Raw genomic sequence first — 110,354 nt, forward strand, 5'->3', positions numbered from 1 at the left:
TGCTGGACCACGTGTCCTTCGACGTGCGCCCCGGTCGGCTGACCGGCTTCGTCGGCGGCAACGGCGCCGGCAAGACGACGACGATGCGCATCACGCTGGGCGTGCTGGCCTCCGACTCGGGAACGGTGGCGCTCGACGGCGCACCGGTCACCACCGCCGACCGCCGGCGCTTCGGCTACATGCCGGAGGAGCGCGGGCTGTATCCGAAGATGAAGGTCCTCGAGCAGATCGTCTATCTCGCGCGACTGCACGGGTATTCGAAGTCGGATGCGACAGCCTCCGCCACCGCGCTGCTCGAGCGTCTCGGACTCCACGAGAAGCTCGACGTCAACGTCGAGACGCTGTCGCTCGGCAATCAGCAGCGCGCCCAGATCGCCGCGGCGCTCGTGCACGACCCGGAGGTGCTCATCCTCGACGAGCCGTTCTCGGGCCTCGACCCGATCGCGGTGGACGTCGTCGCCGCCGTCCTGCAGGAGCGCGCCGCGGCCGGCACGGCGGTGCTCTTCTCGTCGCACCAGCTCGACCTCGTCGAGCGGCTCTGCGACGACCTCGTCATCATCGCCGGCGGCACGATCCGCGCCTCCGGCGAGCGCGAGGACCTCCGCGCGCAGCACGCGCGCCGCCGCTACGAGCTCGTCTCCGCGGGCGACGCCGGCTGGCTCCGCACCGTCCAGGGCGTCGAGATCGTCGACTTCGACGGCGGCTACGCGGTCTTCGACGTCGACACGGACGAGACCGCGCAGCGCGTGCTGCGCGAAGCCGTCTCGCGGGGCGCCGTCGGCACCTTCGCCCCCCAGCGCCCCACCCTCGCCCAGATCTTCCGGGAGGTCGTCCGATGAACGCCACCACCACGACAGCCCCCGCCCGCCGCAGGGTCGACCACCCTGCCGCGCCGAGCGAGGCATCCGCCATCTGGCTCGTCGCCGAGCGCGAGATCGGCACGAAGCTCCGCAGCAAGGCCTTCGTGATCTCCACCGCGATCCTGTTCCTGGCGGCCCTCGCCGGGCTCGTCTTCGGCGGACTCGCGGCGCAGAACCAGTCGGGCACGCCCGTCGCTGTGGTGTCGGACGCCGCCTCCCTCGTGCCGTCCGAGGCCGGCCTGAACGTCACCGAGGTGCCCGACCGCGCGGCCGCGGAGCAGCTGGTGATGGACGGGACGGTGGATGCCGCGATCGTGCCCGACCCGTCGGCAGAGCCCTTCGGCTACTCGATCGTCGCGAAGTCGTCGGCGCCGACGTCGCTGATGCTCGGCTTCGCCCAGGTGCCGCCCGTCGAGCTGCTCCAGCCGGCGCGCACCGATGAGGCGATCCGCTACTTCGTCGCGATCGGCTTCGGCGTCGTGTTCCTGATGGCCGCCAGCCTGTTCGGGTCGACGATCGCGGCCAGTGTCGTGGAGGAGAAGCAGACGCGCGTCGTCGAGATCCTCATCTCGGCGATCCGCGCGCGGACGCTGCTGGCCGGCAAGGTGATCGGCAACACGATCCTCGCGATGGGGCAGATCCTCGTCCTCGCGGCGATCTCGATCACGGGGCTCTCGATCATCGGGCAGAGCCAGCTGCTCAGCCTGCTGGGCGCCCCGATCCTGTGGTTCGCGGTGTTCTTCCTGTTCGGCTTCATCCTGCTCGCGGCGCTGTTCGCCGCCGCCGGCGCGATGGTGTCGCGTCAGGAGGACATCGGCTCGACGACCTTCCCGATCACGATCTTGATCATGGCGCCGTACTTCCTGGTGATCTTCTTCAACGACAACCCCGTCGTGCTCACGATCATGTCGTACGTGCCGTTCTCGGCTCCGGTGGGGATGCCGATGCGCCTCTTCCTCGGCGAGGCGCAGGCGTGGGAGCCGATCGTGTCGCTCCTCATCCTGCTGGCCACCTGCGTCGGCGCGATCCTGCTCGGCGCGAAGATCTACCAGAACTCGCTGCTGCGCATGGGCGGCCGCGTGAAGCTGGCCGAGGCGCTGCGCGGCTGACCCGGGCCGGCCCGGCCCCGCCGGCCGGGTCAGCGCACGTGGCCGCGCGGGGGCTGGACGCCGGCGAGCGCGTCGGCGGCCCGCACGAGCGCCAGGTGCGACAGGGCCTGCGGGGTGTTGCCGGCGTGACGCTGCAGGGTGACGTCGTACTCCTCCGACAGCAGCCCCACGTCGTTCGCCAGCCCGCACAGGCGGTCCATCAGTGCCTCCGCGTCGTCGAGGCGGTTGCTGGCGGCGTACTGCTCGACGAGCCAGAACGAGCAGGCCAGGAACGGATGCTCGTCGCCCGGCAGTCCGTCGACGTCCGACTGCGTGCGATACCGGTGCAGGAGGCCGTCGCGCATCAGGCGCTTCTCGATCTCGTCGACGGTTCCCAGCATCCGGGCGTCGTCGGCGGCGCAGTAGCCGACCTGCGGGAGCATCAGCAGCGCGGCGTCCACCTCGGGCGAGCCGTAGGCCTGCACGAAGTGGCCGCGTTCGGCGTCGTAGCCCTGTTCGTCGATCTCCGCCCGCATCCGCTCGCGCAGCTCCTCCCACCGGTCGGCGGGACCGTCGAGTCCGTGCTCGCGCACCGCGCGGGCGCCGCGGTCGAAGGCGGCCCAGATCATGACGCGCGAGTACGTGAACATGCGCGGGTCGCCCCGCATCTCCCAGATGCCGTTGTCGGGGCGGGCCATGTTCTCCTCGACGTAGCCGAGCAGAGCGCGTTGCAGCGGCCAGGAGTACGCCCCCTCGTCGACGCCGGCGTTGCGCGCGGCCTCGAGCGCGAGCATCACCTCGCCCATCACGTCCGCCTGGTACTGGGTCACCGCGCCGTTGCCGATCCGCACGGGCGCGGCGCCGTCGTAGCCGGGGAGGTTCGGCAGCACGCGCTCCTCGAGGTCGCGCTCCCCCGCGAGCCCGTACATGATCTGCACGTCGGCCGGATCGCCCGCGATCGCGCGCAGCAGCCACCTCCGCCACATCGCCGCCTCTCCGGTGAACCCGTGCTCCAGCAGCGCCTCGAGCGTCAGCGACGCATCCCGCAGCCAGACGTAGCGGTAGTCCCAGTTGCGCACGCCGCCGAAGTCCTCCGGCAGCGACGTGGTCGCGGCCGCGACGATGCCGCCCGTGTCCTCGTGCGTGAGCGCACGCAGCACCAGCAGCGAGCGCACGACCTCGTCGCGGTAGGGGCCGGTGTGCCGGATGCGGCCGGCCCAGGCCGCCCACCAGGCGTCGGTCGTGGCGAAGGCGGCGTCGACGTCGACCGGATCGGGGATCTCCCGGTGCGACGGATACCAGGTCATCGTCAGATCGACCGTGTCGCCCTCGCCGACGGTCACGGTGCCGGCGTGGGCGTGGTCGACCGCGTGCAGCGCCGCCCCGCGGAACACCAGGGCATCCGGTCCCGCGATCGCGATGAGCAGCGGATCGTCGTCGGTGCCGGCCTGGCGCATCCACGGCATCGCGCGCGCGTAGTCGAAACGCACCCGCACCTCCTGGCGGAACTCCACGGTGCCCGAGACGCCGCGGATCCGCCGGATCACATCGGCCCGGCGATCGCCGTACGGCATCACGTCGAGCACCTCCGCGACCCCCGTGGGCGTCTGCCACCGCGTCCGCAGCACGAACCCGTCGCCGTCGTAGGCGCGGGTGCTGGTGGCATGCGCATCGCGGGGCCGCAGCATCCACCGTCCGTGATCCTCCGTGCCCAGCAGGGCGGCGAAGGTCGACGGGGAGTCGTAGCGCGGCAGGCACAGCCAGTCGATGCTGCCGTCACGCGAGACGAGGGCGGCGGTGTGACAGTCGCTGAGGACGGCGTAGTCCTCGATGGGTGAAGCCATGGGCAGAGTCTGACAGTGTGCGGATGCCGCGGGCTCCGGTCCCGCCGATGAGTCCGCTGTGTGTCGGCGATGCGCCGGCGCGGCATCGGCTGTGCGTCGCGGATGGACCCCGACGGGTCGTGGAGGGGCGACGCCGTCGCGGCATAGGGTGGCGACATGACCGCCACCCAGACCACGCTGATCGTGCTCGGCGCCTCCGGCGACCTCACGTCGCGCCTCCTCATGCCCGCGCTGGGGCAGCTGCTCACGCGGGAGCCGGAGCGCGGGATCCGCCTCATCGGCGCCGGCATGGACGACTGGGACGACGCGAAATGGCGCGAGGTCGTGACCGCGTCGTTCGCGACGGTGAAGGCGAGCGGGTCCGCGGTCGACGCCGTGCTCGCGGGCGCGACGTACCGGAGGTCGGACATCACGAAGCCCGAGGATCTGCGGGCGCTGCTGGCCATGGCCGAGGGCCGTCCGGCCTTCTACTTCGCGGTGCCGCCGGCGGTCGCGGCCACGGCGTGCGTGGCGCTCGAGCAGGTCACGCTGCCCGAGGGGCTGATCCTCGCCCTCGAGAAGCCGTTCGGCACCGATGAGGCCAGCGCGCACGCGCTCAACCAGGTGCTGACCAGGCTCGTGCCCGAAGACCAGGTGCACCGCATCGACCACTTCCTCGGGCGCTCCACGGTGCTCAACGTGCTCGGCGTGCGCTTCACGAACCGCATCTTCGAGCCGACCTGGTCGGCGGAGCACATCGAGTCGGTCGTCATCCGCTATGACGAGGCGCTCGGCCTCGAGGGACGCGCGGGGTACTACGACAAGGCGGGCGCGCTCGTGGACATGATCCAAAGCCACCTGCTGCAGGTGATGGCGGTCGTGGCCATGGATCCGCCCTCGACGCTCGGCGCGATGGATCTCCGCGACGCCAAGGCCGTCGTGCTGCGCGCGACGAGCGTGTGGGAGGACGACGCCGTCGCCTCCTCGCGCCGCGCCCGGTACGGCGCCGGCACGATCGGCGACCGCACGCTGCCGGCCTACGCCGACGAGGAGGGCGTGGACCCGGCACGCGGCACCGAGACGCTGGCCGAGATGACGGTGGGCATCGCGACCTCGCGCTGGGCGGGAGTGCCCTTCGTCCTCCGCTCGGGCAAGGCCCTCGGCGACCGTCGCAGCGAGATCGTCATCCGCTTCAAGCCGGTCACCCACCTGCCCGGCGGCTTCGAGGGCTCGGCGGACGCCACAGTGCTGCGCCTCACCCTCGGACCCGACCGCATGGCGCTCGAGATCAACGTCAACGGCCCCGGCGACCCGTTCGAGCTCGACCGCGTCGCCTTGGAGACCGAGTTCGGCGAGGGCGAGCTCCTCGCCTACGCCGAGGTGCTGCAGGGCATCCTCGACGGCGATCCCACCCTGTCGGTGCGCGGCGACACCGCCGAGCAGTGCTGGCGCATCGTGCAGCCCGTGATCGACGCCTGGCAGAAGAACGAGGTGCCGCTGGAGGAGTACCCGGCGGGAACGCCCGGTCCGGCATCCTGGCCCCAGCTCTGAGGGTCACGCCGGATCACGTCGTCTCGGGACGGATGCTGCGGCCTCAGGCCTCGACGATCGGCACCCCGGCGCCGGCGAGGTCCGAAAGCGCCGGACCCGCGGGGTCGGCGTCGGTGATGACTCCGGCGACGGACTCGAGCGGCAGGACGCTGTAGCGGGAGGCGGCGCCGACCTTCTCGACGCTCGCCAGCACGTAGGTCTCCGCCGCGCGGGCGGAGAGCGCGCGCTTCATCGCGGCCTCCTCCTCATCGCCCGTCGTCAGTCCCGCGGCGGCATGGACGCCGGTCACCCCGAGGAAGAAGACGTCGGCGCTGAGGCGGCCCGCGGCCTCGACCGCCGCGGCACCGCAGGCGACGCCGGAGTGCTTGAACAGGCGCCCGCCGATGAGGATGACGTCGGCGGCGTGATCGAGGAGGGCGGACGCGATCGTCGGGCTGTGGGTGATGACCGTTCCCGCGAACGACGTCGGGAGAGCCGCGACCATGGCGAGAGCCGTGGTGCCGCCGTCGAGGATGATCGCGGAGCCGGGTTCGATGAGCGCCACGGCGGCCGCGGCCACCCGTCGCTTACTGTCGGGCGCGACGGTCGCCCGCGCCGCGAGGTCGGCGACCGCGGGGGAGGCCGGGAGGGCGCCGCCGTAGACGCGGACGGCCAGGCCCGCGGCATCCAGTTCGCGGAGGTCCCGGCGGATGCTGTCCTCGGAGAGTCCCAGCTCACGGGCGAGGTCCTTCGCGATGAGCCGCCCGTCACGGCGGAGTCGGTCGAGCAGAAGATCCTTGCGCGCAGCGGCCAGCATTCGCGTTCCTTCCGGTTTGTGCACGTTGTGTCGTAGTGTAACCGACATGACCGCACCCCTGATGATCCTGATCGCCGGCCCCTACGCGTCCGGCACCGGTGGCGACCCCGCCCTGATGGCCGAGAACCTGGCCCGACTCGAAGAGGCGGCGTGGCCGATCTTCCGGGCCGGCCACGTGCCGATGATCGGCGAGTGGGTGGCGCTGCCGGTGCTGTCCAGCGCGGGCGCGTCAGGTCCGGGCGACCCGCTGGCCGCCTCGGTGATGTATCCGACGGCCGAGCGGCTCCTGCAGCACTGCGACGCGGTGCTGCGCCTTCCGGGCGCCTCCCGGGGAGCAGACCAGGACGTCGCGATCGCCGAGAGCCGCGGCATCCCCGTCTATCGGTCGCTGGAGGACGTGCCGGGAGTCGTCGCGGCCTGACGGAAGGCTCAGTCGGTCTTGAGCACCGAGAGCACGTTGCCGGCGGGGTCGCGGAACCACGCGATGTCAGGACCCCAGCCGCGCGAGATGCCCTTCTCGTCGGTGTCGCCCTCGCTGTCGTCGTAGATCTTCGTGACGATGCCGCGGCTGTTGAGGTCGTCGACCACCGCGTCCACGTCGTCGACGGGGAAGTTCAGGATCGTGAACGAGGCCGGCTCGTGGTTCGGCTTGCTGTAGATCAGCACGTCCGATCCGGTCGGCAGGTGGAGGACGAGGAAGCCCATGTCGTCCTTGCGCACGTCGAGTCCGAGGGTCTCGCCGTAGAAGCGCTGCGCCGCCTCGATGTCGTCGACCGAGAAGCCGCTGAAAGCCCGTTCCGCACTGAACATGTCGTCCTCCTCCGGGCGGCCGCCCGCCCTCCACGTCCACTGTGCTCCTGCGACCGACCACTGTCTACGGTGGCCGCGCGTCACGGGGGGACTCATGGCGACGGGAATAGATTCAGCCGCATAGTGTTTTATCCTCGGTGGCAACGGCGCCTCCCCGTCATCCATCAGAAGGAAGCGCCATGAACGCGAACTCCCCCACCCTCGACCGCACCGCCGTCACCGACAGCCCCGTGCTGGACGTGCTCGCCGCGCGCTGGAGCCCGCGCGCCTTCGACAGCGTCGCGCCGGTCGACGAGGCCGCCCTCGCGAGCGCGCTGGAGGCCGCACGCTGGTCGCCGTCGGCCAACAACTCCCAGCCGTGGCGCTTCATCGTCGCCCGGCGCGGCACCGAGAACCACCGCCTCGTCGTGGACTCGCTGGTCGGCTTCAACCGCGAGTGGGCCGGCGATGCCGCCGCTCTCGTCGTCGCGGTGGCCGAGACCGAGTCGGCGGACGGCCGGCCCCTCGCCTTCGCGGCCTACGACCTCGGACAGGCCGTCGCGCACTTCAGCGTGCAGGCGCACCACGACGGGCTCCACGTCCACCAGATGGGCGGCTTCGACCGCGACGCCGTCCGCGCCGCCTTCGACCTGGACGAGCGCTTCAGCCCGACCGTCGTCATCGCCGTCGGCCCGGTCGGCGACGCAGCCCAGCTCTCCGACGCGCTCCGCGAGCGCGAGGTCGCCCCTCGGGTGCGCCGCCCGCTGGCCGAGAGCATCCTCGCGGCCTGACGCGGTATGCGCGGCCCGACATCGCCCGCCGCGGCCTGCCGCAGCCCGCGGGGTCCCGCGCCATCGGCACGTGAACCCCGCGCCGGCTCCGCGCCTCGGGCCGGCGGGCCGGGCGCTCTCCTCCGAGGCGTAGCCCGACCGCGCTCCCGGCGCCACCCTGGTCCGAAGGTCCGCCAGGCGTGCCTAAGGTGAAGCATGACCGCGCACATCCTGTCGATCGGCACCGCCCTGCCGCAGACGACGATCGAGCAGGATGACATGCGCGACTTCTTCGCCCGCCAGCCCGGCTACGACCGCCTCGCCTCCCGGCTCGTCCACGCCGCCTTCGACGCGGCGGCGATCGAGCGGCGGCACACCGTGGTCACCGAGCTGGCCGACGGCGGCACGCACGGTCGCGACGTCTTCGTCTCGGCCGACGGCGTGCTCCAGGCGCCGTCGACGGGCGTCCGCAACGCGGTCTATGCCGCCGAGGCGCCCGCGCTCTTCGCGGAGGCCGCGCGTGCGGCGCTGACCGGGGCGGGCATCACCGCCGACGCCGTGACGCACGTCGTGACGGCGTCGTGCACCGGATTCTTCGCGCCCGGTCCCGACTACCGGCTCATCCGCGACCTCGGACTCCCCGCGACGGTCGAGCGCTACCACCTCGGCTTCCTCGGCTGCGCCGCGGCCTTCCCCGCGCTGCGCACCGCGTCGCACATCTGCGCCTCCCGGCCCGACGCCGTCGTGCTCGTGGTCTGCGCGGAGCTGTGCTCGCTGCACATCCGCTCCAGCACCGAACCCGACCAGATCGTCGCCTCGTCGGTCTTCGCCGACGGCGCGGCCGCCGCGGTCGTCTCCGGCCGATCCGGATCCGGTCCGAGCCTCGAGCTGGAGCGCTTCGGCACCAGCGTCACGAGTGAGGGCGAGACCGACATGGTCTGGCTCATCGGCGACGAGGGCTTCGAGATGACCCTCACGGCCGAGGTGCCGCGCATCATCGGACGCGAGATCCTCGACGTCGTGACCGGATTCCTGGATGCCGCACCCGGCGACGAGCGGCCATGGGGCGTGGACGCCTGGGCCGTGCACCCGGGCGGTCGCAGCATCCTGGATCGCGTCGAATCCTCCCTGTCGCTCGACCCGGCCGCCCTGGCGGCGTCGCGGGCGGTGCTGCAGCAGGCGGGCAACATGTCGAGCGCGACGATCCTCTTCATCCTCCGCGACCTGCTGGCCGACGCGGCCCTCGGCGATGACGCCCGCATCGCCGGGCTCGCGTTCGGGCCGGGGCTGACGGTCGAGTCGCTGCTCGCCGTGAAGCACATGCCGCCTGCGGCATGACTCTCCGCGAACGGGATGTCCGGCTCCGCGAGCTGATGGACGATCCGGACTGCGACCCCGATCGCCTGCGTGCGACGCTGCGCCGCTTCGACACGGTGAACCGGCTGATCTCCGGGTGGGACACCGTCTACCGCCGGCATCTGCGACCGCTGCTGGAGTCGCTCGGCAGACCCGCGCGCGTCCTCGACCTGGGCTGCGGCGGAGGCGACGTCGTCGTCCGCCTCGCGCGGCTCGCCCACGCCGACGGCTTCGACGCCTCGTGGCTCGGCGTCGATCCGGATCCGCGGGCACTCGAGGTCGCGGGCGAGCGCCGCGGTTCCGGCGTCGAGTTCCGGAGCACCGACTCCGCGACCCTCGTCCGCGAGGGCGCACGCTTCGACGTCGTGCTGTCGAACCACGTGCTGCACCACCTGGCAGCAGACGAGCTGACGAGCTTCACGACCGACTCCCGCGCCCTGTCGGCCGGTCTCGTGCTGCACGCCGACATCGAGCGCAGTCGCACGGCCTACGCGCTCTACGCCGTCGGCATCACGCCCCTCGCACCGGGCACGTTCCTGCGCACCGACGGCCTCCGCTCGATCCGCCGCAGCTACCGATCCGATGAGCTCGCGGCGGCCCTCCCCGGCTGGCGGATCGAGCGGCCGGTGCCGCTCCGGGTGCTCGCCGTGGCCGAGGGCGCCGCGGCCGGCTCCCGGTCGTCGTGACCGGCGGCCGTGACGACGGGGTCGTCGGAATGAGAGGCTGTGCGCGTGCATGACGTCGCGGTGGTCGGAGCAGGACCGGTCGGTCTCGTGCTCGCCGGTCTGCTCGCGAAGGACGGCCTCGACGTGCAGGTGCTCGAGCGACGGGATGCCGCGGGTGCCGGCACCCGGGCGATCGGCGTCCACGCGCCGGTGCTGGCCGCGCTCGAGGGGAGCGGCATCACCGACGACCTGCTGCACGACGCTGTGCGGGTCGGCCGCGGCGAGGCCCGTTCGGCGGGGCGCACGCTCGGCGTCGTGCGGTTCGACCGGCTGTCCACGCGCTTCCCCTTCGTCGCGACGCTCCCCCAGGCGGCGACCGAGCGAGTGCTCGCCGCCCACGCGCCCGCTCCGCGGCGCGCTGCCGCCGTCACCTCGGTGCACTCGCGCGACGACCGTGCCGAGGTCCGGTTCGGCGATCCGGCGGGCACGGCCTCATTGGATGCGCGCGTCGTCGTGGTCGCGACGGGCTGGAGCGGCCGCGACCTGGTGTACCGCAGCATCCCGACGCACGTCTATCCCGACCGCTACCTGATGGCCGACGTCGACACCGGAGACCGACCCGACCACGACGTCGCGATCGTCGACATCGACGGCACGGGGGTGATGGAGTCGTTCCCGCTGCCCGGCGCGCGCCGCCGGGTCGTCGCGTGGGATTCCCGCCCCGAAGACGACGAGCCCGCCGCCCGCGCCGCGCGTCTGGCCGAGTCCGTCGCGCGCCGGGGCGACCGGGTCGCCGCGGCGGCCGTCACCGAGGCGAGCTCGTTCGGCGTGCGCCGTGTCGTCGCGCCGGCGCTGCGCCGCGGCCGCGTCTTCGCGATCGGCGATGCCGCGCACGAGGTGAGCCCGATCGGCGGGCAGGGGATGAACCTCGGACTCCTGGATGCTGCGACCCTGGCCCCCCTGCTGACGCGCTGGATCCGCTCGGGCACAGCCCCCGACGAGGAGCTCCGGCGGTGGGAGCGGCGCCGCGTCCGCTCCGCGGGCACCGCCGCCCGGCTCGCCGCCGTCAACACGGCCCTCGGCCGCCCACTTACGTCCGCGGCCGACGCCGCGCGCCGCCTCGCGCTCCGCCTCGCGCTCGCCCGACCCGTCGGCGGCTTCTTCGCGTCGGCCTATGCCATGGGCCTGGACGCCGACGCCTGAGCGTTCCGCGCCGGGGTGGGTCGCGGCATGGTGGGTCGCGGCATGGTGGGTCGCGGCATCCGCCTGTTCGCCGTCACCTGACGCGCGATGTCGCCACCCGCGCGGGATACGAGCAGGACGCGTCAGGTGAACGCGGCGCGTACTGCCGCGCGCGCTGAGCCCGCAGTAGCCCCTCGACCCGCCGCCGCCACCTAACGCGCGATGTCGCCACCCGCGCGGAATAGGAGCAGGACGCGTCAGGTGGACACGGCCCGACGCCCGCCCGCGCGCTGGGCACGCATCATCCGCGCCGCCCATCGCCGTCACCTGACGCGAGTTGCTGTCACCGCCGCGGGATACGAGCAGAACGTGACAGGTGAACGCGGCCCGAACTGCCGCGCGCGCTGAGCCCGCGGCAACCGCGCCGCCCGCGCCGCGCGCGCTAAGCCCGCAACATCCCCGCAGGCCCATCGCCGCCACCTGACGCGCGTTGCGGTCACCCCCGCAGGACACGAGCAGAACGCGTCAGGTGAACGCGACCCGACGCCCGCCCACGCGCTGAGCCCGCATCATCCGCGCCGCCCATCGCCGCCACCTGACGCGCGATGTCGCCACCCACGCGGCATACGAGCAGAACGCGTCAGGTGAACACCGCAACACCGCGACACCGCAACACCGCAACACCGCCTCAGCCGACGAGCGACTGACCCGTCACCGCCAGCTGCACGCACAACAGCAGCGCCGCGAGCATGACCAGCCGGAACACCGCGCGGCCCGGCGGGCGAACGAGCGCGAGGATGAGTCCGGCGACGGCGAGCGCGGCGGCCAGGGCGAAGACGATCCAGCCGAGGGTCGACGGCGATGTCGGGCCGGCGAGCACGGCGACCGCTCCCGCGACGAGCGCCAGCGCGGCGATGACGGCCGACACGGTGCGGCCGAGGCGGTGCGGGAGACCGCGGATGCCGGTGCGGGCGTCGTCGTCGAGGTCGGGCAGCACGTTCGTGAGATGGATGGCGACGCCGATCGCGCCGCCCGCGACCCACGCCCACGCCGGTGCGAGGCGCGGATCGGCGGCGGACAGGGTGACGAGCGACGGCAGCAGACCGAAGCTCACGATGAACGGCAGCACGGACACCGGCGTCGCCTTGAGGCGCGCGTTGTACGCCCACGCCGAGGCGAGCGCGATGAGGTGGGCCACCAGCATCCCGATTCCGAGCACCGCCGACAGCACGAGCGCCGCAGCGACCGTCGCACCGGCGGCGATCCACGCGGTGCGGACGGCGACGTCACCGCGGGCGAGCGGCTTGTCCGCCCGCGCGTTGGCCCGGTCGCGGGCGGCGTCGAAGGCGTCGTTGGAGAGACCGACCGACAGCTGGCCGAGCAGGATCGCGGCGCCGAGCACGGCGATGCGCCAGAGGTCGAGCCCGGCGGCGGAGCCCAGCACCACCGCGATCGCCGTGACCACGACGCTCGGTCCGGGATGCGTCGAGCGCCACAGCACGCCGGCCACCCGGAGCGGCGAGGGCGCGGCAGTCATATCCCGACGCTAGCCCGCTCCGACCCCGCGCGCCGCCGTGCAGATGCTGAGGAGTTGTGCAGAAAAGGAGGAGGATGCCGCAGCATCCGCCCTCCCCTTTCGCACATGTCCTCCCGATCCGCACGCGCAGACGCGCCGCGCGCGCAACACGCGCGACACGCGCCGACGCGCCACACGCGCCGCAATGGCGGCTCAGTCCTCCTCGAGGATCGCCTCGATCACGTCGTCGTCGCTGTCGTCGGGCTCCGGCGCGCCCGGCCCGTCGCTGGTCAGAGCCAGCGTGGAGCCGTCGGCCGCGACATCCACCCGCACGACGTCGCCGTCGTGCACGCGTCCGCCGAGGATCGCCATCGCGAGGCGGTCCTGGATCTCGGACTGGATGAGGCGCCGCAGCGGCCGCGCTCCGAAGAGCGGATCGTAGCCGCGCTCGGCGAGCCAGGCGCGCGCGTCGGGGGTGACGGCCAGCGCGAGCCGCCGGTCGCGCAGCCGCCGCTGGAGCGCGAACACACTGAGCTCGACGATCTGGGCGAGATCGTCCTGCGTGAGGGCCTGGAAGATGACGATGTCGTCGAGCCTGTTGATGAACTCCGGCTTGAACGCCTGGCGCACCAGCGCGTTCACCGACTCGCGCTTCTGGTCGATCGACAGCGTCGGATCGATGAGGATCGGCGACCCGAGGTTCGAGGTGAGGATCAGCAGCACGTTCTTGAAGTCCACCGTGCGGCCCTGGCCGTCGGTGAGGCGCCCGTCGTCCATGACCTGCAGCAGCACGTCGAAGACCTCGGGATGCGCCTTCTCGACCTCATCGAGCAGCACGACGGAGTAGGGCCGACGGCGCACCGCCTCGGTCAGCTGTCCACCCTGCTCGTAGCCGATGTAGCCCGGAGGCGCACCGACGAGGCGCGAGACCGAGTGCTTCTCGCCGTACTCCGACATGTCGATGCGCACCATGGCGTGCTCGTCGTCGAAGAGGAAGTCGGCGAGCGACTTCGCGAGCTCGGTCTTGCCGACGCCCGTCGGTCCGAGGAAGAGGAACGAGCCGGTCGGACGATCCGGGTCGCTGATGCCCGCGCGCGAGCGGCGGACCGCGTCGGACACCGCCTTCACAGCGTCTTTCTGCCCGATCAGGCGCTTGCCGAGCTCGGCCTCGAGGTGCAGGAGCTTCTCGGTCTCGCCCTGCAGCAGCCGGCCCACGGGGATGCCCGTCCACGCGGCGATGACCGCGGCGATGTCCTCGTCGGTCACCTGGTCGTTGACCATGCGGTCGCCGGCGGGCTCCTCGCGCTCGGCGTCGACGAGCTGCCGCTCCAGCGCCGGGATCTCGGCGTACAGCAGCCGCGAGGCCTTCTCGAGGTTGCCCTCGCGCTGCGCGCGCTCGGCCTCCATGCGGGCGGCGTCGAGCTTCGTCTTGAGGTCGCCGACGCGGTTCAGCGACGCGCGCTCGCGCTCCCACCGCGCCTGCAGCTCGCCGAGGCACTCCTGCTCGGTGCGGAGCGTCTCGCGCAGCGCGGCCAGTCGCTCCTTCGAGGCGGCGTCCTTCTCTCGCTTGAGCGCGAGCTCCTCGAGCTTGAGCCGGTCGACGTGGCGCCGCAGCTCGTCGATCTCGAGCGGGGCGGAGTCGATCTCCATGCGCAGCCGCGAGGCGGCTTCGTCGATGAGGTCGATCGCCTTGTCGGGCAGCTGCCGCGATGGGATGTACCGATGCGACAGGGATGCCGCGGCCACCAGCGCCGCGTCGGCGATCGCCACCTTGTGGTGCGCCTCGTACCGCTCTTTGAGTCCGCGGAGGATCGCGACGGTGTCCTCGACGGTGGGCTCGCCGACGTAGACCTGCTGGAAACGGCGCTCGAGCGCGGCATCCTTCTCGATGAACTCGCGGTACTCGTTGAGGGTGGTCGCGCCGATGAGACGCAGCTCACCGCGCGCGAGCATGGGCTTGAGCATGTTGGATGCCGCGACCGAGCCCTCGCCGCCGCCCGCGCCCATGAGCACGTGCAGCTCGTCGATGAACGTGATGACCTGGCCGTCGGACTCGGTGATCTCCTTGAGCACGCTCTTGAGGCGCTCCTCGAACTGCCCGCGGTACATCGCACCGGCGACCAGGGCCGAGATGTCGAGCGTGACGAGCTCCTTGTTCTTCAGCGACTCCGCGACGTCTCCCGCGACGATGCGCTGGGCGAGACCCTCGACGACGGCCGTCTTGCCGACGCCGGGCTCGCCGATGAGCACGGGGTTGTTCTTGGTGCGCCGGGTGAGCACCTGGCTGACGCGACGGATCTCGCTGTCCCGCCCGATGACGGGGTCGAGCTTGCCCTGGCGGGCGCGATCGGTCAGGTTGATCCCGAACTGCTCCAGAGCGCTCTGCGCCTCCTCCTGCCCGGGCTGCTGTGTGGCGTTCATGTGTTCTCCTGAAGTCTCCGCAGGCCGCCTGCAAACTTGAGCCTGTCTGACTCAAGTTTATCAGGCGAACGGATGCTGCGGCAAGGACGTCCTGCGAGACGCCGCCGGGCGCGTCAGGCCACGAGCTCCGGCGTCGACGCGGCGTCCTCCGCGCGCAGACAGCTGAACGTCGCCCGGTAGGCGGTGGGCGTGGTGCCCAGCGTGCGCGCGAAGTTCTGGCGCAGGACGGCGGCCGAGCCGAAGCCGCTCTCCCACGCGATGCGGTCGAGCCCGAGGTCGGTCTTCTCCAGGAGCCGCTGCGCGTGGATCAGCCGCTGACGTGCCAGCCACGCGGCGGGCGTCGCGCCGAAGTCGGCCTTGAAGCGCCGGGCGAAGGTGCGCGGCGACATGTGGGCCTTGGCGGCGAGCTGGTCGACCGACAGATCTTCGCGCAGGTGCTCCACCATCCAGTCGGTGACCGGCGCGAGCGACAGCGAGGCGACGGCCGGCAGCGGCTTGTCGATGAACTGGGCCTGCCCTCCGTCGCGCTGCGGCGGGACGACCATGCGGCGCGCGATGACGTTGGCCATCTCGGCGCCGAGCTCCTGGCGGAGCAGGTGGAGGCAGGCGTCCAGTCCCGCGGCGGTCCCGGCGCTCGTGATGATGCGTCCGTCCTGCACGTAGAGCACGTCGGGGTCGACCTCGATCGCGGGATACATGCGCGCCATCGTGTCGGCGTACATCCAGTGCGTGGTGGCGCGACGCCCGTCGAGGATGCCGGAGGCGGCGACGACGAACGCACCGCTGCACACGGTGAGGATCCACGCACCGCGCTCGTGCGCGCGGCGGATCACGTCGGCGACACGGCGATCGATCTGCGCCCACGCGTCGCGCGGCACCGGGGTGACGACGACGAGGTCGGCCCCGTCGGCGAACGCCAGATCGTGCTCGACGTTGATCGAGAAGCCCATGTTGCTGGCGACGACTCCGGGCAGCGGAGTGACGATGCGGAAGTCGAAGTTCGGGATGCCGTCGTCCGAGCGGTCGAGTCCGAACGCCTCGCACGCGAGCCCGAACTCGAAGGGCGCGAACCCGTTCTGGACGATGACGGCGACGGACTTCATCATGGCGACTCCCCGCTCTCCCGCGTCGGAGCGGACTGGCAGTAATCCGACGCTTCATGTCCATCCTGCCAGTCGTGGCCGAATCCGCGCAAGCGTAGCGTTCCTGCCATGTTCATCGTCATCCTCATCGCCGCCCTGTCCGTCGTCGCCGTCATCCAGACCGCGGTCGCGCTGCGTCGCGACGGCTACCACCAGGTGCCCACCGACCGCACCCGCCTGCCCTGATCGCGGGAGGCTCCCTAGACTCGGCCTTCTCCGCAGTCGAGAAGAGGCCACCGATGTCGACTCCCCCGCCCTCCGCGCCGCGCCCCGCCGACGGACCGGCGTCCGCCGGCCCCTACGGCGTCCCTCCCGCCCGTCCGAGCCCCGCGCGCGGCTACGCGCCGCCGACCTTCGGCTCCACCGCGCCGGCCACCGGACGCGGACCGGCGACCCGCAACGTCCCGGGACTCGTGTCGCTCATCCTGGGAGCTGCGACCCTGCTGTGGAGCTTCGCCTTCGTCTTCGTCCAGGCCGTCGCGATCGCGAACACCTCGCCTTCCGCCGTCGGCGCCCTGTCGGTGGTGAATCTGACGGTCCAAGGCCTGCTCTCGGTCGCCGGACTCGTCTTCGGAGTCATCGGGCTCGTGATCCGCGATCGGCCGCGCGCGATCGCGGGCATCGGCACCGGCCTCGCGAGCGCGGGACTCGTGGGCGTCGCCGTGGGCCTCGCGTTCCCCCTCGTGATGGGACTCGCGTACTCCTGAGTCCCAGCCGGCCGGCTCAGGCCGCGCCGAGCACTCGGCGGTACACGTCGATCATCGAGGCCGTGCGCGAGGACTGTCGGAACTCCTCGCGCACGCGCGCGGACGGCTGCACGGCGTTACCCGCGGAGATGTCTGCGGCGGCCGCGCGCACGGTGGCGGCGAGCGCGCCGATCGAGGCGTCGGAAGCGGGCGGCGCGGCATCCACGTCTCCGCCCACCGCCCAGAAGCCGGTGCCGAGCTCTCCGGCGAGGTCGGGGTCGCTCACGACGGCCGGGGTGCCGAGCGCGGCCGCCTCGAAGATGGTCATGCCCTGCGTCTCGAAGCCGATCGACGTCTGCACGACCGCGTCGGCAGCGCGGATGCGCCGGAGCGTCTCGGCGTAGGGCAGCCGGCCCGAGAAGCGGACGGATGCCGCACCCCGCGTCCGCGCGACGAGTCGCCGCGCCGCGGCGAGCTGTCCTCCGCCGCCGATCACCTCGACGTCGGCGTCGACGCCCGACGCCGCGACGGCCTCGAGGAAGGGCAGCAGGCGCTTCTCGGGGCTCATCCGGCCCACCCAGACGAAGCGCGGCCGGCCCGGCGCGCGCTCGTCGGGCGTGCTGCGCAGCACCTCGTCGAGGAGGTCGTCGTCGATGCCGTTCCAGACCACGTCGACCCGCGCCCCGACGGTTCCGCCGGGCACGGCGCCGTGGCCCTCCAGCCGCCGGGCGAAATGGGCGGAGGGGGTGGTGACGGCCTGCGACCGCCTCGCGAAGGTGCGGAGGAACGCCCAGCCGTCGCGACCGGCCGGAGCGCCACCACCGGCTCGCCGGCCACCGGCCCGCCCGCGGTCGGTCTGCCCGCGGGCGCCTCCGAGCGCTCGGCGCTGCCAGGCGTTGAGCACGCGGAGCACGAGCCCGGGGAAGGGCGCGGTCGCCTCGATCCCCACGTCGACGCGGTTGTGCATCGTGTGCACCACCGGCAGGCCGTGGCGGCGGGCGAAGCGGTGGCCGAGGAACGCCCCCCAGAAGTCCGCCTGCACGTGCACGATGTCGACCGGCGGTCGCCGCGACATCCGGTCGTCGATCACGCGGTCCGCGCGGGAGCCGGGCCAGACGAGGGCGTACTCGCGGTCGAGGGTGATGGGCATCGACGGGATGTCGAGGTACGCAGCATCCGGAGCCGTCTGTCGCGCCCGCGCGCCGTGCAGTGCCGGCGCGACGATGGTGACCGTGTGCCCGGCCTTCTCGAGGAACCGACGCTGCAGACGCATCGAGACCTGCGCGCCGCCCGAGGTCTCGACGTGCTGGTCGCCGAACATGACGACGTGCATCCTCAGCCCGGCAGCGGTTCGTCGCGGTAGAGCGCCTCGAAGGTGTCGAGCGTGCGGTTGATGTCGTGGATGACGACGCCGTCGAGAGAGGCCTGCTGCATGCGGAGCCGCTCCTCGGGGCTCGCCGTCAGCACGTCGGTGAGACGGGCCGTGAGCTCCTCGACGTTGCCCGGCTGGAACAGGTAGCCGTTCTCGCCGTGCTGCACGAGGTGCGGGAGGGCGACCGCGTCGGCCGCGACGATCGGGAGTCCGGACGCCATCGCCTCCATGGTCGCGATGGACTGCAGCTCGGCGATCGAGGCGATGGCGAAGACGCTCGCGCGGGAGAGGAGCGCGCGGAGGTCGTCTTCGGACGTGCGCCCGTGGAAGGTCACGCGGTCGTCGAGGCCGAGCTGGTGCGTGAGCTGCTCGAGGTTCTTGCGCTGATCGCCGCCGCCGACGATGTCGAACGTCGTGTCGAGCGCGGGATCGAGCCGCGCCATCGCCCGCAGCACGAGCTCGATGTGCTTCTCGGTGGTGAGGCGGCCGACGAACACGATGCGGTTCGCGTCACGCGGCGTGAGGTCGGGCGTGTAGTTCGTCGCGTCGATGCCGCAGCTGATCGGGATCACGCCGCGGATGTCGACGGTGCGCTCCAGGAAGTCGGCGGCCTTGCGCGTGGGCGTCGTCACGGCGCGGGTGAGGTCGAAGGTGCGCTTCGCGTCATCCCAGGCGAGCTTGACGACGATCTTGTCCAGCACGGGCGGGAGGGTGGTGAAGTCGACGATGTTCTCGGCCATCACGTGGTTCGTCGCGATGATGGGGATGCCGCGCTTGTGCGCCTCACGGGCCAGCCCTCGGCCGATCACGATGTGCGACTGGATGTGCACGACGTCGGGCTTGATGTCGTCGAGGATCCGGCGCGCGTAGTGCTTGACCCGCCACGGCCACACGAAGGTGAGCCAGTCGTGCGGGGCGTACCGGTACGACGGGAGTCGGTGCATGGTCATCGGCTGCCCCTCGATGACCTCGGTGAATCGGCCGTGATTGCGGTGACCGTCGCTCGGAGCCATCACGTGCACGTCGTGGCCGCGGGCGACCAGGCCCGCGGCGAGGCGCTCGGCGAAGCGGGCCGCGCCGTTGACGTGGGGCAGGAAGGTGTCGGCGCCGATCAGGACGCGCAGGGGCCGACGGTCGTCGGCGGGTCGCGCGTCGGGGGCGGGCGTCGCGGGGGTGCTCACGGGCTGCTGATGCCTATCTCTGCGGCGGGAACGGGGTCGCACGAGGTGCTGCATTCGCACCCCGACTCTACCCGAGGGCTCCGGGGGCGCCCGGCGGACGGGCCGCAGCGGCGCCCATCCGCCCTCCCTGCGGCCGCCCCGTACGCTGGTGGCATGCCACGACTCCAGGCCGACGCTGATCCGGGCCGGTGGGTGCCGGTCACCGACTCCCTCGGCCTGCGCGGGCGTCGCCACCGGAAGAAGGCGATCCGGATGCTGCTGGGTCAGGCCGGCCTCGCCGTCGGCGCCGAGGGGCGTCCCGGCGGAGGCGTGGCCGCCTGGGCGATGAGCCAGGCGGCGCCGTTCCTCATGCGCCGGGCGGCGGGACGGGTGCTCGCGTGGGTGTGGAAGTCCGACCCCGACCTGCTCGTCGTGGTCGCCCAGCTCCAGGTCGCGACCCCGCAGCTGCGCACGGCACGGGCGATGATGCCCATGGAGTACGACGACACCGAGAACTTCCGCGGAACCCACCTCGGCGTCGGCGAGAAGCTGGCGATGCCGCTGCCGCCCGAGCCGCGCACGCCGCCGTTCGCCACCTACACCTGGGACACCGGCACCCACTTCGTCACCGTGACGGCCGTGTGCTCCGACCGGGAGCGCTTCGGCACCGTCATCGGCGACGTCGACGCCCTCGCGCGCACCCTGCGGGTCGTCGACGATCTGGCCGTCGGCGAGTCCGCCACCGTGCTGCGCCTCGATCCCGCGTGACCGAGCTCCTCGCGCTGCCGTCGGCGCTCGGCGTCGCGCTGAGCCCGATGGCGCTGGTGACCCTCGTCCTGCTGCTGCGCAGTCGCCGCGCGCGCGGCGCCGCCGGGGGGTTGCTCTTCGGCTGGGCGCTCGGCGTGGTCATCGTGCTGGCCGTGGTGGGGTTCTTCGCGGTCGTGCTTCCTCCCGATCGGGATGCTGCAGCCTCGGCCCGCGGCACCATCCACGTCGTCGCGGGCGTGCTGCTCCTGCTGCTCGCGCTGCGCGCGTGGTGGGCGCGGCCTCGGGACGCCGACGAGCCCGAGCCGCCGACCTGGCTGCGTGGGGCGGACAGCGCGACCTTCGGGCTGGGCTTCGCGCTCGGCTTCTTCCAGTCGGCGCTGAATCCGAAGAACCTGCTGCTGCTGATCGCGGCAGGCCTCGCCATCGCCGCCGAACCCGACCGGCCGATCGGCCCGCTGCTGGCGCTCGTGGCGCTGATCGCGGTCGTGGCGTCACTCGCGCTGGTCGTGGTGCTGGTGATCGGTGATGCGCGGCGTGAGCGGCTGCGGATGTGGCTGGTGAGGCGCGGATGGGCCGTGACCGCGGCCGTGTCGACGATCGTCGGCGCGGTGCTGGTGCTGGCCGGGCTGCTGGGCGCCTGACGGGAGTTCGACTCGCGGCGCGCTCTCGATGAGCGTGATGGGCGAGCCTGTGCCGCGAGGTCCGCACGACCGACGTGACCCCGCGGCGCCCCAAACGCCCCATCCGGCCGCACCCGCACCACCGGTCGTGCAGACGTCGCGCTGAGCCGCGACCCGACGACGAACGTCACGCCGAGCCGCGACCTGACAACAGAAGAGGGGCGGATGCCGCAGCATCCGCCCCTCTTCGCCCGTGTCAGCTCGCGGACGGCGCGATGCCCGTGGCGCCGGCGATCGCGGCCTCGGTCGCCGTGTCGGGCGCGTCCGAGGGCGACGTCGACGGCGTGGCCCCGTCGGTGTCGACGTCGTGCGCGGCCTGCTCGAACTGGGACTGGTAGAGCCGCCAGTACGCACCCTGCGCGGCGATGAGCTCGGCGTGCGAGCCCTTCTCGACGATGTCGCCGTGCTCCATCACGAGGATGAGGTCGGCGTCGCGGATCGTCGACAGGCGGTGCGCGATCACGAACGACGTGCGTCCCTCGCGGAGCGCCGCCATCGCGTGCTGCAGGAGCAGCTCGGTGCGGGTGTCGACCGACGAGGTGGCCTCGTCGAGGATCAGCACCGACGGCTGCGCCACGAACGCGCGGGCGATCGTGATGAGCTGCTTCTCGCCCGCGGACACGTTCGACGCGTCCTCGTCGAGCACGGTGTCGTAGCCCTCCGGCAGGGAGTGCACGAACTTGTCGACGCGGGTCGCGACGGCGGCCTCGACGATCTCCTCGTCGGTCGCGCTCTCGCGGCCGTACCGGATGTTGTCGCGGATCGTGCCGGCGAACAGCCACGGGTCCTGCAGCACCATGCCGGTGCGCGAGCGCACGTCGTCGCGGGTGAGCTCGGCGATGTCCTGCCCGTCGAGCAGGATACGACCGCCGTCGAGCTCGTAGAACCGCATGATGAGGTTCACCAGCGTCGTCTTGCCCGCGCCGGTCGGGCCGACGATCGCCACCGTCTGCCCGGGCTCGACGCGGAAGGACAGGTCGGTGATGAGCGGGCGCTCGGGCGTGTACGAGAAGCGGACATTCTCGAACTCGATGACGCCCTCGCCGTGCGCGGGACGCGGGGCGTCCGCGGCATCCGGCTCCTGCTCCTCGGCGTCGAGCAGCTCGAAGACGCGCTCCGCCGACGCGGTGCCGGACTGCACGACCGCGGCCATGCCGCCCAGCTGCGAGAGCGGCTGGGTGAACTGCTGCGAGTACTGGATGAAGGCCTGCACGTCACCGAGTCGGAGCGTGCCGCCCGCAACCTGCAGGGCTCCCAGGACGGCGATGCCGACGTAGGTGAGGTTTCCGATGAACATCATGCCCGGCATGATCATGCCGGACAGGAACTGCGCCTTGAAGCTCGCCTCGTAGAGCTCCTCGTTCTCCGCCTCGAACTTCTTGCGCGAGTCCTCCTCGCGGCCGAAGACCTTGACGAGGGCGTGTCCGGAGAAGGACTCCTCGACGCGCGCGTTCAGGCGGCCGACCTTGCGCCACTGGATGCCGAAGGCCTTCTGCGACTGCGGCCCGATCACGCCGAAGATGACGGCCATCAGCGGGAGCGAGATGAGCGCGACGATCGCGAGCTGCCAGGAGATCGAGAACATCATGATGAGCACACCGACGACGGTGAGCACCGACGTCACCACAGACGACAGCGACTGCTGCATGGTCTGGGTGATGTTGTCGATGTCGTTCGTCACGCGCGAGATGAGCTCGCCGCGCTGCACCTTGTCGAAGTACGCCAGCGGCAGGCGGTTGATCTTCGCCTCGACCTGCTCGCGCAGGCTCCACATCGCGCGCACCATGATCACGTTGATGACGTAGCCCTGGATCCAGCCGAGGAACGCCGACGCCACGTAGATCGCGAGCACGGCCACGACCACCATGCGCAGGCGGTCGAAGTCGACGCCCGCGCCGACCTGGAACTCGCTGAAGCCGCTGACGACGTTCGCGAAGTCGCCCTGGCCGGCCGACTGGAGAGCCGAGACGACGTCGGCCTGCGACGTGCCGGACGGGAACTGGTCGCCCAGCGTGCGGGAGATGACGCCCTCGAAGATGATGTTCGTCGCCTCGCCCAGCACCTTCGGGGCGATGACCGAGAGGAAGACGCCGATCGCCCCGAGGATCGAGACGAACACGAAGGCGGCGGCGTGCGGCTTCAGGAGACCGACCAGACGGCCGAAGCTCTTGCCGAAGTTGTCGGCTTTTCCGGGCTTGACGCTGTCCCAGTCGCCTGAGGTCTGCCGGGCCTGCTCGGCCAGCTCGAGTTCGAGGCGCTCCTCCTCGGTCAGTGCGTCGGCGGCGCTCATGCCTCCACCCCCAGCTGCGACTGGACGATCTCGCGGTAGGTCTCGCTGTCCTTCAACAGCTCCTCGTGCGTGCCGAGGCCCACCATCCGGCCGTCCTCCAGCACCACGATGCGGTCGGCCTCCGTGATCGTCGATACGCGCTGCGCGACGACGATCTTCGTCGTGTCGGGCAGTTCGCGCCAGAGCGCCTGCCGGAGTCTCGCGTCGGTCGTGAGGTCGAGCGCCGAGAACGAGTCGTCGAAGATCAGGATGTCGGGCTGGTGCACGATCGCGCGGGCGATGGCCAGGCGCTGACGCTGACCGCCGGACACGTTCGTGCCGCCCTGCGCGATCACCGCGTCGAGCTGCTTGTCCATCTTCTCCACGAAGTCGCGGCCCTGGGCGATGTCGAGAGCCGCCCACAGCTCCTCGTCAGTGGCCTCCTCCCGCCCGAATCGCAGGTTCGAGGCGATCGTGCCGCTGAACAGGAAGGGCCGCTGGGGCACCAGGCCGATCCGCTTCCACAGGTGATCGAGATCGGCCTGGCGCACGTCGACGCCGCCGACCCGGACCTCGCCGCCCGTGACGTCGAAGAGCCGGGGCAGCAGGGAGACGAGCGTGGTCTTGCCCGCGCCCGTGGAGCCCACGATGGCGACCGTCTCGCCGCGGGCCGCGCCGAAGCTGATGCCCTTGATGACGGGGGACTCGGCGCCCGGGTAGGTGAACTCGACGCCGTCGAACTGCACGGTGCCGGGCTCGCTGAACACGCTGATCGGGTTCTCGGGGCGCGTGAGGGTCGACTCGCTGGCCAGCACCTCGCCGATGCGCTCGGCCGACACGGCCGCGCGGGGGATCATGATCGTCATGAAGGTCGCCATGAGCACGCCCATCAGGATCTGACCGACGTACTGCATGAAGGCGAAGAGCGTGCCGATCTCGACGCCGCCCTGGTCGACCTGGATGCCGCCGAACCAGATGACCCCGACGACCGTGACGTTGAGCACCAGCATCGCGACGGGGAACATCAGCACGAAGAGCGATCCGACCTTGCGCCCGACGACCATGATGTCGGTGTTGGCGCCGCGGAAGCGCTCCTCCTCGATCTCCTCGCGGACGAAGGCGCGCACCACGCGGACGCCCGTGAGCTGCTCGCGCAGCACGCGGTTGACGGCGTCGAGCTTGATCTGGAAGCTGCGGAACAGCGGAACCATGCGGCTGATGATGAGCGCGACGATGATGAGCAGCAGCGGCACGGCGACGGCGATCAGCCAGCTGAGCCCGACGTCCTGCTGCAGCGCCATGACGATGCCGCCGATGGCCAGCAGCGGAGCGCTGACGAGCATGGTGGCGCCCATCATGGCGAGCATCTGCACCTGCTGGACGTCGTTCGTGTTGCGCGTGATGAGCGACCCGGGGCCGAACTTCGAGACCTCGCGCTCTGAGAACCCGCTGACCTTCCCGTAGACGTCGAGCCGGATGTCGCGGCCGACGCTCATCGCGGCGCGCGCGGCGAAATAGGTCGCCACGACCGAGGCGATGATCTGCCCGAGCGAGATCGCGAGCATGAACGACCCGGTCGTCCAGATGAAGTTCGTGTCGCCGGTGGCGACGCCCTTGTCGATGATGTCGGCGTTCAGCCGAGGCAGGAACAGCGAGGCGATGGCGGCGATGAACTGGAAGAGGAGCACGCCGGCGAGCAGCGCGCGATACCGGGACAGATAGCGGGTGAGGAGTTTTACGAGCACGAGCGTCTCCGATGGATGTCGAGGCTCCACGAAGACCGGGATGCCGCGGACGGCGGTCGATGGGAGCGGATTCAGGCTAGACCGAACCCCCGACACACCGCCAATACCCGACCTACGCCCTCAGCGGACGCCTCGCCGCAGGCGGTCGGATCCTCAGTGACCGGATGCCGCGGCCCACTCCTTCCGGTGCGTCGCGGTGGTGCGCAGCATCCAGGAGTCCACGACCAGCTCGCGGAGCCGGTCGACGTCGATGTCGTCGAGCCGGACGAGCACGGCGGGATAGCCCTCGAAGTGCGGGATGTCGAAGGTCACGTCGTCGTACGCGGCGAGCACCTCGGCCTTGCCCTCGGCGCCGTCGACGCGCACGCCGATCACGACGCCGTCGGGCCACGCGCGACCGCGCTCCGCCAGCTGTGCCAGGTCGGTCTTCGACGCCGGCCGCTCCCAGGCGTACATCCCCTTCGCCGCGCGCCAGGCGCGCCCACCGCGGTGTCCCTCGACACCGTCCTCGGAGTCGGGCAGGGTGCGCGCGATGGCGTCGATGTCGGCGAAGTCGGCCATGCCGTCAGTGTGCCCGCCGCCGACGGCGGGCACCACCCCGTCGAGGGCGTGCGGCATCCGACTCAGCGGACGCCCTCGCGCACCTCGGCCGCGGTGTCGACGTCGGTCTGCGGCGGGGCGTTGCGCAGGCTCAGTCCGGTCGCCACGGCGACGACGGCCGCGATGATCCCGATGACACCGACGGCCAGGGCGAGCCCGCCCAGGATGCCGGCGACGATGCCCACGAGGATGGGCGTGAGGAACTGGCCGAAGAAGAACGACGCGGTCCACAGTCCGGTGACACGGCCGCGCTCGGCGAACGCCGTGGTCGCGACCACCCAGCGCAGCAGCGAAGGCAGGAGCAGACCCGACCCGAACGACGCGATCACGGCTCCCGCCACGACCCCGCCGAGCGCCGGGACGACCCAGATGACGATCATGCCGACCGCTTGGATGGCGAAGGCGACGGGGATGAGCCGCACGTCCGCGCGGCGCACGAGCCGGGCGAACAGGATGCCGCCGATCGCGGTCGCGAGGGAGGCGCCGCCGGCGACAGCGCCGATGACGGCCGTGTTCGTCGCGTCGATGCCGGTGCCGACGACCAGGTAGCTGACCTCGATGATGATGACGTAGAAGGTGAATCCGCCGAAGACGGAGACCAGCAGCGGCACCGCGATGCGGCGCCAGGGGATCGGCACGCGCTGGGGCTGCTCGGCCGCGACGCGACCGGACGACGCGCGAGGCTCCCACAGCGCGAAGATCATGGGCACGGCGATGAGGACGCTGATGCCGTAGACCCAGAACGGGGTGTGCCAGCCGGTGCCGCCGAGCGCTCCGCCGAGCGCGATGAAGACGGTGGCGGCGAGCGTTGTCGTGACGGTCTGCGCCGCGAGGTAGCGGTTGCGCCGCTGGTCGTGGAAGTAGTCGACGATCAGAGCCGTGCAGACGGTCATGATCGCGGCTTCGCAGATGCCCACGAGCACGCGGCTGACCAGGATCTCGGTGAGTCCCTCCATCCACGCCGGGGCGGTGCCCACCAGTGCGTACGCGAACATCGCGATGATGAGGAGCGGCTTGCGGCCGACGCGGTCGACGATCTGCCCGGCGAAGGGGGCGAAGATCGCGATGAACAGGGCCGGGATCGCCACGATCATCGGCACGAGCACGGCCGCACCCGGGACGTCGGCGAAGTGCGCGGAGAGCTGCGGCAGGACCGGTGTGATCAGTACGGAGCCGAGGACGGGCATGCAGCTGCCGGCGAGCAGGAGGATGCCCTGCAGCGTGCCGGCACGGTGGGTGCGGTGGGTGGTGGTGGATGCAGACGTCATCGTCAGGGTCCCTTCGAGGCCCGCGCGCCATCGCCGGGCGAGGCCATTCCACTCCTACGACGACTCAGGGGGAACACGGCGCCGCTGATCCGGCGCATCAGTCCCGGTGATGAGCGCCGTCCTCGGCGCACCGGCGCGGCCTGGGCCAGGATGAGCACATGAGCGCCCTCGCGGTTCCGCCCGAGACCTGGTCGATGCCCGCGAGCGCGGCGGCCCGCGCCGCCGAGGGCCGGGAGGTGCGCCGCCGTCTTCCGCGGAGCGCGCTCGCGCATCTCGCCGACGGCCCGCGTGATCCGCTCGGCATCCTCGACCGTCAGAATGCGACGCGCGTGCCCGAGCTCGTGCCGCTCCGGCGGGAGCGGATGTCGGCCAGCCCCTTCGCGTTCTACCGCGGCACGGCGGCGCTGCAGGCCGCCGACTTCGCCGGCGAGGATCACAGCGGCATCCTCGTCCCCTCCTGCGGTGACGCGCACGTCGCGAACTTCGGCTTCTACGGGTCGCGCCAGCGCAGGCTCGTCTTCGACCTGAACGACTTCGACGAAGCCGCCTGGGCGCCGTGGGAGTGGGACGTGAAGCGCCTCGTGGCGAGCATCGTCGTCGCCGGCCAGTCGACGTCGCGCGACGACCGGGTCATCGGCCGCGCGGTGCGAGGAGCTGTGCGCACCTACGCCCGGGGCATGGGTGCGAACCCGGGTCAGAATCCCCTGGTGCGGTTCTTCGCGCACTTCGACGTGAACGCGGTGGCGGACACGCTGGACAGGCAGACGCGGGCGGTCGTCAAGCGCGCCGTCCGGGATGCTGCGAAGCGCACCGGCGATCGCGCGTCGCGCCGACTGACCACGACCGGCGACGACGGACGGCTCGTGTTCGTCGAGCAGGCGCCGACGATGACGCACCCCGCGGACGAGGCGGCGATCCGACTGCGGGCGAACGTCGACCGCTACGCACGGTCGGCGAGCGTCGACATCCGCGTCCTGCTGACGAACTACGTCGTGTCGGATCTCGTGCGCCGCGTCGTCGGCGTCGGGAGCGTCGGCACGGTGTGCTCGCTGGTGCTCTTCCAGGACGGCGACGGGAACGCCCTCATCCTCCAGGCGAAGGAGGCGGGGCGCAGCGTGCTGGAGGAGTACGGCGGGATCGCGCAGCCGGCCGCCTTCCACGAGCACGTGCAGGAGCACGGGCAGGGCGGTCGCGTCGTCGCGCTGCAGCGGATCCTGCAGGCGACCTCCGACCCGTTCCTCGGGCAGTTGCGCGCCTCGGGCATGGACTTCTATGTGCGCCAGTTCCACGACATGAAGGGCGGCATCGAGGTCGCCGACGTCGAGGACCGCCCGTTCCACGCCTACGCGGAGGCGTGCGCGGCCACGCTGGCCCGCGCCCACGCGCAGTCCCCGAGCGCGCCGGTCGTGGCCGGCTACCTCGGGAGCGGCCGCGTGGCCGGGGAGGCACTGGCGGAATGGGCGTACGCCTACGCCGACAGGTCGCGCGCCGACTACGAGGCGTTCGTCGCCGCGGCCTGACCGGCCGCCGGGTTGCGCCGACGGCCCGCCCTCACCTCGCGAAAGGTCGCAACACGCCGCGTGGTCTCGTCGGGGCACGGCGTGTTGCGACGTCTCGCGGCACCGGTCGCGCGCCGGCGCCGGCGCCAGGCGCGACCGGTTGCAGTACGAGCGCCGCGGAAGACTCCGGGTCAGTCCTCGACTTCGCCGTCGTCGAGGTCGAGCTCGCGGCGCGGACGCCACAGCACGACCTCGGTCGCGCGGCGCACGCGGGCGCCGTGACGCAGCGGCACGGCCGACCCGACGCTGCCGGCGGCGAAGACGCGGGCGCCGGGGCGTGAGGCGCGCTCGACCTGGAGCTGCCGCTCGAGGTCGCTGACGCGACGGCTGAGGGCGTGCACCTGCTCCTCGAGCTCGATCACGCGCGCGATGGCGGGGAGGCTCATGCCGTCGGCGGAGAGCCGGGCGACCTCCCGCAGCTGCTGCACGTGGCGCAGGGAGTAACGGCGCGATCCGCCCTGGGTGCGCGCCGGCACCACGAGGCCGAGCCGGTCGTACTGACGCAGGGTCTGCGGGTGCATGCCGGCGAGCTCGGCCGCCCCGGCGATCGCGAAGATCGGCGAGTTCTCGTCGAGGTCGTCGGTCATGCCACCCGCTCCTGCGCGCATCATCGGCTCAGCCGCGTGCCTTCGACATCAGGTCGGCGCGGGGGTTCTCGGTCGGCTCCAGCTCGCGGAACCTCTCGAGCGCGGCGCGCGCCTCGTCGTCCAGGTGCGACGGCACGGCGACCTGCACCTCGGCGAGGAGGTCGCCGAGTCCCTTCGACGTCTGCACGCCGCGGCCCTTCACGCGCAGCACGCGGCCCGAGGGGGTGCCGGGGGCCACGCGCAGCTTGACGGGGTCGCCGCCCAGCGTCGGCACCTCGATGGTCGCGCCCAGCGCGGCCTCGGTGAACGACACCGGCACGACCACGCGCAGGTTCAGGCCGTCGCGCGTGAACACCGGGTGCGGCCGCACGGTGATCTGCACGACGATGTCGCCGGTCTCGCCGCCGTCCGGAGACGGGCGGCCGCGGCCGCGCAGACGGATCTTCTGCCCGTCGGAGACACCGGCGGGGATCTTCACCTTGAACGGGTTGCCGTCCTCGCCCTGCAGCGAGATCGTGTCGCCCTTGGTCGCGGTGATGAAGTCGATCGTCGTCCGCGCGGTGACGTCGGCGCCCCGCGTCGGACCGCCGAAGCCGCGGTAGCCGCCGCTCGTCTGGCCGAAGCCGCCGGAGCCGAAGCGGCCGCCCTGGTTGAACATCGAGAAGATGTCGTCGAAGTCCTCGGCCGTCTGCGCGCGGGGGTTGCCGCGGCTCTGGCCGAACCGGCTGAACACGTCCTCGAAGCCGCCGCCGTTCTGGCCGCCGGCCTGGAACCGCGCGCCGGAGCCCATGGCCCGGATCTGGTCGTACTCCGCCCGCTGCTCCGTGTCGGACAGCACGGCGTAGGCCTCGCTGATCTCCTTGAAGGTGGCCTCTGCCGCAGCATCCCCCTGATTGGAATCCGGGTGGTACTTTCGCGCCAGCTTGCGGTACGTCTTCTTGAGGTCAGCCTCGCTGACGTCCTTGGACACCCCGAGGACCTTGTAGAAGTCCTTGTCGAACCAGTCCTGACTGGCCATGCGTCTCCTTCTGAGGCGTTTAGTCGGCAGGAACGGCGACGACGACCTTCGCCGGACGCAGCTCGATGGAGCCCAGGCGGTACCCGGTCTCCACGACCTCGAGGACGGTGGACTCGGTGGCTCCGGGTGTGGGCACCTGGAAGATCGCCTCGTGCTGCTGCGGGTCGAACACCTCGCCCGCGGCGCCGTAGGACTCCACGCCGAGCTTCTCGGCCACGGCGCGCACCTTCTCCGCGATGGCGGCGAAGGGCGAGCCCTCGGTCAGGTCGCCGTGCTTCTCGGCACGGCTGAGGTCGTCGAGCACCGGCAGCAGCGCGGTGGCGGCGCGCCCCTGAGCGCGCTCCACCTCGATCTGCCGCTGCTCCTCGGTGCGCCGACGATAGTTGGCGTACTCGGCGGTCAGGCGCTTGAGGTCGATCAGGAGGCTGTCGTCCCCCGACCCGGGGGCGCCCGCGGCGTCAGCGGCCGCGGCATCCCCCGTCTGCTCGGCACCCAGGATGTCATCGACCGTCAGCGGCTCCTGAGCCCCACCCGCGGCGGGGCCGGCGGAGTCATCCGCCGGCCCGTTCACGGAGTCAGGGCCCTCGTCGCCGATCGGCGCGTCGCGGTCCTTCTTGCTCATCGGAGTCGTCCTACTTCTTCTCGTCCTCGTCGTCGACGACCTCGGCGTCGATCACGTCCTCCTCGGGGTTCGGCGTCTCGCCGTTCCCGGGCTGACCGACGTTCGGGTCGGCCTGCTCGCCCTGGGCCTGCGAGGAGGCGTAGATGGCCTCGCCCAGCTTGCCCTGGCTGGCGTTGAGCTTGTCGAACGCGGTCTTCACCGCGTCGTCGTCATCGCCGGCGAGCGCCGTCTTCAGCGCGTCGACGTCGCCCTGCACCTCGGTCTTGACGGCCTCGGGGAGCTTGTCGTCGTTGTCCTTGATCAGCTTGTCGATCGAGTAGGACAGCGTCTCGGCCTGGTTGCGGGTCTCGGCGGACTCGCGGCGCTTCTTGTCCTCCGCCGCGTGCTCCTCGGCCTCGCGCACCATGCGCTCGATGTCGTCCTTGGGCAGCGACGAGCCGCCGGTGATCGTCATCGACTGCTCCTTGCCGGTGCCCTTGTCCTTCGCGGACACGTGCACGATGCCGTTGGCGTCGATGTCGAAGGTGACCTCGACCTGCGGGATGCCACGGGGGGCCGGGGCGATGCCGGTGAGCTCGAACGTCCCCAGCGGCTTGTTGTCGCGGGTGAAGTCGCGCTCGCCCTGGAAGACCTGGATCGCCACGGACGGCTGGTTGTCGTCGGCCGTGGTGAAGGTCTCGCTGCGCTTGGTCGGGATGGCCGTGTTGCGCTCGATGAGCTTGGTCATGATGCCGCCCTTGGTCTCGATGCCGAGGCTCAGGGGGGTGACGTCGATGAGCAGCACGTCCTTGCGCTCGCCGCGCAGCACGCCGGCCTGCAGGGCGGCGCCGACGGCGACGACCTCGTCCGGGTTGACGCCCTTGTTGGCGTCCTTGCCGGTCTCGCGCTTGACGAGCTCGGCCACGGCGGGCATGCGGGTGGATCCGCCGACGAGCACGATGTGGTCGATGTCCTCGACCTTGATGCCGGCTTCGCGGATGACGTCGGCGAACGGCTTCTTCGTGCGGTCCAGGAGGTCCTTGGTCAGGTCCTCGAACTTCGCGCGGGTGATCGTCTCGCTCAGCGACACGGGGCCGCTCTCGGTCAGCGACAGGTAGGGCAGGTTCACGCTCGTGGACGCGGAGCTGGAGAGCTCCTTCTTCGCCTGCTCGGCGGCCTCCTTGAGGCGCTGGAGGGCGATCTTGTCACCGGAGACGTCGACACCCGACGTGGCCTTGAACTGCTTGATGAAGTAGTCGACGAGGCGCTGGTCCCAGTCGTCGCCGCCGAGGCGGTTGTCACCGGCGGTCGAGCGCACCTGGATCGTGGAGAAGTCGTCGTCCTTGCCCACCTCGAGCAGGGAGACGTCGAACGTTCCACCACCGAGGTCGAAGACGAGGATGAGCTCGTCCTCCTTGCCCTTGTCGAGGCCGTAGGCCAGCGCCGCGGCGGTGGGCTCGTTGATGATGCGCAGCACGTTGAGGCCGGCGATCTCACCCGCGTCCTTCGTGGCCTGACGCTCGGCGTCGTTGAAGTAGGCCGGGACGGTGATGACGGCGTCGGAGACCGTGTCGCCGAGGTACTCCTCCGCGTCGTGCTTCAGCTTGCCGAGGATGCGCGCGGAGACCTCCTGCGGCGTGTACTTCTTGCTGTCCACGTCGAAGGTCCAGTTGGTGCCCATGTGGCGCTTGACGCTGGCGACCGTGCGGTCGACGTTGGTGACGGCCTGGCGCTTCGCGGTCTCACCGACGAGCACCTCGCCGTCCTTGGTGAACGCGACCACCGACGGGGTGGTGCGGAAGCCCTCGGCGTTCGCGATCACCTTGGGCTCGCCGCCCTCCAGGACGCTGACGACGGAGTTGGTCGTACCGAGGTCGATTCCGACAGCACGTGGCATTTTCTCTCCTTTGTTGAAAGTTGTGGTCCGGGCCGCAACCATAGGGTTGAGCCGGAATGACTCAAGGCTATCGAAGGCCGCGAGAACCTGTCAAGGCAACTTGACATGAGAAGGCTCAAGTTCTGCTGTGAATCGGATGCCGCGGCTCCCGCGGCTCAGTAGGAGTGCGCCAGCGTCTGCAGGCCGACGACGACCAGCCCGAGCGCGATCAGCATCGCCAGGGCGCTGAGCTGCTGCCACCAGGTCAGCCGCGACCGGCGCACCGCGAGCCAGCCGATGACGCCAAGGGTGGCGATGTAGACGATGAGGCAGATGCGCAGCGCCGTGTCGATCTCGAGGACGCCGAACAGCGCGAGGGCCAGAAGGATGCCGGGGGTCACCATCGTGCTGATCGACCCGGCCGCCACCCGCAGCCGGATGGCGAACTCGGTGCCGTCGGGGAAGGTCTGGTGCACGGCGAGGTGGGACAGGATGTCGGACACGAAGCCGGCGACCGTGATGCCGAGCACGCCGAGCAGCAGCGCGACGAGGGCATGGTCGGCCTCCGGGTGGTCGCCGAGATCGACGGCCAGGATGATGGCGAGTCCGGTGAAGGTCGCGTAGACGCGCTCCTTCAGGTACGCCACGAAGGCGTCTTTGCGGCCCGCGAGCTCCGCCGGCCGGGCGCTCGCCCGCCCGAAGCGCTCCCGCCTCGACCGGGGCGCTCCCGCCGTTCTCTCGTCGCCTTCGGGCATGCTCCACCTCTCCGGCGACGAGCCTAGCGACGCCGGACGGGCCCGTCCGGCGCGCGGCGCCAGGTGCCGTCGCGGTGCTCGACGGCGCCCGCGGCGGCGAACGCGTCGAGCCAGCCGCCCATCGGCCACGTGCCCCAGCGGTCGGCGAACACCGCGCCGTTGCGCAGGATCGCGTCGAGGTGCGCCCACGGGGGGCTGCTCGTCGGATGCCACTGGTGGAACGCGTCGGCGCCGCCGACCCAGATGAGCGGGATGCCGCGGCTCCGCGCCGTCCATGCGAGGTCGGTGTCCTCTGCGCCGTATCCCTCGTACGACTCGTCGAACCCGCCCAGGCGGTGCCACGTGCTGGCGGTGAGGGCGAAGGACAGCGACCAGAAGAGGTCGTACTGCGCGTCGGGGGCGGTGACGAGCGCGCCGGGTGCGGGGGCGGGTCGCGCGCGGTGCGGCCGGCGGAGCGCCGGCAGGTCGTCGATGAGCTCCGGGCGCTGGACGCTCGCGAGGTAGGTGACCGGGCCCGACAGAATGGCCTCCGGGTGCCGCGCAGCCGCGTCGCGGTAGCGCGGCAGCAGCTCGCGGCCGGGGAGGCAGTCCACGTCGAGGAACACCAGCAGGTCGGCGCCCGCGTCGATGGCCGCATGGGCGGCGGCGTTGCGCCCCGCGGCGACGCGGAGGCCGCCGGGACCGGGCGGGACGTGCAGCGAGATGTCGGCGCGCAGCCCCGCGGCGTTCGCCGTGGCGAGCTCCTCGCCGTCACGCTCCTCGGCGTCGAGCTCCTCGTCGTCAGGCTCCTCGCTGTCGAGCCACACCTCGACGCGCAGCATCCGCTCGCTCTCCGGCTCGCCGGCGACCGCTTCGGCGAGGAACCGGCGCTGGCGCACGAGGTGCTCGTGGCGCGCGGCGGACGCGGTGGTGATGACCGCGACGCGGCCGGGAGCGGGCGCGGGCGCGGAGTCGGCGGCGGGGGCGGGCGCGACGTCGGGGGCGGGCGGCGCGTTCCCGCCGGGCACCGCGCTGCCGCCGCTCACCGGCGCGCCCCCTCGATGACGGCCGCCGCACGCGCGGCCGCGCCGCTCACGCCCCACACCGACCAGTCGGGGCGGAGGTCCCGCGCTTCGCGGATGAGGCTCACGAGCGTCTCGGCGTCCGGGTCCGGCTCGGCGACCACCGCGAGGCCGTGACGTCGCAGCACCTCGCCGGTCGCGCGCTGCTCGTCGAACGGGCGCTCCTGCGGCACGACCACCGCCCGCGCGTCGGCGGCGGCGAGGTCGGCGACGCTGTTCTGCCCCGCGGCGCTGACGATCACGGCGTCGGCGCTCAGGAGCGGCCAGGGGTCCGCGACGCGGTCGTCCGCCGCAGCGCCGATCGAGCGGCAGGTCCAGCCGTCGGCGGTCAGGAGCCGTGCAGCGTCGGCCACGACCCGGCTGGGCGCCACCCTCCCGAGGAAGAGCACGGAGCGGTCCTCGCGCTCGGCGGACACCCGCCCGTCGAAGCGCGAGATGCCACCGGTGAAGACCGTCGTCGTCGCGGGCGGATCCGGCAGCAGGCCGCGAGCCCAGGGCGCCAGGACGCACGAGGCGAGGCCGTACGCGAGGAGGTGGGGCGCATCGGTGCGCTCCCCCGGCTGCGTCACGACCACCGTCGGCGTGCCGAGCAGCCGCGCGAGCGTGGCGACCTCCGCACTCACGTCGACCACCATCACGTCGATGTCGCGCGCCTCGAGCGCGGCGGCGATCACGGCCAGCCGGGAACGATGCCCGCGGTGGCCGAGCGGCGCCCAGTGCAGAGCACCGCCCGCGGTGGGATCGGCGGCCCGCGGTGAGAGTTCACTGCCGTCGGGGCGCACGATCGGGGTGTCGTCGGCGGGCAGGCGCACCCAGTCGGTGCCCGCGGGCACGTCCGCCGGCGGCGCGAGGGACGAGAACACCGTGACCGCGTCGAGGAGGTGCGGACGGACGGCGAGGAACCGCGTCGCGTGCCCGAATCCGTGGTGGTGCACGTACCAGCCGATCATGCCGTCGTCACAGACCGGTCGCGCGCAGGTCGAACGCAGCCAGGGCGGGCGCCGACTCGGCCGCGGTCTGCGGCACCGGCGCCTTGGCGGTGAAGGCGAGCACCCGCTCGACGTCGCGATGACGGCGCGACAGCGCGTGCCGGCGCACCGCGGCTCGGCGCACCTGCCGCCGCGACGGCGGGTCGGTGCCGAGTAGCGCGAGCTCCGACGCGGCGAGCGCGAGGGCGTCGACGTCTCCCGGCGGCACGACGGCGGTGCCGGGCAGACCGTGCAGCACCTCGGGCACCCCGCCCTCGGCGAAGGCGACCACCGGGGTGCCGGTCGAGAGCGCCTCGGCGCCCACGAGCCCGAACGGCTCCTCCCACACCGGGGTGACGAGCGCGACCGCCGAGCCGCCGACGAGCGCGCACAGCTCCGGCTGGCGGAGAGGTCCGACGTACTGCGCTCCCCCGCCCAGGCGCGGCGCGATCTCGCGGTCGAAGTAGGCGACGTCGCCGACCCGCCCGGCGAGCACGATGTGCGCACCGGCCCGACGTGCAGCATCCATCGCCAGATGAGGGGCCTTCTCGGGGACGATCCTCCCGAACCACACCCAGGATGCTCCGCCCCGGCCGCGCGACCAGCGATCGGTGTCGACGCCGTTGGGGAAGACGAACGCGTCGATGCCCTCCGCCGACCAGGCGCGCGCGGTGTGTCCGCTGACGGCGACGAACCGGTGCGGCGCGTCGTGCACGGCCCGTCCGGCCGCCACCATGCCGGGCAGCGGCGGCGTGTGCAGTGTGGTCACGACGGGCACCCCGGCGTCGCGGCTCCACAGGATCGGGGCGGGGTCGAGGCTGTGGTTGTCGACCACGTCGAACGGACGGGACGGTGAGCCCACCACCCGCAGCAGGCGGTCCATGGCGCGCTCGAGCACCAGCGGATACCCGTCGGGATACGCGGTGTCGGAGAGGGAGGCGGGGTCGTCCCATGCCGGGGACGGAAGGGTGAAGGCGCTCGACGGGCCGAGGAAGTCCGATCCGGCCGCGGCGGCCAGGGTGACCTCGTGCCCGCGGCCACGGAGCCAGCGCACGCGGTCCCACACCGCCGCCTCGAGGCCGCCGGCGTGCGGCTGACGCACGGCATGACGAGCGGGTGCGATGACGAGGATGCGCAGCGTCTCCAGAGCCCTCATGCCGCCACCCCCAGGGCACGGGCGTAGACCGCGAGGTGGGCGGCGCGGACGCGGAGGCGCTCCGCGGCACGGAGCGCCGCGCGCGACAGCACCTCTCGGTCGCGCTCGGCGGAGCCGGGGCTGCTGCCTTCAGCGATCGCGCGGGTGATCGCCGCCGCGAGCCCGTCGGAGTCGCCGATCGCGAAGGGGTGGAAGTCATCCGGATGCTGCGACCCGGCGTGGCCGACCGGAGGACCCGCGACCGGCACGGCCAGGTCGAAGCACAGCTCCACCCAGCCCGAGTGGGTGCCGTGACGGTACGGGAGCAGGCACACGTCGAGGTCGGCGAGCCAGTCGGCGAGCGCGTCGTCGCCGAGCCGCGGCCCGCGGTCGAGGACGACGCCCGCCGCCCCGGCGACGAGCTCTGCGATCGCGTCAGCCTGCGCGCCGTCGCGGACGCGCTCGTTGAGCCGGACGACCGCCTCGACGTCCGCGCCGCTCTCGCGCAGGGCCGCGACGGCGGCGGCGAGCGTCTGCACCGTGCCGAGTCCATCGATGTTCGGACGGAGGTCGCGCAGGTGCACGCCGACCCGGCGGACCGCGACGGGCGTTCCCGCCGGCCGACGGACGTCGTCCTCGAGCAGGGAGGGATGCGGGATGACCGTCGCACGGCGGCCCCAGCGCTCCGCGATCTCGCGGGCGGCGCCGTCGGTGAGCGTGATCAGCTCGTCGGCCGCCGGCACCAGCTCGTCCAGCAGCAGGAGATAGGCCGCCTGATCGCCCAGCTGGGGATTCTCGAGGTCGTGCACGGTGAAGACGACGGGCCTGCCCGCGGCGTGCAGGGCCACCAGGGCCTCCGAGAGCTCGGCCGGCGTGAAGGACTCGAGCCCGAAGTGCACGTGCACGAGGTCGACGTCGCGCGCGTGCGCGGCCAGCCACGCGGGGGTGAGCACCTGCGGCGGCCACCACTGTCCGGCGGGGGCGCCAGGCGGGCGGGGGTCGGCGATCACACGGACGCGCGCCGCGTCGGTGACGGCACGGGAGTACGGGTGGGCGGCGGGGACGGCCGCGACCGTGAGAGTCCTGATGGCGAGCGCGTCTATCTCTTCCTCCTGCAATCGTTCGGGACGCCGGCGAGTGCGTGTACCGCATCGGCTGGGCGTCCGCAACGCGACACAGGGCGTGAGGGTGCGACGGGACCGAAGTATTACGGTTCTCATCATGAACAGCACGCAGCGGACGCCGGGAGGGTTGCGGCGCGTGATGCTCCGGTGCTAGCAGTGCAGCCGTCGGCCGGCTACGGCGTCGTGGTGGGCAACTGCCAGGCCGAATCGGTGCGGCTCGTGATCGACTCCCCCGAGATGCCGACGATCCGCACCCGGGCGGTGCACGAGATGACCGCCGACGATGCCCGCGACCTGCACGAGCTCCTGCGCGGAGCGTCGTTCCTGGTAAGCCAGCCGATCCGCGACGACTACCACGACCTGCCCTTGGGCACGGCGCAGCTGCGGGCGTCCCTGCCGTCGGGAGCGCCGACCGTGGTCGTCCCCGTCATCCGCTTCGCCGGTCTCCACCCCTTCCAGGTCGCCATCCGCATGCACGATCTCGAGTACGAGCCGCCCCTCGTCGGCTACCACGACGTCCGGCTGCTCGCGGAGGCCGCCGGATCCCCCGTCCGCGCTCGACTCCCGCGCGAGAAGATCCGCGCCATCGCCGACGAGTCCGTCGGCGAGCTCGCACGCCGCGAGCAGCACACGGACATACGTGTGTCCGACCTGTTCGCCTCCCCGCGATTCGCGCAGATGCGCACGATCAACCATCCGGGCAACGCGGTCTTCCTCCCCGTGGGCGAGCGGATCCTGCGCGCACTCGGGCGCCGACCGGAGCCGACCGACCCGGGCCGGCCCATCCTGTCGTCGGTGCGCGCCCCGCGTGAGGACTGGGTGATCGAGGCGTGGGGATCGGATGCCGCGCCCCACCACGATTGGCTCGTGAACGGTGACCCGCTGCCCGCCGCGCAGGTGCGCGAGGCGCATCTCGCCTGGTACGCCGAGCACCCCGCGTTCGTCGAGGCCGCCGCACGCCGCCTCGTTCCGCTGCTGGCGCAATGGGCGTGACGTCCGCGCCGGGCCCCGCCACCCGGCCGGTTCTCCTGCTGCACGACGGGCCGCACGGGGTGGCGGTGTACGAGCGGGAGGTGGCAGCCGCTGTCACGCGTTCCGCAGACGTCTCCACAGCCCCGTTCGCCGCGGCGGCGACCCTCCCTGCCGGCGCCCCGGTGCACGCGCACTTCACCGACCGCCTCTGGGGCGCGAGCCCCGAAGAGGCGGCGGCGGCCTTCGCGGAGCTCGCGGCGCGGCATCCGGTCTCCGTCACCCTGCACGACGTTCCGCAGACGTCCGACGGCGTGCGCAACCGCCCCCGGCGGGCCGCGGCCTACCGGGCCGTCGCCCGGGCAGCGTCGGGCGTCGTCGTCAACAGCCACCACGAGCGGCTGCTGCTCGCCGAAGAGGGCGTGTGGGACGGCGCGACAGCGGTCATCCCCCTGCCGGTGGACCTGAGGACGGATGCCGCGGCGAGACCGCCTGCCGATGGTGCCGCCGCCGCGGAGGTCGGCGTCCTGGGCTACTTCTATCCCGGCAAGGGGCACGATGAGGCGCTCACCGCGGCCCGCGAGGCCGGGCTGGCCGCGCTCGTCGTCCTCGGCCGAGCCTCCGACGGCCACGCCGACGACCTCGCGGCGTTCGTCGCCCGCGGGCGCGACGCCGGGGTCGCGGTCTCCGTGACGGGATGGCTCGACGATGCGGCGATGGCGGAGCGGTGCCGATCGGTCGGCGTGCCGGTCATCGCCCACCGCCACGTGTCGGCGTCGGGGTCGCTCGCGTCATGGATCGGCTACGGCCGACGGCCGATCGCCGTCGCGAACCGGTACGTCGAGGAGATGGCCGCGCTGCGCCCGGGGACCCTCGCGGTGGTCGAGGAAGCCGGGCTGTCCGCGGCGGTGCGGGACGCGGCATTCGATCCGTCGTCCACCTGGCATGGACGGACGGATGTGCCCGGCGGGCTCGCCGACATCGCCGCCGCGTACGTGCGCTGGTGGGACGAGGGGATGCCGTGACCGGATGGATGACCGGCGGCCGGGTGCCCGGCAACAGCTGGGATCTGCTCGACGGCGGCGCACCCGATCCGCTCCCCCGGGTGAGCGTCGTCGTGGCGCACTACGAGCAGCCCGCCGAGCTCGCCCGGACGCTTCTCGCCCTGGCATGGCAGGACTACCCGGCCGATCTGCTCGAGGTCATCGTCGCCGACGACGGCTCCGCGGTCGCCCCGCGCGTGCCCGACGGTGTCGCGCTCGTGCGCCAGGACGACCTCGGGTTCCGCCTGTCGGCCGTCCGCAACCTCGGCGCCCGCGCGGCGACCGGCGAGGTGCTGTGCTTCCTCGACGCCGACACGGTGCCCGAGCCCGGCTACGTGCGCGCCCTCACCCGCCTCCCCGCCCTGCTTCCCGAGGCGGTCACCGTGGGACGACGCCGGCACGCCGACCTGCACGGCGAACCGGCGGACGCGCCGATCGAGGAGGCGGGTCCGGCGACGGCCCTGCCCGAGCCGGCGTGGCTGGCCGACGCCTACCGACGCAGCGGAGACCTCCTGCGCTGCGACGACCGCTCCTACCGCTACGTCATCGGCGCGGTCATCGCGTGCACCCGTGCGCTCTTCGACGAGCTCGGCGGCTTCGACGAGTCGTTCACCGCGTACGGCGGGGAGGACTGGGAGTGGGCCCACCGCGCCTGGCAGGCCGGCGCCGTCTTCGCCCACGTTCCCGCCGCGGTCGCCTGGCACGACGGCCCGGACTGGGCGGGCCGCCCCGACGCGGCCTCCCGCGCCGCCGCAAATCGCCAGACGCTGCAGCTGGCCACGGCGATCCCCGTCGCCGGGTCGCGTGGTGCGGGTCTCCTGCCCGTGCAGCCCGACCTGCTCGTGCACCTCCGGGGCGCGCCGACGGATGCTGCCGCCTTCGTCTGCGTCGACGCCCTGCTCGCCGCGGCGCCGACCGCGACGATCCTCGTCGACCGCCTGCCCGACGTGCCGGCGCTGCGCGACGACCCCCGCGTGCACGACCTGTCGGAGGGCGGGGCGGCACCGTGTGACGCCCGCGTGACGCTGACCCTGCCGAGGCCGCTGCTGCTGCCCTGGGACCGTCTGCGGGAGCGTGTCGCGGCGCTCGGCACCGACGACGAGGGCTCCCTCGAGCTGCTGTCGCCCGACGGCGCCCTGCTCGGCGTCGCCGTGTCCCGGCGCGCACGGGCGCGGCGGGATCGCTGGGGCGACGACAGCGGTTTCCGCACCGGCCGCCTGATCCTCGATGAGGCCCTCCTGCTGCGCGACGACCCCGACGTCGAGGCGTACGTCGGCGGATGGGCGGGTCCCGACCGCCTCCGCTGAGCGGACCCGCGCGGGCGGCCGGCCCGACCGCGCGCCGCGCTAGCCTGAGCGGGCGGCGCGAGGGCGCGCCGCAGCATCCGGATTCCGACCCCACCCGGCAGGGTGCACCGCACGTTCACCGAGAGGTCCTACCGTGACGCACATGGAACCCGATCCCGCGCCGTCGGCCCCGGTGCCGCCGCCCACGGCCAACACCGGCGCCATCGGCCCGATGGCCCGAGAGCTCACCGACGAGCCGGTCCCGCGGCGTCAGGTGTTCTCGTGGGCGATGTGGGACTGGGCGACGCAGCCCTTCAACTCCGTCGTCCTCACGTTCGTCTTCGCGTCGCTGTACCTCGTCTCCGACAACTTCCTGCCGGCCGACATCGCGGCGCTGCCGGCGGGCGACCCGGTGCGCGAGCGCGCGCTGGCCGACCTCACGAGCGGCTACGGCCTGGCGACCACGCTCGCCGGGCTCCTGATCCTGCTCCTCGCGCCGGTTCTCGGTCAGACGGCCGACCGTTCCGGCCGCAAGAAGCAGTGGCTGATGGCCTTCACCCTGCTGCTGGCGCTCGCGCAGTTCGCGCTCTTCTTCGTCCAGGCCGATCCGGTCTTCTTCTGGTACGGCGCGATCGTGCTCGCCCTCGGCGCCGTGATCTCCGAGATCGCGGGGGTCAACTACAACGCGATGCTCGTGCAGGTCTCGACGCCACGGACGATCGGCAAGGTCAGCGGCCTCGGCTGGGGGCTCGGCTACATCGGCGGCATCGTGGCGCTGACCCTCGTGGTGATCCTCACGCAGCTGGACTGGTTCGGAATGGACACCTCGAACGGCATGGCCTACCGCGTCATCGCCGCGGGCTGCGGTCTGTGGACGATCCTGTTCGCGCTGCCGCTGTTCCTCAACGTGCCGGAGCGGCCGCCGCTCGAGCGCGCGCCCCGGGTCGGCTTCTTCGCCTCGTACGGCATCCTCGTGCGCGACATCGCGAAGCTGTACCGCGAGCACCCGCCGACGTTCTGGTTCCTCCTCGCGAGCGCCGTCTACCGCGACGGTCTCGCCGGCGTGTTCGCGTTCGGCGGCATCCTCGCGGCGGTGGCGTTCGGGTTCACCGACAACGAGGTGCTCATCTTCGGCATCGCGGCCAACGTCGTGGCGGGCATCTCGACGATCCTGGCCGGCCGCGCCGACGACCGCTTCGGCGCCCGCAACGTCATCGTGGCCGCCCTGATCGGACTCATCGCGATGGGCATCTTCGTCTTCGCCCTCCACGACGTCGGCACGATCGTCTTCTGGGTCGGCGGCCTGCTGCTCTCGGCGTTCGTGGGCCCGGCGCAGGCGGCGAGCCGATCGCTCCTGGCCCGCGCCACCCCACCGGGCATGCAGGGCGAGATCTTCGGTCTCTACGCCACCACCGGCCGCGTCGCGAGCTTCATCTCCCCCGCCCTGTGGACCCTGTTCATCGCGATCTTCGGCTCCACCATCTACGGCGTGCTCGGGATCGTCGTCGTGCTCGCGCTGGGCCTCGTCCTGCTGCTCTTCGTCAAGCTGCCGAAGGTCCAGCGCGTCAGCTGAAACGACGGAGGGACGGGATGCCGCGGCATCCCATCCCTCCTCCGTTCTCGTCGACCGGGTGGATCGGTGCCGACCGTCAGGTCGTGGAGCCGGCCTTGCGCGAGCGGACCACGAGCGCGATGACGAGACCGATCACGGCCAGGATGAGCACGGCCAGGGCGATGATCAGGCCGAGGGGGATCCCGTCGGAGGCGGGCGCGGGCGCCGGTGTCGCGGAGGATGACGGCGTGGTGACGGCGGACGGCGTGGCCGACGGCGTCGGCGATGATCCCGTGACGGTGATGTCCGTCGACGCGAGCGGCGTCTCGCCATCCGTCACGTCGATCGAGTAGGTGCCGGGCTGCGTGGCGGTGAACGTCGCCGTCGCGGTGCCGGCGCTGACGGGAGACGACGACGGCGTGATGGTCGCCTGCTGCGCCGACGCGCCGGTGCCGAAGCGGGCCGACTCGAGGCCGCCGAGGTTCTTCGCCGTGATCGTCACGGGCTCGCCGACCTTCGGCGACGAGGTCGACAGCTCGATGATGGCCCCGGCCGGTGCGGAGCCGGTGACGGTGACCGTCCCCTGAGCGATCGACGTCTCGCCGGTGCCCACGGCGATGGTGACCGTGCCCGCCGCCGTGCCGCGGAAGTACACCACCGCCGTGCCGTTGGAGACGGGGACCTCGGCGGTCGTCGCGAACGTTGTCTTGTCGACCGACAGCGCGCCCGCGGACGGGTCGCCGAGCCCGAAGAAGGCCGTCTCCAGTCCGCCGAGGCCGGTCGCGGTCACCGTCGTGACCTCGCCCACCGCGACGGAGGCCGGGGCGACCGCGACAGTGGGCTGCTCCTGCGCCGAAGCGGCCGGTGCCGCACCGCCGAGCATGACGCCGATGACGAGACCGACTGCCGTGATGAAAGACGAGGGGGACATGCGCCGCCCTTTCGGGTGTGAGGGTGCGGCATCTGCGCCGCGCATCCACAGTCTGGTGGTTCGAGGCCCGTTCCCCTAGAGAACCTGCATACAGGTTTTGCGCTTCACTGGAGAAGGGACGGGATGCCGCGGCATCCCGTCCCTTCGTTGTCGCTGTCAGATCAGGTCAGCAGACCGAAAGCGCCTCCACACGGGGGCCGAGTGTCGCCGCGCTGCCGAGCAGCACCACTCCCGACACCTGGCGGGCGAGAATGCCGTCCCACGTCCCATAGGGAACGCAGGCCCCGTCGGAGAGGAAGAGGGGCGCTCCGATCCAACCCGCGAACGGGCCTCCGGCCAGTGCGTCGACGAAGCCGTAGCCGTTGGCGAGGAGCGCCACATCCTCGTTGCCGAAGACCCATTCGTTGATCTTGGATGCCGTCCGGTAGCGGTCATCGCCGTTGAGGCGGGTGACTCCAGGCTGGCCCAACCTGTTGACGAGGTCGGCCTCGACCACGGGACCCACGGTCGTAGGGCCACCGGCGATGAGCACTTTTTCGATGCCGAGGTCGCCGATCAGTGCCCGTGTGCTCTCGTCGAGGTTTCCTGCCCCGTCGACGAGGAGCACCGGAGCGCCCATCCGACCGGCGGCGGGCCCGGCTGCCAGAGCGTCGGGGAAGTTGGCGCCCGTGGCCACGATGGCGTAGTAGCTGCCGGACGCCTCGAACGCGTCGCGGACGATGAGCGCGGCTGTCTCGTAGCGGGTCGCCCCACCCAGCCGCTCCACGGATGTGTCGGAGCCCACCGCCGCCGCGATCTGCCGGCGCACCGCATCGGAGACGGAGTTCTCGTCACCCGCGATGACGACACGCGCGGGGTTCAGGCGGGTCAACTCGGTGGCGATCACCGACGGCAGGTGGTCCGGCGCCGTCGGCAGGAAGATGCCGCCGCTGTGGATCGCGGCGGGTCCGGCCGCGAGGGCGTCGGGGAACTTGTAGCCGTTGGCGATGTAGACCACGGGAGTACGATCCTCGCGACCGATGGCCTGCGAGACCGCGACGGCCGTGGCGAAACGGTCCGGCCCTTCCAGGCGGGCGGTGTCGAAGTAACGCGGTCCGAGCTCGATGACGCCGACGTTCGCGGCCTCGTTCTCGGCCACGGTGACGATGCTGCTCTCGAAGAAGTAGCGCGCGCCTCCGTAGTAGACCGGTCCCATCTTCTTCAGCGGATCGGTGAAGACCTGGAGACGGTACTGGCCCGCGGCCGGCACCCCCACACTGAACGAGCCGGTGCTGGCCGCGTCGGACGGCACGTCGACCCAGTCCCAGCGGTTGGTGTCGGTGTTGAGCCGCCACATCGAGATGCGGGCGGAGGCCACCTTCGTGGCCTCGGCAGCCGGCGACTCCCGGTAGACAATGCTCCCGGAGATCGTCGCCACCGATACTGCGTCTGCGGCGGCGCGCGAGGCTTCCTCCTGCTCCCAGGCGCTCTGCTGATGCGAGCGCTGATCCTCCGGAGAGGGCGGTACTGCGGCGAACGCGGGAGCGGGAACGGCCGCCACGAGGGCGAGCGCGAGGACGGCGGTCAGAGCGGAAGTCACGACTCTGGGGCTTCTCATAGTGTTTCCTCAGGTTGAAGGGTCGGCTGAAAATAACACGTCGCCGACTCCCTTCAGATCACGATTGAGGCCACGCCTTCGCGAGCTTCGTCAGGAGGCGTGCGAGCTCGACGCGCTCCGCTTCGGAGAAGTCGCCCAGCGCCGACTCGACGGCCCCTCGGCGCTCGCCCCGGAAGCCCAGGATGAGCGCCTTCCCGTCATCGGTGAGCAACACGCGGGATCGACGCGCGTCGTCGGGGTCGGCCTCCCGACGGACGAGTCCGAGCTCGACCGACTGTTGCACGAGCCGCGATGCACGCGGCTGATCCACCCCCACGGCATCGCCGATCTCGCTGATCGACAGGGGGTGGGATGCCGCGGCCAGCGCCTCCAGCAGGCGCATCCGAGCGGGGCCGCCGAAGCGAGGGGGCATGCCGGCCGCCCAGGGCGGCATGCCGCGCATCCCATGGGGTCCGTGCGGGAAACCACTGTGGGTGTGCCCGTCGTGCTCGGATCCACCCGAGGTGCTCGCGCCGCCGCGGCCGTCGGGGAACCGCATCCCGCGGCGCCCCCAGGGCCCCTCGCCACCGGCGCCCTTGTCATCCCACGGCGGGCGCGGCATCCGCCGTCCTCGCAATGTCGCGAGAGCGCTGACGATCTGCTCCGCGGGGTCGGGCGTCGAGGAGGGCGTGCGGTCGGGCATCCCCTCAATTTACATGCCACTTGACATGCGAAGGGAACGCATGTCACACTACATATGCATGCACAATGACATGCACCACCGCCGCGACAGCCCCGCTGCCGCATCCACTGCCGCAGCACCGGCGAGAAGGGAGAGCCATGAACGGCTTCCACCACGACGACACAGACCCCACCACGCATGACGGCGACCAGATCGCCGCAGAGGAGAACGACATGAACAGCGACCACGACACCTCAGACCCCACTTCCCTCCCCGACAGCGGCGCGGATGCCGCGAAGGAGAACAACATGAACAGCGATGACGACACCCCCACCGCCCCCGAGGCGGACCACTCCGACGAGCAGCGCCCGCTGGGCTTCTGGCTGCGCCTCGTCGACCATCACCTGACCGCCGCCTTCGACGCAGAGTTCGGCGACGAGGGATTCGACCGCCGCGCGTGGATGGTGCTGAACCTCCTCTCCGGCGATATGGGCGACGCGGCGCTCGCACGCCTCTCGAGGATCGAGAGCAAGCGCGGCGGCAAGCTGCTGGGCCGCCTCGAGGATGCGGGGCTCATCGCCCGCGCCGACGACTCCTGGACCCTGACCGACGCCGGGCGCGCACAGCGTGACGCGATGAAGGACCGGGTCGAGGCCATCCGGGCACGGGTGCTCAGCGCCGTGTCCGAGGAGGAGTACGACGCCCTGGTCGGCTCGCTGCAGAAGATCGCGCGCGAGTTCGGCTGGGACGGCAGCGGACGGATGCCGCGGGGACGCGGCTTCGGACCCCAGGGCTTCGGACGCCGAGGCTTCGGTCCGGGCTTCCGGCCCGGCTTCGGTCCCGGTTTCGGCGGCTTCGGACGCGGCGGGGGCTTCGGTCCCGGCGGCCTCGACCCCCGGTCGGACGACCGCCCGCGGCCCTTCGACGGCGAGCGCGGCAACGCGCACCGCGGCTTCGGCCCCGGTGAGGCCCCTCGTCACGGTCACCACGACCACGACGACGCCCACCGCCCCGGGTTCCGCGGCGAGTACCCGGGCGCCGAGCACCGCCACGAGCGCGGCCAGGGCTGCGGCCACGGCGAGCACTCGCACGGGCACCGTCGCGGCTTCGGCGGCGAGCGCGGCTCGCACGAGCACGGTCGCGGCTTCGGCGGCGAGCGCGGCTCGCACGAGCACGGCGCCGGCGGGCACGAGCGCGGTCGCGGGGGTGCCGGCCGCTGGGCCGAGCGCGCCTTCGAGCGCGGCTTCGAGGCCGGCGCGGCGGCGGCATCCCGCATGCCCGGGGGTCCGCAGGTCTGACACACCGCCGCACGGACACCGAAGGCGTCCCGGGATCATCCCGGGGCGCCTTCCGCGTGTCCGGGCTCAGCGCCGGGCGTCTGCGGCGTACCGGTCGGCTTGCGCGGCGACGTCGTCGACGTACACGTCGAGGTGGTTGTACGCGAAGATCGCCGTGCGCCACGTCTCCGGCTGGGTCAGGTCGCCGTAGTGGCAGAGGTAGCGCGCCGCCGCGAGCGCCGCATCATCGATCTGCTGCGGGTCGGCGCGGCCGTCGCCGTCACCGTCGGCGCCCCAGGATGCCCACGTCTCCGGGATGAACTGCAGAGGCCCGACGGCACGGTCGATCTCCGCCGCCCCGTCGATCGCCCCGCCGTCGCTGTCCGCGATCAGCGCGTTGCCGTCGCCGTCGAGGTCCGGCCCCCACACGCCGGGTCGCGTGACGCCGTCGTCGTCGATGACCGCGCCGTCGTGCCGGCCATGGCTCGACTCGATGCGCCCGAGAGCCGCCAGCGTGGTCCAGCCGATGCCGCACGCGGGGTTCTCCGCGCGCAGGGCGATCTCCGCGCCGGCGTAGCCCAGCACCGCCCGCACCGGGATGCCGCTGCGCGACGACATGCTCTCCGCCCACTCCTGATCGACGAGGGCCGCGTTTCCGGCGGATGCCGTGGCACCCTCCGTCGCGACGGGAGCGGTGGGCGCGGCATCCGGAACTCCACCCACCGGCGACGGACGCAGGGTCTCCGCGACCGCGGGCACGATGACGACCGCGCCGAGCGCGAGGTGCGCGGCGACCACGACCGTCGCGGCGAGGACCGTCCAGATCGGGTGCGGGCGCCTGCGGCGCCGGCGCTTAGCGGCCATCGGCTCCGGCGGCGCTCGTGCCGACGTCGGTGCGGTGGAAGTTCTGCGCCGAGCGCGACGCCGTCGGCCCGCGCTGACCCTGGTAGCGGTTGCCGTAGGGACCGGAGCCGTACGGGTTCTCGGCCGGCGACGACAGCTGGAAGAAGCAGAGCTGCCCGATCTTCATGCCCGGCCACAGCGTGATGGGCAGCGTCGCGACGTTGGACAGCTCGAGGGTCACGTGGCCGGTGAATCCGGGATCGATGAACCCCGCCGTGGAGTGGGTCAGCAGGCCGAGCCGTCCGAGCGAGGACTTGCCCTCCAGCCGCGCCGCGACGTCGTCGGGCAGGCTGACTCGCTCGAACGTCGAGCCGAGCGCGAACTCGCCCGGATGCAGGATGAACGGCTCGTCGGGCTCCACCTCGATCAGGCGCGTCAGGTCGGGCTGATCCTTCGCCGGATCGATGAACGGGTACTTGTGGTTGTCGAACAGCCGGAAGTACCGGTCGAGGCGCACGTCCACGCTCGACGGCTGCACCATCGCCGGGTCCCACGGGTCGAGTCCGATGCGCTTCGCATCGATCTCCGAGCGGATGTCGCGGTCCGAGAGCAGCACGCGCCCAGCCTAGCCCGCAGGATTCGGGGTGGCGGGCCGGGTGGGTGGGGGCAGGTTCGGGCGGGCGGGGTCGCTCGGGTCGGTGCGGGCGACGGGTCGGCGCGGGCGGGGGTTGGTTCGGGTTGGTGAGGGCGAGGGTCGGTCCGGGCGCGGGGCGGGGGGTCGGTGCGGGCGACGGTCGGTGCGGGCGGGCGCAACTCCACGGATCCGGTCCTCGCGAGCCTGTGGCGGCCCGATCCTGGCCGGGTCGCCGCCGCATCCGTGGAGTTGCGCGCGGCCAGGAGCCGACAGCGCGCCGGGCAGAGACGAGCCGGCCGCTCAATCGCCCGACTTTCCGGGGGAGGGCGGGGACCCCCGCAGACACGCCGGGTGGTGGATGCCGCGGCTCCGCGTGTCGACGATGAGGCCCGCCGTCCTGTCCGCACGTGTGAGCCACGCGGGCGGAGGGCCGCGGCATCCGGGTTTGTTATGCTGGCCGGACCGCCGCGAGGCGGTGCCCGGGGATGTAGTTCAATGGCAGAACTTCAGCTTCCCAAGCTGATAGCGCGGGTTCGATTCCCGTCATCCCCTCCACTTCCTGTTCGGCCCTTCGGGCCCGTTCGATCTCTGTCCTGACGTTCGTCGCCACCCGCGACACTCTCGACACGAGTCGGAGAGCGCTCCGTCCACCTCGCCCTACATTGGCGAGACGGATGAAGGAGGCGACGTGGCGGTTCGAGCAGATCGCACCAGGGTCGGCATCGTCGGGGGCTCCCTCGGCGGCCTGTTCGCCTCCGTGCTGCTGCATCGCGCCGGGCACGACGTCACGCTCTTCGAACGCTCGGCGACCGGCCTCGAGCGACGCGGGGCGGGTCTCGTGGCCCAGCAGGAGATCTTCGAGCTCCTCACGACGGTGGGACGCGCCCAGGATGTGAACGTCGGGGTCGTCGCCACGGAGCGCATCACGCTCGACCGCTCCGGCCGCGTGGCGAGTCGCGATCCCTCGCCGCAGACGCAGATCTCGTGGGACCACGTCTACGAGGTGCTGCGCGCGCTTCTGCCGGCCGACCGCTATCGGCTCGGCAGCCATGCCCTTCGCGTGCAGGACGGTGACGACGCCGCGGGCATCCATTTCGCGGACGGATCGCATGAGGACTTCGACCTCGTGGTCGGGGCGGACGGCCTGGGCTCGGTGGTGCGCAAGACGGTCGCGCCCGCAGACCACCGCAACCGCTACGTCGGGTATGTGACGTGGCGCGGGCTCGTCCCCGAGTCGATCCTGTCGGCAGACGCCGGCGACGTGCTTCTCGGTCGCTTCGCCTTCTACAACGGCCCCGGCGTGCACATGCTCGGCTACCCCGTGCCCGGGGTCGGCGGAGACCTGCGGCCCGGCTTCCGGCGCTACAACTGGGTCTGGTATCGATCGCTCAGCGATCGCGGTCTCACACAGCTCATGCAGGATGTCGGGCGCCCGCCCCGCAGCTTCTCGACGGCTCCGGGCGAACTGCCCACAGCGCTCCGCGACCGCCTGGTGGAGGAGGCCGCGCACGTGCTCCCTCCGCCGTTCGCCGACGTCGTCGACGCCGAGTCCGAGCCCTTCATGCAGGCGATCTACGACTACGTCGCGCCGCGGATGGCGGGATCGCGAGTCGCTCTCCTGGGCGACGCGGCCGCGGTCGTGCGCCCGCACACGGCGATGGGAGCGGCCAAGGCGGCCGGCGATGCGCTGGCTCTCGCGGCGGCTCTACGCCACGGAGGCGATGTGAGCGCGGCTCTGGCTGCCTATAACGCGCAGAGACTTCCCGTGGCGCAGGCGATCTCGCGATACGGGCAGCAGCTCGCCCAGTCACTGCTGCTCTGAGAGACGCAGGAGGCGACGGGCAGCGCGCCCGCCGCCTCTCGCGTCACTTCTCGCCGGTGTGGTAGCCCGCGTCGCGCAGCGCCTTCCGGATGTCGAGCACCAGCTGCTCGTCGAGGTCCTTGTGCCTCGGCGGCGAGAGCACCAGGACCTCGCTGCCGATACGCGCTTTCAGCTTGCCGTCGTGCTCTTCGGTGACCTCTCCGACCTCACGCAGGAGTGACACGACGTCGTGCCACTCCAGGTTGTGGCTGGTGGGGTGCCGCTCGAGGTGGAACAGGGTGTTCCGGTGGTTCTCGCTGAGGTGGTCTGCGTTCGTCATCATGCTCCTCGCTGTCGGGCGATGTCCGGGCGGGCGCACCCGCGATCACATCGGCGAGACCATGCAAGCGCAGATGACCGCCGGCGAGACCTCCGACGGCGAGCCTTCCGACGAATGTCGAAAGGCGGCAGCGAGTGACGTCCGGCGTCAGATGAGGTCGGCCACCGGCACGACGCGTGCGTAGGCGCTGCCGAGCGCCGCGAGGAACGCCGCGTGCACGGATGCTCCGGGCACCTCGGTGTCCGCGAACGACAGGTCGGGGGCGGCGCACGCGTCCGCCGCGACGGTGACCGAGTAGCCGAGATCGGATGCCGCGCGCACGGTCGCATCGACGCACATGCTCGTCATCATCCCGGCCACGACGAGCTCCGTCACGCCGCGGGCGCGCAGGAGGTCGTCCAGTTCGGTCTCGACGAACGCGTTCGGGGCGTGCTTGACCACCACGATCTCGTCGCCGGCGGGCGCGACGCGCGGGTCGATCTCGGCGCCCGGCGTGCCCGCCTCCAGGAAGCCCGACGGGCTCTCGTGGCGCACGTGCACCACGGCTCCCCCGTGCGAGCGCTGCGCGGCCAGGAGCTGCGCCGCGGCGTCGGCTGCCGCGTCCGGGCCGACCAGCGGCATCCGTCCCCCCGGGAAGTAGTCGCGCTGGATGTCGATGAGGAGGAGGAGAGGTGCAGTCACACGCTCATCCTCCCCCGGAAGAGGCCCGGCGGGGTCAGCCCTGCGCGAGCTTGGCGACGTCGTCCCACTTCTCCCAGTTCGCGAGGCGCGCCTCGTAGTCGGGGCGGACGATGTCGAACGCGGCGGCGCCGAAGAAGGCGCGCAGCGGCGGCTCGGGCGCGTCCACGATCCGCAGCAGGGCTGCCGCCGACGCGTTGGGGTCGCCGGGCTGACCGGAGACCGCCGCGCGCTGCTGGGCGCGACGCTCGCGACCGGCGTCGTAGGCGGCGATCGGCTCGGAGTGCCGGGCGCTGTCGCCCGACCAGTCGGTGGCGAAGCCGCCGGGCTCGACGAGCGTCACGTGGATGCCGAACTCCGACACCTCGGCGGCGAGGGCCTGCGAGAAGCCCTCCAGCGCCCACTTCGACGCGTGATAGGCGCCGAGGTTCGGGAACGCGGAGACGCCGCCGATCGAGGAGACCTGGATGATGTGGCCGCTGCCCTGCGCGCGCAGGAACGGCAGGGCCGCCTGCGTGACCCAGAACGCCCCGAAGACGTTGGTCTCGAGCTGATCGCGCAGCTCCTGCTCGCTGAGCTCCTCGATCATGCCGAACTGGCCGTAGCCGGCGTTGTTGACGACCACGTCGAGCGCACCGAAGTGCTCGTGCGCCTGCGCGACGGCGGCGAAGTCGGCGTCGCGGTCGGTGACGTCCAAGGCGATGGGGAGGATGGCGTCGCCGAAGCGCTCGACCAGATCATCGAGCGACTCGACCTTGCGCGCCGTCGCGGCCACGCGATCGCCGCGCTCGAGAGCCGCCTCCGTCCATTCGCGTCCGAACCCGCGGGAGGTGCCGGTGATGAACCACGTCTTCTGAGTCATGGAGAAGATGACGCGCGGACGCGCCGCCGTATTCCCGAGCGGATGCTGCGCTCAGCCGCCGGGGCGGACGTACAGGTGCTCGGGACGACCGGTGGTGCCGTAGCGCAGGCGCACCTCGATCTCGCCGCGGCCGGCGAGCGCGGCCAGATGCCGCTGGGCGGTGGCACGGGACAGCCCGGCCTCCTCGGCGATCTCGGTGGCGGTGGACTCCGCGTCGCCGAGGGTCGACAGGATGAGCTGCTCCGTCGCCGTGCGCGAGACCGACGCGGGCTCTCCCGCGACGTGCAGCAGGGCGAACGCCCGGTCGAGCGACTCCTGGGTGAGCGGGCGGTCCTCCGCGAGGAGATTGCGCGCCCGGGCGTAGCGGTCGAGCCGCTCCACCAGCGCCCGCCGCTCGAAGGGCTTGATGATGTACGACAGCGCACCGGCGCGGAGCGCCCGACGCACCGTGGGCGCGTCGCTGGCGGCCGACAGCACGATCGCGTCGAGCCCCGCGGAGCGCACCAGGTCGATGCCGTCGCCGTCGGGCAGGTAGACGTCGACGAGCAGCAGATCCGGCGCGTCCCGCCGGATCGCCGTCCTCGCCTCGCCCATCGAGCGCGCCGGCGGCAGCGTCGCGAAGCCCGGCCGCTCGTCGACGATGTCGCGGTGGAGGTCGGCGACGCGGAAGTCGTCATCGACGATGAGCACGCGGATCGGCTCGGTCATCTGCCGGCACCTCCCACACTGTCGGGCAGGCGAGCCCCGAAGACCGCCCCGTCGCCGTCGGGACCGCCCGGGTCGATCACCCACACGTCGCCGCCGCGATGACGGGCGATCTCCCTCGACAGGGTCAGTCCGATCCCGTGACCGTGCACCGCGTCATCCTCCGCGTCCGAACGCCGGCGGGCGAAGACGTCGGTGCCGGGCGCGATGCCGCCGCCGGAATCGGCGACGGTCACGACCAGCGCATCCCCATCATCCAGCAGGCTGACGAGCACCCAGCGCGGCGCGGGAGCGTGCACCGCAGCATCCACCGCGTTGTCGACGAGGTTGCCGAGCACCGCGGCCACGTCCTCCTCGCGCCGGATCGCGCCGTGGATCTGGGTGTCGTCGCCGACGCCCAGCCGTACCCCGCGCTCCCCCGTCTCCAGCGCCTTCGCGCCGAGGAAGGCCTGCAGGAACGGGTCGCTCACCAGGTCGAGGTTCTCCACGGGGAAGTCGACGCTGCCCCGCTCGACGAGATCGCTCAGGAACTCGCGCGCATCCGTGACGCGCTCCGCGTCGATGAGGCCGGCGGCGACGTGCATGCGATTGGCGAACTCGTGCCGCTGCACCCGCAGCGCGTTCGTCATCGCACGCACGGTCTCGAGCCGCTCCGTGAGCGCGATGAGGTCGGTGCGATCGCGGACGAGGATGATGTCGCCCAGCTCGCGGCCGTCGCGGCGGACGGCCCGCACATCGAGGTACAGCAGGTGACCGTCGATCGGGATGCCGTCGGCATCGGCGCCCGCATCGACGCCCGTCGCGCGGCCGATGTCGACCGCGGCGAGCGTGGCGGCCAGGGCGTCGATGCGGGCGACGGCAGCAGTCGGCACCCCCGCCTCGGCGAGCGTGCGGCCGACCGGATCCCGCGCGCCGAGCAGCCGCTGCGCGGTCGCGTTGCACACCCGGATGACGCCGTCCGTATCGCGGGCGATCACGCCGTCGTCGACGCCGTCGAGCACCGCGGCCTGGTTCTGCACGAGGGCCGTCAGCTCCTCCGGCTGGAGGCCGAGGGTCACGCGCTCCCACCGTCGGCGCATGAACACGCTGGCCAGAGTCGCCAGGCCGACTGCGCCCACGGCCGCGAGGCCGACGGCGGCGAGCACCGCGGGCAGGTCGTCGAACACACTGGCCGTCTCGAATCCGACGCTCACCTCGCCCACCGGCCGGAGACCGGCGACCGGGTAGATCGGCACCTTCGCCCGCGCGGACTCGCCCAGCGTGCCCCGCTCCCAGTCGACGACCTCCTTCCCGGCCAGCACGTCGGCGAACGGCGTGCTGACAACCTGGCCCAGCAGATCGGGGTTCGGGTGCGCGAGGCGGATGCCTTGGTCGTCGGTGATCACCACGAAGAGGGCGTCGGTGCGGGCGCTGATGTCGCCGCCGAGGGCCTGAAGCGCTCCGTCACGCAGCTGCGCGGCATCCGGTGTGCCCGGGTCCTCGGAGAACGCCGCGACCAGCTCGCGCACGTCGGGATCGACGGCGACCGTGCGGGCGATGTTGAGCGCGGACGACTCCGACTCGGCGCGCAGCTGCTGCACGGCCAGCAGGAGGAAGAACACCGCGCAGACCAGCACGACCGAGACGACGGTCGCGAGCTGCACGAGGAGGAGCCGGGTGCTGAACCGCATGCCGCCTCCTCGGGCCGATGTGTCGGCGGCCACATCGACGTGGTCGTCCGCGCATGAGCAGAATGCGCGGAACTCACGCTACGCGCAGAACGCGGGGGAATGCGGCATAGCGCGCGCATCAGTCCGGTGCTTCGTAGATTCCGTGGAAGCCTGCGCACGGACGCACGGGTGGAGACAAGGGAGTCGAGATGGACATCACAGCACTGAACCGGGTGATCACCGCCGCGGACGAGGGCTACGACCTGGCGTTCGTGCCGTCCGAGGGGATCCTGGTCGCCCTGGGATTCACCATGGTGCTCGCCTTCATGGCGCTCATCATGACGCGGCGACTCACGCCCATGGTGGCGCTGATCCTCGTGCCCACGGTCTTCGGCCTCTTCGCCGGCGCCGGACTGGGACTCGGCGACATGATCATCGACTCGATCGGCAAGCTGGCGCCCACCGCCGCCCTGCTGATGTTCGCCATCATGTACTTCGGCATCATGATCGACGTCGGGCTCTTCGACCCGCTCATCCGCGTCATCACCCGCCTCCTCGGCGACGACCCCGCCAAGGTCGTGCTCGGCACCGCCATCCTCGCCGGCGCGGTGTCGCTCGACGGTGACGGCTCCACCACGTTCATCATCACGACCTCGGCGATGCTGCCGATCTACCTGCGCCTGGGCATGAGTCCGGTCGTCCTGACGTGCGTGGCCGGCCTCATGAACGGCACGCTGAACATCGTGCCGTGGGGCGGTCCGACGGTCCGCGCCGCCAGCGCGCTCGGCCTGCAGCCCACAGACATCTTCGTGCCGATGCTGCCGTCGCTCGCCGCCGGTCTGATCGTCTCGCTGACCTTCGCCTGGTTCCTGGGCCTGTCGGAGCGCAAGCGCCTCGCCGGCTCGATCGACACCACGAAGCTCGACGCCACCAAGAAGGACGGCTTCTTCGGCGGCCCGGCGATCTTCCGCGGCGCCGACCCCAAGCCCGGCGCCCGTGCGACACTGCGCACCGGCAATCTCGTCACCGTCTCGGGCAGCCGCGCGCCGATGACCGCGACCGGCGTGGTCGACGCGAGTGACACCGCGATGGCAGACACGATGCTCGATCCGAACCGCAAGACGCTGCGGCCGAAGCTGATCTGGTTCAACCTCGTGCTCACGCTGGCGGTCATGGTGCTGCTGGTGCTCGACCTCTTCCCGCTGCCCTACATCTTCATGGTCGGCGCCGCGGTGGCCCTGGTCGTCAACTTCCCGAAGCTCAAGGGCCAGGCCGACGAGATCGTCGCCCACGCTCCGTCCATCGTCGGCGTCGTCTCGATGGTGCTGGCTGCCGGCGTGCTCGTGGGCGTCCTCAACGGCACCGGGATGGTCGACGCGATGGCGAACTGGGTGACCACCGTCATCCCGTCGTCGATGGGCCCGTTCCTCGCCGTCATCACCGGCGTGCTGTCGATCCCGTTCACGTTCTTCATGTCGAACGACGCGTTCTACTTCGGCATCCTGCCGATCCTCGCCGAGAGCGCAGCGACGTACGGCATCGAACCCGTCGAGATGGCGCGGGCGTCGATCACCGGCCAGCCCGTGCACCTGCAGAGCCCGCTCGTGCCGGCCATCCTGCTGCTGGTGTCGCTCGCGAACGTCAACCTCGGCGACCACCACAAGAAGGTGCTGTGGCGCGCGACGATCGTCTCGCTCGTGATGCTGGCCGTCGGCGTGCTGGTCGGGTCCATCCCGCTCGCGGCCTAGCTGTGATGTCCAGGGACGTTGTTGCGTGAATAGCGTGTGATTCGCTGACGGGTGAAGGCCTCCCGTTGCGAGAGTGGAGCTGTCTAGGAACCGCTCTCGCACTCAGGAGGCCTTCGTGTCCCACGCTAATGCTGCTCTGACTCCGCGCGCTCGACTTCGGTTGGCGCGGCTCGTCGTCGATGATCGGTGGCCGGTGATCGTCGCGGCCAAGATGTTCATGGTCTCGCCCGTGACTGCCCGAAAGTGGGCGGCCCGATATCGGGCCGAGGGCGCTGCGGGGATGGTGGATCGCTCCAGTCGCCCGCGGTCGATGCCGACCAGAACACCACCGGATGTCGTCAAACGAATCGTCAGGTTGCGATGGCGGCGACGGCTCGGACCTGTGCAGATCGGCGGCGAACTGGGGTTGCCGGCATCGACAGTTCACGCGGTGCTCGTGCGCGCCCGGATCAACCGGCTCAGCCATATCGACCGCGTCACCGGCGAGCCGATCCGACGCTACGAGCACCCGCACCCGGGTTCGCTTATCCACGTCGACGTCACCAAGTTCGGCAACATCCCCGACGGCGGCGGACACAAGTTCCTCAGCCGCCAGCAGAGCAAAGCCAACGCCCGCGACCAAGCCGTCCGAACCGGGGAACGCGGCCGCCACTACCGCCCTCTCATCGGCACCGCGTTCCTGCACACCGTGATCGACGACCACTCCCGCGTCGCCTACATCGAGGTCTGCGCAGACGAGAAGGCCGTCACGGCGATCGGCGTGCTCGAGCGCGCAGTCACCTGGTTCGCTGAACGCGGCGTCACCGTCGAGCGCGTGCTCTCCGACAACGGCTCGGCCTACCGATCCCACGCCTGGAAAGACGCCTGCACCCAGCTCGGGATCCGCCACAAACGAACTCGCCCCTACCGGCCGCAGACCAACGGGAAGATCGAGCGCCTGCACCGCACCCTCGCCGACGGATGGGCCTACGCCCGCTTCTACTCCTCAGAAACCGAACGACGCGCTGCCTTGCCCGGTTGGCTGCACTTCTACAATCATCACCGAACCCACTCCGCCATCGGCGGCCCACCCATCAGCAGACTCAACAACCTGCCTGGACATCACACCTAGCCGGCCGTCGCGTGCGGAACGCCCCGGAGCCTTTCGGCTCCGGGGCGTTCTGACGAGCCGCCTCGCCGCCGGTCAGCGCCGGAAGAAGGCGCTGGCCGATTTGGTCCACAGCAGCGCGATGCCGATCAGCGCGAACAGCGCCGTGACGACGCCCGACCAAGCGTTCCCGGTTCCGGCGAACAGGGTCACCAGACCGTTGACGAGGTTGAGGGCGAAGACGATCGTGGCGATGGTGCGCGCGACGGCGCGTCCGCGCCACAGTCCGACGGCCACGAAGATCGTGATCAGCCCGAGGACGACGGAGATGATCCCGGCGAGAACGGCGGCGCCGGGTGCCGCGGACGCGGCGGCGGTGAGCAGCAGGAGCGCACCGCCGATGACGTTCAGCGCGCCGGAGATCCAGGCGAGGATGGCGACGAGGGTCACGCCTCCGGGACGACTGCGGGCCATGATGTGCTCCTCCAGGTCGGGTGTCGCGGTCAGAGTACACCCGTGCCGACGAGGTCGATCGCCGCCACGGCGGCGATCGCGGCGGGCTCGACTCAGGCGGCCGGAGCCTCGTCGCGGATGCCGTCCAGCCGGTAGTGCCGCACCTGCACCGGGCGCCGGGCCGCGCATGTCGAGAGGAGAGGTTCGGACGCCTCCTCGCCGAGCGCGATCTCGACCGGTCCGGCCGACCCCTGCAGGGTGACGGTCCAGCCGTCCTCGGTGCGCGCCTCCGCCAGGGGCGCCCAGTCGTCGACGCGATCGCCGCCCAGAGCCTCGCGGGCGAAGTGCTGGGCGGCCTGCACCGGGTGACTCAGCGAGCTGCGGCCGCGGTAGAACTCATCGACCACGCGGCCGTCGAGCGTCGCGGCGGCGATGGCCGCAGCATCCGCGTCATCGGCGTAGCCGTAGTACAGCCCGTGCGGCAGCATGACCATCGTGCCGGCGAAGCGGTCGCCGCCGAGGTGCGAGCACTCCCACGTCTCCTCCGGGTATGCAGCGGCGAGCCCCGCGACGACCTGGCGGCCGCGGACGGCGCAGCACTGGTCGTGTCGGCCGTGGGTGCAGACGCCGAAGACGAGACGGTCGGATGCCACGCCGGAGCTTCCGTCGAGCGGCACGTCTCGCAGCTCCTCGAGGTCGGCGTAGCGGCCCCAGCGCATGCTCTCCTGCCCGGGGCGCGAGTCGGCGATCGCCCACGCGCCGCCGGGCGCGTCGCCGTGCCGCTCCCGGCCCGTGCGGCGGATGGCGAGCACCCGCATGCCCTCCGCCTCCGCGCGGGTGACGATCGCGCGCCCGAGCACCGGATCGAACGGCGGGTCGAGGAAGGCCTTGGGCCCCCAGGCCGCGGGGACCTCGATGAGCAGCCAGCGGATGCCGCGCGGCCCGGTTCCGGCGAGCGGATCGCTCCGCTCGCGGGCCCGATCGCTGCACGGTCGCCACTCGACCGGCGTGCCGGCGTCGGTCACGCCACCACGAGCCCCTCGCGGAGGAGGCGGCGCACGACGACCACGGCGCTGTCGGCGTCGACGCCGGGCAGCCGTCCCACGGTGATCGGACGGCCCTGCGCGAGCGCCTCGAGCGCCGCACGGGCCTCGACGGGAAGCCCCAGCGTGACTCCGGGGGTGACGATGCGCACGCGCTCACCGGCATCCTCGAGCCGCACGCGCACCCCCGCCCGCCACCGCACGACGGTCTCGGCCGTGAGGGCGGCAGCGGCGGCCACCGCTGCCAGCGGCGCCACGGGCTCGGGCCGCACCGATCGCTCGAACCGCGACGAGAGGGCACGGGACACGGCGCCGGCGTCGGCGCCCGTGAGCGCCTCCGTCAGGCGTGCGACGGTGCGCGTCACGACCCCTTCGAGCTGCCCTGCGTCGGTGAGGTCCACGCCGAGCGGCAGCGACGCGCGCAGGTCGGGCACGTCGCGGATGACGCCCAGCAGCGCGTCGATGACGTCGGCGCCCGTGTAGGCGGACATGCCGACCGTGAGGTGCACCGAGGTGTCGCCGAGCGCGGTCGCGGAGTGGATCCATCCGCGCGGCAGGTACAGCGCGTCGCCGGGGCGCAGCACGGCGTCGATCGCCGGCTCACCCTTCGCGCGCTCAGCGACCTCGGCGCCCACCTCGCCCCACGGCTGACTGGCGAGCGGGTTGTCGAGCACCGGCTCGTGGATGACCCAGTGCTTCTCGCCCGCCACCTGCAGCACGAAGACGTCGTGCGTGTCGTAGTGCGGCGAGAACCCCTGCGACGAGGGCGGGGTCACATAGGCGTTGACCTGCGCGGGGTAGCCGATGTCGGCCACGAGCTCGCGCGTGAAGTCGATGATCGGCGGCCACAGCCGGTGCAGGCCCTGCAGCACGATGGTCGCGCCGGCGGCGAACTCCTTCAGCACCTTCTCGGACGCGACCTGATCGCCGACCTCGGCGCCGAAGCCACCGGATGCCGTGAAGGCCGACGGCGGAAGCACCGTGCCCTCACGTGCCATGCGGATGAAGGGCGTGCGCACTCCGCGCCGGGTGACGAGCTCGTCGACGGATGCCGCGGTGAACAGATCCTCGAATCCGTGCTCGTTGCCCGGACGTGCCGCCAGCTCCTCCGCCGTGGACAGCAGGGCTCGTCGCCCCCAGTACTCGTCCGCGAAGACCTGCTCGTCGACCCGGATGCAACGCGAGAGCGCGGGCCGACGGATCGGCCCGCGCTCTTCGTCCGTCACTACGCCGAACCGTCGGCGCCGCCGTCGTGGCCGCCGGGGTTGGCGCCGCCGTCAGCGGTGCCTTCGCCTTCGTCGGCCGACCCGTCCGCGCCGCCGTCGTGGCCGCCGGGGTTCGCTCCGCCGTCAGCGGTGCCCTCGCCCGCCGAGGCCGAGCCGTCGGCGCCGCCGTCGTGGCCGCCGGGGTTCGCTCCGCCGTCGGCGGGGCCTTCCCCGCCGGATGCGGACTCGGGCGTGATGTCTTCGTCGTTGATGCTCATGTCGCCACCTCTCACCGGCGGTCCACCCGCCTGGCACGACGATAACGCGGGCGCGCGACGCGGGTCGAGGGCTTGCGCCACCTTTCCGACGATGTGAGGATTCCTGCCCTCCGCCGCCGGTCGCGGGGAGAGTGGCGCCGGCCCGCGTCGACGAAGGCCGGAACCCCGCGCCTCAGCCGACGGGCTCGGTGAACGGGTCCGTCGAGGCCGCGACGCCGTCGGCCGTGGTGGCGCGAGGTGCTGCGCGCGGGGCGGCCAGCACCGCGGCGATGCTGGCGACGATGACCAGCGCGATGCCGACGATCTCGAGGGCGGCGAGATGCTGGCCGAGCAGCAGGAATCCCGCCGTCGCGGCGGTCGCCGGGCCGAGGCTCATCAGGATCGCGAAGACGGCGGGCGGGAGCCGGCGCAGCGCGATGAGCTCGAAGGCATACGGGATCGTCGAGGAGAGCACGGCCACGGCCGCACCGAGCGCGAGCAGGTCGATCCGCAGGAGGGCGGCTCCGGCATCCGCGATCCCGAAGGGCAGCGACAGCACCGCGCCGACCGACATGGCCAGAGCGAGACCGCCGAGGCCGGGGAACTCGGCGCCCACGCGCGCGGACGACAGGATGTAGAACGCCCAGCTCGCCGCTGCACCCAGCGCGCAGAGCACGCCGACGAGGTCGAGGTCGGCCCATCCCCCGCCGCCCAGGCAGGCCACGCCGGCGAGGGCGAGCGCCGCGCAGCCCCAGGCCGACAGGCGTCGGCTGGCCACGATCGACAGGGTCAGTGGCCCGAGCACCTCGATCGTCACGGTCACGCCGAGCGGAAGACGCTCCAGCGCGAGATAGAAGAGCCCGTTCATCAGGGCCAGCACCACCCCGAACTGCACCACGGCCCGCCAGCCGCCGGCGCTGTGGCCGCGGAGCCGCGGGCGGGCGATGATCAGCAGGATGACGGCGGAGAAGACCAGCCGCAGCATGACCATGCCGAGCGGGCCGACCTGCGGGAACAGCAGCACGGCGATGGAGGCGCCGACCTCCTGGCACGCGAGGCCGATGAGGACGAAGAGCAGCGCCGGGTTGGCGGCGCGTCCGGTCGTGGTCGTCACCGGCGCCTCCCGCCGAGGACGGGATGCGGGGCCGTGCGCAGGGTCACTGGGCCGGAGGGCAGATGGATGCCGCGATGATGGCGTCGTGGAACTGCTGAGCGGTCCACGGGAGTCCGGCGTCCGGTGTCGTGCTGCCCGACGCGGCGGGCGCCTTCGACGCGATGGCTGCCAGCTCCCACGCGAGGCCGGCCACGACGCCGGTGTCGACAGCGGAGTTGTTCAGCACGACGGCGACCGTCAGACCCGAGGTCGGGTCGGAGAAGGCGGCCGTGAGGTAGCCGGGGAACGCGCCGTACTGGCCGACCATGGAGCCCGCCTGGTAGGCACCGCCGCGCGCGGTGAACCACGAGGGGGCGCCGGAATAGGCAGGCAGCGGATTCGCGAAGCGATCCTGACCGTTCGTGAGCAGCGAGCCGGATGCCAGCGCCTGGGCGTAGCGGCCGAGGTCGGTGATGTCGCTGACGACACCGGAGTTCGTGTAGCCCGAGCTCGCCGACATGACGGTGTAGTCGGTCGGTGCCGCGCAGTTCATGACGCCGTTGCCGTCGCGGAACGACTGGTAGCCGCTCAGCACCGGGCCGCTGGTCGACGGCGGAGCCGCCTCACCCGACGGCAGCCGCGTGGAGTCGAGCGCGAGCGGATCGAAGACGTACTGCTGCAGCACGGTCGCCGCGCTCTCGCCGGTCGCACGCTCGAGCGCGAGGCCGAGGAGCACGTAGCCGGCGTCGGACTCGAAGTAACCGCTGCCCGGCGTGCCCTGCGAAGACTGACCGAGTCCGTAGCTCGCGAGCTCATGCGGATTCCACACGCGCGTGGGGTTGCCCAGCCAGAGCGACGAGAGCTGCGGCGCGTAGGAGCCGACGCCCGAGGTGCTGTCGCACAGCGACCCGAGCGTCACATCGGTGAGGTCGGGCACGCCCGAGACCCAGTCGCTGACCTCGTCGGTCAGGGCGAGCTTGCCCTCCGCGGCGACCGCGTAGAGGGCGTCGCAGGTCATGGCGCGCGTGACGCGGCCGGCGCGGAACGTCGCCTCGGCGTTGACCGGGTCGGCGCCGCCGGGCGTCTGCGTGCCGAGGCCGCTGATCCACTGACCGCTCCAGGGCGCCCAGACACCGACGATCGCGCCGGACGAGCCCGACGCCGTCATGGCGGACGTCACAGCATCCTGCAGCTGCTGCACGGTCGCCTCGGGCAGATCGCCCTGCACCTGCGCGGGCACATCGACGGTGACCGTGGTCTCGGCGGAGCATCCGGTGATGGCCAGGCCGATCGCGAGAACGGCGGCGAGCGCCGCGGCGGGGCGGCGACGTCCACGTCGAGCCATCCTGGCCCACCCCCCGTCATCGTGCACTGAGATTCAAACACACCCTCGGGATCGCCCGTGACGCGACTCGTAGGGTGGAAGGATGACGCACCGCTTCGACGACGCCGCCCGCGAGGGCGTCCTGGGCCACATGAACGGCGACCATCCGGACGACAACCTGCTCATCGTCCGTGCGTTCGGCGACCGTGACGGGGCCGTCTCGGCGGTGATGGACGACTTCGACGGCGACGGCGGCACGTGGACCGCGACCGACGCCGAGGGCGACACGCACGCGGTCCGCGTGCCGTGGCCCGGAGGCCCGATCACCGAGCGCCGCGAGGTGCGGCGCGAGATCGTCGCGCTGTACGACGCCGCCTGCGCCCGACTGGGCGTCGCACCGCGCCCGCACTCCTGACGAAATCTCTTGTTAGGACGCCCTTACCTTGAGCTAGCATGAAGGTATGGCCGAGCCGATCCCCTTCTCCGCAGCCCTCCGCGAGCGCTCGAGCAGCGCCCACTCCGGCAGCGAGCACGCCGGATTCATGTCAGACCTGATGCAGGGCAAGGGCACCCGCGACGACTATGTAGCCCTGGTGGCGCAGCACTGGTTCATCTACGAGGCGCTCGAGGCCGTGACCGAGCGCATGCGGCGCGACCCCGTGGCATCCGTCTTCATCAGCGACAAGCTCACCCGGCTCCCCGCGCTCGAAGCCGACCTGGCCTTCCTCCTCGGTTCCGACTGGCGCGAGCGCATCGAGCCGCTGCCGACGACGCGCCGGTACGTCGAGCGCATCCGCCGCGTCGGCGCCACGTGGCCCGGCGGCTTCGTCGCGCACCACTACACGCGGTACCTCGGCGACCTCTCCGGCGGGCTGTTCATCGGCAAGCTCATGCAGCGGCAGTTCGGCTTCGACACCAACGGCATCGGCTTCTACGTCTTCGGCGACATCGCCGACCCGCGGGCGTTCAAGGACGTGTACCGCGAGCAGCTGGATGCCGCGCCCTGGGATGCCGCGGAGCAGGAGCGCGTGATCGACGAGGTGCTCGTGGCCTACCGTTTCAACACCGACCTCTTCGTGGACCTCGCCGCAGCGAAGGACTCGGCCGCGGTCGTCGCCTGAGTCGGAGCTGCGGCCTGTCAACTCGCTGCGCCCGCGGGGAGCGCCCTCTTCGCGCGCGAAACGTCGCAACACGCCGTCCACTCCCGCCGCGAGACGGCGTGTTGCGACGTCTCGCGAGGCCGTCCGGTCGGCGGCGGCGCGTGGGGTTGATCGGCGAGCAGGGCGAGAAGGGCGAGCTCGGCGCTCAGGTGAGCTCAGCGGGGTCAGGGACCGAGGGTGGGCGTGGAGGCCGCGGCGCGCACGCCGGCCATGAAGCGCTGCACGTCGGGGTCGACGCGGATGTCGCTCGGGCGCAGCGGGCGTGACAGGTACAGGCCGTCGAGTGAGGTGAGTCGCGACAGCGCGACGTACGTCTGGCCCGGCGCGAAGGCGCCCGATCCGAGGTCGACCACGGCGCGCTCGTACGTCTTGCCCTGCGACTTGTGGATCGTGACGGCCCACGCGAGCCGGAGCGGGAACTGCGTGAACTCCGCCACGATGTCGCGGCTGAGCGACTTCGACGTGGCGTCGTAGGCATAGCGGAACCGCTCCCAGACGGCCGGCTCGACCTCGTGCGTCTCACCGTCGACCTCGACCCGCACGGTGCCGCCCGCGATCCGGGTGACCGTGCCGATCGTGCCGTTCACCCATCGGGGCGGCTCGCCGAAGTTCGCGGAGTCGTTGCGGAGGAACATCACCTGGGCCCCGACCTTGAGCTGCAGATCGAGGTCGGCCGGGTACGCGGCATCCCCTCGTCCGAAGTCGCCGCTGATCTCGGCGGTCGCCGTCTGGGCCCGGCCGGGCAGCGCCTCGAGGTGGCGGCGGTTGATCGAGGTGACGATGTCGTTGCGGGTGGCGAGGGTGATGATCGGCGTCTCGCCCTCGACGGGCTCGGGCGGACGGCGCGCGCCGGTGTCGTTGAGCACCTGCGCGATGTCGGCCGTCACCCGCCCGTAGCGCACCGCGTTGAGCATCGCCTTGAACCGCGGGTCGGACTGGCGATGGATGTCGACGAGCTCGCGGATGTGCAGCTGCGCGCCGTGCCGCCCGAGGTCGACCAGCCCGTCGGCGGCGACCTCGCCCGCCCAGACCTTCGCGTCGAAGAACCAGAACGACCGGTAGTGGTCGCGGATGTAGCGCATCTCGTCGCCGCGCGGCGGCACCGGGGCGAGCTGGTACGGATCGCCGAACATGACGATCTGAACCCCGCCGAACGGCTCGGCGCGACGGCCGCGCGCCTGTCGCAGCGCACGGTCGATGCCGTCCATGAGGTCGGCGTTGACCATGGAGATCTCGTCGATCACCAGGGTGTCGATGGCGTTGAGGATCTTGCGCGTCGCGTCGGACTGGTCGAGCTCGCCGCCGGCGATGAGGCCGATCGGCAGCCGGAACAGCGAGTGGATCGTCTGCCCCTCGACGTTGAGCGCCGCCACCCCGGTCGGCGCGCAGACGGCGATCTGCTTCGAGGTGTTCCAGGCCAGGTGCTGCAGGAGCGTCGACTTGCCCGTGCCCGCACGTCCGGTCACGAACACGTGCTCGCGGGTGTCCTCGATGAGCCGGAACAGGGCCTCCTGCTCGGCGGACAGGGACGGCGTGCTCACCGAGCCATGCTAACGAGTGGATGCCGCGGCACCGCGCCACCGCTCCGCACCCGTGGACAGCGCGACGGCGTGTGCGCCTGTGCCGGACTCCGCGGTGGTCGCGCCCGGCCACGAGCCCGAGCCGTCCACGACCACCCCGACGATCTCGCGGAACCGCGGACAGGTGGCGATGTCGTGCGAACGGCACTGGAGGGCGTGCAGGGTCATCTCCCGAGAGCGCTCCATCTCGGCCATGCGCTGAGCGAGGTCGTCCAGGTGGGCCTCGAGCACACGATGGCGCGAGGGCGCCTGCTCGTCCAGCAGCACGGCGATCTGGTCGAGCCCCATTCCCGCCGCCTTGCTCCGGAGGATCACGGCGATGCGCACGAGGTCGTCGTCGGTGAACAGACGGCGACCCGCGGCATCCCTCTCCGGCGTCAGCAGGCCGACGTCCTCCCAGTGCCGCAGCACCGAGGTCGCCAGCCCGAAGCGGGCCGCGGCCTCGCCGATCGCATGAGCGCTTGACTTCATGTCGACATGAAGTCACACACTCGGGGGATGCGCAACTCCTCCCCCGCTTCCGCTCCCTTCGACGCCGTCGTGATCGGGGCCGGCCCCGCCGGCCTGCAGGCCGCTCTCACCCTCGGACGCATGCGGTACGACACGGTCGTGCTCGACTCCGGCCGCTACCGCAACGAGACCGTGCCGCACGCGCACAACCTGATCACCAACGACGGCCGCCCGCCCGCCGAGCTGCGCGCCGCGGCGCGCGACGAGCTCGCCGGCTACGACACGATCGAGGTGCGCGACGTGTCGGCGACCGCCGTGGCCCGCGCCGATGAGGGGTTCACGGTGGCCACCGCGGACGGACGGATGCTGCACACCCGCCGGATCGTGCTGGCCACCGGCATGCGCGACGACCTGCCCGACATCCCCGGGCTCGCCGAGGCCTGGGGGCGCGAGGTGGCGCAGTGCCCGTTCTGCCACGGCTACGAGCTGAACGGACGCCCCGTGGCCGTGCTCGGCCTGCCGACGCACGCGGCCGTCCAGCAGGCGATGCTCGCGCGCATCGCCTCCGAGGTGACGATCATCGCGCCGGACGCGCTCGCGCGGGCCGAACGCATCGACGGCGGACTCGCGCTGCACCTGACCGACGGCGGACGCCGGGAGGTCGCAGGCCTGTTCCTCGCCGCCGCCGCGCGGCAGTCGGCGCCCTTCGCCGAGGAGCTCGGCTGCAGCATCCTGTCGTCCGGCTGCGTGGAGGTCGACGCGAACGGCCGCACGACCGTTCCCGGCGTCTACGCCGCGGGCGACCTCGCGCACGTCGCGAGCCTTCCCGGCCCGCTCGTCTCGCTCGCGGCCGCGATCGCCGCCGGACAGCTCGCCGCGGTGGGCCTCGTTCGTGACGCTCTGGAGCACGACCTCACGGCGTGAGCGGCCGGGGTTCTTAGACTGGACGGGTGGACCAGACGGTGGGGGGCGCCGATCGGACCGGCTCGCCGTCGCAGGAGGTGCCGGATGCTCCGCGCGCCCGCCGCTCGTCGGTGCGGCGCGATCTGATCGCGCTGGGTGTCGTCGGCGTGCTCCTCATCGCCGCGATCGCCGTCGGCGCGGCCGCGCTCTACCGGGAGTTCTACAGCCCCGGCGCGTTCGTGCAGCGCTATCTCGGTCTGCTCGCGGACGGACACGCCGCCGACGCGCTCGCCCTCCCCGGCGTGACCGTCGACTCCGAGACCCTCGAGGCCGCGGGCATGCCCGCGTCGGCATCCGAGGCGCTCCTGCGTCCGGCCGCCCTGGCCGCGCTGACCGACCTCGAGGTCGTCGCGGAGGAGGCCGTCGACGGCATCACGCGGGTCACGGTCTCCTACCGTGCGGGAGGCCACTCCGGCACGTCATCCTTCGCGGTCGAGCAGAACGGCTGGATCGGCGTCGTGCCGTCGTGGCGCTTCGCCACCAGCCCACTGGCACTCGTCGACCTCACGGTGCGCGGTGCCATGAGCTTCCAGGTCAACGGATTCTCCATCGACAAGCGACAGATCTCGCCCGATGGAGCGGATGCCGACCCGCTCGCCGCCGTGCCGTTGCTGGTGTTCTCGCCCGGCGTGTACTCGATCACCGTCGACACGCCCATCGCCGCCTCGCCCGGGGTGGCCGTGCTGTCGGACGCGCCGATGACGACCGTGCCCGTGGAGATCCAGGCCGATCCGACGGAGGCGTTCGTGTCGGTGGTGCAGGAGCGGGTGGACGAATTCCTCACGACCTGCGCGACGCAGCAGGTGCTGCAGCCGAGCGCGTGCCCGTTCGGCTACCCCGTGCAGGACCGCATCGTCTCGCCGCCGACCTGGTCGATCGCCCAGCAGCCGGTGGTCGCGATCGTGCCCGACGGCGCGGGGTGGCGCATCCCGTCGACCGAGGCCGTGGCGCACATCGAGGTCGACATCCGGTCGCTGTTCGACGGCTCTGTGCGCGAGGTCGCCGACGACGTGCCGTTCACCGTCACCGGCACCATCGCGGTGCTTCCCGACGGCACCGCTTCGATAGCCGTGGGCGGCCAGCTGCGCTGATCGCCTGCGGCGGCCGCGACGTTCGCACGGCCGGTGGGGGCGTGCGCGCCGACGTCGGCGCGCACGCGCGATCCGTGCCCGAGGGCCGGCGGGCAGGTCAGCGCGCGTCGCGGGCGGCGAGGGCCGCGAGCTTCTCGTTGTAGGCGTCGAGCTCGAGGTCTCCGGCACGGTCGACCTGGCGGTCGCGCCGGCGCTGGGCGCGGTCGTCGCTGCGGCTCCACTGGATGGCCACGGTGATCGCGAGGATGAGCGTCGGGATCTCGCCGATCGACCACGCCGCACCGCCGCCGACGTACTGGTCCTCGAGCGGCGTGCCGCCCCAGGTGCGTCCCATGGCGCCGAACCACTCCGGCACCATCAGGCCGCTCTGCATCATGATCGCGATGCCGAAGAACGCGTGCATCGCCATGACGCCGATGAGCGTGAGCAGGCGGAACGGGTACGGCAGGCGGAACGGCACCGGGTCGATGCCGACGAGCGACAGCACGAACAGGTAGCCCGTGATGAGGAAGTGGGCCACCATCCACTCGTGCCCGAGGTGGTCGTAGAGCGACCAGCGGAAAAGGTCGGTGTAGTAGAACACCCACAGCGAGATGATGAACAGCCCGGCCGCGACGAACGGGTTGGTGAGCACCCGCGAGACAGGCGAGTGGACGCCCCACAGGATCCATTCGCGCATGCCGCGCGTGCCGTCGTCGCGCTTGCGGATAGCCCGCGCCGCCAGGGTGACCGGCGCACCCGACACCAGCAGCAGCGGGATGGCCATCGACAGCAGCATGTGCCCGACCATGTGCACGCTGAACAGGTAGTCCTGGTAGACGTTCACCGGCCCGGCGGTCACCCACAGGAGCAGCAGCAGGCCGGCGACCCAGAGCACCGTGCGGTGGATCGGCCAGGCGTCGCCGCGGCGGCGCAGGCGGCGCACCCCGGCGAGGTAGAAGAAGAGTCCGAGTCCGACCGCGAAGGCCCAGAGCAGGTCGACGTCCCACGACGTGAACCAGCGGCCGAGGGTGAGGTCGGGGGGCAGCGGGGAGCCGGTGAGGATCTCGGCGGGCGTCCGCACCGCCGGCACCGCGCTGCTCGTCGGCGGAGCCGTGCGGGCGAGGGCGGCGGCGGCGCCCGACGCGATGCCCATGAAGGCCAGCTCGAGGACGATGAGCCCCCAGAAGCGGCGCGACGAAGCATCCCGGTCCATACGCCCGATGAGGCGCACGCGGTACCAGGCGCCGAGCACGCCGATCGCGACGAGGGCGGCGACCTTCACCAGCACGAGCACGCCGTAGGGCGACGCGAGGGCCGCCCACGAGCCGACGCCGATGCTCGCGCGCACGGTGCCCGAGATCGCGACGACGATGAACGCGAGCAGGGCGACGCTCGAGTAGCGCAGCAGCACGGCGTTGAGCTGCGCGCGGTCGAGCACCGGACGCACGAGCACCAGGAGGATCAGCCCGCCGAGCCAGACGGCCGCGCCGATCATGTGGATGACGAGCGAGACGACCGCGGAGTTGTGATTCGCCTCCTCACCGGAGTGCCCGAGCGTGCCCATCGGCACGAGCGAGGCGACCGCGAGGATGCTGACGAGCAGCGTCGCCGTCCACGAGCGCACCGCGAAGGTGAGCACCGTGAGCACGGCGCCCGCGACGGTCGTGATGAGCCAGCCGCGGCCCGTCTCCTGCTCGACGAGGAAGCGTCCGAGCTGCTGCCCGAACTGCGCGTCGAGGCTCACGGCCGCGGGGATGACGTTGAGGAAGGTGAAGAATCCGACGACCGCCGCGGCCAGCGTGAAGATCGCCGCGGAGACGGATGCCGCATCCAGCGCGACCCCGAAGGCGCGCTCGCCGGCCTTCAAGGCGAAGAGCGCGAGCAGCAGCGAGCCGACCATCCCGGCCGCCGCCAGGTTGACGATGAGCGTGCCGACGGGAAGGCCCCAGCGCACGAGGGGTCCGGGGTCGCCGATCACGAGCGGCGCGGCGCCGCCCCCGTAGGCGAGGCCGGCGATGACCGCGATGACAGCCACCACGACGAGGACCGCGGGTCCCACGAGGCGCAACAGGCCGGCGCCGGAGCCCGCGTCGTGCGGCGCAGTGGCGCGCGGAGGCGCGGACGTGGTGACCATGACTCCAGCCTAGATCGCGCGGCTGAGCGGCGGCCCGGACTGCGGTGCTCCCTGCGACCGGTACGCGAGCGAGGGGCGGGTGCGCCAGAGGCGGCGGCCGAGACGTGATGCAGGCGCGATCTCCTGCCGCATGCCCCATCACCTGTCCCCGGACATGCGAAAGGGGGGATGCCGCAGCATCCCCCCTCGCACGTCGTCGTCGTTACTTGACGGCGGCCTTCAGCTTGGAGCCGGCGGTGACCTTGACGCGCTTGCCCGCGGGGATCTTGATCTCCTCGCCGGTCTGCGGGTTGCGGCCGGTGCGCGCGGAGGTGGCGACCTGCTCGAAGGCGATCCAGCCCGGGATCGAGACCTTGCTGCCCTTGGCGACCGCCTCGGAGACGGTGGAGAAGAGCGAGTCGAGCACGCCCGACACGGCCGACTGGCTCTGGCCGGTGGCGCTGGCGATGCTCGCGACGAGCTCGGTCTTGGTGATGGACTTGTCAGCCATGTGGGTTGTCCTCCAAGGCGGCGCGAGGCCGCCTTTCGTTGCGGGGACCGAAGCGCTCAGGCACTCCGGCTGGTCGGATCGACCGCCTTGACTATAGCCACGAATCCGCGGAATTCCGCGGATTTCCGCCTCTCGCGGAGATATTGCCCGGCGTGTCGGCGCGATGTATGTGACGCGTGAGGCTCATGTGACGCATGTGATTCGATGCCCGGACTTCCGCGGAATTCCGCGGCGGAACGGCGGAAGGCCCGGCGATCCGTGGATCGCCGGGCCTTCCGGATGCTGCGGGTGCTTACCAGCTGGACTTGGTCACGCCGGGCAGCTCGCCACGGTGCGCCATGTCGCGGAAGCGGACACGCGAGATGCCGAACTTCGTGAGGACACCGCGGGGGCGTCCGTCGATGACGTCGCGCGAACGCACGCGCACGGGCGAGGCGTTGCGGGGCAGCTTCTGCAGCCCGAGGCGGGCGGCCTCGCGCTCCTCGTCGGAGGAGGTCGGCGACACGAGCGCCTTCTTCAGCTCGCTGCGCTTCGCGGCGTAGCGATCGACGATCACCTTGCGCTGCTCGTTGCGCGCGATCTTGCTCTTCTTGGCCATGTGATCAGCGCTCCTCTCGGAATTCGACGTGCTTGCGGACGACCGGGTCGTACTTCTTCAGCACGATGCGGTCGGGGTTGTTGCGGCGGTTCTTGCGCGTCACGTAGGTGTACCCCGTGCCGGCGGTCGAACGCAGCTTGATGATCGGACGGACGTCCTGAGCCTTCTTGGCCATTACAGCTTCACGCCCTTCGCCTTGAGGTCACGGACGACCGACTCGATGCCGCGGGCATCGATCACCTTGATGCCCTTGGCGGACACGTTCAGCTTGATGTTGCGCCCCAGCGACGGGACGAAGTAGGTCTTCTTCTGCACGTTCGGGTCGAAGCGGCGCTTCGTCCGGCGGTGCGAGTGCGAGATGCTGTGACCGAAGCCGGGAACTGCTCCAGTCACCTGGCACACTGCTGCCATGGTGTTGTCTCCTTAAGTACCGTGACGCCGGACGGCGACACCCAAGATCCCTTGTCTGCACCCCGCGCGACAGACGGCCGTTTCCGGCCGATGCGTTGAGGGGGCGAACCGCATGCAGGAGTGCGCGCGGACAAGGAGTCAGTCTAGCACGCGACGGCGTGTCGCCTTGTGCCCGCCCGCACCGGTGCGCTCACTCCCCCACGAGCGGTCCCGCGCCGCGTCCCCAGCGGAACGCCGATACCGTCGGGTCGCCCTGGATCCAGAACCGCCACGGGAACGCGGCCGTGCCCGCCACCCCCGCGACTCCGACACGCGGCCCCGACGCGTACCCGACGACCGGCGCGACCGCCAGCTCCAGCCGCGCGACTGCGCCATGGAGCGGAGCGCCCGTGATCGCGTCGATGCCGTCGTGGACGGGATGCCGCAGCCCGACCGCCTGCCCGAGGCGTCCGGGTCCGCGCGCGAGATCGCGGGAACGCGTGGCCGCCCGGCGGCGGCGAGCCGCAGCATCCGTCCCCTCGACGACCTCTCCGGCGCGGAGGAGGACTCCGCCGGCGACGCCGTCGGGTCCGCACACCACGTTGACGCACGAGTGGATGCCGTGGCTCAGGTACACGTAGAGATGGCCGGGCTCGCCCCACATCGTGGCGTTGCGGGCGGTGGGACCCATGCGCGCATGCGAGCCGGGGTCGGCCGTGGGTCCGGTGCCCTGCCCGTGGTACGCCTCGACCTCGGTGAGCCGCACGCTGACGGCCTCGCCGTCGACCTCCGTGTGCAGGGTGCCGCCGAGGAGCCGCGGCGCGACCTCCAGCGGGAGGGCCGCCAGCTCGGCGCGCGTGGCCGCGCGGGTCTGCGCGACGCTCACTTCGGCGGTACCTGGCACCAGGACGCGTCGAAGCCGGTCAGCGTCGAGACGACCGCGTCGTCGGGGTCGGTCGCGGTGATGTCGATGATGCGCGTCTCGAGGTTCGCCGGGAGCGGCAGCTGGTAGGTGTCGTAGCGGTTGGCGACGACGTCGGGCGCGCTGAGCACGGCGGCGTAGCGTCCGCTCGGCGACGCGCACGTCTCGATCACGGCGTCGGTCGCGGGCACCTCCAGCAGCGGGGTGGCCGTGCCGTCCTGGGTCACGTGGACGATGGTCGAGCCGAGCACGCGGGTGTTGTCCTCCACCTGCGAGAAGGTGCGGAGCGTTCCCGCGCCCTCGCCCGGCAGCGGCGTCACCGAGGCGATGCGACCGAGGTCCTGGTCGGGTGCGACGAGCGGCGACTCGGTGCCGTCGGTGAGGTCGACCTCGGTCAGTCCGTCGGGGCGGTCGACGACCGCGTGGGACGAGCCGCGCGCGATGCCGTCGATGGTGAGCGCGGTGCCGAGTGCGACCGGGTCGCCGCCGCTGGACGAGGTGAGGCTGAGCCGGCCGTCGAAGGTGAGCAGCAGGATGCTGTCGGTGTCGGGCACGAACCGCCACTCCGCCACCCGGGGGTCATCGCCCGAGACGGTGACCGGTGTGGGGTCGTCCTGCGCGGCATCCGGTTTGAGGGACGCGGTGTAGAGCGCGCTCTCGCGACCGCTCCCGGCGCTGAGGGCCTTGTCGGAGTAGGTGTAGCCGATGAGCTCACCGCGGTCGGCGCTCTGCAGGTTGGTGACGTATCCGTTGCCGGGCAGCGTGAGGGTGCGCGCGTTCTGCCCGTCGAGGTCGGTGACGATGAGCTCGGCGCGGTCTTCGGGGGTGCGCACCGAGACCACGAGGTGGCTGGAGGTGGCACGGTAGTCCTCGATGTGGTCGTCGGTGAAGACAGGGACCGCGCTGTCGCCCCCGACGTCGGTGCGGAAGATCTGGTCGCCCGACTCCCCGCGCCGCAGCAGGTAGAGGTCGATCGGCGGCGTGCGGAACGTCTCGGTCACCGTCGACGGAGGTCCGCCGCCCACCCCCACGAGGCGGTCGATCGTGACGGTGTACTCGGTGTCGTCGAAGAGCGGCAGCGTGAAGCGGATCCCGACGTTGCGCCCCGATGTGTCGATCGTGAACGGCGTCGACGGGCTCACGCTCACCTGCGACGGATCGACCTCCTCGAGGGACTGGGTGGTGGTGACGATGAGCCGCGACCCGGATGCCGCGACCGCCGCCGCCGGGTCGACCTGCACGTCGGTGGCCCGGGGGCCCTGCGCCGTTCCGGCGGCCGCGCCGACGACGCCGACGAGGGCCAGCGCGCCCACGACGACCGCGAAGCCGCCGAGGAACGCGCGACCCCGGCGTCGGCGGGTCATCGAGCGCCGGCTCGACGAGTCGTCGCTGCGCCGCCCGGGACTGCGACGGCCGCTCGGTTGCGCGCCGGCGTCGCGTCGCGAACGGCGGGAGCCGTCAGTACTCATACGGGTCCTTGGGCTCCTCGACCGCCTGCACCGACTGCGCGTCGATCTGCAGGGCGCCGTCGGAGTTCGAGCGCACGGTGCCCGTCACCGTGACCCAGCCGCCGGTGTCGGGGATGCTGCCGGTCGCCTCCACCGGCAGGCTGGCGGGCTGGGCGTCGATCACGCAGTGCGTGATGACGAGACGCGTCAGCTGGAACCCGTCGGAGGCGCCCGGCGTGACGAAGCCCGTCAGCGTGATCGCGTCGCCGTCGAACGCGTCGGGGTTGGTCGCCGTGGCGAAGACGGCCGCCCAGTCGCCGATGCCGAACTGCGCGGTGTCGCCGGTGGACGCGAGGGCGACGACGTCCTGGCCGGCGAAGAGCGGGGGCGCCCCGACGTCGCGGGAGATCGCCAGCTCCGCCGAGAGGGATGCCGGCGGCAGGACGAGGATCGAGACGGCCACCGTCGAGGCGAGCACGCCGCCGACGACCGTCGCGACGGTGCCGAGCGGACCGACGGTGTGGCTGTGGCCGGCGTGGTCGTCGGTGCGGGTGCGGTCGCGCGCGTCGTGGTCGTGCGCGGCGTGGTCATGGTCGTGCGCGGCGTGGTCATGGTCGTGCGCGGCGTGATCGGCGTGTGTGGGGGCGTGCGCGCCGGCGCGGGTCGCGCGGGAGACGGTCGAGCCGTGGTCGTGACCGTGGTCCGCCTCGGCGCCGAGCGGCAGCACGAAGCTGACCACCGTGCCGATCAGCACCAGCACGGCCATCCCGATGGCGAACCAGCTGGACTCGGGGTTGATGTACAGCCCCAGCCGTCCGGTGACGGCGAGGCCCAGGGTGACGACCGAGAGGATGGCGGCGAGCCCCACGCCCAGCCAGCGCGTGCCCGCGAAACCGTACTCACGCAAGGAGATTCACCGCCGATCCGATGGCGAAGGCCGCGAGCACGACGATGACGACGAGCCCTGAGAGCGTGCGCGTCGTGAAGGTGGTGCGCATGAGCGCCAGCATCTTCACGTCGACGAGCGGACCGACCAGCAGGAACGCCACGATCGAGCCCGGAGTGAAGGTCGAGGCGAACGACAGGGCGAAGAACGAGTCGACGTTCGAGCAGATCGCCACCACCATCGCGAGGATCATCATCGCGACGATCGACAGCGTCGGGTTCGAGCCGATCGCGAGCAGCGCGTTCCGCGGCACGATGACCTGCACCGCACCCGCGAGCGCGGAGCCGATGATGAGCGCCGGCATGACCGCCCGCAGCTCGACGACGAACTGCGCGATGCTCCGGCGCCCTCGTCCGCCCTCCTCTTCGGCGGCGATCTCGCACGTCTCGATGAAGCGCTCGGTGAGCAGGCCGTCGGGATCGGGATGCCGGCTGTACAGCCAGCCGATGAGGTTCGCGATCAGGTAGCCGCCGACGAGGCGCGCGATGAGGATGCCGTCGGAGAAGCCGAAAGCCTGGTGCGTCGTGATGATCACGATCGGGTTCACGATCGGCGCCGCTACGAGGAAGGTCAGCGTCTCGGGCACCGTGAAGCCGCGGATGAGCAGCCCGCGCGCGAACGGGACGTTGCCGCACTCGCAGACCGGCACGATCATGCCCAGGAGCGACAGCACCGCACGTCGCGCCCACGCGCGCCGCGGCATCCATCTCTCGATCGCCCCCGGCGGCACCCACACCTGGACGATGATCGACAGCACGACGCCGAGCGCGACGAACGGCAGCGACTCGATGAGCACGCTGATGGCGAGGGTGAGGCCGTCCTGCGCGCGTGTGGGCAGCGACGCGGCGAACAGCTGCGGGGCGACGGCGTCGATCACGAAGAGCGCGACGACCACCGCCGCGCCGATGGCGAGCGCCACCAGCGGCGCGCCGGATCGCGTGCGCGCGGGGCGGGTCGCCGGCGGACTAACCCGCGTCACGCTCGCCGACCCGGGCCTGCGTGCACGCGCTGCACAGACCGAAGATGTCGACCACGTGCTCAGCCTCGGTGAAGCCGTGCGTCGCGGCGGTGCGGTGGGCCCACTGCTCGACGTCGGTGGCGGCGATCTCGACCGTCAGCCCGCACGAGCGGCAGATGAGGTGGTGGTGATGGCCGGGACTGGCGCAGGCGCGGTAGAGACTCTCGCCGTCGGGGCTCTGCAGCGAGTCGGCCTCGCCCTGGGCGGCGAGTCCCGCGAGGGTGCGGTAGACCGTGGCCAGGCCGATGCCGGTGTTGTCCTCGCGCAGGGCGGCGTGGAGCGACTGCGCGCTGACGAAGCCGCGCGAGTCGGCCAGCGCCTCGCGCACCCGCTCGCGCTGCCACGTGTTGCGCTGAACCATGCGGAGAATCCTAGCGACGGGGTCTGTGAACGGGCCGGGTCGCCCGACCGAGACGCGGGTGTGCGGTCAGGCGTCGCGGCTGACCCGCGAGCGGCTGCGTCCGGCCAGCCGGCACACCAGGTAGATGCCGAACGAGATCGTGGTGATGTACGGGCTCACCGGCAGCGTGCCCATGATCGCCAGCAGGATCCCGCCGACGGCGGAGACGAATCCGAAGACCGTCGCGAGCAGCGGCACCGACAGCGGGCCGGAGGCGATCCGCATCGCCGCAGCGGCCGGCGTCACCACGAGCGCCATCACGAGCAGCGCGCCGATGATGTGGACGCTCACCGCCACGATGAGTCCCAGCAGCAGCATGAACGCGAGCGAGACCAGGGTGGTGGGCACACCGCGGGCCGCGGCCGACTGCGGGTCGAGCGAGTCGAAGCGCAGCGGGCGCCAGATCACCAGGATGCCGATCAGCACGAACGCGCTGATCGCGATGAGCCAGTTCAGCTGGCTGGACTGCACGGAGACGATCTGGCCGGTCAGCAGGCTGAAGCGGTTGGCGCTGCGTCCGGGGTAGAGCGAGAGGAACAGGATGCCGAGCCCCAGCCCGAAGGGCATGAGCACGCCGATGATCGAGTTGCGGTCCCGTGCGCGGGCGCCGAGCCAGCCGATGAGCGCGGCGGCCAGCACCGATCCGACGATGGAGCCGGTGACGACATCCGCCCCCAGGAGGAGGGCGGCGGCCGCGCCGGCGAAGGACAGCTCGCTGATGCCGTGCACGGCGAAGGCCATGTCGCGCTGCAGCACGAAGACGCCGATCAGTCCCCCGACGAGCCCGAGCACGGCGCCCGCGACGACGGAGTTCGCGACTAGCGCGAGGATGTCGCCGTAGTCGGGCAGCCCGCCGAACATCGCGGCGTAGACGTCATCCCAGTTCACGCCGGGTGCTCCTCGTCGTGATGGTGGTGATGGGACGCCTCGGCATCCGGTGCGCCGACGACCACCAGCCGGTCGCCCGCACGCAGCACGAAGACGGGCGCGCCGTAGAGGTCGCTGAGCACCGCCGAGTCGAGCACCTCCTCGGGGGTGCCGAGTGTGAATCGGCCGTTGGCGAGATAGAGGATGCGGTCGACTTTGTCGAGCACCGGGTTGATGTCGTGCGTGACGAGCAGCACCCCGGCGCCGGTCTCGCGGCGGTGGCGGTCGATGAGCGCGACCACGGCCTGCTGGTTGGCCAGGTCGAGGCTCGTCAGCGGTTCGTCGCACAGCAGCAGTCGCGGGTCGTCGGCGAGCGCCTGACCCGTGCGGAGCCGCTGCTGCTCGCCGCCCGACAGCAGCCCGACGGGCCGGTCGGCGAAGTCCGTCGCGCCGACCGCCTCGAGCAGCCGGTCGATGCGCGCGCGGTCGCCGCGACGCGGGAACGGGAATCCGAAGCGGTGCCCGTCGACCCCGAGTCCGACGAGGTCGCGCGCGCGCAGCGAGGTGTCCCGCGGCAGCGGGCGCTGCTGCGGGATGTAGCCGATGCGCCGGTTGCCGGCGGCCCTGACGGGCTGACCGAGCGCCTCGATCGAGCCCGCGCTGAGGCGTTCGAGGCCGAGGATGGCGCGCAGCAGGGTGGTCTTGCCCGATCCGCTGGGACCGAGCACGGCGATGAGCTCGCCGGGATGCACGACGAGGTCGAGGTCGGCCCAGAGCTCCCGGCCGCCACGCCGAAGCGCCGCCCCGGAGATGCGGAGCGGCGACGTCGGTGAATCGAGGTCGGGCGTCACTCGCCGAGCGCTCCGGCCAGATCCTCGATGTTCTTCTGCATCCACTGCAGATAAGTGTCCCCCTCCGGGAGCGTCTCGGTGAACTCGAGCACGGGGATGTCCTTGGCCTTCGCGGCATCGATGACCTGCGTCGTCTCGCCACCGCCGGTCTGCGCGTTGGCGATCAGCACGCGCACCGTGCCGCCGTCGATGAGGTCGAGCGACTCCAGCAGGGTGGACGGGGGCACGTCCTGCCCCTCCTCCACCGACTCGCTGAACTCGGGCGGCGTGACATCGGTCAGCTCGGCGGCATCCATCAGATAGACCGGAACGGGTTCGGTGACGAAGACGCCTGCTCCGGCATCCTTCGCGGCGATGTCGGCCAGCGACGACTCGAGCCCCGCGATGCCGTCCACGAAGGCGGCGGCGTTGGCCGCGAAGTCGTCGGCGTGCTCCGGCGCGATGGTCGAGAGCTCGTCGGCGATCGCCTCGGCGACGTGCTCCACGGTGTGCGGGTCGTACCAGACGTGCTCGTTGAAGCCCTCGATGTGGTCATGTCCGTCGCCCTCGGCGTGGTCGTGGCCGTCGGCTTCGGCTTCGGCTTCGCCGCTGGTGTCGGGGGTGGGAGTGGCCGTCGCGTCGTCATCGTGGCCCTCGTTGCCGGGGAAGGAGTGGGAGTACTCGACCGCGGTGATCGTCGGAACGGAGGTGCCGGCCGCCTCGAGCAGCGCCTCGACGAAGGCGTCGTAGCCGGCGCCGTTCTCGATGACGAGGTCGGCACGCGACAGGGCGAGCTGGTCCTGGGCGGTGGCCTCGTAGGAGTGGGGGTCCTGGGCGCCGGACGTGACGAGCGACGTGACCTCGACGGCGTCTCCGCCGATCTCCTGGGCGATCTGCCCGTAGACGTTGGTCGAAGCGACGATCCGCACGACGTCGGAGCCTCCCGTGGAGGCTGACCCCGCGGCCCCTGCGCAGCCGGCGAGAGCGAGGACGGATGCGGCCCCCAAGGCCGCGGTGGCGAGAGCACGTCGGGTGAACATGCGCCCACTCTAACCGCTACTGATAATCGTTCTCAAGTTGGCCACGCGATGGTGGTCTTCGCCCGGGCCCGCGCGAGTTCGAGCATCGACAGGAGCGGATGCCGCGGCATCCGGGTCACGCACGGTCAACGACCGTGGGCGGACTCCGGATGGATGATCAGGTCGCCCAGGTTCTCGGCGACCCAGGTGCACCAGATCGAGACGGAGCGCCACGTGTCGCTGATGATGTCGAGGGCGTCGATGCCCCACATCCAGTCGGCGAGCTCCTCCTCGGCCCCGACGGCGAGGCGCCGGAGGCGCAGCAGGTCGATGCGGGGGTGGTCGATCGGGTAGCCGCGCGGCGCGGTGCGGACGGCGTCGGCCGTCATTGGCGTGAGGTTCGCGGCATCCATCTGCGCCAGCACCTCGTCGAGCTCGCGCGACAGACGCGGATGGTCGACGATCTCGCGGAATCGGGCCAGGCCCGCGGGCGGCACGTCGTAGACGCCTCCGCCGAGGAGGAGCCCGCCGGCGCTGAGCTGCAGGTAGTGGGCGACCGGGGCCAGCGAGACCATGCCGATGTGCGTCTTGTAAGGCGACTTGTCCTTGCTGAAGCGGACGTCGCGGTTCGGACGGAAGATCTTCACGTCGCCGAACTCGGGCTCGAGCTCGGCCGCGAGCTCCTCGAACGGGCCGCGCACGTGCTCGACGTAGCGGTCGTGATTCGCCGCCCACCACTCCTTGGTGTTGTGCGCCTCGAGCTCGTGGAAGAACGCCGGCGCGTCGGGGTGGAGTCCGCGGAAAGCCATGCGGGCGATGCTACCCGCGGACGACAACCGCCCCGCCCGCGCCACCGACCGAGGCGGGCCGATACGTGCGCCCGCCGGCCTGCTCAGTCGAGCAGCAGCGCCGGCTCCTCCAGGATCGAGGCGACGTCCGCGACGAAGCGCGAGACGCCGTCGCCGTCCACGACGCGGTGGTCGAACGAGCCCGAGACCGTCGTGACCCAGCGGGGGCGCACTTCGCCGTCGACGACCCACGGCTTCTGGCGGATCGCGCCCAGCGCGATGATGCCGACCTCGCCCGGGTTGATGATCGGGGTTCCGGCATCGACGCCGAAGACGCCGATGTTCGTGATCGTGATCGTGCCGCCCTGCTGATCGGCGGGGGTCGTCTTGCCCTCGCGCGCCGTCAGCGTGAGCTTCTCGAGGGCGCGGGCGAGGTCGCGGGTGTTCAGCTCCTGCGCGTCCTTGATGTTCGGCACGAGGAGGCCGCGGGGCGTCGCGGCGGCGATGCCCAGGTTCACGTAATGGCGCACGCGGATCTGCGCGCCCTCGCCGGTCTCGATCCACGCCGCGTTCACCATCGGCGTCCGCCGCACCGCCCAGATGACCGCCCGCGCCATGATCAGCAGCGGCGAGACCTTGGTGTCGGCGAAGTCGGGCGAGGCCTTGAGCCGCTTGACGAGCTCCATCGTGCGCGACGCGTCGACGTCGACCCACACCGAGACGTGCGGGGCCGTGTAGGCGCTCGAGGTCATCGCCGAGGCCGTGGCCTTGCGCACGCCGCGGACCGGGATCGACTCCTCGCGATCATCCGCCGGCGGGGCGGCGGGGCGGGCGACGGGGATCGTCTCCTCGCGCACGGCATTCCACTCCGGCGTCTCGATGTTGCGGAACACCGACGCCTGCGACGCCTGCTTCACGACGTCGTCGCGCGTGACCTCGCCGGCGGCGCCGCTGGGCACGACCGTCCCGAGGTCCACGCCGAGATCACGCGCCAGCTTGCGGATCGGCGGCTTCGCGATGACACCACCGGATGCTGCAGCCGGCCGCTCCGCCGGCTTCCGCCTGCGCGAATTCACGGTGCCCGTGCTGCCGTAGCCGACGAGCACCGAGCCGCTCGCGTCGGCGGCGGGCTCCGCGGCCTCCGGCGCGACAGCCGGCGACGCCCCCTCGGCTGCGATCGTGATGATTGGCGAGCCGACCTCGACGGTGTCGCCCTCCGACGCCAGCAGCTCGCCGACGACGCCTTCGAACGGGGACGGCAGCTCGACGAGCGACTTCGCCGTCTCGATCTCGACGACGACGTCGTTGACGGCGACGGTGTCACCGGGCGCGACGCGCCACGTCACGATCTCGGCCTCGGTCAGGCCCTCGCCGACATCCGGCAGGCGGAACGTCTGGGTGCTCATCCGATGTCCTTTCGAGCTGACCCCCGACCGCGAGACTGCAACAGGCGGACGAGACTGAGGGGCTTACCCACAGTCTCGCCGCTCAGGTGCAGTTTCGCGGGGGTGGGGGTCGCGGGGGTGCGGGCCGCGGGGGTGGGGGTCGCGGGGGTGGGGGCGGTCATGGGCTGGCGGGGCGGATCAGTAGGCCAGCGCGCGGTCGACGGCTTCGAGGATGCGGTCGGCGTCGGGCAGGTAGACGCCTTCGAGCTTCGCGGGCGGGAACGGGGTGTTGAAGCCGGACACGCGCAGCACCGGCGCCTCGAGCGAGTAGAACGCCCGCTCCATGACGGTGGCGCTGATCTCGCTTCCGAGCGACACGAATCCGGGGGCCTCCTGCGCGTAGACCATACGACCGGTGCGGCGGACCGAGTCGAGGATGGGCCCGTAGTCCACCGGCGACAGCGACCGCAGATCGATGACCTCGACGCTCGTGCCCTCCGATTCCGCGAGCGCCGCGGCCTGGAGAGCGGTGGCGACCATCGCGCCGTGCGCGACGAGGGTGACGTCGGTGCCGCGGCGGACGATGCGACTCGCGTGCAGCGGGAGCGCGGGGGCCGCGACATCCACTTCTCCCTTGACCCAGTAGCGGCTCTTGGGCTCGAGGAAGATGACCGGATCGGGCGAGGCGATGGCCTGCTGCATCATCCAGTACGCGTCGTTCGCGGTCGACGGGCTCACCACGCGCAGTCCGGGGGTGTGGGTGAAGTACGTCTCCGGGCTCTCCTGGTGATGCTCCACCGCGCCGATGTGCCCGCCGTACGGGATGCGGATCACGACGGGCAGCTGGAGCGCACCTTCGTGGCGGTACGTCAGCTTGGCGAGCTGCGCGGTGATCTGGTCGAAGGCGGGGAACACGAAGCCGTCGAACTGGATCTCGCAGACGGGGCGGAAGCCGCCCATGGCGAGGCCGATCGCGGTGCCCACGATCGCGGACTCCGCGAGGGGCGTGTCGATCACCCGTCTCTCGCCGAAGTCGGCCTGCAGACCCTCGGTGACGCGGAACACGCCGCCGAGGCGGCCGATGTCCTCGCCCATGAGGAGCACGCGGTCGGACTCCTCCATCGCGCGGCGCATGCCGGCGTTCAGCGCGCGGCTGATCGGCAGCGTGATGGGAGCGGGGGCCGCGGCATCCGTCATGTCGGTCGTCTCGAGCGTCATGATGCGCCCTCCTCGAAGGATGCCTCGTACCGGGCCAGCCACGCGCGCTCCTCGTCGACGAGCGGATGCGGGGAGGCGTAGACGTTGTCGAAGATCTGGGCCGTCTGCAGGGTCTCGAGGGCGACGGTGCGCACGCGGACGTCGTCGGCGAGCGCCCGGCCCTCGGCCTCGACGTCGGCGAAGAACGCGTCGGAGGCGCCGCGTCCGCGCAGGAAGAGGCGCATCCGCTCGATCGGATCCCGCAGCGCCCAGGACTGCTCCTCCTCGGCGGTGCGGTACTTCGTCGGGTCGTCGCTCGTGGTGTGAGCACCCATCCGGTAGGTCATCGCCTCGATCGCGCGCGGGCCCTCGCCGGCGCGCGCCTCGTCGAGGGCGACGCGCGAGACGGCGTAGCTGGCGAGCACGTCGTTGCCGTCGACCTGGATGCTCGGGATGCCGATCCCCTCGCCGCGGCGGTAGAGCGGTGTGCGCGACTGCGTCGAGACGGGCACCGAGATGGCCCACTGGTTGTTCTGCAGGAAGAACACCTCGGGCGTGCGGTAGCTCGCGGCGAACACCATCGCCTCGTGCACGTCGCCCTGGCTCGAGGCGCCGTCGCCGTAGTAGACGATGACGGCTTCGTCGCGCTCGGGGTCGCCCGTGCCGCATCGGCCGTCGAACGCCATGCTCATGGCGAGGCCCGTGGCGTGCAGCGTCTGTGCGCCGAGCACCAGCGTGTAGAGGTGCGTGTTGCCGTTCTTCGGGTCGAAGGGGTTCCACCCGCCGTGGGTCAGGCCGCGCATGACGCGGATGATGTCGAGCATGTCGACCCCGCGGATGCGCGCGACGACGTGCTCGCGGTAGGAGGGGAAGAGGTGGTCCTGCGGGCGGGCGGCGCGGGCCGATCCGACCTGCGCGGCCTCCTGGCCGAAGCTCGGCGGCCAGAGGGCCAGCTGCCCCTGCCGCTGGAGGTTCGTCGCCTGCTGGTCGAAGGCGCGGATGACGGCCATGTCGCGGTAGAAGCGCTCGAGGTCGGCGTCGCTGAGCGCCTCGATGATCGGGAGGTACGGCTCGGCGGCGGCCGTGTGGGCCAGCGACCCGTCGGCCGCCAGCACGCGCACGAGCGCGGGATCTTCGGACGGAGTCACGGTCCTACGCTAACGCCCGACCCGCGTGGGCTTCTGGGAGGGTCTGGACAACGGATGCCGCGATCCGTAGGACCTTCTCGACAGACTCCTCCTCGCCTACCGAGATGCGCATGCCCTCGCCCGCGAAGGGTCGGACGATGAGGCCCTCCTCTTCGAAGGCCGCGGCGGCGGCCAGGGTGTCGGCGCCGGTCGGCAGCCAGACGAAGTTGCCCTGCGCGTCGGGGACGCGCCAGCCGGCCTGGCGGAGCCCTGCGGCGAGCGCGTCGCGCCGGGCGGAGATGTGGCGCACCCGCTCCAGCAGTTCGGACTCGGCGGCAAGGCTCGCCAGCGCCGCCTCCTCGGCCTGCGCGGTGACCGACAGCGGGATGCTCGTGCTGCGCGCGGCGTCGAGGATGCGGGAGTCGCCGATGGCGTAGCCGACCCGGAGTCCGGCGAGCCCGAACGCCTTCGAGAACGTGCGGAGGGCGACGACGTTCGGGTGGCGCGAGACGCCGAGCACCCTCATGCCGTCGACGGAGCCCGGCGCGGTGACGAACTCCGCGTAGGCCTCGTCGAGGATGATCAGGACGTCCTTCGGGACGGATGCCACGAACTGCTCGAACTCGTCGTGCGTCACCGCGGTGCCGGTCGGGTTGTTCGGGCTGCACACGATGACCGCGCGCGTGCGGTCGGTCACGGCCGCGGCCATCGCCGGCAGGTCGTGGCGCGCGTCCTCGGTGAGCGGCACCTCGACGGGGGTGGCGCCCGCGATGAGGACGAGTCCGGGGTAGGCCTCGAACGATCTCCACGCGTAGACGATCTCGTCGCCGGGACCGGAGACGGCGAGCATGAGCTGCGCCAGGATCGACACGCTGCCGGCGCCGATGTGCACGCCGTCGGGGTCGACGCCGAATCGCGTGGCGAGACGGTGGCGCAGACGGGAGGCCGTGGCATCCGGGTATCGGTTGACCGCGACCGTGGCCCGCAGCGCCTCGACGACCCCGGGAAGCGGATCGAACGGGTTCTCGTTGCTGGAGAGCTTGAACGCGTCGGCGCCGGCCTGCTTGCCCTGGCGATAGGGCGGCAGCGCCGCGATCTCGGGGCGGATGCGGACGGGGGCGGGGCGGGGGCCCTGTTCGTCTGTCACCCGTCCGAGTCTAGGAGCGCGGGTGCGCCGGAGACGAGAGGGCACGGTGTGCGCCGCGGCGGCCCGTGGGATCATGTGGCCATGCGCTTCCTCATCCGCGTCGTCATCAACGCCTTCGCGATCTGGGTCGTCACCCTGATCCCCGCGCTGCAGGTGCGGGTCATCGCCTTCCCGCCCGGAGACACGCTGCAGCTCGTGCTGACGCTGCTGCTGGTGGCGGTGATCTTCGCCCTCGTCAACTCGATCATCGGCACGGTCATCAAGGTGCTGGCGTTCCCGCTGTACGTCCTGACGCTCGGCCTCATCGGGCTGGTCATCAACGCGTTCCTCCTCTGGCTGACGGCGTGGATCACCTCGTTCTGGAGCTGGGGCCTGCGGGTCGAGGACTTCTGGTGGGGCGTGGTCGCGGCGATCATCATCTCGCTGATCAACTGGGTGTTCGGCCTCATCCTGCGCCCGGAGAAGAAGCGGGACTGAGCGGCGCAGGCCCGGGCTGCGGGTGCGGCGCGGCCGGCACGGGCAGCACGCGCGCGGCGGAGTACTCCGTCACCTGCACGCTCGTCGCGGTGCCGAGCTCGTCGAAGACCGCACGGACGCCGTCCATGCGGGGATCGCCCGAGCGGTCGAGCATGCCGGCGGTCTGCACGTAGCCGTCCATGCCGTGGGCGGGGAGCCCCAGATCGCGGACTCCGCCGGCTGGATCCGCCTCGCGCCGGGCGACGAAGCTCCCGGGCGCGCCGACCGCCTCGCGGTGGCCTCCGCCCTGCAGAGCCGCGACCGGGTCGTCGGTGTGCGCCACCGCGACGCTGAGCGTGCCGCCGCCCACGTCGGCCTCGACCGGCGAGCCGAACGTCACGTGCGTGCGGGCGTCGTACCCGGCCTCGAGCGCGACGTGCGCGGTGATCATCGCTCCCTGCGAGTGCCCGAAGTCGTGCAGCACGTCCCCGGGCTGCGCCCCGGCCTGCCGCAGCGCCTCGAGCGTCGCCTGGTAGGAGGCGGAGGAGACCCCGGCGTAGAGCTGGACGTTGGACAGCTCGTCGAAGGGGTCGTCGCCGCCGAACCCGGCCGGCGCCTGCGTGCCCGCGACGTAGAGGGCGAACTGCCGCGAGCCGTCGGGCATCGTGTACTTCTCGACCCGGATGCGTGACTCCCCTCCGCCGGGGATGCGCTCCGCAGCCTGCGCCAGCGTGGCCGGCGCGCTCGTGCGGCGCGTCGGGGCGAGGGGTCGCACCTGCACCGCGGCCGGCATGGCCGTCAGGCGCTCGCCGGACGGGATCGTCCCTCCGCCGATGCGCCGGACCGTCTGCCAGGCGCTGTAGGCGCCCGCGCCCGAGAGGAGCGCACCCCCGAACGGCAGCCACCAGGTTCCGGTGGCCGACTGCTTCGCGAGGTCGAGCGGCCACCCCGCCTCGGCGGCCATCACCGCCGCCCGTGCCGACAGGAGGGCGCCAGGGTGCCGGCGCTCGAGCGCGGCGATGGCGGCGTCCCATCGGGCCGCGGCGACCTCGTCGCCGCCCGCGGCGGCCAGGGCGCGCTGCGCCTGCAGCTCCACGAGGTCGTACACGGCCGCAGCATGGCGGAGCTCGGCGTCGAACCCCTCGGCCCGCGTGCGCTCGGCGTGGATGCGCACGACGAGGTCGGCGATGCGGGCGCTCAGGTGCCACTCCTCGCGGGGAAGCCGCCCCACGAGCGCTCCGGCCGAGCCGGCCACGGCGGCGATGTCGTCGAGCTCGCGGCCGAGCACGCCGAACCCGTCCGCCGCCACGCGCAGCGTCTCGCTGTCGACCGACACCGCCCCGCCGCCGCGGATGTCGAGGTCGCCGTCACCCACGGAACCCGCCGCCCGCCATGCGCCACGCGTCGGTGGCGCGGCACCCGCCCATCACACGCGGCCCACCCCGCACGCACCGGCATCGCGACGCGCGCTGCACGCTCAGCACACGCCACCCACCACGCGACGCAGCTGCGCCCACCAGAGGTCGTCGCCCACGGCTGCGGCGATCGCCTCGACGCTCCCGACGTCGCTGCGCCACGCACTGACGGCGTCGCGGAACCGCCGCTGCGCCGGGGTGCTCCACGCGGTCAGCTCGCAGAGCCGCGTCGCGCTCGCGGCCGCATCGGCGAGCCGCGCTACCACCTCCTCCAGCCGCGACCGCGCCAGGGCGAGGTCGGCGGCGTCATCCGCGGTGCAGGGCGGGTCGAGCGGCATGATCCGATCGTGGCCGGCCGGGGCGCAGCATCCGTGTCCCCTCCCCCGCATTCGGGGGAATCTAGCGGGATCCCCATCCTGTGCAGGAGCGCACGGGCACGCCATGATGGCAGGGTGACCGCGAGCGCCCAGGAGCCGTTCCGCGTCGTCTTCGTCTGCACCGGCAACATCTGCCGGTCGCCGATGGCCGACATCGTGTTCCGGCAGCTGGCCCGCGAGGCGGGTCTGGGGGATCGGGTCGGCTCCTCCAGCGCCGGCACGGCGGACTTCCATGTCGGCGAGCCTGCCGACCACCGCACCCTCGCCGCGCTGCAGCGGCGCGGGTACGACGGCCGCCGACACCGCGGCCGTCAGTTCTCGCACGACGACTTCGTGCGCAACGACCTCGTCGTGGCCCTCGATCGCAGCCACGAGCGGATCCTGCACGGCTGGGCGCGCTCGGAGGCCGACACCGGCAAGATCGCCCTCCTACTGTCGTTCGACCGCAGCGCGGGCACGCTCGACGTGCCCGATCCGTACTATGCCGGGCCCGGAATGTTCGATGAGGTCCTCGGTATGATCGAGGCCGCAGGCAGGTCGCTGTTCCATCAGCTCGAGCCGGCGATCCGCCCGTCGGCTCCGACAGGGCCTTCCACCACCCCGCAGTGACAGGACGGCAGATCCGTGCCCGCTCTCCCCCCTCAGCCCCTCAGCCCCCTCGACGGGCGCTACCGCGCACAGGTCGCCGGCCTGACGGACCACCTGTCGGAGGCCGGGCTGAACCGCGCCCGTGTCGAGGTCGAGGTCGAGTGGCTCATCGTCCTGACCGACCGCGCCCTCTTCGGCACCTCGCCGCTGTCGGAGGAGGGCAAGGCGCGGCTGCGCGCCCTGTACCTCGACTTCGGTCAGGCCGAGATCGACTGGCTGGCCGACAAGGAGGCCGTCACCCGGCACGACGTGAAGGCCGTCGAATACCTCGTGCGCGACCGCCTCACCGAGCTCGGACTCGACGGGATCGCCGAGCTCACGCACTTCGCCTGCACGAGCGAGGACGTCAACTCCGCCTCCTACGCCCTGACCGTCCGCCGTGCGGTGCTGGAGGTCTGGCTGCCCCGGCTCGAGCAGGTCATCGCGACCCTCCGCGAGCTCGCCGAGCAGCACCGCGATGCGCCGATGCTCGCCCGCACGCACGGCCAGCCGGCCACTCCGACCACGATGGGCAAGGAGCTCGCGGTGTTCGCGTGGCGGCTCGAGCGCGTCGCGGCGCAGGTGCGCGGCACCGACTTCCTCGCGAAGTTCTCCGGCGCCACCGGCACCTGGTCCGCGCACGTCGCCGCCGAGCCCGACGTCGACTGGCCCGAGCTGAGCCGCGCGTTCATCGAGGGCCTCGGCATCGGCTTCAACCCGCTGACGACGCAGATCGAGTCGCACGACTGGCAGGTCGAGCTGTACGACCGCATCCGGCACGCCGGCGGCATCCTGCACAACCTCGCGACGGACATCTGGACCTACATCTCGCTCGCGTACTTCACGCAGATCCCCGTGGCCGGGGCCACCGGCTCGTCGACGATGCCCCACAAGATCAACCCGATCCGATTCGAGAACGCCGAGGCGAACCTCGAGATCTCGGGCGGCCTGCTGGCGACCCTGGCCGGCACGCTCGTCACCAGCCGCCTGCAGCGCGACCTCACCGACTCGACCACGCAGCGCAACATCGGCGTCGCCCTCGGGCACTCGCTGCTGGCACTCGACAACCTCCAGCGCGGTCTCGGCGAGATCTCGCTGGCGCAGCCGGTGCTCGACGCCGACCTGGAGGCGAACCAGGAGGTGCTCGCCGAGGCGATCCAGACGGTCGTGCGCGCCGAGATCGCCGCCGGCCGCTCGCAGATCAGCGACCCCTACGCGCTGCTGAAGGACCTCACGCGGGGCCGCCGGGTGGGTGCGGACGACATGGCCGCCTTCGTGAAGGGCCTCGACATCGGGGATGCTGCACGCGAGCGTCTGCTCGCCCTCACCCCGCGTACCTACACCGGTCTCGCCTCGCAGCTGGTCGACCTGCGCCACGACGAAAGCTGACGCTGCCGGCTGCGCACGTCAGCTCTGCGGCGCGTGGTGGCCGAATGCGGCGCGGTCGTGCACGCCCAGCGCGCGCAGCACGGACGGCACGATCGCCGTCGCGGTGCGTCGGTAGCCGAGCGCCGACGGGTGGAACCGGTCGAGACTGAACATCTCGTCGGGGTTGGTGATGAAGAACGGCCCGACCACCGCGGCCAGGTCGACCGCGTACGCCCCGAGCGCGACCGCGGCGGTGCGCTGAGCGGCGGCAAGCTGACGCGACGCCCGGCCCCCGAGCGCGCGCAGCGGCTGCGGCACCGGGCGCAGGGCGCCGAGGTCAGGACACGTTCCCACCACCACGACGGCCCCTCGCCGCTGCAGCTCGCGGACGGCGTCGCCGAGGTGACGCACGGAGACCTCGACCGGCACGCGGTGCGTCACGTCGTTGCCGCCGACCACGATCACCGCGACGTCGCCGACGTCCGCCGCGGGCAGACGGGTGAGCTGCTCCGCGAGCATGGAGGACTCTGCGCCGACGACGGCGACCGTGCGCAGCTCGACCGCGCGTCCGGTCGCCCGGCTGATGCCCTTCGCCAGCCGCGCGCCGAGCGTCTCGGACGGCTGCACCGCACCGAGTCCGGCGGCGATGGAGTCGCCGAGCAGCACCAGCCGGACGGCATCGCCGCGCTTGCGCTTGTAGACACGGTCGGCGCTCGGCGCATCCTCCCCCAGCGGCTTGCCGATGAGCCGACGCGCGTGCGCCGCCTGGCGGGCGAGCACGACGCGGGCGGCGGCGGCGGTGCCCGCAACGACGCCGGCGCTCAGCAGCAGCGCGACGGGGAGGCGGGACGAGCGGAACGAAGCCATCGACTCCGTTCAATCACGCCCGGATGAACGCGAGGTGACGCAGAGTCGGATGCTTCGGGTTCAGCGACGCGGCGCGGGGCCCTCACCGGAGGCCGAGGCATCCGGAGTCGTGTCATCCTGCGCATGACGGTCGCTGTCGTACAGCACCGGGCGGTCGACCTGCTTGGTCACCTGCGCCGGATCGACGACCAGGAGCATCAGCGCGAGTCCCACCAGCACGACGATGAAGGTGATGCCCGCGACGATGAGCCCCACCAGCAGGGCATGCCCGGATTGCCCGTCCTGCCGCTGCTGGAAGAACCCCATCGAGATGAGCGTGACGATCCCGGCGAAGAGGGCGGCCCCGAAGGCGAGCCCGAGCAGCTGCACGGGCTTCATGAGATCGCGGCGGGTGGGCTTGTCGGTCATGCGGTGCCTCCCGGCGCCTCTTCGGTCGTCCGGAGGTCGGCGGACGCACGACTCGTCGAGGTGGATGCTGCGGCCTGCGCGACCGCGGACGATCCGTCTGTGGTGACGGCGTCGGCGTCGCGCCGCGGGGAGAACCCGGCGATCGCCAGGTACACCGCGACGATGGCCGCGTAGCCGCCGAGCACGCCGACGCCGATGGTGATGCCGGTGAGCGTGAAGCTCCGGTCCGCCTCGGCGATGTAGTACTGCAGCGCGTACTGCGTGGGCACGAACAGCAGGGCCGCTCCGAAGACGAGCGTGATGACCCCCACGGTGAGCGCGTCGCGGGCGGCCGCGCGCTCGGCCGAGACGCCCGGCGCCGCGGCGCGGAGGGCGCGTGCACCCGCGACCGTCTCGGTGAGACCGGTCGCCAGCGCCCACACGATCACCACGACGAAGAAGAGCGTGGTGGAGCGAGCGGTGGTGATGCCGCCGACCATTCCGGCGAGCAGGGAGACGATGCCCATCGTGACGCCGACCCACCGCTGCCCGGCGCGGAGGACGAGCCAGGCGGCGAGGCCGAAGATGAGGCCCGTCGCGATGGCGAAGCCGCTGAACACCGACAGGCCGATGCCCGCGGAGTGGTCGGGCGAGAAGGTGATCATGACCGCCGCGATCGCCGCGAACATCGCGCGGGCGAGCTGGACATGGCGCAGCTCGAAGGCGCGGGCGGGTGTGGCAGAGGTCACGACGGATCCAAAGAGAGAACGGGCGGCGTCATCCGAAGAGAGAACGGGGGATGACCCCATTCTAGATCGTCGGCTGTGCCCGGCTCCGGGGAGGCGTTCAGGTTCCGTCTCGGCCCCGGTGGCCGGTTCAGCCGGTCGGCTCCGGATCACGGGCCAGCCCGTCGATGAGCTCGACACCGGGCAGGGCCGCGAGCACCGCGCCCGGCAGGGCGATCTTGGAGGCGCGCAATCCGGAGCCGATGATCGCCTCCTCCAGCTCGGCCACGCGCACATCCATCAGAATCCGCCACGACGCGGGCAGCCCGAGCGGGGTGATGCCCCCGTACTCCATGCCCGTCGCGGCGACCGCGTCGTCCATCGCCGCGAAGCTCGCGCGCCGGGCGTCGAGGAGCTTGCGCACGACGCCGTTGACGTCGGCGCGCGTCGTGGCCAGGACCACGCAGGCGGCGGAGGTCGTGGTCTCGCCGCGACGTCCGGCGACGACCAGGCAGTTGGCCGAGGCCGCGAGGGCCATGTCGTAGGCGGCGCAGAACGCGGCGGTGTCGGCGAGCGCCGGGTCGATGGGCGCCACGCGGATGCGGTCGGCGAGCGACGGATCGAGCGCGGCGAGCGCCTCGCGCACGGGCACGGCGAGAAGCTCGGGCGCGCTGAGCGCGGGGACGAGGTCCAGTCGGGTCATGTCCTGCTCCTCGGGTGCGATGCGACTCACGCCAGACTACGGAGCGACGCGGCATCCGTCGTCCCGAACCGGCGCCGGTCGCATCGCGGTCACGTCGCGGGCCGTCGCCCCTGGTCGGCCGCGCGCACCGCCGAGGCCCACACCCAGGTCTTGAACTCCCGACCGCCGATGACGAAGCGGATGCCGACGGCGTGCGGCGTCCACGCGCACGCGTCGGCGCGCACCTGCACGGGAGTCTCGCCGAAGCGCACCCACGCTGTGACGGGGCGTGGACGCGGATCACGGGTGAACAGCTCGGCGTCGAGCTGCAGCTCGAGGTCGGAGAGGGTCTGAAGTGCGCCGGAGCGGGCGATGCGTTCGAGGACCCGCTCGTCCATCTGCCGATCGACGTGATCGGCGTACCTCCGGTTGGTCCCCACGACGGTTCCGCATCCTTCCCCGGCCACCGACGCTCTCGCGCTTGTCGAAACTTTGTTCTACCCTAGGCTCCCATGGACACCGCGAGAATCGATCATGAGGTCACGATATGGATGACCGGCGACATCCCCAGCAGGATGTTCTTCGCGGGGCGGCGATGGACGGTGACCGACGTGCCGACGCGTCTGCGCGAGTCGGTCTGGGCCTCCGGCGCGGCCCCGCGGCGCGGGCTCTACGGCTGGCGGTTCCAGGCGACGGACGTCGAGGGCGCGTCGTTCGTCTTCGACGTCTTCCGCGCCCAGGACTCCTGGCACGTGCACCGTTCCTACTGCTGAAGCGATGCCCGCTGCTGAGCCCGCCCGCGGTACGCCGCGCCCATCTGCTCGACCGCGCGCGCGATGATCGGCCGGGGCGTGGCGAAGACGAAGCGCAGGAAGCCCGTGCCGGCCGGTCCGCAGTCGCTGCCCTCGGTGAGTGCGACGCCGGCGTGGTCGCGGAAGAAGGCGGCGGGCGCGGCATCCAATCCCAGTCCTCGCGCGTCGAGCCAGCTGATGTAGGTGCCCTGCGGGGCCCGGTAGCCCATGCCGGGGAGCTCGGCGGCGAGCGCCTCACCGAGGAAGCGCCGGTTGCCGTCGAGGTAGTCGATCACACCGTCGAGCCAGGCGCCGCCCTCGGCGTAGGCGACGGTGTTGGCGATGACGCCGAGCGTGCTGGCGCCGTGGGAGGCCATCGGGCCGATGCGCTCCCACACGGCGGCGTCGTCGGGGTTGCTGATGATCAGCTGCGCGGTCTTGAGGCCGGGCAGGTTCCAGGCCTTCGAGGCCGAGGTCGCGGTGACCGTGTGCGCCGCCGTCGTGGGCGACACCGACGCGTAGGGCACGTGCGCGGAGCCGGCGTAGACCAGCGGCGCGTGGATCTCGTCGGAGAAGACACGGCCGCCGTGCCGCTCCACGACGAGCGACAGTGCCGTCAGCTCGTCGCGGGTGAAGACGCGACCCACCGGGTTGTAGGGGTTGCAGAGGATCATCATGCCGGCGCCGGAGGCGAAGGCGCGGTCGATGCCGTCGAGGTCGAGCGTGGAGCCGTGCTCGCCCTCGACGAGCGGCACCTGGATGATCTCGCGGCCCATCGTCAGCGGCACGGTGAGGAACGGCATGTACGACGGGGTCGGGAGGATGACGGCGGTGCCCGGCGCGCTGTAGTGCTCGATCGCGACCTCGAGACCCTTGATGACGTCGGCGATCGGGTGGATGTGGGCGGGATCGACGGTCCAGCCGTACCGGTCGCGGTGCCACGCGGCCGTGGCGGCGGACATCTCCGCGGCCAGCGCCGACGGCAGGTAGCCGAGCGCTCCCGCGTCGATGGCGGCGTGCAGCGCGGCGGTGATGGCCGGCGCCGTGCCGAAGTCCATCTCGGCCACGAAGGCGCCGATCTTGTCAGGGAAAAGCGACCACTTCATGCCGCCCCCGGCACGGAGCGCGTCGATGCCGACCGCGTCGAAGTCGAGGGTGTGCGACATGGATCCTCCTCGGTGCGCGGCGTCCGTTCCGCCGCTCCGACAGGCTATCCGTCTCCTGTGAGGGCGGCTTCGCGGCCCTGCGCGGGCGGCGCATCGGGGCGGGGGCACGCGACCGGTCAGGATCGGAGAAGCGGCGGAAGGGCTGCGGGCCTAGCGTGTGGGAGGGGCCGAACGGATCGGCCGCGACACTCGGGAGGAATGATGGCCGCCAAGGGCGCATCGGACGGACTCAGCCAGGACGAGCGCGACGCCGTCAAGCAGCGCGCGAAGGAGCTGCGCGAGCAGGAGAAGGCCGGCAAGAACCGCGAAGCGGGACTCGCCTCGGTCCGCAAGGCCATCGACGAGCTCGAGGCCGACGACAAGGTGCTGGCCGAGGGCCTGCACGCGGTGGTGACGGATGCCGCGCCCGCCCTGGTCCCGAAGACGTACTACGGCATGCCGGGCTACGCCGACGCGAACGGCAAGGTCGTCGTGTTCTTCCAGTCGTCGGCGAAGTTCAAGACGCGCTACTCCACCATCGGCTTCCAGGACAGCGCCGCGCTCGACGACGGCGACCTGTGGCCGATCGGATTCGCCGTGCGCGCCTGGACGCCGGCGGTGGAGGAGAAGATCACCGAGCTCATCACCACGGCCGTCTCGTGACGACGTCGCGTCTCGTCGTGCGGGCGGCTCGGGGTTCCGGCAGGCGGTCCGCGTGAGGGGCGTCCTGGTCACGGGCGCGGCCCGCGGCATCGGGGCCGCGGTCGCCCGGCGCTTCGCAGACGCAGGCGACCGGGTCGCCGTGCACTACGGCTCGTCGCGGGATGACGCCGAGGCGCTGGTCGCCGCGCTCCCCGGGAGCGGCCACGTCGCCCTCGGTGCCGACCTGGGTGATCCCGCCGTCTGCCGCCGGCTCGTCCAGGACGCGATCGCGGCGCTGGGATCGGTGGACGTGCTGGTCTGCAACGCCGGGGTCGCGCCGACCGCGACGAACCGGCACGTCGCCGGCGAAGCATCCGATCAGGACTGGGATGCCGCGTGGCACGAGATGACGCAGGTGAACCTCATCGGGCCGGCGGCTCTGGCGCACGCCGTCGCAGGTCACCTCATCGCCCGCGGCGCGTCGGGCGCGATCGTCAACGTCGGTTCGCGCGGCGCCTACCGCGGGGAGCCGGAGTACCCGGCCTACGGCGCGACGAAGGCGGCGCTGCACGCCATGGGGCAGTCGCTCGCCGTCTCGCTCGCGCCGCACGGCATCTCGGTGACCTCGGTCGCGCCCGGGTTCATCGCGACCGAGCGTCAGGCCGAGACGCTGTCGGGCGCCCGCGGGCAGGACATCCGCGCGCAGAGCCCGTGGGGACGCGTCGGCACGCCCGACGAGATCGCCGCCGCGGTCGAATGGCTCGCCTCGCCCGAGGCGCGCTGGTGCTCCGGCGCCGTGCTCGACGCGAACGGGGCCTCCTACCTGAGGTGACGCGCGTCCGCGTCAGGCCGTCGGCTGCGTGCCGGGTCCGTGACGCTCGAACCGGCGGCGGGCCTGGCCGACCCAGAAGTCGAGCACGCCGTCGTCGTCGAGGGACGCGGCGTCCACCTGGATCCACCCGACGCCCATCGACCGGCGCGGTCCCATGTCGGGACGGGATGCTTCGGGCCGGGCCACGAGGGCGGCATCGTCGTCGGCGTCCACCCGCACGAGGAGGCTGTGATCCTTGCGGACGGCGATCACCATCACCTCGTCGACCATCACCGCGTGGGTGCCGAACATCGCGGCCTCGCGGAGGTCGCCCGCCGGGAGGTGCGCCTCGATCCGATCGAGCAGCGTCCGCGTGAGCTCGTCGAGTGCCTTCGGCGTCTTCGCGGCCATGTCGCTCCCGTCTTCGCGCGGCTCCGTGTGATCGGAACCGTAGAGGCGTGCGCGTCACGGGCGCAAGAGGAGGGATGCCGCGGGTCGGCGCCGGGCGCCGCCGGGCCATGGTCGGCACCGAGAATGGGGGTGTGGAGTCCTGGGAGATGCGCGAGTGGCACGCCGCGTACCTCGAGGCCTGCAACCGGCACGACCTGCCGGCGATCCGGGCGTTCGTCGATCCGGCTGTACGCCGGGCGCATCTCCCCGGGGGCGTCGAGGCGTGGATCGAGGACATGGCCGAGCTCTTCCAGGCCTTCCCCGACTGGCAGTGGCGCCGCATCCAGCTCATCGTCGAAGACGACCGCCTCGCCTCCCACACCCGCGCCGGCGGCACCCATCTCGGCCCGCTCGGGGCGCTGGCGCCCACCCGCCGTCACGTGAACGTCGCCGAGTTCTCGATGCTCCGCATCGCCAACGGCCGCATCGTGGAGTTCTCGGGCACCGCCGACAACCGGGAGCTGCGCGGGCTGATCGAGCGCTGAGGCCGGGTGGGCCTACTTGACGCTGCCTTGGGTGAGCCCGCCCACCAGCCACTTCTGCAGGAACATCGCCAGGAGGTAGATCGGAATGAGACCGGCGAGACTCGCTGCCGCCATCTGACCGAACACCACCTCGCGCCCGCCCTGCATCAGCGAGATGCCGACCGGGAGCGTCTGCGAGTCCACGCTCTGCGTGAGCAGCAGTGGGATCAGGAAGTCGTTGTAGACGAGGATGAACACGATGATGGACACGGCGACGATGCCCGGTGCCGTGAGCGGCAGGATCACGGACCAGAGCGTGCGGAACGGACCGCATCCGTCGATCTGGGCCGCCTCGTCGATCTCGAAGGGAATGGCACGGAAGAAGCCGTCGAGCAGCCAGACCGCGACCGGCGTGAGCAGCAGGCCTTCGACGATCCCCAGCCCGATCACCGAGTCCATGAGCCCCACGGTGCGCACCAGGACGAACAGGGGGACGATCGCCACCACCGGCGGCGCGATGTACGCCGACACGAGAGTGCCGAGGGCCTGCTTGCCACCGGCGCGAAGGCGTGCGATCGCGTAATTCGCGGGGACCGCCACCAGCAGCGCGACGAGCACCGCGATGAGCGCCGACCCCACGGAATTGCGCAGGTAGGTGAGAATCGGGAAGTTCTGGAACGCTGACGCCCAGTTCTCGAAAGCGAGACGCGACGGCAGGATGCGCGTCGACAGGATGTCGTCCGGGCTCTTGAACGACATCCCGATCATGTAGAGGATCGGAAGCAGCGACAGCACGATCGCCGCAGAGATGACCAGCCACTTCACCGCCGTGATCGTGCCCGAAGGCCGCCCGGGGCGAGACGTGCTGGAAGCGCGGACCTTCGCCGCACGACGGCGGCGCGGCACGGTCAGCGTGCGCGTCGCGCTGTCGGTCGACGCTTCTGTGTCTCGAACGATGAGGGACATGGGTCAGCCTTCCCGGTGCAGGCGCTGCCGCATCGCATTGAGGGGCAGGATCACGAGGGTGACGAGCACGAGGAACGCGATCGTCTGGGCCGCGGCGGCGCCGACATCGAACGTCTGCAGGCCGGTGCGGTAGATCTGATAGCTGCTGACGGTGGTGTCGAAGCCTGGTCCGCCGCTCGTCATGATGAAGACGAGGTCGAAGACCTTGAAGGACACGACGAGCTTCAGCAGGAGCACGGTGAGGAGGCTCGGAAGAACGAGGGGGAACGTGATGCGCCAGAAGGTCTGCCAGACCCCCGCCCCGTCCACCTGCGAGGCTTCGTACACCTCGGTCGGCAGCGTCTGCAGCGCGGCGAAGACGAGCAGTACGCAGAACGGCGCCCATTGCCAGGCATCGACGAGGATGACGGAGATGATGGCCGCAGGGCTGGAGCCGAGGAACAGGAACGGCTCTGAGCCGGGCGCGATCACCTGTCCGACGTTGTTGAGCAGGCCGCCGGTCGGGGCCAGCATGAGCTTCCAGATCACGCCCGCCATGACAGGCGGAGTCATGAGAGGCAGCAGGAGCAGGACCCGGATGACGCGCCCGCCCTTCACCGCGGCATCCAGAGACAGCGCGACCACGAGCCCGACGATGAGCGCGAGCAGGGCCGAGGGGACGGCGAAGACGAGCGACCGGCCGAGGGACGGGAGGGTGACCCCGTCCCCCAGCAGTTCGCTGAAATTCTCGAATCCCACCCATGCACTGAAGGGCCGCCCGAGGGACGACTTCGAGAAGGATGCCGCGATGATGTACACCAGCGGGTAGATCGCCATGATTGCGATCGCGATGAACGCAGGCGCGAGCAGCAGCCGGCCGGTCCAGGGAGCGCGTCGTTCGACACGGGTCTTCACTGTCGCCTGCGACATGGCTCCTCCTTCTGTCTGTATCGAACAGGATGGGTGGGGTTCGGGCCGGGCTCAGCCGAGTGATTGCCAGGCGTCCCAGGTCTGGGACATCGCCTGCTCAGCGGTGAGGCTGCCCTGGAGCATGAGCGCGAGGTTGTCGCTCAGGGTCTGGATCATCTCGGGTGCCTGAGGCGAGGTCGGCCACGATTGCGCGTTCGGCAAGACCTGCGCCGCGACGGCCGATACGTCTGGGGCGAATGATGTGTACTTGTCGCTCTCGAGTGTCGAGGTGCGGATCGGGTCGACACCGGATCCCGTCGTCGTGATGAGCTTCTCGTTCATCTCCTTCGAGGAGGCGAAGGCCACGAACTGCTGTGCGAGCTCCTGATCGGGTGCGTTCGGACTGATACCCATCGCCCATCCTGCGTTGAGCGCGCCCGAGATCTTGCCCTCCGGTCCCACCGGGAGGGGCGCGACGCCCCACTTGTCGACGATCTTCGACTGCCCCGGGTCCTGCGCGAACACACCGAGATCGGTCCAGAACTCGATCATTCCCACGTTCCCGGAGAGGAACTGCGGGAGGGCCTGCTCGAATCCGATCTCAAGCGGGCTGGGCAGCGCGTACGGCGCGGCATCCAGCATCGACTGCGCAGCGTCTACCGCCGCCTGCGTGTTCAGCTGAGGCATCTGCGAGTCGATCGGGTCTGGCGACATCGTCGCGAGACGATTGAAGAAGGTCGAGCCGATGTTGAAGGCGCTCTTGGCTCCGAGGATCGCCGAGCCGTAGACGCCGTTCGCCTTCTCGGCGTCGGTGATCTTCTGCGCGACCTGCTCGTACTCGCTCCAGGTCGTGGGCACCTCGACGCCGTTCCGCTCGAAGATCTCCTTGTTGTAAAAGAGCACGTGCGTGTCACCGTCGATGGGCAGGCCGTACGTCTTGCCGTCGTACTGCGTGTAGGGGCCGAAAATGCTCTGGATGAAGTCGGACGAGTCGATGTCGGCGTCGCCGTCCACCCAGCTGGTGATGTCCTCCAGCGCTCCGGCATCCGCCAGGGCGCCCACAGACGTGTACCAGTACTGGATGACGTCGTAGTTGTTGGTGCCGGACTGCGCGTCCAGGATCGCCTTGGTCTGGATCTGGTCGTACGGCACGACCTCGACCTCTATCTGCGTGCCCGTTTGCGCTTCAAAGTCAGCCTCGAGGATCTTTCCCGCACCCTCCTGGGGTGCCGCGATGAGCACCTTCAGGGACGTGGCGGCGCCGCCGCCGGATGCTCCGTCGGATCCGCCCGATCCGCCGGCGCAGCCGGCAAGGGCGAGACCGCCGACGGCGGCGATCGCAAGGGAGGTGAGGATCCGCCGGGACGGACGGATCGGAGATGAGGAGCGTCGCTGCGCACTCATGGTGTGTCCTTTCGATTCGGTTCAGGTGTGGGAGGGGTTGTCAGGGGTCCAGGGCCGGTCGAGCTTGTCGCCGTCCACCCAGGGGGTCTTCACGAACACCGCGCGGAAGGTCTCGTCGAACGGGTTGCGCACGAAGTGCTCCTCGTGGGGCTCCGCGCGAAGCACGTCGCCGGCGGACAAGGTCACCCGCGTCTTGCGTTCGAGCCAGAACTCGGCGCTGCCCTCGATCACGACGAACGACTCGGTGTGGTGCTCATGGAGGTGGTTGGCGAACTCGTCGCCGGGCCGCAGCACCACGACACCGAAGGCGGCGTCATCGGCCTGCGTGAGGTAGCCGGGGCCCCAGTCCTCGAAGCGGAGGACGGCGTCGGCCGAGCGCAGGACTTCGGCGCTCATGCGAGCACCGGGGCCTCGCTCGCGGAACGGAACAGGTCGTACGCCTCCTCGGGCGCGGCATCCTGATGGACGACCGCTCGGACGGCCTGCATCATCGCCGCAGGATCGGCGCTCTGGAATATGTTGCGCCCCATGTCCACGCCGGCGGCACCGGCGCGTACGGCGTTGCTCGCCATAGTGAGGGCGTCCAGCTCGGGAAGCTTCTTGCCTCCGGCCATGATGACGGGCACGGGGCAGCCGGCGACGACGTCTTCGAAGCCCTCCTCGCAGTAGTAGGTCTTGACGAGCTGGGCGCCCAGCTCGGCGATGATGCGCGTGGCGAGGCCGAGATAGCGGGAGTCACGGGTGAGCTCCTTGCCGACGGCAGTGACCCCCAACACGGGGATGCCGGCCGCGTACCCCTGGTCCACGAGCGTCGTGAGATTGCGGATGCTGCGACTCTCGTACTCACCGCCCACGAAGACCTGGACAGCCACCGCGTCGGCGTTGATGCGCACGGCGTCGTCCATCGCCATAGCCGTGTACTCGTCCGAGAGGTCCTTGAGGATCGACGGACCGCCGGAGGCGCGCAGGACGAGTCCGGCGCGGGTCGCCGGCGGCAGGGAGCTGCGCAACGCGCCGCGCGTACCCATGAGGGCGTCGGCGGCGTCCGCCAGCGGGGCGATGTTGAGGTCGATGCGCTCCAGCCCCGAGGTCGGCCCCTGGAAGTAGCCGTGGTCAAAGGCGAGCATCACCGTTCGCCCGGTGCGTGGGTCGAGGATGCGGGACAGGCGGTTCTGCATCCCCCAGTCGAGGTTCGCAGCGCCGCGGATGGCGTGGCGGAACGCGACTCCGGGGACGTCGGGGTGGAACTGCTTGGCAGAGGCGTTGCCGTCGAGGTCGGCCATGTGAATCTCCTTGTGGTGGTGAGACGGGGATGTCGTGCTGTGGGTGAGGGGAAGGCGGACGGGCGGGTCAGGCGGTCGAGACCGCATCCACCCGTCGGGCCTCGGCCGGTGGCCGCGCCGCGCCCGGCGGGGTGAAGAGGGGCGGCAGATCGTCTCCCGAGATCGACAGGACGTCGCGGTATACGCGGTGCCAGCGGCTGCTGATCTCGCGGTAGGCGTCGTGCTCTGCGGCATCGGCGCGCACCACACGGTCCGGCTCTGCCATGGGCGGGAGCGTCGCCTGCATGCCCTGCGCCGCAAGGCGTGCTGCGCCGTAGGCGCTCGCCTCCGGCGCGGGCGTGACCCGGGTCTGCAGTCCCGTCACGCCGGCGATCACCCGCGGCCACAGCGCACCGGCACTCGATCCGCCGGTGAAGGTCACGGAACCTTCGGAGGCCGCACGGCCATCGGTGAGCGCCGCCAGGACATCGAGATGAGCCGCCGCCACGATGGCCGCCGACTCCTCGATCGCCCGCACGAACGCCCCCCGAGAGGACGCGCGCGCGTCGTTGATGTCGAAGCCGATGAAGGCGGGTGCAGCCTGGTGCCAGGCATCGGCCTGCATCACGTTGGCCATCGTGGCGACGATGCCGTTCGATCCGGCCGGCACGGCGGCGGCCCATTTCTCCATGACCGCGAATGCGCTGGTGCCCGCCGCGATTCCTGCGGCCGCAGCATCCGGGCACATCGCATCGCGGAACCATCGCATCGCCAGCCCCGAGAGGAAGCCGATGCCCTCGATCATCCACTGGCCGGGATCAACGTGACAGAGCGTGCGGAGGCGCCGCTCGGGGTCCACGAGCGGCTCGTCGACGATCGCGGTGGTCTGCCAGAACGTGCCGGCCACGATCGTCGGCACACCCGGCCGCGCCGCGATGCCGTGCAGGGCTAGCTGGGTGTCCGCACCACCTGTCACGACCGGCGTACCGGCGGGGAGACCCGTTGCGGCTGCCGCCTCATCGGTCACGGCGCCCACGACCGTGCCGCACTCGACGACGTCGGGCAGGATCGCGGCCTCGACTCCGACAAGTCCGGCGAGGTCAGTCGACCACGAGCGCGATCGCAGATCGAACAGGGCGGAACTCGATCCGGCTGTGGGGTCGGTGGCGAAGGTGCCCGTCAGACGGGTGGTGACCCAGTCGCTGAGCATGCCGAGGTGGCGCGCATCGGCGAGCACATCGGGCTGGTGGCGCGCAAGCCACCGCAGTCGGGCGGGAGCGGTGATGGACACCCAATCGCCCGCGACGCGGAAGATCTCGTCAGCGACTCCCTGCTCCACGAGTTCGGCCGCCTCACGCCGGGCGCGCCCGTCGGTGTTGGGGCACGCCCACAGCTCCCTGCCCGCGGCGTCGTAGAGAACGAAGCCCTCGCGCATGCTTGATGCGGCGACGGCCGCGACCCGTCGGCCGTCGAGGCGTCGCACGACTTCGGCGACGGCGCCGGCGATCGCCGACCACCCCGCGGTCGTGTCGAAGGCGGTGCCACCGGGATGTCCGGCGACCGCATGATGGATCCATTCGCGCCCGGCCTGCGCGATCAGGCGCCCGTCGGCGTCGAAGGCGAGGGCGCGGGCGGAGCCGGTACCGGCATCGATCGCGAGGAAGACGTCGCTCATCGCTCCCACCTCAGCGGCCGGCCGTCGAGGAACGCCTGCACCTCGGAGGCGAGCATCTCGGCACCTCGGACGAGGGTCTCGCGGGTGGCGCCCGCGAGGTGCGGGGTGAGGATGAGGTTGGGCTGGTCCACCATCTCGCGCCACGGGCCGTCGGGCTCGTTGACGTCGAGCGCGACTCCCGCCAGTCGTCCGTCGCGCAGGCCCGAGAGCAACGCCGACTCGTCGACAAGGGACTCCCTCGCGGTGTTGATGAGGAACGACCCCGGGGGCATGAGCGCGATCTGCTCGGCGCCGATCATGTGGTGGTTGTCGGCGGTGGCTCGTGCGTGGACGCTGACCACGTCGGACGCGGACAGCAGCTCGTCGAGATCGGCGACGATGCGCGCATCGGTCACGGTCGCGGCATCCACGTACGGGTCGTAGGCGACGATCTCGGCGCCCAGCGCCCGCGCACGCGCGGCGACGAGACGCGCCACGTTGCCGTAGCCGATGAGGCCGACGCGGAGGCCGGCGACTTCCCTGCCGAACCAGCGGGCGCCCTCGAAGGTCGACTCTGCCAGCGGGCGACCGTCGGCGATCCGGGCGTCGACGTCGCGGAGGGAAGCCGGCACGTTGCGCACGAGCGAGATGAGGAAGCCGATCGTCAGGTCGGCCACGGCTTCGGCGTTCTTCCCCGGGGTGGTGGTCACGCGAACGCCGTGCTCCCGCGCCGCCTCGAGATCGATGTTGACCGGACCGCCACGCGCGCACCCCGCCAGGCGCAGGTCCGGCAGGGCCGCGATGACCTCGGCCGTCACCGGGGCGGCGTGGAAGGCAATGACGTCGTACCCCTGTGCGAGTCGTGCGACCTCAGCAGGGTCGCCCTCGAACTCCTGGACCCGCGACGTGTCCCACGTGGGCGCCGCCATCCGCACAGTCGCGACGTCGGCTGTGAGACCGCGCCGCGCGAAGGCCTGCGCGAACACATCGGCGCTCATGTAGCTGTCACCGATGAGGAGGATGCGGCGATCGGAGTGGTCGGTCATGCGAGAGGTCTCCAGGATCAGTGGGAGGGGAGGGCTGTCAGCGGACAACGCGCGTGGTCGCCCGCGAGGAGGGCCGGGCGGGCTCGGAGCGGACGGCGCCGGGGTAGCGGCCGGAGGCGCTCTCGTTCGAGATTCCGGCGGCCTCGAAGCCCGTGTCCACGCTCACCCGCAGGCGGTCGGTGCGCACGGAGGCGCGGGAGAAGTCGATGGGGGCTCCGGTCTGGTCGTACGCGACGGCTTCGACGACGACGATCGGATGCCCCTGCTCGACATCGAGCAGGCCGGCGAGCGCACGGTCGGCGGCGACCGCCTCGATGGTGCGGTGCATGCGCGCGATGCGCACACCCGTCACCCGGTTGATGGCGGCGTACAGACTGGCCCTCGGCTCCCGGAGATCGGGCAGGACGCCGGCGAAGCGGGTCGGCAGGTAGTTAATGACGTGGACGGCGGTGCGGGAACCCACGGCCCGCACGCGCTCGAGGACGAAGCCGAGTCCGTCGGGAGAGTCGCGACCGACGACGGCGGCCGCCCACGGCGGGAGCGCCTCTATGCCGGCCCGAAGGATCTGGGAGCTCAGGGCGCTCTGACCGTCCTCGGAATACTCGCCGAGAAGACTGGGCGCCGATGGCAGCGTCCAGGCGGACGGCCCCTGAATGCGCTCGACGAACGCCCCTTTGCCCTGCCGGCGAGACACGATGCCCGCGCTCTCGAGCCGGGAGAGCGCCTCGCGCACCGAGGTCCGTGATGCGCCGAAGTGACCGCACAGGTCATTCTCGCTCGGCAGGCGATCGCCGGTCGACCATGTCCCGTCGGCGATGCGAGACTCGATCGCCCGCATGATCTGAAACCAGATCGGGGCTGTGGAATCGCGATCGAGCTGCGGTAGCGAGTCCATGATGACCGGCCTCTCCGATGAGGGTGTGAGAGAGGCCTCCTGGGCCTCCATCGAGCGGCTCCGCTCGACATGTATCGATCTTGCGGTCTCACCTGTATCCCCCATAGAGACAAGTTCACGTTGATTTCGGTTGCAGCAAGACACACACCGAAACAACGACTGACCTGGGCTATAGCGAACGTGCTCCGCTCGAGCCGAGAACGCCCCGACGGCGCCTGTCGACGCTTGTCCGCAGGACAGGGATACAAGTGCCCGGCCACAACGCCCGCACGCACAGCGCCCCCGCCGTCTCGGGACGGCGGGGGCGATGTGCTGATCGGTCAGGAACCGGCGGGAGCGGTGGGGGTACCGCCGTCGGCGGGCGGCGTCGGAGCCGTGCCGTCGGCAGGCGGGGTCGGACCGGAGCCGTCGGCGGGCGGGGTGGGCGGGGTGGGCGCCGAACCGTCAGCCGGCGGGGTGGGCGCCGAACCGTCAGCGGGCGGGGTGGGCGCCGAACCGTCAGCCGGCGGGGTGGGCGCCGAGCCCTCCGCGGGCGGAGTCGGGGCCGTCCCGTCGGGGCGCGGACCCTTCGCGCCGGGGCCGCCCGCGGCGGGACCGCCGCCGGGGCCGCACACCCCCGGGTCCTTCGGCGTCGTGCCGCCGTCGGGCGCGGTGCCCTCGGCCGGCGGGGTGGGAACCGATCCGTCGGCGGGTGCGGTGGCACCCGGTGACGGCGCGGTCGCGCCGGGGTTCGGAGCAGTCGAGCCGTCAGCGGGGCTTCCCGTGACGCTCGCCGAGGCGCTGGGGCCGGCCCCCGGGATCACGCCGTTGCCGGAGCCGGCCGCGGTGGCCATCGCCGCCGTACCGCCGACGAGGCCGAGGCCGAGCACCACGGCTCCGGCGATCAGGCCGGGCCGCTTCCAGGCGCGGGAGCGGACGCGGTCGGCACCCGCGGGGCGGGTCGTGGCGAAGGAGGAGCCGGCGGACGGGTCGCCGATGCGCTCATGGGGCCGGGTCGCGGCGTCCGGGTCGATCCGCTCGTAGGGGCGGGTCGCGGCATCCGTCGTCTCGTCGCGGTCGAAGCGGTCGTCTCCCGTGTTCTCGTGCGGGGTGGTGTCGTCGTGGGACATGTCATCTCCGTGTTCGGTCTGCCGGACGTGTCCGGCGCCGGCGTCCACCGGCTGAGAACCACGATCCGAGCCGAAACTGAAGCCCGGCTTAAGTCCGGAGAGGCTCAGCAACCCGGGGGCGGAGTCATAGTCGCCGCACAGCATGCGGACATAGCGTCCGGGGCATGCCTCCCCCCGCCCGCGTGCTCGTCCTCGACGACGACGAGACGATCCGCACCTCCGTGGTCGCCGCACTCCGTGCCGACGGGTTCGTCGCGGAAGGGGCGCCCGACGGCACCACCCTGCGGGAGCGCCTGATCTCCTTCTCCCCCGATCTTGTGATGCTGGACTGGATGATGCCCGGGCCGAGCGGCATCCAGCTCGTCTCGACGGTGCGCAGCGCCAGCGATGCGGGGGTGATGATGCTCACGGCCCGCGACGAGGTGGATGACCGCCTGCGCGGCTTCGGCGAGGGAATCGACGACTACGTCAGCAAGCCGTTCTCGCTGGCCGAACTGGTCGCCCGCGCCACCGCGGTGCTGCGGCGTCGCGGCCGCATCCCCGAGGTGCTGCAGATCGGAGACCTCGTGGTCGACGCGGATGCCGCGACCGCCCGCCGCGCCGACGTCGCCCTCCCGCTGACGGCCACCGAGTTCCGGCTGCTCGCGTTCCTCGCCGCCAGTCGTGGCCGCACGCTGTCGAAGACGCAGATCCTCACGCAGGTGTGGGGCTTCGACGACTACGACCCCAATCTCGTCGAGGTGCACATGAGCTCGCTGCGCCGGAAGATGGAGACGCACGGCCCGCGGCTGATACATACCGTCCGCGGCATGGGCTATCGCCTGACAGCGGCAGCGTGACCGCGCCGCCGGGCACCAGCGGGCGGAGCGCGACGACGCTGCGGACCGCCTCGCTGCGCACGCGCACCGTCCTGGCGGTGCTCGCCCTCATGGTCGTGCTCCTCGTCGGGCTCACGGTCTCGGTCGACGTCATCTTCGGCGCGCAGCTGCGCACGCAGCTCGAGGACCGACTGGAGGACAGGGCGGCTGCCGCGGCCTCGCTCGTCGGAACCGTCGACAGCGACGAGCTCGCCGACCGGCTGTCGGCACAGGGACTCTCCGTGCGCATCGAGAGCGCGGCGGGCGAAGAGGTGGTCGCCGGGCCGAGCCCCGACCAGCTGCGTCAGGGCCCGCCCGCCGGGCTCGGCCCCGACGGCGGCCGCCGCCCGGGTCCCGCGACGGGAAACGGCTCGTCCGACGACCCGACGACGTCGGGCGAGGTGTCGGTCGCGGCATCCGCGATCTCCGGCGACGACCAGCTCGTCACACTCGTCTCGACCCTGAGCGACGGCTCCACACTCACCCTCACCGCGTCGACCGCGCCCATCGCGGCCACCGTCGCGCAGCTGCGGACGGTGATGGCGATCGCGGCCGCGGCGGTGCTGATCATCGCGGTGATCGGCGTGCTGCTCGTCGTCCGCTCCACACTCGCTCCCCTGACCCGGGTCACGACGGTCGCGCGGTCGATCGCGTCCGGCGACCGGGGGCGTCGGCTGCGGCCCGATCGGCCGCGCACCGAGATCGGCCGGGTGGCGAGCGCCTTCGACGAGATGCTCGACGACGTCGAGGGCGCCGAGCGATCGGCGCTGGACGCCGAAGCGCGCATGCGCACCTTCGTCTCCGATGCCGCGCACGAGCTGCGCACCCCGGTGGCCGGCATCCGCGCGGCGGCCGACACGCTCGTGCGCGCCGACCTGTCCCCCGCGGACCGCGAGCTCCTCGCGACGCAGATCGCCCGGGAGTCGGGCCGCGCCTCGCGTCTCATCGACGACATGCTCATGATGGCGCGCCTCGACCGCGGCCTCGATCTGATCCCGACGCGCGTCGACCTCGGCCGGCTCGTGCGGAGCGAGGCCGACCGCCTGTCGCTGCGGCGTCCCTCACTCGATCTGCAGACGCGCGTTCCCGACCGCCCGGTGCCGGTCGACGCCGACGTCGACCGGCTCGGTCAGATCGTGTCGAACCTCGTCGACAACGCCGCCCGGGCGACCGGCGGAGACGGGGCGGTCGTGGTGGAAGTCCGCATCGACGACGCGGATGCCGCGACGGCCCGCATCGTCGTCACCGATGACGGCCCCGGAGTGCCGGCCGAGGAGCGCGAGCGCATCTTCGACCGACTGGTGCGCCTCGACCCGTCGCGGGACGCGCGCGCCGGCGCCGGACTCGGGCTGCCCATCGCCCGCGGCATCGCCCGCGCCCACGGCGGCGACGTCACGTGCGTGCCGGCGTCCCGCGGCGCGCGCTTCGAGGTGACGCTGCCGCTCGCGGTCGCGTGACGCCATCGCCCGATCAGCGCGGCAGCAGCGTCGGACCGGAGAACCGTGTGAGGAACCCCGGATGCCGCGCCGGCATGGCCAGCGCCGAGTCGGGCGTGCGCGCGGTGAGCCCGGGGAAACCCGAGTCGGCGAGGAGGTCGTCGTCGAGCGCGTCGACCTCGGCGGAGACCAGCGGCCACGGCTCATGCTCGTTCGCCGCCCAGATCGTGCGTCCGAGGTGGCGCTCGTGGAAGCCCCATCGCGCCGTGAGGAACCGGCTGAGGGGCGTATCGACCGGGTCCTCGCCCAGCGTGACGCGGATGCGGGTGCGCGCAGCGCTGCGCCCGTGCCGGATCGAGCGGTACTCGATGCGGTCGCCCTCCTCGCGCATCCCGGCCCGCGCCCAGCGGTAGGGCAGCCCGAAGATCGCCCGCGCGCCGAGCACGGGCAGCAGGTGCTCCGCCTCCAGGGTGCGGAACACGACGCTGCGGCGGCCCGCCGCATCCACTCCATAGGTCCGCACGTTGATCTCGACGAAGGATCCGACGAGCGGCACGGGCGGCAGCGGAAGGAATCGGAACTCGCTGAGCACGAACGGGATGAGCCCGACCCACGCCGAGCCGTCGAAGACGTCGGGCCGTGTGCCGGTCGGGAGGAGCGGCGCGACCACGGCCGGATCGACCCGCCAGTGCAGGAAGCACGCGGCGCGCCAGCGCTGCTCGATGACCGCGCGACCCGCGAGTGCGGGGGCGTCGCGCGGGGTCCGCGCGACCGCTGCGGCGGGGTCGGCGGGATCGACGCTCGGCATGCCCCCATCATGCCGCCGAGACGAGGTCGCCGAGGGGCTTGGACGGGACCGCTCCCGCGGCGGTATCCTCACCTCAACGACGCTCGGCTCTGAGGGAAGAGGTCTTCGCGATGGCTCAGTTCACCCGGGGCTTCGGCGCCCGCCGACGCGAGTCGGACCCCAAGCTCCCGCCTGGGCAGTATCTCGCCACCGACTTCCCCGTGCTGTCGGCCGGTCCGACGCCGAAGATCCCGCTGACGGAGTGGGCGTTCGGCATCGTCGCGGAGTCGGGCGACGTCACCTCCTGGTCATGGGACGAGTTCGCCGCACTCCCCCACGAAGACGTCACCACCGACATCCACTGCGTCACCCGGTGGTCCAAGTTCGACACCACCTGGCGCGGCGTCTCCCTCGACACCCTGCTGGCCGATGTGTCGAGCGAGTACGAGTACGTGATGGCGCACTCCTACGGCGGGTACACGACGAACGTGCCGCTCGCCGACCTGCGCGGCGGCAAGGCCTGGGTCGTGACGGAGTACGACGGCAAGCCGCTCGACCCCGAGCACGGCGGCCCCGCACGGCTGCTCGTGCCGCACCTGTACTTCTGGAAGAGCGCGAAGTGGGTGCGCGGACTGTCGATGCAGAAGCGCGACGAGCCCGGCTTCTGGGAGCAGAACGGCTACAACATCTACGGCGACCCCTGGAAGGAGGAGCGGTACTGGTGAAGGTGCGCGGCTGGATGCCGGCCACGATGTCCTCGATCCGCTCCGAGACCCCGCACTCCCGCGTGCTCACGCTCCACGTGCCCGGCTGGCCCGGCAACGAGCCCGGTCAGCACCTCGACGTGCGCCTCACGGCGGAGGACGGCTACCAGGCGGAGCGGTCGTACTCGATCGCCTCGTCCGGCCCCGGTGACGACGTCGAGCTCGGCGTCGACGTGGTGCCCGACGGCGAGGTCTCGCCCTATCTCGGCGAGATCGCCGAGGTCGGCGACGCCCTCGAGGTGAAGGGGCCGCTGGGCGAGTACTTCGTATGGGATGCCACGGCCACCACCCCCGTGCAGCTCATCGCCGGCGGCTCGGGCATCGTGCCGCTCATCGCCATGGCGCGCGCGCATCGCGCGTCGGGGAGCACGGCGCCGTTCCGGCTGCTGTACTCCGTGCGCTCCGGACCGGACGCGATGTACCGCGCCGAGGTCGAGTCCCTCGCCGACCCGCTCACCGAGGTCACCTTCGCCTACACCCGTCAGGGACCGGACGAGTGGACGGGCCCGGTCGGGCGCCTCACCCCCGACCGGATCGCGGAGCTGACCTGGCCCCCGTCCGCGGACACGATGACCTTCGTCTGCGGGCCGACCGGGTTCGTCGAGGCCACCGCGAACGCGCTCGTGGCCGCGGGGCACGACCCCGCCCATGTGCGCACGGAGAGGTTCGGAGGATCATGAGCCAGATCACGCCGCGCCCGCGGCCGCCCGAGCACCTCGTGCACAAGCTCGACGGGAACGTGCTCGCCGGCGTGCTGCAGACGCTCGGCGCGGCCGGAGCGACCGAGGTCGAGGTCGAGTGCAGAACGTGCGGACGCAGCGCCCCGCTCGCCCAGTGGTCGGTCGAGGCCGATCGCACGGCCTTCATCGTCCGCTGCCGCGACTGCACGCACACCCTCGCGACCATCCTCCGCGACGCAGACGGCGGCCTCACCGTCCGCATCGCGGGCGGCCCGACCCTCCGCGCCCGCGGCTGACGCCGGCGCCTGAAGCGCGGACGCCGGCGAAGCGAGCCGGGCCCGGGTCAGGCGCGGCGACGGCGGGCGCGCAGCGCCAGGAGGAGGCCCGCACCGAGCGCCAGGATGCCGGCGGCGATCGGCGCGGCCGACACGTCGATGCCGGACGCGGCGAGCGCACCGCGTCCTCCGCCGGGGCCTGCGGACCCCGATCCCGACCCGCCCGAGCCCGAGCCCGACCCGCCCGGAGAACCCGGGACGGCGGTCGCCACCGTCACCACCGCGGACGCCACCGTCGCGGGCGCCGTGACGTAGATGCGGTGCGCGCCGGCGCTCAGACCCTCGGGCACGGTGACCGTGACCGAGAGCGTGCCGTCCGTGCCGATCTCGACGTCGGCGAGCAGGTACGCCTCGGAGTCGATCGACACCTGGGCCGGATCGCCCGGCGCGAAGCCGGCCGCCGACACCGTCAACTGACCACCGGCCGGGACACCCCCGGCGGGAACCCCGACGAGGGTCACCGCCCGCCCGGGCGAGTCCGCGGGCACCGCGTCGAGCGGCAGCGGGTCGGCCCCGACGCGCTGCTCCACTCCGGCGGCGGCCTGCCAGGAGAACCCGGGTGCGTCCTGCAGCGGCGGGTATCCCGAGGTCGGGTCGCAGTCGTCGCCGACGCCGTCGCCGTCCAGGTCGCTCTGGCTGACGTTCTCCACCGTGGGGCAGTTGTCCGCGGCATCCGGAACCTGATCGCCGTCCACCGAGATGAGCACCTGCGTGCTCGCCGTCGCCGTCTGGCCGTCGGTCTGGGCGACCCGCACCGACGCGGTGACGTCGGCCGCGGCCGGGAACGGCACGGTGAGCGTCGGCTCCGCGGTGGTCTGGTCGTACGCGCCGTCGCCGTCGGTGTCCCACTCGTACGACACGATGCGGCCCCCGCCGGCCGCGGAGCCGCGCGCGTCGAGGACG

The 110,354-nt window shown here is 71.9% G+C and carries 113 protein-coding genes and 1 tRNA gene (2 of these 114 running past the window's edge); 37 read left to right on the forward strand and 77 right to left on the reverse strand.

What is annotated here, in order from left to right:
* Both CVS47_RS15720 and CVS47_RS15725 read left to right on the forward strand, forming a co-directional pair.
* A protein-coding gene (locus tag CVS47_RS15720) for an ABC transporter ATP-binding protein (protein WP_127096934.1) crosses the window boundary here: on the forward strand, nucleotides 1-839 show its 3' portion. It extends 46 nt beyond the left edge of the window; 839 of the gene's 885 nt are visible here — the last part of the coding sequence; the start codon falls outside the window, past its left edge; the stop codon is at nucleotides 837-839.
* On the forward strand, nucleotides 836-1,969 hold the full coding sequence (locus tag CVS47_RS15725) for an ABC transporter permease (RefSeq protein WP_127096935.1): 1,134 nt from the start codon (nucleotides 836-838) through the stop codon (nucleotides 1,967-1,969). Before CVS47_RS15720 ends, CVS47_RS15725 begins: the two co-directional genes overlap by 4 nt.
* A gap of 29 nt (nucleotides 1,970-1,998) precedes the next feature.
* Here the strand turns inward: CVS47_RS15725 and CVS47_RS15730 are convergent, their stop codons facing one another.
* Nucleotides 1,999-3,792, reverse strand: coding sequence for a glycoside hydrolase family 15 protein (locus CVS47_RS15730; protein ID WP_127096936.1), 1,794 nt, complete (start codon nucleotides 3,790-3,792; stop codon nucleotides 1,999-2,001).
* Nucleotides 3,793-3,948: 156 nt separating this feature from the next.
* Here CVS47_RS15730 and CVS47_RS15735 point away from each other — a divergent pair, with 156 nt between their 5' ends.
* Nucleotides 3,949-5,322: a glucose-6-phosphate dehydrogenase gene (locus tag CVS47_RS15735; RefSeq protein WP_127096937.1), complete on the forward strand. Its 1,374-nt coding sequence runs from the start codon at nucleotides 3,949-3,951 to the stop codon at nucleotides 5,320-5,322.
* 43 nt (nucleotides 5,323-5,365) lie between these two features.
* Here CVS47_RS15735 and CVS47_RS15740 read toward each other — a convergent pair whose 3' ends face one another.
* Nucleotides 5,366-6,118: a DeoR/GlpR family DNA-binding transcription regulator gene (locus CVS47_RS15740; protein ID WP_127096938.1), complete on the reverse strand. Its 753-nt coding sequence runs from the start codon at nucleotides 6,116-6,118 to the stop codon at nucleotides 5,366-5,368.
* Between the two features lie 46 nt (nucleotides 6,119-6,164).
* On the opposite strand from CVS47_RS15740, the gene CVS47_RS15745 reads away from it, so the two are divergent.
* On the forward strand, nucleotides 6,165-6,539 hold the full coding sequence (locus CVS47_RS15745; protein ID WP_241240195.1) for a DUF4406 domain-containing protein: 375 nt from the start codon (nucleotides 6,165-6,167) through the stop codon (nucleotides 6,537-6,539).
* Between the two features lie 8 nt (nucleotides 6,540-6,547).
* Here the strand turns inward: CVS47_RS15745 and CVS47_RS15750 are convergent, their stop codons facing one another.
* Nucleotides 6,548-6,928 (reverse strand): VOC family protein, encoded by a 381-nt coding sequence (locus CVS47_RS15750; RefSeq protein ID WP_127096939.1) that lies wholly within the window; start codon nucleotides 6,926-6,928, stop codon nucleotides 6,548-6,550.
* 179 nt (nucleotides 6,929-7,107) lie between these two features.
* On the opposite strand from CVS47_RS15750, the gene CVS47_RS15755 reads away from it, so the two are divergent.
* The 4 genes from CVS47_RS15755 to CVS47_RS15770 all read left to right on the forward strand — a co-directional run bounded on the left by CVS47_RS15755 (nucleotide 7,108) and on the right by CVS47_RS15770 (nucleotide 10,901).
* Complete coding sequence (locus CVS47_RS15755) at nucleotides 7,108-7,698, forward strand: nitroreductase family protein (RefSeq protein ID WP_127096940.1); 591 nt, start codon at nucleotides 7,108-7,110, stop codon at nucleotides 7,696-7,698.
* A 195-nt stretch (nucleotides 7,699-7,893) separates the two neighbouring features.
* A complete protein-coding gene (locus CVS47_RS15760; protein WP_127096941.1) occupies nucleotides 7,894-9,015 on the forward strand; it encodes a type III polyketide synthase in 1,122 nt (373 codons plus the stop codon).
* Nucleotides 9,012-9,719: a methyltransferase domain-containing protein gene (locus tag CVS47_RS15765; RefSeq protein WP_127096942.1), complete on the forward strand. Its 708-nt coding sequence runs from the start codon at nucleotides 9,012-9,014 to the stop codon at nucleotides 9,717-9,719. Before CVS47_RS15760 ends, CVS47_RS15765 begins: the two co-directional genes overlap by 4 nt.
* Nucleotides 9,720-9,764: 45 nt before the next feature.
* Nucleotides 9,765-10,901: an FAD-dependent oxidoreductase gene (locus tag CVS47_RS15770; RefSeq protein WP_127096943.1), complete on the forward strand. Its 1,137-nt coding sequence runs from the start codon at nucleotides 9,765-9,767 to the stop codon at nucleotides 10,899-10,901.
* Nucleotides 10,902-11,568: 667 nt separating this feature from the next.
* On the opposite strand, the gene CVS47_RS15775 is transcribed toward CVS47_RS15770, so the two are convergent.
* The 3 genes from CVS47_RS15775 to CVS47_RS15785 form a co-directional block, all read right to left on the reverse strand.
* Entirely contained in the window at nucleotides 11,569-12,417 is an 849-nt protein-coding gene (locus CVS47_RS15775; protein WP_127096944.1) for a UbiA family prenyltransferase, read from the reverse strand.
* A 192-nt stretch (nucleotides 12,418-12,609) separates the two neighbouring features.
* On the reverse strand, nucleotides 12,610-14,817 hold the full coding sequence (locus CVS47_RS15780) for an ATP-dependent Clp protease ATP-binding subunit (protein WP_127096945.1): 2,208 nt from the start codon (nucleotides 14,815-14,817) through the stop codon (nucleotides 12,610-12,612).
* A gap of 113 nt (nucleotides 14,818-14,930) precedes the next feature.
* Nucleotides 14,931-15,920 (reverse strand): GlxA family transcriptional regulator, encoded by a 990-nt coding sequence (locus tag CVS47_RS15785; RefSeq protein ID WP_206502904.1) that lies wholly within the window; start codon nucleotides 15,918-15,920, stop codon nucleotides 14,931-14,933.
* Nucleotides 15,921-16,198: 278 nt separating this feature from the next.
* Between CVS47_RS15785 and CVS47_RS15790 the strand changes: the two genes are divergently transcribed.
* Entirely contained in the window at nucleotides 16,199-16,666 is a 468-nt protein-coding gene (locus CVS47_RS15790; protein ID WP_127096947.1) for a hypothetical protein, read from the forward strand.
* 16 nt (nucleotides 16,667-16,682) lie between these two features.
* On the opposite strand, the gene CVS47_RS15795 is transcribed toward CVS47_RS15790, so the two are convergent.
* Both CVS47_RS15795 and CVS47_RS15800 read right to left on the reverse strand, forming a co-directional pair.
* Nucleotides 16,683-17,966, reverse strand: coding sequence for a glycosyltransferase (locus tag CVS47_RS15795; RefSeq protein WP_338142372.1), 1,284 nt, complete (start codon nucleotides 17,964-17,966; stop codon nucleotides 16,683-16,685).
* A 14-nt stretch (nucleotides 17,967-17,980) separates the two neighbouring features.
* Entirely contained in the window at nucleotides 17,981-19,198 is a 1,218-nt protein-coding gene (locus tag CVS47_RS15800) for a glycosyltransferase (RefSeq protein WP_241240196.1), read from the reverse strand.
* A 153-nt stretch (nucleotides 19,199-19,351) separates the two neighbouring features.
* Here CVS47_RS15800 and CVS47_RS15805 point away from each other — a divergent pair, with 153 nt between their 5' ends.
* Entirely contained in the window at nucleotides 19,352-19,945 is a 594-nt protein-coding gene (locus CVS47_RS15805; protein WP_127096950.1) for a hypothetical protein, read from the forward strand.
* Nucleotides 19,942-20,586 carry a GAP family protein gene (locus CVS47_RS15810; RefSeq protein WP_127096951.1) on the forward strand — a complete coding sequence of 215 codons (645 nt, stop codon included), beginning with the start codon at nucleotides 19,942-19,944 and terminating at the stop codon, nucleotides 20,584-20,586. Before CVS47_RS15805 ends, CVS47_RS15810 begins: the two co-directional genes overlap by 4 nt.
* 235 nt (nucleotides 20,587-20,821) lie before the next feature.
* On the opposite strand, the gene CVS47_RS15815 is transcribed toward CVS47_RS15810, so the two are convergent.
* The 4 genes from CVS47_RS15815 to CVS47_RS15830 all read right to left on the reverse strand — a co-directional run bounded on the left by CVS47_RS15815 (nucleotide 20,822) and on the right by CVS47_RS15830 (nucleotide 26,507).
* The gene (locus CVS47_RS15815; protein ID WP_127096952.1) at nucleotides 20,822-22,915 is read right to left on the reverse strand and encodes an ABC transporter ATP-binding protein; all 2,094 of its coding nucleotides are present in this window, start codon (nucleotides 22,913-22,915) and stop codon (nucleotides 20,822-20,824) included.
* Entirely contained in the window at nucleotides 22,912-24,639 is a 1,728-nt protein-coding gene (locus CVS47_RS15820; protein WP_127096953.1) for an ABC transporter ATP-binding protein, read from the reverse strand. Before CVS47_RS15820 ends, CVS47_RS15815 begins: the two co-directional genes overlap by 4 nt.
* 153 nt (nucleotides 24,640-24,792) lie before the next feature.
* Entirely contained in the window at nucleotides 24,793-25,257 is a 465-nt protein-coding gene (locus CVS47_RS15825; RefSeq protein WP_241240197.1) for a hypothetical protein, read from the reverse strand.
* A 5-nt stretch (nucleotides 25,258-25,262) separates the two neighbouring features.
* Nucleotides 25,263-26,507 (reverse strand): MFS transporter, encoded by a 1,245-nt coding sequence (locus tag CVS47_RS15830; protein ID WP_127096954.1) that lies wholly within the window; start codon nucleotides 26,505-26,507, stop codon nucleotides 25,263-25,265.
* Nucleotides 26,508-26,665: 158 nt separating this feature from the next.
* Between CVS47_RS15830 and CVS47_RS15835 the strand changes: the two genes are divergently transcribed.
* Nucleotides 26,666-28,027 carry a DUF2252 domain-containing protein gene (locus CVS47_RS15835; RefSeq protein WP_206502671.1) on the forward strand — a complete coding sequence of 454 codons (1,362 nt, stop codon included), beginning with the start codon at nucleotides 26,666-26,668 and terminating at the stop codon, nucleotides 28,025-28,027.
* Nucleotides 28,028-28,197: 170 nt separating this feature from the next.
* Here the strand turns inward: CVS47_RS15835 and CVS47_RS15840 are convergent, their stop codons facing one another.
* From CVS47_RS15840 to CVS47_RS15880, 9 genes are all read right to left on the reverse strand, one after another.
* On the reverse strand, nucleotides 28,198-28,653 hold the full coding sequence (locus tag CVS47_RS15840) for a heat shock protein transcriptional repressor HspR (protein WP_127096955.1): 456 nt from the start codon (nucleotides 28,651-28,653) through the stop codon (nucleotides 28,198-28,200).
* A 28-nt stretch (nucleotides 28,654-28,681) separates the two neighbouring features.
* Nucleotides 28,682-29,671 (reverse strand): DnaJ C-terminal domain-containing protein, encoded by a 990-nt coding sequence (locus tag CVS47_RS15845; RefSeq protein WP_127096956.1) that lies wholly within the window; start codon nucleotides 29,669-29,671, stop codon nucleotides 28,682-28,684.
* A gap of 19 nt (nucleotides 29,672-29,690) precedes the next feature.
* On the reverse strand, nucleotides 29,691-30,293 hold the full coding sequence (locus CVS47_RS15850; RefSeq protein ID WP_127096957.1) for a nucleotide exchange factor GrpE: 603 nt from the start codon (nucleotides 30,291-30,293) through the stop codon (nucleotides 29,691-29,693).
* Between the two features lie 10 nt (nucleotides 30,294-30,303).
* The gene (gene dnaK / locus CVS47_RS15855; RefSeq protein ID WP_127096958.1) at nucleotides 30,304-32,169 is read right to left on the reverse strand and encodes a molecular chaperone DnaK; all 1,866 of its coding nucleotides are present in this window, start codon (nucleotides 32,167-32,169) and stop codon (nucleotides 30,304-30,306) included.
* Between the two features lie 155 nt (nucleotides 32,170-32,324).
* The gene (locus tag CVS47_RS15860; RefSeq protein ID WP_206502672.1) at nucleotides 32,325-32,903 is read right to left on the reverse strand and encodes a hypothetical protein; all 579 of its coding nucleotides are present in this window, start codon (nucleotides 32,901-32,903) and stop codon (nucleotides 32,325-32,327) included.
* A 23-nt stretch (nucleotides 32,904-32,926) separates the two neighbouring features.
* On the reverse strand, nucleotides 32,927-33,928 hold the full coding sequence (locus CVS47_RS15865; RefSeq protein ID WP_241240198.1) for a galactosyltransferase-related protein: 1,002 nt from the start codon (nucleotides 33,926-33,928) through the stop codon (nucleotides 32,927-32,929).
* Complete coding sequence (locus tag CVS47_RS15870) at nucleotides 33,925-34,914, reverse strand: hypothetical protein (RefSeq protein ID WP_127096959.1); 990 nt, start codon at nucleotides 34,912-34,914, stop codon at nucleotides 33,925-33,927. The genes CVS47_RS15865 and CVS47_RS15870 overlap by 4 nt, the downstream gene beginning before the upstream one ends.
* Nucleotides 34,915-34,921: 7 nt before the next feature.
* Nucleotides 34,922-36,088 (reverse strand): glycosyltransferase, encoded by a 1,167-nt coding sequence (locus tag CVS47_RS15875; RefSeq protein WP_127096960.1) that lies wholly within the window; start codon nucleotides 36,086-36,088, stop codon nucleotides 34,922-34,924.
* Nucleotides 36,085-37,185: a glycosyltransferase gene (locus CVS47_RS15880; RefSeq protein WP_164734680.1), complete on the reverse strand. Its 1,101-nt coding sequence runs from the start codon at nucleotides 37,183-37,185 to the stop codon at nucleotides 36,085-36,087. The genes CVS47_RS15875 and CVS47_RS15880 overlap by 4 nt, the downstream gene beginning before the upstream one ends.
* A 153-nt stretch (nucleotides 37,186-37,338) precedes the next feature.
* Here CVS47_RS15880 and CVS47_RS15885 point away from each other — a divergent pair, with 153 nt between their 5' ends.
* The 4 genes from CVS47_RS15885 to CVS47_RS15900 all read left to right on the forward strand — a co-directional run bounded on the left by CVS47_RS15885 (nucleotide 37,339) and on the right by CVS47_RS15900 (nucleotide 42,062).
* Entirely contained in the window at nucleotides 37,339-38,184 is an 846-nt protein-coding gene (locus tag CVS47_RS15885; protein ID WP_127096962.1) for a WcbI family polysaccharide biosynthesis putative acetyltransferase, read from the forward strand.
* 80 nt (nucleotides 38,185-38,264) lie between these two features.
* Nucleotides 38,265-39,185: a glycosyltransferase family protein gene (locus tag CVS47_RS15890; protein ID WP_127096963.1), complete on the forward strand. Its 921-nt coding sequence runs from the start codon at nucleotides 38,265-38,267 to the stop codon at nucleotides 39,183-39,185.
* A complete protein-coding gene (locus CVS47_RS15895; RefSeq protein WP_241240199.1) occupies nucleotides 39,182-40,510 on the forward strand; it encodes a glycosyltransferase family 2 protein in 1,329 nt (442 codons plus the stop codon). Before CVS47_RS15890 ends, CVS47_RS15895 begins: the two co-directional genes overlap by 4 nt.
* Nucleotides 40,511-40,652: 142 nt before the next feature.
* Nucleotides 40,653-42,062: an MFS transporter gene (locus CVS47_RS15900; RefSeq protein WP_127096964.1), complete on the forward strand. Its 1,410-nt coding sequence runs from the start codon at nucleotides 40,653-40,655 to the stop codon at nucleotides 42,060-42,062.
* Between the two features lie 76 nt (nucleotides 42,063-42,138).
* Here CVS47_RS15900 and CVS47_RS15905 read toward each other — a convergent pair whose 3' ends face one another.
* The 3 genes from CVS47_RS15905 to CVS47_RS16960 all read right to left on the reverse strand — a co-directional run bounded on the left by CVS47_RS15905 (nucleotide 42,139) and on the right by CVS47_RS16960 (nucleotide 45,251).
* Nucleotides 42,139-42,972: a hypothetical protein gene (locus tag CVS47_RS15905; protein WP_127096965.1), complete on the reverse strand. Its 834-nt coding sequence runs from the start codon at nucleotides 42,970-42,972 to the stop codon at nucleotides 42,139-42,141.
* A 166-nt stretch (nucleotides 42,973-43,138) separates the two neighbouring features.
* Complete coding sequence (locus CVS47_RS15910) at nucleotides 43,139-44,569, reverse strand: cell wall-binding repeat-containing protein (protein WP_127096966.1); 1,431 nt, start codon at nucleotides 44,567-44,569, stop codon at nucleotides 43,139-43,141.
* A 58-nt stretch (nucleotides 44,570-44,627) separates the two neighbouring features.
* Nucleotides 44,628-45,251 (reverse strand): MarR family winged helix-turn-helix transcriptional regulator, encoded by a 624-nt coding sequence (locus tag CVS47_RS16960; RefSeq protein WP_241240200.1) that lies wholly within the window; start codon nucleotides 45,249-45,251, stop codon nucleotides 44,628-44,630.
* Nucleotides 45,252-45,388: 137 nt separating this feature from the next.
* On the opposite strand from CVS47_RS16960, the gene CVS47_RS15920 reads away from it, so the two are divergent.
* The gene (locus CVS47_RS15920; protein WP_127096967.1) at nucleotides 45,389-46,528 is read left to right on the forward strand and encodes a MarR family winged helix-turn-helix transcriptional regulator; all 1,140 of its coding nucleotides are present in this window, start codon (nucleotides 45,389-45,391) and stop codon (nucleotides 46,526-46,528) included.
* Between the two features lie 66 nt (nucleotides 46,529-46,594).
* On the opposite strand, the gene CVS47_RS15925 is transcribed toward CVS47_RS15920, so the two are convergent.
* Together CVS47_RS15925 and dcd are read right to left on the reverse strand one after the other, a co-directional pair.
* The gene (locus CVS47_RS15925; RefSeq protein ID WP_127096968.1) at nucleotides 46,595-47,371 is read right to left on the reverse strand and encodes a lytic transglycosylase domain-containing protein; all 777 of its coding nucleotides are present in this window, start codon (nucleotides 47,369-47,371) and stop codon (nucleotides 46,595-46,597) included.
* A complete protein-coding gene (gene dcd, locus CVS47_RS15930) occupies nucleotides 47,361-47,966 on the reverse strand; it encodes a dCTP deaminase (RefSeq protein ID WP_127096969.1) in 606 nt (201 codons plus the stop codon). The genes CVS47_RS15925 and dcd overlap by 11 nt, the downstream gene beginning before the upstream one ends.
* Before the next feature lie 499 nt (nucleotides 47,967-48,465).
* Here dcd and CVS47_RS15935 point away from each other — a divergent pair.
* Nucleotides 48,466-48,539 (forward strand) — tRNA-Gly (locus CVS47_RS15935).
* Nucleotides 48,540-48,672: 133 nt separating this feature from the next.
* Nucleotides 48,673-49,806 carry an FAD binding domain-containing protein gene (locus tag CVS47_RS15940; protein ID WP_127096970.1) on the forward strand — a complete coding sequence of 378 codons (1,134 nt, stop codon included), beginning with the start codon at nucleotides 48,673-48,675 and terminating at the stop codon, nucleotides 49,804-49,806.
* Nucleotides 49,807-49,849: 43 nt separating this feature from the next.
* On the opposite strand, the gene CVS47_RS15945 is transcribed toward CVS47_RS15940, so the two are convergent.
* From CVS47_RS15945 to CVS47_RS15965, 5 genes are all read right to left on the reverse strand, one after another.
* Complete coding sequence (locus tag CVS47_RS15945) at nucleotides 49,850-50,128, reverse strand: hypothetical protein (RefSeq protein ID WP_206502674.1); 279 nt, start codon at nucleotides 50,126-50,128, stop codon at nucleotides 49,850-49,852.
* A 144-nt stretch (nucleotides 50,129-50,272) separates the two neighbouring features.
* The gene (locus tag CVS47_RS15950; RefSeq protein WP_127096972.1) at nucleotides 50,273-50,806 is read right to left on the reverse strand and encodes a cysteine hydrolase family protein; all 534 of its coding nucleotides are present in this window, start codon (nucleotides 50,804-50,806) and stop codon (nucleotides 50,273-50,275) included.
* Nucleotides 50,807-50,840: 34 nt separating this feature from the next.
* Entirely contained in the window at nucleotides 50,841-51,665 is an 825-nt protein-coding gene (locus CVS47_RS15955; RefSeq protein WP_127096973.1) for an SDR family oxidoreductase, read from the reverse strand.
* A 51-nt stretch (nucleotides 51,666-51,716) separates the two neighbouring features.
* A complete protein-coding gene (locus CVS47_RS15960) occupies nucleotides 51,717-52,373 on the reverse strand; it encodes a response regulator (protein WP_127096974.1) in 657 nt (218 codons plus the stop codon).
* On the reverse strand, nucleotides 52,370-54,040 hold the full coding sequence (locus CVS47_RS15965; RefSeq protein WP_127096975.1) for a sensor histidine kinase: 1,671 nt from the start codon (nucleotides 54,038-54,040) through the stop codon (nucleotides 52,370-52,372). The genes CVS47_RS15960 and CVS47_RS15965 overlap by 4 nt, the downstream gene beginning before the upstream one ends.
* A 188-nt stretch (nucleotides 54,041-54,228) precedes the next feature.
* On the opposite strand from CVS47_RS15965, the gene CVS47_RS15970 reads away from it, so the two are divergent.
* Nucleotides 54,229-55,767, forward strand: coding sequence for a CitMHS family transporter (locus CVS47_RS15970; RefSeq protein ID WP_206502676.1), 1,539 nt, complete (start codon nucleotides 54,229-54,231; stop codon nucleotides 55,765-55,767).
* Between the two features lie 115 nt (nucleotides 55,768-55,882).
* Nucleotides 55,883-56,878 carry an IS481 family transposase gene (locus CVS47_RS15975; protein WP_127096976.1) on the forward strand — a complete coding sequence of 332 codons (996 nt, stop codon included), beginning with the start codon at nucleotides 55,883-55,885 and terminating at the stop codon, nucleotides 56,876-56,878.
* 72 nt (nucleotides 56,879-56,950) lie between these two features.
* On the opposite strand, the gene CVS47_RS15980 is transcribed toward CVS47_RS15975, so the two are convergent.
* The 6 genes from CVS47_RS15980 to CVS47_RS16005 form a co-directional block, all read right to left on the reverse strand.
* On the reverse strand, nucleotides 56,951-57,328 hold the full coding sequence (locus tag CVS47_RS15980) for a hypothetical protein (protein WP_127096977.1): 378 nt from the start codon (nucleotides 57,326-57,328) through the stop codon (nucleotides 56,951-56,953).
* A 92-nt stretch (nucleotides 57,329-57,420) separates the two neighbouring features.
* Nucleotides 57,421-58,332 (reverse strand): sucrase ferredoxin, encoded by a 912-nt coding sequence (locus CVS47_RS15985; RefSeq protein WP_127096978.1) that lies wholly within the window; start codon nucleotides 58,330-58,332, stop codon nucleotides 57,421-57,423.
* Nucleotides 58,329-59,576, reverse strand: a complete 1,248-nt coding sequence (locus CVS47_RS15990; RefSeq protein WP_127096979.1) for a cupin domain-containing protein — start codon at nucleotides 59,574-59,576, stop codon at nucleotides 58,329-58,331. The genes CVS47_RS15985 and CVS47_RS15990 overlap by 4 nt, the downstream gene beginning before the upstream one ends.
* Nucleotides 59,576-59,833 carry a BatC protein gene (locus tag CVS47_RS15995; RefSeq protein WP_127096980.1) on the reverse strand — a complete coding sequence of 86 codons (258 nt, stop codon included), beginning with the start codon at nucleotides 59,831-59,833 and terminating at the stop codon, nucleotides 59,576-59,578. The genes CVS47_RS15990 and CVS47_RS15995 overlap by 1 nt, the downstream gene beginning before the upstream one ends.
* Nucleotides 59,834-60,005: 172 nt before the next feature.
* Nucleotides 60,006-60,926, reverse strand: a complete 921-nt coding sequence (locus CVS47_RS16000) for an EamA family transporter (RefSeq protein WP_241240201.1) — start codon at nucleotides 60,924-60,926, stop codon at nucleotides 60,006-60,008.
* 43 nt (nucleotides 60,927-60,969) lie between these two features.
* Nucleotides 60,970-62,250: a serine hydrolase domain-containing protein gene (locus CVS47_RS16005; RefSeq protein ID WP_127096981.1), complete on the reverse strand. Its 1,281-nt coding sequence runs from the start codon at nucleotides 62,248-62,250 to the stop codon at nucleotides 60,970-60,972.
* Between the two features lie 82 nt (nucleotides 62,251-62,332).
* Here CVS47_RS16005 and CVS47_RS16010 point away from each other — a divergent pair, with 82 nt between their 5' ends.
* Nucleotides 62,333-62,644, forward strand: a complete 312-nt coding sequence (locus CVS47_RS16010; protein WP_127096982.1) for a DUF2470 domain-containing protein — start codon at nucleotides 62,333-62,335, stop codon at nucleotides 62,642-62,644.
* A 46-nt stretch (nucleotides 62,645-62,690) separates the two neighbouring features.
* The gene (locus tag CVS47_RS16015) at nucleotides 62,691-63,350 is read left to right on the forward strand and encodes a biliverdin-producing heme oxygenase (RefSeq protein WP_127096983.1); all 660 of its coding nucleotides are present in this window, start codon (nucleotides 62,691-62,693) and stop codon (nucleotides 63,348-63,350) included.
* 203 nt (nucleotides 63,351-63,553) lie between these two features.
* Here CVS47_RS16015 and CVS47_RS16020 read toward each other — a convergent pair whose 3' ends face one another.
* Nucleotides 63,554-64,930, reverse strand: a complete 1,377-nt coding sequence (locus CVS47_RS16020) for an ATP-dependent DNA helicase (protein WP_127096984.1) — start codon at nucleotides 64,928-64,930, stop codon at nucleotides 63,554-63,556.
* A gap of 9 nt (nucleotides 64,931-64,939) precedes the next feature.
* Nucleotides 64,940-65,440 carry a MerR family transcriptional regulator gene (locus tag CVS47_RS16025; RefSeq protein ID WP_127096985.1) on the reverse strand — a complete coding sequence of 167 codons (501 nt, stop codon included), beginning with the start codon at nucleotides 65,438-65,440 and terminating at the stop codon, nucleotides 64,940-64,942.
* Between the two features lie 27 nt (nucleotides 65,441-65,467).
* On the opposite strand from CVS47_RS16025, the gene CVS47_RS16030 reads away from it, so the two are divergent.
* Nucleotides 65,468-66,343 (forward strand): NAD(P)/FAD-dependent oxidoreductase, encoded by an 876-nt coding sequence (locus CVS47_RS16030; protein ID WP_127096986.1) that lies wholly within the window; start codon nucleotides 65,468-65,470, stop codon nucleotides 66,341-66,343.
* A 26-nt stretch (nucleotides 66,344-66,369) separates the two neighbouring features.
* Nucleotides 66,370-67,473, forward strand: a complete 1,104-nt coding sequence (locus CVS47_RS16035; protein ID WP_378791173.1) for a hypothetical protein — start codon at nucleotides 66,370-66,372, stop codon at nucleotides 67,471-67,473.
* Between the two features lie 97 nt (nucleotides 67,474-67,570).
* Here the strand turns inward: CVS47_RS16035 and CVS47_RS16040 are convergent, their stop codons facing one another.
* The 18 genes from CVS47_RS16040 to CVS47_RS16130 all read right to left on the reverse strand — a co-directional run bounded on the left by CVS47_RS16040 (nucleotide 67,571) and on the right by CVS47_RS16130 (nucleotide 84,161).
* A complete protein-coding gene (locus CVS47_RS16040) occupies nucleotides 67,571-69,589 on the reverse strand; it encodes a bifunctional copper resistance protein CopD/cytochrome c oxidase assembly protein (protein WP_127096987.1) in 2,019 nt (672 codons plus the stop codon).
* Nucleotides 69,590-69,791: 202 nt separating this feature from the next.
* Complete coding sequence (locus tag CVS47_RS16045; RefSeq protein ID WP_127096988.1) at nucleotides 69,792-70,079, reverse strand: HU family DNA-binding protein; 288 nt, start codon at nucleotides 70,077-70,079, stop codon at nucleotides 69,792-69,794.
* A 292-nt stretch (nucleotides 70,080-70,371) separates the two neighbouring features.
* Complete coding sequence (gene rpsN / locus CVS47_RS16050; RefSeq protein ID WP_127096989.1) at nucleotides 70,372-70,677, reverse strand: 30S ribosomal protein S14; 306 nt, start codon at nucleotides 70,675-70,677, stop codon at nucleotides 70,372-70,374.
* Between the two features lie 4 nt (nucleotides 70,678-70,681).
* Nucleotides 70,682-70,852 (reverse strand): 50S ribosomal protein L33, encoded by a 171-nt coding sequence (gene rpmG / locus CVS47_RS16055; RefSeq protein ID WP_029145259.1) that lies wholly within the window; start codon nucleotides 70,850-70,852, stop codon nucleotides 70,682-70,684.
* The gene (gene rpmB, locus CVS47_RS16060; protein ID WP_127096990.1) at nucleotides 70,852-71,088 is read right to left on the reverse strand and encodes a 50S ribosomal protein L28; all 237 of its coding nucleotides are present in this window, start codon (nucleotides 71,086-71,088) and stop codon (nucleotides 70,852-70,854) included. The genes rpmG and rpmB overlap by 1 nt, the downstream gene beginning before the upstream one ends.
* Before the next feature lie 190 nt (nucleotides 71,089-71,278).
* A complete protein-coding gene (locus tag CVS47_RS16065; RefSeq protein ID WP_378791178.1) occupies nucleotides 71,279-71,971 on the reverse strand; it encodes a DNA-3-methyladenine glycosylase in 693 nt (230 codons plus the stop codon).
* A complete protein-coding gene (locus tag CVS47_RS16070) occupies nucleotides 71,950-73,353 on the reverse strand; it encodes a hypothetical protein (RefSeq protein ID WP_127096991.1) in 1,404 nt (467 codons plus the stop codon). Before CVS47_RS16070 ends, CVS47_RS16065 begins: the two co-directional genes overlap by 22 nt.
* 94 nt (nucleotides 73,354-73,447) lie before the next feature.
* Nucleotides 73,448-74,344, reverse strand: coding sequence for a TIGR03943 family putative permease subunit (locus tag CVS47_RS16075; RefSeq protein ID WP_127096992.1), 897 nt, complete (start codon nucleotides 74,342-74,344; stop codon nucleotides 73,448-73,450).
* Nucleotides 74,337-75,305, reverse strand: coding sequence for a permease (locus CVS47_RS16080; RefSeq protein ID WP_241240368.1), 969 nt, complete (start codon nucleotides 75,303-75,305; stop codon nucleotides 74,337-74,339). Before CVS47_RS16080 ends, CVS47_RS16075 begins: the two co-directional genes overlap by 8 nt.
* 43 nt (nucleotides 75,306-75,348) lie before the next feature.
* Entirely contained in the window at nucleotides 75,349-75,762 is a 414-nt protein-coding gene (locus CVS47_RS16085; RefSeq protein ID WP_127096994.1) for a Fur family transcriptional regulator, read from the reverse strand.
* 66 nt (nucleotides 75,763-75,828) lie between these two features.
* Entirely contained in the window at nucleotides 75,829-76,689 is an 861-nt protein-coding gene (locus CVS47_RS16090; protein ID WP_127096995.1) for a metal ABC transporter permease, read from the reverse strand.
* On the reverse strand, nucleotides 76,686-77,519 hold the full coding sequence (locus CVS47_RS16095) for a metal ABC transporter ATP-binding protein (protein ID WP_127096996.1): 834 nt from the start codon (nucleotides 77,517-77,519) through the stop codon (nucleotides 76,686-76,688). Before CVS47_RS16095 ends, CVS47_RS16090 begins: the two co-directional genes overlap by 4 nt.
* On the reverse strand, nucleotides 77,516-78,538 hold the full coding sequence (locus CVS47_RS16100) for a metal ABC transporter solute-binding protein, Zn/Mn family (protein ID WP_127096997.1): 1,023 nt from the start codon (nucleotides 78,536-78,538) through the stop codon (nucleotides 77,516-77,518). The genes CVS47_RS16095 and CVS47_RS16100 overlap by 4 nt, the downstream gene beginning before the upstream one ends.
* A 125-nt stretch (nucleotides 78,539-78,663) precedes the next feature.
* Nucleotides 78,664-79,326 (reverse strand): TIGR02453 family protein, encoded by a 663-nt coding sequence (locus CVS47_RS16105; protein ID WP_127096998.1) that lies wholly within the window; start codon nucleotides 79,324-79,326, stop codon nucleotides 78,664-78,666.
* A gap of 83 nt (nucleotides 79,327-79,409) precedes the next feature.
* Nucleotides 79,410-80,711 carry a dihydrolipoamide acetyltransferase family protein gene (locus CVS47_RS16110; protein ID WP_127096999.1) on the reverse strand — a complete coding sequence of 434 codons (1,302 nt, stop codon included), beginning with the start codon at nucleotides 80,709-80,711 and terminating at the stop codon, nucleotides 79,410-79,412.
* A 177-nt stretch (nucleotides 80,712-80,888) separates the two neighbouring features.
* The gene (locus CVS47_RS16120) at nucleotides 80,889-81,887 is read right to left on the reverse strand and encodes an alpha-ketoacid dehydrogenase subunit beta (protein WP_127097436.1); all 999 of its coding nucleotides are present in this window, start codon (nucleotides 81,885-81,887) and stop codon (nucleotides 80,889-80,891) included.
* A gap of 17 nt (nucleotides 81,888-81,904) precedes the next feature.
* Entirely contained in the window at nucleotides 81,905-83,035 is a 1,131-nt protein-coding gene (locus tag CVS47_RS16125) for a thiamine pyrophosphate-dependent dehydrogenase E1 component subunit alpha (RefSeq protein WP_127097000.1), read from the reverse strand.
* 4 nt (nucleotides 83,036-83,039) lie between these two features.
* On the reverse strand, nucleotides 83,040-84,161 hold the full coding sequence (locus CVS47_RS16130) for a histidinol-phosphate transaminase (RefSeq protein WP_277600944.1): 1,122 nt from the start codon (nucleotides 84,159-84,161) through the stop codon (nucleotides 83,040-83,042).
* A gap of 81 nt (nucleotides 84,162-84,242) precedes the next feature.
* Between CVS47_RS16130 and CVS47_RS16135 the strand changes: the two genes are divergently transcribed.
* Nucleotides 84,243-84,638 carry a phage holin family protein gene (locus CVS47_RS16135; protein ID WP_127097002.1) on the forward strand — a complete coding sequence of 132 codons (396 nt, stop codon included), beginning with the start codon at nucleotides 84,243-84,245 and terminating at the stop codon, nucleotides 84,636-84,638.
* On the opposite strand, the gene CVS47_RS16140 is transcribed toward CVS47_RS16135, so the two are convergent.
* The gene (locus CVS47_RS16140) at nucleotides 84,607-85,992 is read right to left on the reverse strand and encodes a hypothetical protein (protein ID WP_241240203.1); all 1,386 of its coding nucleotides are present in this window, start codon (nucleotides 85,990-85,992) and stop codon (nucleotides 84,607-84,609) included. The two genes, CVS47_RS16135 and CVS47_RS16140, sit on opposite strands and share 32 nt — an antisense overlap.
* A 102-nt stretch (nucleotides 85,993-86,094) precedes the next feature.
* Entirely contained in the window at nucleotides 86,095-86,370 is a 276-nt protein-coding gene (locus CVS47_RS16965; RefSeq protein WP_241240204.1) for a hypothetical protein, read from the reverse strand.
* A 114-nt stretch (nucleotides 86,371-86,484) separates the two neighbouring features.
* On the opposite strand from CVS47_RS16965, the gene CVS47_RS16970 reads away from it, so the two are divergent.
* Nucleotides 86,485-87,018, forward strand: a complete 534-nt coding sequence (locus CVS47_RS16970; RefSeq protein WP_277600945.1) for a low molecular weight protein-tyrosine-phosphatase — start codon at nucleotides 86,485-86,487, stop codon at nucleotides 87,016-87,018.
* 15 nt (nucleotides 87,019-87,033) lie between these two features.
* Nucleotides 87,034-88,425 (forward strand): adenylosuccinate lyase, encoded by a 1,392-nt coding sequence (gene purB, locus CVS47_RS16150; protein WP_127097005.1) that lies wholly within the window; start codon nucleotides 87,034-87,036, stop codon nucleotides 88,423-88,425.
* An 18-nt stretch (nucleotides 88,426-88,443) separates the two neighbouring features.
* Here purB and CVS47_RS16155 read toward each other — a convergent pair whose 3' ends face one another.
* From CVS47_RS16155 to CVS47_RS16175, 5 genes are all read right to left on the reverse strand, one after another.
* Entirely contained in the window at nucleotides 88,444-89,271 is an 828-nt protein-coding gene (locus CVS47_RS16155) for an SGNH/GDSL hydrolase family protein (RefSeq protein WP_127097006.1), read from the reverse strand.
* A 60-nt stretch (nucleotides 89,272-89,331) separates the two neighbouring features.
* A complete protein-coding gene (locus CVS47_RS16160; protein ID WP_127097007.1) occupies nucleotides 89,332-89,679 on the reverse strand; it encodes an amino acid transporter in 348 nt (115 codons plus the stop codon).
* A complete protein-coding gene (locus CVS47_RS16165; RefSeq protein WP_241240205.1) occupies nucleotides 89,676-90,407 on the reverse strand; it encodes an acyl-CoA synthetase in 732 nt (243 codons plus the stop codon). Before CVS47_RS16165 ends, CVS47_RS16160 begins: the two co-directional genes overlap by 4 nt.
* Before the next feature lie 127 nt (nucleotides 90,408-90,534).
* Nucleotides 90,535-91,086, reverse strand: a complete 552-nt coding sequence (locus CVS47_RS16170; protein ID WP_127097008.1) for a YbaK/EbsC family protein — start codon at nucleotides 91,084-91,086, stop codon at nucleotides 90,535-90,537.
* 89 nt (nucleotides 91,087-91,175) lie between these two features.
* On the reverse strand, nucleotides 91,176-91,463 hold the full coding sequence (locus CVS47_RS16175) for a hypothetical protein (RefSeq protein ID WP_241240206.1): 288 nt from the start codon (nucleotides 91,461-91,463) through the stop codon (nucleotides 91,176-91,178).
* Between the two features lie 114 nt (nucleotides 91,464-91,577).
* Here CVS47_RS16175 and CVS47_RS16180 point away from each other — a divergent pair, with 114 nt between their 5' ends.
* On the forward strand, nucleotides 91,578-91,838 hold the full coding sequence (locus tag CVS47_RS16180) for a hypothetical protein (protein ID WP_127097010.1): 261 nt from the start codon (nucleotides 91,578-91,580) through the stop codon (nucleotides 91,836-91,838).
* Here CVS47_RS16180 and CVS47_RS16185 read toward each other — a convergent pair.
* On the reverse strand, nucleotides 91,829-93,022 hold the full coding sequence (locus CVS47_RS16185; RefSeq protein ID WP_127097011.1) for a MalY/PatB family protein: 1,194 nt from the start codon (nucleotides 93,020-93,022) through the stop codon (nucleotides 91,829-91,831). The two genes, CVS47_RS16180 and CVS47_RS16185, sit on opposite strands and share 10 nt — an antisense overlap.
* A 198-nt stretch (nucleotides 93,023-93,220) precedes the next feature.
* On the opposite strand from CVS47_RS16185, the gene CVS47_RS16190 reads away from it, so the two are divergent.
* Together CVS47_RS16190 and CVS47_RS16195 are read left to right on the forward strand one after the other, a co-directional pair.
* Nucleotides 93,221-93,664 carry an iron chaperone gene (locus tag CVS47_RS16190; protein ID WP_338142375.1) on the forward strand — a complete coding sequence of 148 codons (444 nt, stop codon included), beginning with the start codon at nucleotides 93,221-93,223 and terminating at the stop codon, nucleotides 93,662-93,664.
* A 52-nt stretch (nucleotides 93,665-93,716) separates the two neighbouring features.
* On the forward strand, nucleotides 93,717-94,475 hold the full coding sequence (locus CVS47_RS16195) for an SDR family NAD(P)-dependent oxidoreductase (protein WP_127097012.1): 759 nt from the start codon (nucleotides 93,717-93,719) through the stop codon (nucleotides 94,473-94,475).
* A 12-nt stretch (nucleotides 94,476-94,487) separates the two neighbouring features.
* Here the strand turns inward: CVS47_RS16195 and CVS47_RS16200 are convergent, their stop codons facing one another.
* Nucleotides 94,488-94,865, reverse strand: a complete 378-nt coding sequence (locus CVS47_RS16200; RefSeq protein ID WP_127097013.1) for a TfoX/Sxy family protein — start codon at nucleotides 94,863-94,865, stop codon at nucleotides 94,488-94,490.
* A 131-nt stretch (nucleotides 94,866-94,996) separates the two neighbouring features.
* Between CVS47_RS16200 and CVS47_RS16205 the strand changes: the two genes are divergently transcribed.
* The gene (locus CVS47_RS16205) at nucleotides 94,997-95,389 is read left to right on the forward strand and encodes an ester cyclase (RefSeq protein WP_127097014.1); all 393 of its coding nucleotides are present in this window, start codon (nucleotides 94,997-94,999) and stop codon (nucleotides 95,387-95,389) included.
* A 12-nt stretch (nucleotides 95,390-95,401) separates the two neighbouring features.
* Here CVS47_RS16205 and CVS47_RS16210 read toward each other — a convergent pair whose 3' ends face one another.
* From CVS47_RS16210 to CVS47_RS16250, 9 genes are all read right to left on the reverse strand, one after another.
* Nucleotides 95,402-96,334 (reverse strand): carbohydrate ABC transporter permease, encoded by a 933-nt coding sequence (locus CVS47_RS16210; protein WP_127097015.1) that lies wholly within the window; start codon nucleotides 96,332-96,334, stop codon nucleotides 95,402-95,404.
* 3 nt (nucleotides 96,335-96,337) lie between these two features.
* Complete coding sequence (locus CVS47_RS16215) at nucleotides 96,338-97,243, reverse strand: carbohydrate ABC transporter permease (protein ID WP_127097016.1); 906 nt, start codon at nucleotides 97,241-97,243, stop codon at nucleotides 96,338-96,340.
* A 51-nt stretch (nucleotides 97,244-97,294) separates the two neighbouring features.
* A complete protein-coding gene (locus tag CVS47_RS16220) occupies nucleotides 97,295-98,626 on the reverse strand; it encodes an ABC transporter substrate-binding protein (RefSeq protein WP_127097017.1) in 1,332 nt (443 codons plus the stop codon).
* A gap of 21 nt (nucleotides 98,627-98,647) precedes the next feature.
* A complete protein-coding gene (locus tag CVS47_RS16225; RefSeq protein ID WP_127097018.1) occupies nucleotides 98,648-99,022 on the reverse strand; it encodes a cupin domain-containing protein in 375 nt (124 codons plus the stop codon).
* Nucleotides 99,019-99,909, reverse strand: coding sequence for a 3-hydroxy-5-phosphonooxypentane-2,4-dione thiolase (lsrF, locus tag CVS47_RS16230; RefSeq protein WP_127097019.1), 891 nt, complete (start codon nucleotides 99,907-99,909; stop codon nucleotides 99,019-99,021). The genes CVS47_RS16225 and lsrF overlap by 4 nt, the downstream gene beginning before the upstream one ends.
* A gap of 67 nt (nucleotides 99,910-99,976) precedes the next feature.
* Nucleotides 99,977-101,563, reverse strand: coding sequence for an FGGY family carbohydrate kinase (locus CVS47_RS16235; RefSeq protein ID WP_127097020.1), 1,587 nt, complete (start codon nucleotides 101,561-101,563; stop codon nucleotides 99,977-99,979).
* Nucleotides 101,560-102,588: an NAD(P)-dependent oxidoreductase gene (locus tag CVS47_RS16240; protein WP_127097021.1), complete on the reverse strand. Its 1,029-nt coding sequence runs from the start codon at nucleotides 102,586-102,588 to the stop codon at nucleotides 101,560-101,562. The genes CVS47_RS16235 and CVS47_RS16240 overlap by 4 nt, the downstream gene beginning before the upstream one ends.
* 37 nt (nucleotides 102,589-102,625) lie before the next feature.
* On the reverse strand, nucleotides 102,626-103,483 hold the full coding sequence (locus tag CVS47_RS16245) for a GntR family transcriptional regulator (protein WP_164734681.1): 858 nt from the start codon (nucleotides 103,481-103,483) through the stop codon (nucleotides 102,626-102,628).
* Between the two features lie 320 nt (nucleotides 103,484-103,803).
* On the reverse strand, nucleotides 103,804-104,592 hold the full coding sequence (locus tag CVS47_RS16250; protein WP_127097023.1) for a hypothetical protein: 789 nt from the start codon (nucleotides 104,590-104,592) through the stop codon (nucleotides 103,804-103,806).
* A gap of 164 nt (nucleotides 104,593-104,756) precedes the next feature.
* Between CVS47_RS16250 and CVS47_RS16255 the strand changes: the two genes are divergently transcribed.
* Together CVS47_RS16255 and CVS47_RS16260 are read left to right on the forward strand one after the other, a co-directional pair.
* Nucleotides 104,757-105,431: a response regulator transcription factor gene (locus CVS47_RS16255; RefSeq protein ID WP_127097024.1), complete on the forward strand. Its 675-nt coding sequence runs from the start codon at nucleotides 104,757-104,759 to the stop codon at nucleotides 105,429-105,431.
* Nucleotides 105,428-106,906: a HAMP domain-containing sensor histidine kinase gene (locus CVS47_RS16260; RefSeq protein WP_241240207.1), complete on the forward strand. Its 1,479-nt coding sequence runs from the start codon at nucleotides 105,428-105,430 to the stop codon at nucleotides 106,904-106,906. Before CVS47_RS16255 ends, CVS47_RS16260 begins: the two co-directional genes overlap by 4 nt.
* Before the next feature lie 13 nt (nucleotides 106,907-106,919).
* Here CVS47_RS16260 and CVS47_RS16265 read toward each other — a convergent pair whose 3' ends face one another.
* A complete protein-coding gene (locus CVS47_RS16265) occupies nucleotides 106,920-107,693 on the reverse strand; it encodes a YqjF family protein (RefSeq protein ID WP_127097025.1) in 774 nt (257 codons plus the stop codon).
* A gap of 110 nt (nucleotides 107,694-107,803) precedes the next feature.
* On the opposite strand from CVS47_RS16265, the gene CVS47_RS16270 reads away from it, so the two are divergent.
* Genes CVS47_RS16270 through CVS47_RS16280 form a run of 3 tightly spaced genes read left to right on the forward strand, consistent with a single transcriptional unit; the run spans nucleotide 107,804 to nucleotide 109,412 of the window.
* On the forward strand, nucleotides 107,804-108,397 hold the full coding sequence (locus CVS47_RS16270; protein WP_127097026.1) for a sulfite oxidase-like oxidoreductase: 594 nt from the start codon (nucleotides 107,804-107,806) through the stop codon (nucleotides 108,395-108,397).
* Nucleotides 108,394-109,116, forward strand: coding sequence for a ferredoxin reductase (locus CVS47_RS16275; RefSeq protein WP_241240208.1), 723 nt, complete (start codon nucleotides 108,394-108,396; stop codon nucleotides 109,114-109,116). The genes CVS47_RS16270 and CVS47_RS16275 overlap by 4 nt, the downstream gene beginning before the upstream one ends.
* Entirely contained in the window at nucleotides 109,113-109,412 is a 300-nt protein-coding gene (locus tag CVS47_RS16280; protein WP_206502677.1) for a DUF6510 family protein, read from the forward strand. Before CVS47_RS16275 ends, CVS47_RS16280 begins: the two co-directional genes overlap by 4 nt.
* 47 nt (nucleotides 109,413-109,459) lie before the next feature.
* Here CVS47_RS16280 and CVS47_RS17080 read toward each other — a convergent pair whose 3' ends face one another.
* Nucleotides 109,460-110,354 carry the 3' end of a GDSL-type esterase/lipase family protein gene (locus tag CVS47_RS17080; protein WP_127097027.1) on the reverse strand. The gene runs 1,067 nt beyond the window's last position, so only the last 895 of its 1,962 coding nucleotides appear in the window; its start codon lies off the right edge, out of view; the stop codon is at nucleotides 109,460-109,462.

The organism is Microbacterium lemovicicum (assembly GCF_003991875.1).
GTDB lineage: Bacteria > Actinomycetota > Actinomycetes > Actinomycetales > Microbacteriaceae > Microbacterium > Microbacterium lemovicicum.

Excerpts from the sequence above, each read along its gene's own strand:
- CVS47_RS15725 (WP_127096935.1), top strand. The coding sequence starts at position 836 with ATGAACGCCACCACCACGACAGCCCCCGCCCGCCGCAGGGTCGACCAC.
- CVS47_RS15730 (WP_127096936.1), bottom strand. The coding sequence starts at position 3,792 with ATGGCTTCACCCATCGAGGACTACGCCGTCCTCAGCGACTGTCACACC.
- CVS47_RS15735 (WP_127096937.1), top strand. The coding sequence starts at position 3,949 with ATGACCGCCACCCAGACCACGCTGATCGTGCTCGGCGCCTCCGGCGAC.
- CVS47_RS15740 (WP_127096938.1), bottom strand. The coding sequence starts at position 6,118 with ATGCTGGCCGCTGCGCGCAAGGATCTTCTGCTCGACCGACTCCGCCGT.
- CVS47_RS15745 (WP_241240195.1), top strand. The coding sequence starts at position 6,165 with ATGACCGCACCCCTGATGATCCTGATCGCCGGCCCCTACGCGTCCGGC.
- CVS47_RS15750 (WP_127096939.1), bottom strand. The coding sequence starts at position 6,928 with ATGTTCAGTGCGGAACGGGCTTTCAGCGGCTTCTCGGTCGACGACATC.
- CVS47_RS15755 (WP_127096940.1), top strand. The coding sequence starts at position 7,108 with ATGAACGCGAACTCCCCCACCCTCGACCGCACCGCCGTCACCGACAGC.
- CVS47_RS15760 (WP_127096941.1), top strand. The coding sequence starts at position 7,894 with ATGACCGCGCACATCCTGTCGATCGGCACCGCCCTGCCGCAGACGACG.
- CVS47_RS15765 (WP_127096942.1), top strand. The coding sequence starts at position 9,012 with ATGACTCTCCGCGAACGGGATGTCCGGCTCCGCGAGCTGATGGACGAT.
- CVS47_RS15775 (WP_127096944.1), bottom strand. The coding sequence starts at position 12,417 with ATGACTGCCGCGCCCTCGCCGCTCCGGGTGGCCGGCGTGCTGTGGCGC.
- CVS47_RS15780 (WP_127096945.1), bottom strand. The coding sequence starts at position 14,817 with ATGAACGCCACACAGCAGCCCGGGCAGGAGGAGGCGCAGAGCGCTCTG.
- CVS47_RS15785 (WP_206502904.1), bottom strand. The coding sequence starts at position 15,920 with ATGAAGTCCGTCGCCGTCATCGTCCAGAACGGGTTCGCGCCCTTCGAG.
- CVS47_RS15790 (WP_127096947.1), top strand. The coding sequence starts at position 16,199 with ATGTCGACTCCCCCGCCCTCCGCGCCGCGCCCCGCCGACGGACCGGCG.
- CVS47_RS15795 (WP_338142372.1), bottom strand. The coding sequence starts at position 17,966 with ATGTTCGGCGACCAGCACGTCGAGACCTCGGGCGGCGCGCAGGTCTCG.
- CVS47_RS15805 (WP_127096950.1), top strand. The coding sequence starts at position 19,352 with ATGCCACGACTCCAGGCCGACGCTGATCCGGGCCGGTGGGTGCCGGTC.
- CVS47_RS15815 (WP_127096952.1), bottom strand. The coding sequence starts at position 22,915 with ATGAGCGCCGCCGACGCACTGACCGAGGAGGAGCGCCTCGAACTCGAG.
- CVS47_RS15825 (WP_241240197.1), bottom strand. The coding sequence starts at position 25,257 with ATGCCGCACGCCCTCGACGGGGTGGTGCCCGCCGTCGGCGGCGGGCAC.
- CVS47_RS15830 (WP_127096954.1), bottom strand. The coding sequence starts at position 26,507 with ATGACGTCTGCATCCACCACCACCCACCGCACCCACCGTGCCGGCACG.
- CVS47_RS15835 (WP_206502671.1), top strand. The coding sequence starts at position 26,666 with ATGAGCGCCCTCGCGGTTCCGCCCGAGACCTGGTCGATGCCCGCGAGC.
- CVS47_RS15840 (WP_127096955.1), bottom strand. The coding sequence starts at position 28,653 with ATGACCGACGACCTCGACGAGAACTCGCCGATCTTCGCGATCGCCGGG.
- CVS47_RS15845 (WP_127096956.1), bottom strand. The coding sequence starts at position 29,671 with ATGGCCAGTCAGGACTGGTTCGACAAGGACTTCTACAAGGTCCTCGGG.
- CVS47_RS15850 (WP_127096957.1), bottom strand. The coding sequence starts at position 30,293 with ATGAGCAAGAAGGACCGCGACGCGCCGATCGGCGACGAGGGCCCTGAC.
- dnaK (WP_127096958.1), bottom strand. The coding sequence starts at position 32,169 with ATGCCACGTGCTGTCGGAATCGACCTCGGTACGACCAACTCCGTCGTC.
- CVS47_RS15860 (WP_206502672.1), bottom strand. The coding sequence starts at position 32,903 with ATGCCCGAAGGCGACGAGAGAACGGCGGGAGCGCCCCGGTCGAGGCGG.
- CVS47_RS15870 (WP_127096959.1), bottom strand. The coding sequence starts at position 34,914 with ATGATCGGCTGGTACGTGCACCACCACGGATTCGGGCACGCGACGCGG.
- CVS47_RS15875 (WP_127096960.1), bottom strand. The coding sequence starts at position 36,088 with ATGAGGGCTCTGGAGACGCTGCGCATCCTCGTCATCGCACCCGCTCGT.
- CVS47_RS15900 (WP_127096964.1), top strand. The coding sequence starts at position 40,653 with ATGGAACCCGATCCCGCGCCGTCGGCCCCGGTGCCGCCGCCCACGGCC.
- CVS47_RS15905 (WP_127096965.1), bottom strand. The coding sequence starts at position 42,972 with ATGTCCCCCTCGTCTTTCATCACGGCAGTCGGTCTCGTCATCGGCGTC.
- CVS47_RS15910 (WP_127096966.1), bottom strand. The coding sequence starts at position 44,569 with ATGAGAAGCCCCAGAGTCGTGACTTCCGCTCTGACCGCCGTCCTCGCG.
- CVS47_RS16960 (WP_241240200.1), bottom strand. The coding sequence starts at position 45,251 with ATGCCCGACCGCACGCCCTCCTCGACGCCCGACCCCGCGGAGCAGATC.
- CVS47_RS15920 (WP_127096967.1), top strand. The coding sequence starts at position 45,389 with ATGAACGGCTTCCACCACGACGACACAGACCCCACCACGCATGACGGC.
- CVS47_RS15925 (WP_127096968.1), bottom strand. The coding sequence starts at position 47,371 with ATGGCCGCTAAGCGCCGGCGCCGCAGGCGCCCGCACCCGATCTGGACG.
- CVS47_RS15945 (WP_206502674.1), bottom strand. The coding sequence starts at position 50,128 with ATGATGACGAACGCAGACCACCTCAGCGAGAACCACCGGAACACCCTG.
- CVS47_RS15955 (WP_127096973.1), bottom strand. The coding sequence starts at position 51,665 with ATGACTCAGAAGACGTGGTTCATCACCGGCACCTCCCGCGGGTTCGGA.
- CVS47_RS15960 (WP_127096974.1), bottom strand. The coding sequence starts at position 52,373 with ATGACCGAGCCGATCCGCGTGCTCATCGTCGATGACGACTTCCGCGTC.
- CVS47_RS15965 (WP_127096975.1), bottom strand. The coding sequence starts at position 54,040 with ATGCGGTTCAGCACCCGGCTCCTCCTCGTGCAGCTCGCGACCGTCGTC.
- CVS47_RS15970 (WP_206502676.1), top strand. The coding sequence starts at position 54,229 with ATGGACATCACAGCACTGAACCGGGTGATCACCGCCGCGGACGAGGGC.
- CVS47_RS15980 (WP_127096977.1), bottom strand. The coding sequence starts at position 57,328 with ATGGCCCGCAGTCGTCCCGGAGGCGTGACCCTCGTCGCCATCCTCGCC.
- CVS47_RS15995 (WP_127096980.1), bottom strand. The coding sequence starts at position 59,833 with ATGAGCATCAACGACGAAGACATCACGCCCGAGTCCGCATCCGGCGGG.
- CVS47_RS16005 (WP_127096981.1), bottom strand. The coding sequence starts at position 62,250 with ATGGCTCGACGTGGACGTCGCCGCCCCGCCGCGGCGCTCGCCGCCGTT.
- CVS47_RS16010 (WP_127096982.1), top strand. The coding sequence starts at position 62,333 with ATGACGCACCGCTTCGACGACGCCGCCCGCGAGGGCGTCCTGGGCCAC.
- CVS47_RS16015 (WP_127096983.1), top strand. The coding sequence starts at position 62,691 with ATGGCCGAGCCGATCCCCTTCTCCGCAGCCCTCCGCGAGCGCTCGAGC.
- CVS47_RS16025 (WP_127096985.1), bottom strand. The coding sequence starts at position 65,440 with ATGAAGTCAAGCGCTCATGCGATCGGCGAGGCCGCGGCCCGCTTCGGG.
- CVS47_RS16030 (WP_127096986.1), top strand. The coding sequence starts at position 65,468 with ATGCGCAACTCCTCCCCCGCTTCCGCTCCCTTCGACGCCGTCGTGATC.
- CVS47_RS16040 (WP_127096987.1), bottom strand. The coding sequence starts at position 69,589 with ATGGTCACCACGTCCGCGCCTCCGCGCGCCACTGCGCCGCACGACGCG.
- CVS47_RS16045 (WP_127096988.1), bottom strand. The coding sequence starts at position 70,079 with ATGGCTGACAAGTCCATCACCAAGACCGAGCTCGTCGCGAGCATCGCC.
- rpsN (WP_127096989.1), bottom strand. The coding sequence starts at position 70,677 with ATGGCCAAGAAGAGCAAGATCGCGCGCAACGAGCAGCGCAAGGTGATC.
- rpmG (WP_029145259.1), bottom strand. The coding sequence starts at position 70,852 with ATGGCCAAGAAGGCTCAGGACGTCCGTCCGATCATCAAGCTGCGTTCG.
- rpmB (WP_127096990.1), bottom strand. The coding sequence starts at position 71,088 with ATGGCAGCAGTGTGCCAGGTGACTGGAGCAGTTCCCGGCTTCGGTCAC.
- CVS47_RS16070 (WP_127096991.1), bottom strand. The coding sequence starts at position 73,353 with ATGACCCGCCGACGCCGGGGTCGCGCGTTCCTCGGCGGCTTCGCGGTC.
- CVS47_RS16085 (WP_127096994.1), bottom strand. The coding sequence starts at position 75,762 with ATGGTTCAGCGCAACACGTGGCAGCGCGAGCGGGTGCGCGAGGCGCTG.
- CVS47_RS16100 (WP_127096997.1), bottom strand. The coding sequence starts at position 78,538 with ATGTTCACCCGACGTGCTCTCGCCACCGCGGCCTTGGGGGCCGCATCC.
- CVS47_RS16105 (WP_127096998.1), bottom strand. The coding sequence starts at position 79,326 with ATGGCTTTCCGCGGACTCCACCCCGACGCGCCGGCGTTCTTCCACGAG.
- CVS47_RS16110 (WP_127096999.1), bottom strand. The coding sequence starts at position 80,711 with ATGAGCACCCAGACGTTCCGCCTGCCGGATGTCGGCGAGGGCCTGACC.
- CVS47_RS16120 (WP_127097436.1), bottom strand. The coding sequence starts at position 81,887 with ATGACGGATGCCGCGGCCCCCGCTCCCATCACGCTGCCGATCAGCCGC.
- CVS47_RS16135 (WP_127097002.1), top strand. The coding sequence starts at position 84,243 with ATGCGCTTCCTCATCCGCGTCGTCATCAACGCCTTCGCGATCTGGGTC.
- CVS47_RS16965 (WP_241240204.1), bottom strand. The coding sequence starts at position 86,370 with ATGCCGCTCGACCCGCCCTGCACCGCGGATGACGCCGCCGACCTCGCC.
- CVS47_RS16155 (WP_127097006.1), bottom strand. The coding sequence starts at position 89,271 with ATGGCTTCGTTCCGCTCGTCCCGCCTCCCCGTCGCGCTGCTGCTGAGC.
- CVS47_RS16160 (WP_127097007.1), bottom strand. The coding sequence starts at position 89,679 with ATGACCGACAAGCCCACCCGCCGCGATCTCATGAAGCCCGTGCAGCTG.
- CVS47_RS16170 (WP_127097008.1), bottom strand. The coding sequence starts at position 91,086 with ATGACCCGACTGGACCTCGTCCCCGCGCTCAGCGCGCCCGAGCTTCTC.
- CVS47_RS16175 (WP_241240206.1), bottom strand. The coding sequence starts at position 91,463 with ATGGACGAGCGGGTCCTCGAACGCATCGCCCGCTCCGGCGCACTTCAG.
- CVS47_RS16180 (WP_127097010.1), top strand. The coding sequence starts at position 91,578 with ATGGACACCGCGAGAATCGATCATGAGGTCACGATATGGATGACCGGC.
- CVS47_RS16185 (WP_127097011.1), bottom strand. The coding sequence starts at position 93,022 with ATGTCGCACACCCTCGACTTCGACGCGGTCGGCATCGACGCGCTCCGT.
- CVS47_RS16190 (WP_338142375.1), top strand. The coding sequence starts at position 93,221 with ATGATGGCCGCCAAGGGCGCATCGGACGGACTCAGCCAGGACGAGCGC.
- CVS47_RS16200 (WP_127097013.1), bottom strand. The coding sequence starts at position 94,865 with ATGGCCGCGAAGACGCCGAAGGCACTCGACGAGCTCACGCGGACGCTG.
- CVS47_RS16210 (WP_127097015.1), bottom strand. The coding sequence starts at position 96,334 with ATGTCCCTCATCGTTCGAGACACAGAAGCGTCGACCGACAGCGCGACG.
- CVS47_RS16215 (WP_127097016.1), bottom strand. The coding sequence starts at position 97,243 with ATGTCGCAGGCGACAGTGAAGACCCGTGTCGAACGACGCGCTCCCTGG.
- CVS47_RS16220 (WP_127097017.1), bottom strand. The coding sequence starts at position 98,626 with ATGAGTGCGCAGCGACGCTCCTCATCTCCGATCCGTCCGTCCCGGCGG.
- CVS47_RS16225 (WP_127097018.1), bottom strand. The coding sequence starts at position 99,022 with ATGAGCGCCGAAGTCCTGCGCTCGGCCGACGCCGTCCTCCGCTTCGAG.
- lsrF (WP_127097019.1), bottom strand. The coding sequence starts at position 99,909 with ATGGCCGACCTCGACGGCAACGCCTCTGCCAAGCAGTTCCACCCCGAC.
- CVS47_RS16235 (WP_127097020.1), bottom strand. The coding sequence starts at position 101,563 with ATGAGCGACGTCTTCCTCGCGATCGATGCCGGTACCGGCTCCGCCCGC.
- CVS47_RS16240 (WP_127097021.1), bottom strand. The coding sequence starts at position 102,588 with ATGACCGACCACTCCGATCGCCGCATCCTCCTCATCGGTGACAGCTAC.
- CVS47_RS16245 (WP_164734681.1), bottom strand. The coding sequence starts at position 103,483 with ATGGACTCGCTACCGCAGCTCGATCGCGATTCCACAGCCCCGATCTGG.
- CVS47_RS16250 (WP_127097023.1), bottom strand. The coding sequence starts at position 104,592 with ATGTCCCACGACGACACCACCCCGCACGAGAACACGGGAGACGACCGC.
- CVS47_RS16255 (WP_127097024.1), top strand. The coding sequence starts at position 104,757 with ATGCCTCCCCCCGCCCGCGTGCTCGTCCTCGACGACGACGAGACGATC.
- CVS47_RS16265 (WP_127097025.1), bottom strand. The coding sequence starts at position 107,693 with ATGCCGAGCGTCGATCCCGCCGACCCCGCCGCAGCGGTCGCGCGGACC.
- CVS47_RS16270 (WP_127097026.1), top strand. The coding sequence starts at position 107,804 with ATGGCTCAGTTCACCCGGGGCTTCGGCGCCCGCCGACGCGAGTCGGAC.
- CVS47_RS16280 (WP_206502677.1), top strand. The coding sequence starts at position 109,113 with ATGAGCCAGATCACGCCGCGCCCGCGGCCGCCCGAGCACCTCGTGCAC.